Raw genomic sequence first — 115,343 nt, forward strand, 5'->3', positions numbered from 1 at the left:
ATCGGTAGCGATAATGCCGGGCCGGACCTCGTAGACTGAGATGCCATGCTCAGCAAGGCGAACAGCCCACAGATGGCTCGCCATCGCAATGCCGGCCTTCGAGATGCAGTAGTCACCGCGGTTGACGCTGGCAACCTCCGCTGAGACAGAACCCACATGGATGATGGCGCGGTGTCGTCTGCTCACAGCCTGCTGGCGGATCATCCATTGCGCGGCGGATTGCGTAAGAAAGTATGGGCCCTGCAGATTGGTGCGGATCAGCTCCTCAAAGCTTGCCTCATCGGCTTCGAGGATATCGGCACGGCGGCGCGGCGCCATGCCCGCGTTATTCACCAGAACATCCAGACGGCCAAATGCCTCTTGTGTGGCTTGAAGCAGCGCCTCGCGATCATCGCGGGACGAGACATCCGCGCGAAGATAGCGCACGGTTGCACCCCGCTGCTCCAGCGCTGTCAGGAATGAGTCAACCTCTTCCTCACTCCGAAGGCCTGCCAGCATCAGATCAAAGCCATCGATGGCGAGGCGCTCCGCGATGCCTGCGCCGATACCCCGTGTTCCCCCGGTGATGAGTGCAACGTTCCGTGTCGTCATGGTTACTCGAAGAAGGTGTAGTAGCTTCCGTCAGCAATGCGTGTAATCAGAAGGGCCAGCTCCAGCAGGTGATAGTCTCCCCACATACTGGACTCCCCATGCGGAGCCAACCCAGGCACGGGTACATGATCCCAGCCATTGGGCCGGTGATAGATGGTATGCAGCAGTAATCCTTCATGTTCCGCGGCGTTGGAAAGATAGCGCGGCTCAAAAAGCGTCTGAGCAACGGTCAGTCCGGCAGAGGTGTAATGGATTCCTGGATCTCCAAGAAGATGACCAAGGCGCAACAGGCCCTGTGCGGCGATAGCACTCGCCGAGGCATCAACCGGCTCAAACCGGTTTTGCGGCTCGGCGTCGCGGTCCCTCCACTCAAGAAAGGACGCAAGTCCGGGAGCACCGGTGTCCCAATAGCAGATTCCGTTACGCGCCGTAGCACAGCCTATGTAGAAGTCGCAGGTAGCGTGCGCCGCCTTGTAGAGCGCATCGAGCGTTTCCTGATAAGCGCCGTGATTCCTCCGCTGGTCTTCAGGCAACGATTCCAGAAACTCAACCTGCTCCGTAGTCCCAAGCACGGCCCAGGCGAGGCCGCGCGTCCATGTTGTGAACGGAGAATATCCCTGCTGCGTCGAAGGACACCGAAATGCCCCGCTGGCCGGATTGAAGATCGCTTCGTGCACCGTCCGGCCGCGATCTTCGGAAAGGTCATAGGAATCGCGCTGTTCGCCGTAATAGATGTTGTAGCGAGCCGATGTCCGGGCGTGCGTCATCATGCGATCGAGGAGATCGATGCGCCTGTCCTGTTCCCCTGACAGCAAGTGACCGAGCACATGAGAGAGTCCGCAAATGCGCAATGTACGGAACGTATCGACAAAGAGTGAATGACTTCCGTTGAAGGAATAGATGTAGCCGGTATCATTCGAAAGCTGCGTCCAACGGCTCGCCTGCACTGCACCGCTGACCTTCAACGCAATCTCGCAAGCCGCAAGATCACCACCGTCATCGGCAATGCGGCCGGAGCGTATCAGGCGGCGAAGGTTTCCGTAGGTAGAGACGCAGTTGAAACCGTGATCATGCACACCAGTGTGAGTGAGATGAACCGGCATCTCACGCCGGATGTGCTCGCGGGCTAGGTCGACGAGACGCGCGTCTCCACCGATCTCGAAAGCGAGCAATGCATTTCCAAAGAGAAATCCGTGTGTCCAGTTTGTCCAACTGCGCGAGGTGTACTTCCCATTGACGGTAATAACAGGCGCACCATCCTCGCTCTTCCAGCGGCGCAGCAGCGCCTGTGTCTTGTTGGCCGCAAGCTCTGCCGTGGTGAGAGCCTTTGCCTTAAGGTCTGTCGCGCGAATGGATGAGTGGATCTGCATGTTGTGCCTCTACACCAACTCCAGAAATCGCTGTTTTGTCCTTGTCAGAACGGCATCCGGATCTTCATCCCAGATCGCCTGATTGAAGATCTCGACCTCGATCGGTCCGCTGTAGCCAGCGGCTTCAACCGCGGCACGCAGCGTGCGGAGATCAATGATGCCGTCGCCCATCATGCATCGTCCCAGCAGGTTATCCGGTAACGGCACAGGCCAGTCCGAAACGTGAAAACCCATAGTCCTGCGGGAAGCTGCGGCAATCTGCTGCAGTACATTGGGGTGCCACCAGATGTGAAAGACATCGAGCACCACGCCGACACGATCTTCGGCATACGGAGCCGCCAGTTCCAGCGCCTCATCTACGGTGGTCAGTACAGAACGGTCACCCGCAAACATGGGATGCAATGGCTCCAGCCCGAGCTTTACACCCGCCTGCTCCGCATACGGAACAAGCGCGGCGATACCATCTCGAACCATCTCTCTTGCCGCAGCGATACCTACTGGAACTGCACCACCTACAACGAAGACCAGGACATCAGCATTGAGCGCGGCAGCTTCATCAATGGCGCGGAAGTTATCGTCGATCTTTGCGCGGCGCTCGATTGCATCGGGGGCAGGAAACATGCCGCCACGGCAAACACTCGATACATGAAGCCCGGCATCTCGAACGGCCTGCACGCTTTGCTTCAGCCCAAACGCGCTGATCTTATGCCGCCACAGAGAAATGCAGGGAACGCTATGCCGCACGCAGGCCTCCGCCGCTTCACCAACGCTCCACGCGGGAGTCGTGATCTGGTTCAGCGACAATCGCGAGAGCTGTGCCACTAGCACACCGCCTTTACGGGAACGATCGGCGGCACCTGCATCCACCGTCCCTCTTCCCATGACTGTAACGCCAGTTCCGCCAGTTGGACGCCGCGAGCTCCATCCCAGAAATCATGCGGAAAAGGCTTACCTTCGGCAACGGCTTTTAGATAGATCTCCCACTGCACTTTGAAAGCGTTGCCGAACTCCATATTGTCGGGCACGTCCGTCCAACTGTCGCGGAAGGGAATGGGATTGGCGATATCAGGATTCCATACCGGACGCGGCGTATTCACACGATGCTGTACGCGGCATTCGCGCAGACCGGCAATCGCGCTGGCTTCAGTGCCGTCGACCTGCATGGTGAGCAGTTCGTCCCGATAGACGCGGGTTGTCCATGAAGAGTTGAACTGCGCGATGATACCCCCCTTCAAAAGAAAGGTCCCGTAGGCGGCGTCATCCGCAGTGCAACCGTAGGTCTTCCCCGCCTCATCCACACGCGTGGGAATATGTGTTGCGCCTAGGCAGGAGACCGCTTCTACCGGCGCAAAGGTATGGTCCAATACGTATCGCCAGTGCGCAAACATATCGAGGATGATGCCTCCATCCTCTTCCTTGCGGTAGTTCCAGGAAGGCCGCTGTGCCGGAAGCCCCCAATCACCCTCGAAGACCCAATAACCAAACTCTCCTCGGATAGACAGGATGCGGCCGAAATAGCCCGAGTTCACCAGGCGGCGTAGCTTCCGGATGCCGGGAAGGAAGAGCTTATCCTGCACAACGCCATGACGGACACCGGCGGCATCGGCAGCCGCGGCAAGACGTGCGGCGCTGTCAGCGGTCGTCGATAACGGCTTTTCACAGTAGACATGTTTTCCGTGCTCAATGGCGCGCATGACGCTCACCTCGCGCATTCCTGTCAGACCGGAGTCGAAGTAGATCGTGTCCTCCGGATTCGCCAGGCAGGCATCAAGATCCGTGCTCCAGCGGAGACCGCCGTGCTGCCTGCTGATCGCTTCTAGCTTCTGCGGGTTGCGCCCCACGAGAATCGGATCTGGCATAAGCCGTCTGCCGTCAGAGAGCAGAACTCCGCCCTCAGCACGGAGCTGGAGAATCGACCGAACCAGGTGCTGGTTCAACCCCATACGCCCAGTCACACCGTTCATGATGATTCCAATTCGTTCCGCCATCGTCCCCCTCATTGAGTCAGCTAACGCATCCAGGTGTAGACGCACCGCGCGCACAATTCTCCCTTATTGGGAGCGCTAACAATCTAGTTACCGCTTCTCCGGCTTGTCAACGTTGGACTCATAAAAAGATGCCCATCTTCCCCGGTCGGCGGCTATGATGGAGGCTCTGTGTCTGTCTCTCGCCCCATGGGTCGCGTGACCCTCGCCGACGTCGCCAAAGCAGCAGGTGTTGCCACCATGACGGTGTCACGCTATCTGCATGGCAATCCGAATATTTCAGCGGCCACCGCACGTAAGGTGAAGGCTGCGATCGATCGCCTTGGGTATCGGCCGAACTATGCCGCACGCGTGCTGATGGGCCAACCATCCAAGGTGATCGGGCTGATCCTTCCCAACCTTGCCAATCCATTCTTCTCACTGATCGCACATTGCGTGCAACAGGCGGCTCACGCGCGAGGCTATCTTGTGTGGATTGCTGCAACCAACGACGATCCCAGCAGCGACCTGGAACTGATTGAGCGGATGCACGATCATCATGTCGATGGCCTGCTTCTCGCATCCTCGCCAGGCAGCACGATTCCGCTGGAGAAGATGGGAGGGATTCCGACGGTTGCGATCGACCGGCCTTTGCGAGGCGCCGGTGTAGACTTTGTCACCGTCGACGATCGGGCAGCTGCCCGCGAAGCGGTCTCACACCTGCTGCAACATGGGTACAAGCGGATTGCGATCGCCGGAATCGATGCCCGGATCAGACCAATCCAGGAGCGCATCCTCGGTTATCAGGATGCCATGCACGCTGCCGGCCTGCCGGCCCTTCCCTACATTCGCTGCGACGATGCTGCCTCTGCGATACAGATCTGCAAGACGCTGAGAGCCGGTAAGCGCCCTATCGAAGCGCTCTTTCCACTTAACGGAGATAGCTCGGTACTCTTTCTGGAGGCCTTCGAAGAGTTGCGTATCTCCATACCGCGCGACCTGGCATTTTTCTCGTATGGCGATATCCCGCTCTCGCGGGCCATCCGCCCGCGCCTGAGTGCGGTACAACAGCCAATCGAAGCCATGGCCGAGCAGGCGGCTCTCCGGCTGTTGGAGCAGATCGAACAGAAGACAAAGCCATCTCGTGCCCGTATCAAGATCCCGGCCTCGCTTGTCATTCGGGAATCTTGCGGATGCAAACGAAAAGGCGAAATAAAGACGATACCCTCGATGTGAAGGCATCGTCTTTAGAGCATTTTCCTGTTGCTGCGTAGCCCGGAAGGGGAGTGCAGCGGCGTTTTCATTGCGGAAAACGCCCATAGATACGGAATTCCTACTCTACACCCACAGGAAAAACGCTCGAGTGCCTCATCAGAACGTAAGAGCTATCCCTAGATTGAACTGCCGCATTCCCGGAGCCTGCGCATTCGCCAGGCCGAAGGAAGCGTTCTGTGCGAATGTTCCATCGGATCGAATCGTAGAGAACGCTCCGTGGATAGCCGGACTGTTATTCAGAAGGTAGTAGTTGGTGTGATTCATGATGTTGATCACATCTGTCCAGAGCTCAAGCTTCACACGCGATTCAGAGAGGTCGAACCGCTTCCTAAGCGTGGCATTGGAGATAATGCTGCGGGGATTCCGCGCATCTCCCATGGTGCGGGGAATGTTTCCTAGCGCCGGATTATCTAACGATCCCGGCATAGAGAACGCGTTCGGATTCAGGACGCCTCCGCCAATCGTGGTTCCGAGAGGATCCCGTTTCCAATCCGGCTTGATGAGTGGTACCCCAGGAACACGGTTAGGGCGCAGTGAGACATCGGTGAGAGCGTTGCCATAATCGCATGGCGTGGCATTGTTGGAAGCGCCCGGAACAAAAGGCCGAGAGGTGGAGCAGAAAAACCCGGCGCTTCTGCCATTGACGCCGGCAACGATCGACAAAGGGTATCCGGACTGCATCGAAGTGGTGGTTGAGAGATTCCATCCACCAATCGCCGCATCCAGCCAGCGGGAAGAGTTGCTAAAGAATGTCTTCCCTTTCCCGAAAGGGAGATTCCAAACTTCACCGATAGAGAGATGCACCGGCACATCGAAAGCCGAGAGCGAGTAATCTCCCGTGGTGGTGTAGCCCCGCGGATAGAGGTATCCGTAAGCATCAATCTGTGTATCCCCCGGGCCGCCCTGGCCGCTGGAGGCATCGTCCAGTGATTTCGACCAGGAGAAGCTGGCAAAGAGACTGAGACCGAATTTCATCTGCTGGCGACCGGAAAGATAGAGTGCGTTATAGTTCGATCCGGCATTTCGGTCGTATGCCGTGTAAATCGAGTTCTGAAAGAACTGAGGGTAAGGCTTCATTCGTTGTAACGCAGTCGAGGTGTTGCCGTACTGGTCTTTGCCGGCGGTAATGAGATTCGTCCGGCTTTTGATTGCAGCTGTAATTGCGTTAATGCTCGGGACATTCACAGGAACGGGAGTCGAGTAGAGATGCGTCCCCTTTTGCCCGACGTAGTCCGCCTCTACTAGAGTTCCCTTCCCCAGTTGAAACTGCAACGATGCCGACCAGAGCTGTACATAAGGAACGGCACTGGACTGATTCACAGCTGGCAGATAGCTTGTCCCATTCCACGACTCAAGCAACGTATTACTCACGACAGGAGCCGCCGGCGGAGCGCCATTGGCAATGGGATTGGTGATGAGATTGACCCAGCCCGAACCAACACCGCCTACTCCGTTGGTCCCAGTCGTGGCAGCACCGCTCGTGAGGTTAGGAACGATATTGTTGCCAAGTCCTGTAAGCGGCGTATGCATCATGGCATAGGAGGCGCGCATCGTCATAAAGTGCGCCGGTTGATAGGCCAGGCCGAGACGCGGTTCGAAGCCTTTGTAATTGATCGGCCACAGAGTCGTGGGCAAGCCGTTGGTTCCGGAGAAGGCAAAACCGCCCATAGTGGCCACGCCATTCAATGTTCCAGTTCCATTGGAAATAAAACTTCCCTGGTAATTGAACTTCTCCATGCGCGGTGTTTCGAGGTTGTAGCGCAGCCCGACATTGATCGTAAGCCTGGGCAGAATACGCCAGTCATCCTGAACATAAGCAGCGCCATACTTCCAGCGGTAGTAATAGGCATGCGGCGTATTCACCGTAAATGTATTGAAGAGCCCCAGCATGTATCCCGCTACGCAGGACGAACCGGTAAACCCGGCTCCGTTCGTCAGCCCTGTATTGCAGGTAAAGCTGCCACCATAAAGATTGGTTTCGTCGTACCGATTTAGCTGCAGCGCCCGATAGTCCACACCGAACTTGATGGAGTGACGCCCCATCAGCATCGAATAGTCGTCACCGAAGCCATAGGTCTCATTGAGAATCTTTCCGAATCCAACGCTCTGTCCCAGCGTCGTAAGACTATTGCTGAAGATGAAGCCCGCCAGCCCTGCGCCTCTGATGGAAGGCGGTAGTCCAAGCCCCGTGTTGAAATCCTTGGTGAGCGACGCCGGCGCTGGGGTAAGCGAATCGTCGGAGCGCAGATAGGTGGCGCGAAACTCATTCACCATCGTTGGCTTCACGGTACGTACGTAGTTCGCCGAGATATTCCATCCATTCACCGACTCAGAGGGCTGATTGAGGACCGGCGTCGAAGGTCCGTTATAGTCGTAGCGAATGCCCGAGACCGGCACATTGGTATAGCGGACAAAGATGCGGTCTTTCGCTGTGAGGTTCTCATCGATGCGAAGGGAGTAGCGGTCATCATTCGTCGTCACACCGCGCACGCCGTAACCATTCATACCGTCAGGGTCGTAATGCCCGTCCGGATAGAAGAAGCGGGCATATGAGGTCGGTTGATCCGGCGTTGGCTGCGATGCCAGCAAAAACTTCGTAATTGGGTTCGCAGCCGCCTGCTGTGAGATATCGTTATTCGCAGCCCGCTGGTACTGAGCCACAGGAAGACGATTGCCTACAGGAAAGCCCTGCGCGTTCCGTGCAAACTGATAGACCACGGCGCCGGTTCGCGGAGCGTTCACCGCTGCGGCATATCCCTGGTTGCGAAGAACTGTCTGATCGAGCAGATCGAAGCTGTCGTTGAAGCGACCTGCAGTCTCATCCGGCGTCAGGAACCGCTTGCGGGTGTACGTGGCGCTCGTATTCCGTAGCGGCTCGTAGGCAAAGAAGAAGAAGGTTTTGTTCTTGTGGAATGGCAGCGGAACCGGTCCACCGACCGCAACGGTGAACAGATTCAGATGCTCATTCGGAGGCGCTCCGCCGGATCCACGATTCGGGATCATAAAGGCAGGGTCGCGATGACGCCAACGCAACGCGCCATGATACTTCGAGGTACCGGCCCGGGAGCCCTGGTTGATTACGCCTCCACCGGATCGCCCATACTGTGCCGGAAGACCGATGCTTTGCACAGAGACCGACTGGATCGCATCTCCCGAAAACGTCACACCTGTGCGTGGGAAGCCGGCAAGCGTGAGGTCAGAGCCATCGACAAGCTGAGGATTCATCCCCTGGCGGCTACCACCAATAGTGAGACCTGCTCCGGGAGCAATGGGACCGTTATAAGCGTTCGGGAGCTCCGAACCCACTCCGTCATTCGTCTGCGGATCGCCGGTTACGCCAGGAGCAAACAGAACAGCAGCGAGGACATTTCGCTCCGGAAAAGGAAGATCCGTCAGCACCTCTTTCTCGATCGTAGTTTGGAGGGCTGCCGAGGAGGTATTCAGGAGCTCGCCTTCGGCGGTGACGGTGACCACCTCCGTCGTCGTTCCCAGGTCCAGCTTTGCATCGACCTGGGTGATGCCTCCCACGCTCACATTGATCCCTGAGACGTTTTTTGTATTGAAACCCGGCGAGTGAATCTTCAGGAGGTAAGAACCGGGAGGTACAGCGGGCACCTCATACACACCCTCATTGCTGGTTTTCGTCTGGGTGGTGAAGTTGCCGCCTGACGAGGTAACCGTGATCTGAGCGCCCGGGATAACGTCGCCTTTAGGATCCGTGACTAGCCCCGTGATGGTTCCGCTGCTCGCCTGCGCCCAAGCCCATTTTCCTCCGAAGATGGCTACGAGACCCCAAAGAAGCAATAGCGCCGTTCTTACACAAGTCGCCCTTGAAATTCTGCGTGCTGGATCGATTTCCCTCATCTCTGCCCCTCCAAAGATTCGTTCCGTTATCCAGGCGTTCCTTATTTCAGCTCAGCTTTGCGGGACACCTTTAAAGCGACGGCAACAATAGCGAGGGATGTAGAGAGGTGTCCGGGGTAGAAGCTGATACTTTGCCGATGCTCGCCGATGTTTTCCCGATGCCGCATCTAGCCATTTTTCAGCCACTTATAGGAATCTCTAACAGGAAGGTGGAGAGACTAAGGGAGTAGACCCCGATCCATCAGCAGCTTCCTTTCGTCGGCCGAGAGAGTCCCACCAGCAAACTGGGTGAGCAAGAAGAACGGCACCTTCGGACGACCGAGGTCGTACATCAGTCCGAAATGGTTCTCCGGAGGCGCCTTCGCGGGTTCGTCGAGAAGCTCATAGATGTCGAGAGCTTCGATCTTCAGATCCGTCTGCTCCACAAAATACTTCAATGTGGTGTAGAGGCTTTTGAAACCGGTCTCCGTCTTTGGCTTCCCGGCTTCGTTCTCGTAATCGCTGTCGTAGATCTCGGCGCAGTTCAATTCATTCACGACAACGGCCTTCTTATAGGAGGCCAGCTTCTTGAAGAGGTCGAATCCACCCTCGTCCCGATGGCCGAAGAAATGGTGAGGATTAACCCGAAGGTGCGCATAGTAGTGGTATGAGATGATCTCAAACTTCACCCCCCTTGACGCCATGAAGTCCAGAAAGCCGAACATGGTGGATGTCGTATTGAGCGCGCGGCGAAGATGGAGGCCGTATTCGGTATTCACTTTTTCGATGGCATCGGACATACCGCGCAGTACTGCTGCCCAGTCGTTCATGACGGGCGTATCGAACTCGGCAGCCGTCTGCCCCTTGCCGAAGAGGCGTTTCCCGTCAGCATCCTTGATCTGGAGATTGACCTCATTCCCCAGCTCCCAGTCAGGCAGATCGTTTCTGAACTCGGAGACGAACTTGTAGGTCCGGTTATAGGCCGATGTGTAGAGAGCCGCGGCATCCCCTTTCGGATACTTGCCGTGGTCAGTACGATCCCCCTCTTGGAAGGGAGTGAAGAGGATCGGCTTGAGACTGATGTGGTACTCCTTCGCAAGCTGAATCATCTCGCGATAGGTCTGCACCTGGAAGCCATCCGTCCCATCGGCAAGGTAGGCATTGATGCGATATTGGGTGATGCCCCTGGCTTGAAGCAAAGCGAAGATAGGCCTTACATCCGCCTTCCTGGACGTGGGGCCATCGACGCCCCACGCCATGACCTGTGCAACTGCGTTCGTGCCTGGAGCCGATAACAGAGTAAGAAGGAGGGCGAGTCCGGCCGCACGGGTTATTTTCTTCGCTTTCATTCCATACACCGCTCACCCCCTTCAGGATTAGTTGTCAATTCGAGATGAAACCCCGATTGATGAGCTCCTGCCGTTCGGCAGATGTAAGCGTTCCACCCGCGAAGTAGGTGAGGATGTACAACGAAATCTTCGGAGTATTGAGGTCATAGAGCAGGCCGAACCGGTTCTCGGGAGGAGCTTTGGCCGGTTCGTCAAGAAGCTCATAGATGCCGACGCTTTCGATGTTTGCGCTGGTCTGCGTATTCATGTAATTCAGGATGACATCCAGGCTTTTGAAGCAGTTCTCCGTTACCGGCTGCCCCGCCTGGTTTTCAAAGTCAGAATGATAGATTTCGGCGCAATTCACCTCGTTGAAGACCACCGGCCGGTTGTAGGTGGCGAGCTGCTGGAACAGATCGAAGTTCGGCCGCACCCCTCCCCAGTAATTATGAGGATTCGTTCCGTACGTTTCGTAGTAGTGATACGAGATCACATCGAAGGCAACACCCTTCGAGGCCATAAAGTCCAGAAAACCGAACATGGTCGATGTCGTATTCAGGGTTCGCCGAAGGCTCGTACCGTTTTCGAGATTAATCTGGCCGATCGCATCGGAGATGCCTTTCAGAACAGACGCCCATTGATTCATGAGAGGTGTATCGAATTCGGCGGCGGTCCATCCCTTGCCAAACAAACGGTTACCGCTCGAATCCGTAACCTTCAGGTTGATCTCGTTGCCCATCTCCCATTCCTGAATATCGTTCCGGAACTGACTCACAAAGCCGTACGTGCGGTTGTATCCCTGCGCGTAGAGGGCAGCGGCGTCCCCGGCTGGATACTTGCCGGCGTCGGTTGGGTCTCCATATTGAAAGGCAGTGAAAATGATCGGCTTAAGGGTGATGCCGTATTGACTGGCCGCCGTCACCATATCGTGCACCATCGGAGCCAGGGTGGATTCAGTGTCCGTGGTGATATTCACATTAAACCGGTAATCTTTGACCCCTCTCGCCTGCAGGAGTTGGAACACCGTATTGATACTGATGGACCTGCTGTTGGGGCCGTTGACTCCCCACGAAGGAACAGCAGCCATCGCGTGAACAGGCATGGTGATCTCGATCAAGCTGAAGCAGAGAAGTACGGTCATGATGCGTTTGAGGCCTGCCATAGGTACTCCTTTTGAAGGGTTAGCTTGCATTGCCCCTGAGGGGGATGTGAGGCTGAATAAGTTCTGCTATGACGTCGAGGACTGTTCCATCAAGCTCCTCGTAGCAGAAAAAAGCTAGCAATCCATCTCTCACGAACGCGTGACGGAGCGCCGATATTTCTCCGAGGTTTCTCTTCAGCAGGAAAACCTCAGGCAATTGCCGGCTGGCGGCAGAGTTTTGGTACACTTCCGCTGTCTCCGGCCCCAGGCTTCCCCCGTCCTATAACGTTGCCGGTACGGTAGACGCTGAAAACAGGGTCTCAATAGTGGATGGCGATTTCTTCATCAATGACTGGCTTGTCCAGCCGCAGATCAACACCATCGAGAAGGAAGGCCAGAGCTGGCACCTCGAACCTAAGGTGATGCAAGTCCTGGTGTATCTTGCCTTCAATCGCGATAAAGTCTGCTCGAAAGACAAGCTGATTGAAGCCGTCTGGCGCGACACTTTTGTCGGTGATGACGCGCTGATCCGTTGCATCTCCGAGATTCGTTACGTCTTCGGAGACGATGCCCGCTCCCCGCAGATTATCCAGACCATCCCCAAGGCGGGATATCGCCTGATCGCCTCCGTTAATATGGATATGAATCCGGCGCCCCTCATCCCTCCCCATCAGAACGGAGGTCGCTCGCCCCTCGCTGAAGCAGCTCTTCCTTTTCCCAACGGAAAAGGATCGATCGCTGTTCTCGAAGAAGTCTCTGCGCCTCCCTTCCCCGAAGCAGCGGATGAGGAGATGCTCCCTTCCCCCGCCTCCGAACGGGAGGGAAAAAATGCCTCCGTGGCTTCGATTCCGCGGCGTTTCTGGGCTGTTCTTGTAGCGACCATTGTTATGGGATTTGCCATCGGATTTTTCTTATCACGCCCTTTACGGGCATCGGCTGTGCAGCGTTTCTGGAGTTCTGTTCTCAACACGCCGGAGAGCGCCATCCTCTGCGTCGCAGATCAGAACAAATACACCTTTATTACGCTGAGAGATGCTGCTGATCCCAGCCGCCAGGTGGTTCTGAATGACACGCTCTCGACGGTCGTGATCGACGATCTCGATGCGATTGTGCGCGTCGCCTCAGCCGTTCAAGCCCAGGGGAAGAACTACATTCTAAAAGGCCATGAGGCCACAAATCTAAGTGAACTTCGGAGCGGACCGGGAATCTATGTCGGCGCATTCGACAATGCGTGGACACTCCGGCTGACGAAGCCCTTGCGATACCACTTTGCAAACGATGCTCAAATGACGCAGTTCCAGATCGTCGACAGCGCCACCCCATCCGCAAGACCATGGACCATCGATCGCACCCAACAGCTCGAGACGAATAACTACAAAGATTACGCCATCGCCGCGCGGTTCACTGACGGCATGACGGGAAGACCAGCCGTCATTGTCGCCGGAATCGGACGAGGCGGAACCATCGCTGCAGGCGAGTTTCTTACCAAATCAGAACACCTGGCGCCGCTGCTGGATGCGATGCGATCCGCCGGCAACAAGACGAACTTTGAAGTCGTGCTCAGCACCCAGATTATCGACGGTCATCCGGGGACACCGAAGGTCGAAGCCTCCTACTTCTGGTAATCGAGCAACGCCGAATCTCTATTTTCCGCTTCCCTTCACCGGCCAGGTCGTCATACCGCCTTTGCGGTACGCGAGATTGCCGATATGCCCGGCGTTGGCGGCCGCGATACCGGCCTCGACGGGTGCGTTCGGCTCCTGGCGACTCACGATGCAATCGAAGAAGTTACGCATATGCGTGACCGTGCCGTCCACAAAGCTGTCTTCCTTCAGCACGGGATTCTCATTCGACTTCACACTCTCTCGCCACAAGCTCATGCCGGAACGCTTGAGCTTCAGGGTGGCTTCCGTTCCTCGGAACTCGAGCCCGCCGTCATCGATCGACGAGCTCATCATGCCCTCATAGACAACATCGAAGCCGGGATAGCGAAAGGCTGCCTGGATGGTATCGGGGCAGTCCCACTGGGTGAAGACGTGCTTATCGCCAAGCATCGTCGCCATGGATGGCTCATTGGCCTTCATGGCCCAATGGACAACATCAATCCAGTGACTAAAGAGATCGGTCATCGCGCCGCCGCCAAAGTCCCAGAACCAGCGCCAGCGGCTGAACTTCTCCAGGTCAAATGGCTGATCCTTCGCTCCGCCGAGCCATTGTTTCCAATCGAGTTGGGCAATATCGACCGGTTTAGGAACCCAACTTACGTCGTAGTTCTGCCACCAGTAGGTTCGCACCTGAGTGACTCGGCCCAGAGCCCCTCCCTGAATCAGGCTGACGGCGTTGCGGAAATGCGACCAACTCCGCTGCTGGGTACCGCACTGCAAGATCTGCTTGCAGGAGCGAACAGCTTTCACCAGTACAGCGCCTTCTTCCAGCGTGTGTGTCACCGGCTTTTCAAGATACACATCCTTCCCGCCGGCGAGAGCAGCCTCTGCGATACGGACATGCCAGTGGTCAGGAGTCGCAATGATGACGGCGTCGATGGTCTTGTCATCGAGCAGGCTGTGAAAGTCATGATGCACGGTGGCGTCGGCAGCTCTTGACCTCTGCTTTACTTCTTCGCACCGGGGTGCATACACATCACAAACCGCCACTATCTCGAAGGGGACTCCGGTTCTTTCAGCCGCATCGAGCAGGCCGCGCATACGGCCACCGGCTCCAATCACCCCAAGCCGCAATGTTTTGTTCGCTCCCAGAACGCGAGTTGCGCTTAAAGCGGTCATTCCCCCGGCGATAAGAAAATTGCGACGGCTGATTCCAGTCTCCACGGATGCTCCTTTTCTCTTGCGCAACCGTTTTACCATCATCCCGGCGGCAGGGCATCTCCACATGACAAATTCCCCGGAAAGGCGTCCAATAAGACTGGAATAGAAAAATATGCCCATGAACGATTACCGTTTGAGCAATAGCTACCCCACCGTCATCGATGTCCCGCGCGAGAGTGCCTCCGCGCTGCTGGCCAAAGTGCTTGGCATTACAGCGCTTGGCTTCCTGATCACGGCCTTCGGCGTGGCCACGGCTCCGGCCGGCGGAAGCTTTATCGGCTTCATCGCCGTCTTTGGATTGATCTTCGCCATTAACTTTGCTCGCCGCGGGAATCCGGCGCTGGCGCTCGGCCTATTCCTTTGCCTGGCCTACTTTATGGGCTGGGAGATCGGCCCGCTGATCCATCGCTACATCCGCGCTTTCGGCTCGACGATCGTCTTCAATGCCGCCGGCACCACCGGTTGCGGCATGGCGGTGATGGGCTGCGTTGCGTATCTCTTCAATATCAACTATCGCCGCGTCGCCGGCATCGGCCTCGCCGCCCTGCTACTTCTGGTGATCGCCGGCATCGCGAGCATGTTCTTCCACTTCATGACGCCGGATACCTATAGCTGGTTGACCCTCGGTGTCTTCTCACTGCTCACGGTCGCAGACTTTGCACGCATCCGTGCCGGCGGCGACGGAGCTTCCGCGGTCTCACTTGCGCTCTCCATCTACCTCGACGGCATCAACATCTTCATGGCGGTCCTGCAGTTGATGGGCGGCCGCCGCAGCCGTGACTAGAGCATTTTCCCTGTAGGTGAAGGGTAGGGCTTCTGTATCTATGGGGCGTTTTCCGCAATGAAAACGCCTCTGCACACCCCTTCCGAGATACCCAGCAACAGGGAAAATGCTCTAGTATTTGACGTTCAAGCAAACGAGGCCTCTCGCTAAGAGAGGCTTCTCTCTTTAAGGTGAGCATTCAGCTCATGCGCTTTGAGGGCTGGGCCGTAACGTGCTCTGAATACGCCCAGATCGCTCTAGCTGGACATTCAATTCAAAAGACTTATGCGCGTATCGTAAGACTGAACTGTTCTGAACGTTGCCAGGTCAACCTTCTCCGCCTCAGACTTTGCCCGTATGTATTCTCGAGGATGCTTCCAAGCGATCTCAAACGCTGTGCGGGCCAAGAAAACGATGACTGTCATTCAGAACGAAGCTCTTCTCCTTGTCCCTCCAGATAGCAGGTACCAGTATTGACGCGGCGAGAGTTCCACCAAGTCCTGCTCAGCGCAGCGACAACCTTCCTGGGCCCCCGAATCGGCAGCGCAAAGCAACCCGCTTTCAAAACCTTCGTCCATCCTGGAATTCTTCATACGGCCGCGGATTTTGAACGGATGCGGCACGGTGTCGGGAACGCTGTCGAGCCGCTGGTTCAGGGCTTTGAGAAGCTTCGGGAGCATCCGTCCTCCCAAGCCGGCTACAAACCGCATCCTTTTGGCGACGAGATCGGGCGGAATCCATCGGTCAACTTTACCGAGTTCGACTCCGATGCAAACGCCGCCTATCAATGCGCCCTGATGGCCGCGATCACCGGCGAGTCCCCCTACGCGGCATTGGCCGGCGAGATCGTGCGCGGGTGGTCCAATTCGCTGCAACGCGTCTCCGGGGCAGATGCCGTATTAATGGCCAGCCTCGGTCCGTTCAAATTTGTGAATGCCGCTGAGATTCTCCGCTGGCTGGGTGAGTTGGGCCCCTCTGACACGGCAGCGTGTACCGCGATGCTACGGCGAGCCATCGTTCCCGCCATCCTTGATTTTGCTCCGTTCGCGAACGGCAACTGGGATACCGCAGCCGTCAAGACTATGCTGGCGATCGCCGTCTTTTGCGATGATCCGGTCCTGTTTGAGCGAGCAACCTCCTATTACCTTCACGGCGATGGTGACGGCCGGCTCACCCACTATATCTATGAGAATGGCCAGTGCCAGGAGAGCGGTCGCGACCAGCAACACACGCAGCTGGGTTTGGCGCACATGGGCGATGCCTGCCAGATCGCCTGGAACCAGGGATGGGACCTCTATGGGGCGCACGACAACCTGCTCCTGCGAGGCTTCGAGTACACGGCCTCCTACAATCTTGGCGGACAAGTGGATTTTCGGCCTGACCTGGACCGCACCGGCAAATACAGACATAAGGTCATCTCAGAACCCAGTATGCTGCGCCCGATCTACGAACAGATCTTTGCGCACTACCATCTGGTTCGCGGGCTTCCCACACCAAATCTCGCCAAGGCAGTGGAACAGATAAGACCGGAGGGACCAAGCCAGGGAGCGGACCATACGGGGTTTGGCACCCTGCTCTATACGCGCCCCGCACGAGACTCAGATTCACCGCCTCCGGACGTCATTCCAATCTCGCTTCATGCCCAACACACCACTCACGGTATTCAGCTCGACTGGCTCACGCCTCGGACAAAGAGGTCCTTCACTCTCCAACGAGCCGGAATGCGCTGGCCTGTTCCCTCCGGTACAACGCACTACACCGACGCGCACGTCAACGAGGGGCAACTATATACCTACCGCTTCTCCGCGCCCGCGAGTGATTCCTTTTCGCCGCTTCCTGTGACGATCACAGCAGGGCTTCCTCCCGGATGGAGAAACCAGCCTCTTGGCTCCTCATCAGGTACGGCGGATACTCAGTTCGACGGCAAGGTCTTCACCCTGATCACCGCAGGCAAAGGTCTGCTGCAACCCGAAGATGAAGGCCTGTTTGTGGCTGCACCAGCTTCCGCGACGCAGCTCTCGGTCCGTTTCATTCCCCAGGTTGCCTCTCAAGCCGCCGCGGTCGGACTCACTTACCGCACTGGGTTTGAGCAAAACGCACCCTGCGCCGTTTTGCTTCTAGGGCCGACGCAGGGTGATTTGGAAAGGCATGGCTGGGTATTGCGATTCTCCATGCGGGACTTCTCCGGGGAGATCACATCCATCTCGCAGATGGAATTGCCCGCGCCTGTCGTCCAATACGGACGGCTGATGAAACCCGTCTGGCTTCGTATGACGCGTAGAGATTCCTCCGTAATTGCCGCTTATTCGCTCGATGGCCACACATGGGCACAGGCCGGCGAAAGCCGGATGGTGCTTCGCGGCCGGTTGGGATTGATCGGAGCTTCGGGCGTCACCGAAGTCTCCACCGCTCTACGATTTGAACTCGTCGAAGATTCGTCGAACGAATCATTGCAATCTGCTTCCCCTGTAAGGACCACGTGAAGATGCTCATGGAAAAACCAGGAACTCTCGCTCTCATCTTCGTTATCGCGCTATCGAGTCTCGCAGGTCCTTTTGCGAAAGGACAATTGACTGAAAATGAAAAGAAGGCTGTCGTAGGCGACTCTCCGGCCGATCCTGGTCAAGTTGCCTCTGATCTCTCACCTGCCTTGCGGCGTTCGGAGATTCAAAAAGCCATGAGGATGGTCGCGGACTGGCAGAACGCGCGCATCGCTGACTCGCCCAGCCAGGACTGGACCTTCGCCACCTTGTATATGGGGATGCTTGCTGCGTCGAAGACCCTGCATGAACCGCGATATGAGAACACGGTTCTGAAGGTTGCAGAACACTATCAGTGGACTCTCGGACCACGCCAGACTCATGCGGATGATCAGGCAATTGGCCAGGCCTATCTGCAGCTCTATCGAGAGAGGTCTGATCCTGCCCGGATCGCACCGCTGCGCTCTCAGTTCGATCGCATCATGCAGACCCCCGACGATCCGGCCAAGCCCGTCTGGTGGTGGTGCGATGCTTTATTCATGGCCCCGCCGGTCTGGGCGGGCCTTTCCACGACGACTCACGATAGTAAGTACGTCGAGTATATGGACCGCGAGTGGCACGTCACCGCCGATCTGCTGTGGGATCCTCACGAGAAACTCTTCTCCCGCGATGCCAGCTATCTCGCAAAACACGAAGCCAATGGGCGAAAGGTCTTCTGGTCGCGTGGCAACGGATGGGTGATGGGCGGACTGGTTGAAGTACTGCAAGCTCTCCCTGAACGAGATAGCAGGCGTGCGTTCTATATTCAGAAGCTCAAGGAGTGTCAGAAGCAGTCGCTGCCATTCAAGGCGATGATGGGCTATGGCGCGCCGGACTGCTCGATGCCGGCGCCTATCCGCGTCCGGAGATCTCGGGATCCGCATTCTTTGTCTATGCCATGACGTGGGGCGTGAGGAACGGCATTCTCGACCGGAAACGCTATGAACCGGTTATTAGGCGAGCATGGGCAGGCGTCCTTAAACATATCTACGCTGACGGCCGGCTCGGTGATATTCAACCTGTCGGCGAAGCTCCCGGAGCATATGGCCCTGGAGCCAGCTATGTGTTTGGAGTCGGCGCCTTTCTGCTGGCCGGAACGGAACTGGACCACTGGGTCGCTGATCGGGCGCCAAGCAGCAAAGCCAGTGGACGCAGATAAAAGAGACCTCTTATGGAGCCGCCTTAAAGGTAAGGCCGCTGAAATGCCCTTCTGTCCCCGGACCGATCCAAAGAGCGATGCCGCCGGAGGAGTCACCTAACTTGAGATCATTCACAATCAGACAAGGCTGACTTGCGCCGTTCACATAGAGTCGAGCCTTCGTTCCGTCGATCGTGATGCGGTAGTGAATCCATACCCCCGGTTCAATATCCACGTAGCTCTCGTACTTCTCGGGAGCCTGTTTGCGAGATTCCGCAAAACTGAAATCCGGGTATTCGCTGTACTGCGTCGAATGGTTACGACGCACCTGGTCATCCGCACGACCGTTGGTGGGGCGTAGATAGATGTACTCGAATCGATCGTTTTGGAGATGGAACGCGATTCCGATAAAACCGCGCGCGCCCTCGGGAACTCCGGCGGCTGGTGCACCGGCAAGGTCCACCTCGATCGAACCATTGTGCAAGGCGGCGTCTTTTACAACGGCGTACGCCTCACCATTGGCGACCTGGCCGTCCTCTGTGACCTTGATCGCGTGCTTGCCACGATATTCCACGGCCGCCAGTTTCACCCTGTGAGGAACCAACTGACCGATCGCTTGGGAGGATGCAAAGGGTGTGCATGCAAACGGTACGGCGACGGAAGCCCACAAAACAGCTTTAGAGACGGTCATCATCTGTGTTTTTTTCATAGGTCTCCCCCCTCTCTGCCTTTCGACTCTAACTGATCCTTACGAAGGAGCTTCCGGAATTGTTCCACATGAGTACTCCCTCGCTTGGAAGCACGTCCAATACTTCAAAAATCCAGCACGCGGAAATAAAACCAGAGGGACAAGACCACCACGTCTCGATCATTTCGGAACCCAGAAAGGCTCTTCCGACCGAACAAGCTGAATTGGGACCTCAGGCGTAAACGACTTGATCCACTGGGCCATCTCAAGCATTCCCTGTTCTTCTGAGATGTTGTGCCCGAGCATAATCCATCCCTTTGGAATACCCAGAGTGGTCGCGTCAAGCACATATGCCGGGCTGTCCAGAAAGCCATCGCTCTCCTGCTGTTCTCCACTTACAACCACATCCACATCAGCACTGTTGATGGTGGGTGTTGCATAGCCCACACCGAGCTGCACACGGCTCACCTTCGCCTTCGGGTCACCCACGACTCTCAACGCTCGATCCCCGAGCTTCTTTTGAAATCCGGCTGCCAGTTCGCCGAGCGTTGTCTCCGGTAAAGTGAAATGGTGCGATTGAGGCGCCGTTTCATATTTGCTCTCCAGACCGAGAGCACGTGCGGCCCCAACGTAGATAAAGTCAGGCTTCTGCGCATGCATGTGATCGTGCATGCGAAAGACAACGATATCGTGTTCCCGCATAAACTCTGTCTTCAGTTTGTAGGTGGAGTCCCCCTCCACAAGATCAGTCTTATCCGGATCATTCCAATACGTATCTTCGTGCGGGATGATCATGTTGCATCCCTGCTCTGCAGCACGGCGGATCATGTCGTAGGAACAGAACATCGTCGCTGCGATTCCTTTGACGATGGTGTCTGGCCCTCCGAACTTGAAGGTGTCGCGATACGTGGCTGTTCGCCATGGAAAGCCGAGATTGGTCTTGATACGGGCAACGACATCACCCGCGGTCAATGTGCTCATAGCGTCGGTCTCCAGTAGGGATCTCCGGCGGAGATCCATGTTGATGAAATCTCAGGAACAATCGTCTTCAGCCACTGCGCGCAGGACTGCATGCCAGGACCTTCGGAGACGATGCGGCCGACAAGAATCAGCGATTTCTTTCCGCCGAGCGCTACCGCGTCGCGCACATATTCGACGGTTTCCCACTCGCGGACTTCGCCGGCAATGATGGTGTCTACTTCAGGGAGTATCTGGACTGCGGCCTGGAGAGGCGTCGATCCGGAAAGAAAAGCGACCTTTCGAATGCGCAAGCTCTGATTCCCTACAATGCGCATGCCTCCACGAGACTTAAGCGATCTCTTCACGTGGGAGGCGAGGGCATCGAGCGATGTCTCCGGGATGGTCAGATGAGCCGGATCTCCTGCGCCGATGAACTTCGACCATCCAAGCTCACTTGCGAGCCCCTGCGCAAATGGATCGGGTCTGCGTAGACGCCAATGATCGCTAAGTCGCAACACAACCAGATTGTGCTTTTTCGCGAACTCCGCCTTGGCCGTGAACACAGGATCGGCAGGTGGCGGAGCATTGGGGGCCTCGTTCTGAGGTATTCCCGGAATGCGGCGAACCGGAGGAGTCGGAGAATCCGCCTTTGCAAAAAAAGTGGGTTCACAGGTGACGATCATGTTCGCTCCTGCTTTGACTGCGGCGTTGAGCACATTCAACGATGCAAGCGCTGTGGTGGCGATTCCCGTAACGACCGTTGTAGCATCGCCTGTCTTGATGGTGTCGACCGTATCCGGCTTCCATTCGACGCCGACATTCTTCCGTATACGCTCGAAGATTTCCTGCGCAGTGACGCTACCGCTGATCGTACGCGCCACGGATGTCAGCGGTGCAGAAGCAACGCTGCTTGCTGTCAGGGCGACAAACTTTCGTCTTGAAATAAGGTGCATAGAGTTTCGTCTCTTGGTAAAACTCCGATTGTGGCTCTTTGAGAGGCGAACAACATCATAGCCTTACCCATGCCTCAAGCGGCGGACGATCTGCGATAAGGCATATTTGTCACGAAAGCTTTTCTAAATGCTTGCAAGAAGTTCACGGCTCTGGTGTATTTAAGCCAGTTCAAAAACCAGCGTGTCCCCCTTTCGGTCTTCTCCCCCCGACGTTTTAGTTCCACCCGATTGACACGCAAAATCACAACTGAATAGCGAACAAACAATACTTCCAATACCTTCGGAGGCAGTACTGATGAGACCTTCCAAGTTCTGGCTGGTGGTAGTGTACGTATGCTTGCTCTCGACCCGGGCCTGGTCGCAGGGAGCGACAACGCAATTGCGAGGGACGGTACTCGACCCGTCCGGAGCAACCGTGAAAGGTGCGGCCGTGCACCTGGTCAACCAGGCGAACTCACTCGCTTTTGATACGGTGACCAGTGACGCCGGCGAATATACCTTTCTCCAAATTCCGCCAGGGGACTATCAGGTCACGTTCTCGGCTCCAGGCTTTGGCCGGCGAGCTATAACGACGAAGCTCCTGGTAGCTCAACCTGCTACCGTCAATGCGACACTCACCGTCAGCTCGGATTCGGTAACGATTGAAATCGCCAGCAGCAGTCAGGTGATCAATACTATCGATGCAACGATCGGCAACTCGATTGCCGCTGAGACTATCACGGCGCTCCCCAGCGAAGGCCGTCACGTGGAAGCGCTGATGAGCTTGCAGCCGGGAGTGAGCTATATCTCCGACCAGTCGAACTCTACGGAGAGTCGCAATGGCACGGTCTCGGGCGCGCGCTCAGACCAGACGAATCTCACGCTGGACGGTGTCGATAATAACGATCAGATCCTTCCGGCAGCATTCTCCGGGGCTCTACGCACGCCAATCGACTCGGTCGCCGAGTTCCGCGTCGTCACCTCGAACGCAAACGCGGACACTGGCCGCAGCTCTGGCGGACAGGCTAATGTTGTCACCAAGTCCGGCGGTAACTCACTGCACGGCACGTTGTATGAGTACAACCGCAACAGTTTCGGACAGGCCAATGAGTGGCTGGTGAAGCAAGCACAGTTGGGCTCGGGTGAGCCCAACCGGCCAGGCAAGCTGATCCGCAACACCTACGGAGCGTCACTTGGCGGCCCAGTGAAGAAGGACAAGGTCTTCTACTTCGGCAACTACGAGGGGCAGCGCACCAACGAAGGTGTCCCCGTGATACGGACCGTTCCCAGCATGAGCCTACGCGCCGGTCAGTTGAAGTACGAGGATATAAACGGAGGGGTAACGACTCTTTCGGCCAGCCAGATCGCGGGCATGGATAGTTGCACGTCCACCTGCCCCTGGGGAGCAGGCCCAAACCCGAATGTCCTGTCGACCTTCACGCGCTACCCTGCACCCAACTCAAACACATCGAGCGATGCCTACAACCTGGGAACCCTGACGTTCTCTTCCCCGCAGCCTATTATCCTCAACACCTATGTCGCGCGTATCGACTTCAATCTGAACGATCACAATCAGATCTTTGCACGCGGGACCATGATGAATGACCGGAACTCAAGCCTGCAGTACTACCCGGGCAAGCCGGTCGGTAATTCAACCAACAACTCCAAGGGATTGGCGGTTGGCTACACCTGGACGCCGTTACCCTCCGTTGTCAACAACGTTCGCTTTGGTTTTACCCGGCAGAGCTATGCGACCATCGGTATCGGTCAGGGTGCATATGCCTCACTTCGTAATATCGATCTTCCTGAGTCGAACTCCCGCAGCACAAAGACGAACGTGCCGGTCTTCAACGTCATTGATGATTACAGCTATGCGAAGGGCCGCAACACGATTCAGGTTGGAGCAAACTGGCGGCATTTCAACTACAACAATCTGACCGATGCCAACTCGTGGGACGACTCCCTGGCGAATGCATCCTATCTGACGGGCTCCAGCATTTCGAACACCGGCGGCCCGCTCGATCCCGGCGCGTATGGATATTCTCCGGTAAGTGACGATTTCTCCACCAACTACGACTACGCGGCAACGGCGCTGATGGGCCTGATGTCGCAGACCACCAATCGTTATAACTACAAGGTCTCAGCAGATGGAAAGATAGGAACAGCGCTCGGACAGGGCGCCCCGGTAGCACGCGACTACCGCACGAACGAGTTCGAGTGGTACATCCAGGACACGTTCAAGCCCATCCCCAACCTCACCATCACCGCCGGCCTCCGCCACACCATTTTGCAGACTCCCTATGAAGCGAACGGCCAGCAGGTACAACCGACGATCGATTTGCATCAATGGTTCGTCAACCGCGGCACCGGCGCGCTTACAGGCCAGAGCATCCAACCGGACTTCGGCTTTGCTGCATCCGGAAAAGCGCATAACGGCAAGCCCTTCTACCCGATGAGCTGGAAGAACTTCGCTCCCCGCTTCTCACTCTCATACTCGCCTGCGACAGAAGAAGGCACCTGGATCCATAAGCTGCTGGGCGGCGCAGGCAAGAGCGCGATTCGTGCCGGCTTCGGCATGTACTATGACCACTTTGGCCAGGGCATCGTATCGAACTTCAGCCGCTATGGTTCGTTCAGCTTGAGCACGGCGCTCACCAATCCGGCAAGCCAGTTTGGCGTCTCCGACTCTCCGCGTTACACCGGCCTCCACAGCATCCCCGCAGGGGTTAACCCGGTTCCGGCGTCGACCTTCAGCTATCCGCAAGGACTCGCTCCAGGCAGCTTCGCCATCACCTATGGCCTGGACGATCACCTCAAAGCACCCTACTCGGAGGTGGTGGACTTTTCTCTGCAACGTGAATTGAACGGAGGATTCACGGTGGAAGCAGCGTATGTCGGCCGCTTCGGCCGGCACATGCTACAGCAGATGGACCTGGCTCAGCCTCTGAATCTTGTCGATCCCAAGTCGGGCATGGACTATTACACCGCCGCCACGCAGTTGGCGATGTACTCCGACCAGGGACGAGTTTCCGTACCTGCCATCGCCTACTGGGAAAATATGTTTCCGGATGCGAAAGGAGTCGGCACCTATGGCGACGGTGTTCCAGGCGCCAGTGCGACACAGAATATCTACAACGACTTCTTCACGGACGACGGTGGAACCAACAGCGCGTCGAATCTTTATTTCGGTCCGCTGCAGTCCCGGGGCAATGAAACCAACATGCTCTACTTCTTTGACCTGGGCTGCTATCCAGGATGCGGAAATTCGGCTACACCTCGCTTCTGGCCGACTCAGTATTCGTCGCTGTATGCGTGGTCATCGATCGGTTCCGCCTCATACAACGCTGCGCAATTTACGCTGCGCCATCCCATGTCCCATGGTATTGCCGTGGACTTCAGTTACACGATCTCGCGCTCGATTGACATGGGCTCCGACACGGAGAGTAACGCATCTTCGGGTCTGTTCAACTACGGCGTGATCTACGATGCCTTCAATCCAAGCAAGAATCGCTCTGTTGCTGACTTCGATGCAACCCACATCATGAATGCTGACTGGGTGCTCGCGTTGCCCTACGGACGAGGACGCAAATTTGGCAATCAGATCTCCCACCCCCTGGATCTTGCATTCGGCGGATGGCAGCTCACGGGAATCACCCGTTACTCCAGCGGTCTTCCCTTCACCATCTACGATGGCAAGGGTTGGACCACGAACTGGGAGTGGGAGTCGGGGATGGTTCAGACCGGTCCGATCAAGATGCGGAAGCACATCGATAAAAACGGAAACATGCAGGCCTTCGATGACCCGCTAAGCGCTCTCAGCAATATGCGGCTTCCCTATCCGGGCGAGGCCGGCGAGCGAAACAAGTTCCGAGGCGACGGCTTCTGGGGCATGGATGCAGGTCTACACAAGACCTTTTCCATCAAGGAGTCGGCGCGCTTTGAGCTGGCCTGGGAGACTTTCAATGTCACGAATTCGGCCCGCTTTGACCCACACAGCATCTCTACCGAATCGACGGATGGCTCTCAGACAGGAGTCTACGGAGCAACCTATTCAGCGCAGCAGGCACGCCGCATGCAGTTCTCCGGTCGATTCTCCTTCTAGCAACCACCACTACAGGAAAGGCCCGGCTTCTTCGCCGGGCCTTCTTGTTGCGGAACAGATCGAAGTCAGGATCGGATAAAGCGGACCAGTCCTCCCGTTGCAGCGTGCGCGTATCGTTGGAGTGCAGCATTTCCAACTGTATAGAATTCAATCCACCTAAGAGGACGGCATTGAACTTACCGCTCGCAGCCCTCGGCACCTCTGATTCCGCCTTGAACCGCGCGACCTCGCGAACGGTGAAACGGCTGGCGCCCTTCCTCATGCTGATGTATGTTGTGTCATTTCTCGACCGCTCGAATATTGGTTTTGTGAAGCAGGTTCTGGAGAGGTCGGAAGGCATCTCCGAGGGTGTCTATGCTTTGGGCGCAGGTCTGTTTTTTGTCGGCTATTCGTTATGCGGATTTCCCAGCAACCTGATCCTTCACAAGGTAGGCGCGAAAAAATGGCTTGCCATCCTTATGGTGGGTTGGGGAGCCGTATCGATGGCTACCATGTTCGTGACGGGACCCGCATCGTTTTACTTTTTACGGTTCCTGCTGGGCGTGCTAGAGGCAGGTTTCTTCCCAGGCGCGATCCTCTATCTGACCTATTGGTTTCCTAATAGTATTCGTGGCCGGATCCTTGGATTGTTCTACCTGGGTGTTCCACTTGCGCTCATCTTTGGAGGACCGCTCTCGGGTTTGCTGCTTGAGATGCCTCCATTCCTCGGACTTCAAAGCTGGCAGTGGATGTTTCTCGTGGAAGGCTTCATGGCAGTCGTTCTCGGTCTGTTTGCTTTCTGGTATCTGGATGACAGGCCGTCCAATGCCTCCTGGCTGCCGGCCGAAGAAAGGCACGCGTTGGAGAATACGTTGACGCTTGAAGAAGAGGAACGGAGTTCTGCCGGGCCAACGAAGCTCCTGCCCATGTTTCGCGATCTTCGAGTCATGCACTTCCTATTGATCTATGCCCTCATCCAAACCAGTACGTATGGCGCAGTCTTTTATCTCCCAGCCGAAATATCGGCACTTATGCATAGACCCGTGGGGATCGAGGTCGGCCTGGTGTCGGCGATCCCGTGGATCTTCACGCTGGCTGCCGTCTATCTCCTGCCGCACCTCGCCGACAAGTTCCACAGGCATCGGCAACTCGCATCGCTGACCTTACTGATCTCGGGCTGCGCAAGTTTCGCATTTCCTGCCTGCGGGGCGGGCATGGGCCTGGTAATGCTTTCGCTTGCGGTGGGCGGCTTTATTGCCGTACAACCGCTTTTCTGGACGTTTCCAACGGGATACCTGGCTGACCGTGCAGCGGCGGGCGGAATCGCTGTAATAGGAATGGGCAATCTGGGGGGATTCCTTGCACCCAACCTCAAGGTCTGGGCTGATCAACACTTCGGATCGCAACACGCAGGCTTGTACCTTCTGGCAGCGCTTACGGTTCTAAACGCGGGTTTGATTGCCCTTGTAAGAGGTCGTCCTGCCCAAAGCACGACTTGAAACCCCGCTTGATGACAGAATATTTTCGCGGGACGGTGAGGATCTCGAGCCCGCTGCAGGAGCACTGGAATGTTTGAACTCAAAGGACAGACAGCCATCGTCACGGGAGCAGCCACGGGTATTGGCGAAGCCATTGCGACGCGTCTCGGCGCGGCCGGTGCGACCGTAGTCGTTGCGGATCTGAATCTCGAAGGGGCGACGAGCGTTGCCACACGCATCGATAACGGAGCCTTCGCCCTCAAGGTTGACGTCAGCGACAAATCCTCGATTGAGGCATGTGCCGCCGAGGTGCTTAAGCGCACAGGGCAAATCGACATCCTCGTAAATAATGCGGGCATCGCCGGCCCAGCAGGTCCCATCTGGGAACAGACCCCGGAGACCTGGGACAAAGTCGTCGCCGTCAACCTGAGCAGCATCTTCTACTTCTGCCGCGCCGTGTTGCCACATATGCGCGAGCGCAGGTATGGCCGCATTGTGAACATCGCTTCGATCGCCGGCAAGGAAGGCAACCCTGGAATGGTTCCCTACTCGGCGACGAAGGCGGGTGTGATCGGGCTCACGAAGGCCGTTGGCAAAGAGGTAGCAACCGAGGGCATTTGCGTTAATGCCATCAGCCCCGCGGTCGTACGAACGAAGGTTCTGGAGCAGCTCACGCCTCAACAAGTGAGTTATATGACAGATAAGATTCCGATGAAACGTACCGGCACGCCAGAGGAGATTGCTGCCGTGGCACACTTCCTCGCCAGTCCGGATTGTTCTTTCGTGACGGCACAGTGCTACGACGTAAGCGGTGGACGCGCCACCTACTAGGGTGTCATCGACCTGAAAACAGAGAGGCAAAGATATTGAAGCAGGCAGCACACAAGCTTGAGATTTCGACGCGTGGCCAGGGGCTATACGAATTTACGTCAACTATCAACGAATGGGTGGGGCGCCAGAAGATGCAAACCGGCCTTCTAACGGTGTTTTGCCGGCACACGTCAGCTTCGCTTCTGATTCAGGAGAATGCCGATCCAACTGTGCGCCGGGACATCAAAGCCTATTTCGACCGTCTCGCGCCGGAGGATGGACCGTACGATCACAACTACGAAGGGCCCGACGACATGCCCGCTCATCTGAAAACAGCACTTACTCAAGTGCAGCTTTCGATCCCCGTAATGAATGACAGGCTCGTATTAGGCACCTGGCAAGGTATCTACCTTTTCGAACACCGGATACATCCTCACCGACGGGAGATAGTGCTGCACCTGATCGGAGATTAGACGAGAGCATTTCCCTGGGCTTTCAGGCCAAATTCAGTTCTTTCAAGCCTTCACCAACGGCGCGAAGATTTTCTAATTTCATTTCGGAGTATTTGCGTGAAACGATGATGCCATCTGCTCCGCCTCGGAACGCTGCAGTTACAGCACCTTTGGTTCCAGCAGGAGTGCACCTAGCGTGTCCCTTGGCGGTAGGAATGTCCACGTCAATTCCAGGCCAGAGCTTAGTCTGTGTACCGGCGAGCCCTTCGCGCGCCCGCCTGGTTTCACGATAGACATAATCGGAAGAGTAGCCGGCGGCAGGAAGCGTCGTGAGATCTTTCTCGTTACCGTAATCGAGAACACGATAATGGAAGTCGAGCAACTCCTGCTTCGGCACATCGGCAAAGTAGGAGGTTCCCACACTGTCGATGTAATCCACCATGCGCTCTCCTGCACAATTCTGATAGATCACCACTTTGAGGAAGTCTGAGTACGGCGCCATCTCCGCGAGATCCTGCTCCGCGCGGTAGATCGGGTTAAACGAATTGTTATGCCATATATGCCAACCGACCCCGAGCTTCGAGTTTACGGACTTCACCCGATCGTAGATTGCTTTCTGCACCTCGCGGAGGCTCGATGTCCAGAGCGTCTCCCAGGCGAGAAGCTCCGGGTAACGAAGCATCAGGCGCCAGAGCTGAACGTAGTATCCATCCACGGGACGCGTGCCCTTACGCGCAGCAAGAACAAACTTCTCTAACTCAAGAAAACCCTGCTTCGCGCGGTCTGGGTTGATCCCCTGCTTCCGCGCCTTTGCATAGCAGTACTCACAGAAGCATGTCACCATAGATGGGTGCGGATGAGCATGGCTCGCGCCGAGTGCGTTGGAGAATGCACCCTGCCGCTCCGATCCCCACATCAGGCCGTCGATATCATAGGAGCGCGACCAATCTTCCGCTATGTCCGTGAGCCAGTGGTGATACTCAGGGTTATTGAAGCAGAGCGTCGAAGCCTTCTCACCCGAGAGTGTCACTTCCTGCAATCTCTCGATATTGGGAATATCCTTGCGGAAGACATCTTCGTACCAGCAGATCGTCTTCATCCCACGCTTCTTCGCTTCAGGAATCACGTGTTCGAGCACGTCATAATCGCCAAGATCTGGTGCGCGAAAACTCTTAAAGACTGTGTCAGAGTAGTATTTCGGATTGACTTTTGTATAGGAGCCGCCGAAGAAGGTGTCGGTATCGTACTTTTGGCTTCCGTGATCCGGTAGAGGTTGCCCCGGAACCTGGCGTCCGGCGATGCCGCGACCGTAAGTAAAGGTCGCAACGAAGAGCGTATTAATCGCGGCAGCGCGCTCGCATTCATCGAGAACCTTCTCGACCCCCTCGTCCGCAAACGAGACGGCACCAATCTGTATGCCAATCATCTTTGTTGACTCAAGCGGCGCGGCGATGGCATTGCGGGGATGTACCGTCGCGGAGATAGCCGCGCCCGCTGCGCTCTGAAGAAACTGTCTGCGATCCATAGTGGTTTGACCTTCATTCGTGAATGCAGTGCTTCAGTTGATGGTGGGTGCAGAGGATAGACTGCTCCCACCATCTCTTGGTTTATGGCGGCTCTATTCTTCCTCTTCTTCGGCTGGCCGCTTGGCTGTTGCGACGATCTTCTCCGCCACCGGTTGCGGAACGATGTCGTAGTGATCCATCTCCATACGGAAGCTGCCCCGCCCCTGAGTCAGAGAGGTAAGGATAGTGCCGTAGCTTAGCATCTCGGCCATAGGAACCTCGGCTCTGATCAAAGTCTGTTTTCCGTGGCTCTCCATGCCCTGGACGCGTCCTCTGCGTCCATTCAAGTCGCCCATTAACGCTCCGGCAAATTCCTCCGGAGCCTCAATTTCTACGTGCATGATTGGTTCCAATAAAGCAGGCTTAGCTTGTTCCATGCATTTGCGGAAGGCTAGTCGCCCTGCCATCTTGAAGGACATTTCGTTGGAGTCGACATCATGGTAGCTGCCGTCGTACAGAATGACCTTGAAGTCGACAACAGGATAGCCGGCCAGGTAGCCGCGGGCTGCCGATTCCAGAATGCCTTTCTCCACGGCAGGGACAAATTGCCTAGGGATTGAGCCACCAAAGATGTCGTTGACGAATTCGAACCCGGCTCCACGGGTCAGGGGCTCCATCTTGATCTTGCAATCGCCGAACTGTCCGTGCCCGCCAGTCTGCTTTTTGTGGCGCCCCTGAGCATCTGCCCGTCCTCGAATGGTCTCGCGATAGGGGACTTTGGGAGCCTTCAGGGTAACCTCCGTGTGGTAGCGCCGTTTGAGCTTGGAGACGATGGCCTCGATATGCGGCTGCCCGGAGCCGGCCAACAGAAACTCATTGGTCTGTGGGTCACGGAAGAAGCGAATCAGCAGATCTTCTTCCATGAGCTTGTGGATAGCCGGAGCCAGCTTATCTTCGTCGGCACGCGTTTTGGGTTCAATGGCATAGGTCATCGCCGGTTCGGGCATGGCGAGGGATTGGAGGAAGATGTCCTGCCCTTTAGCCCCCAGTGTGTCTCCGGTAAGGGTGACGCGCAGCTTCGCCACCGCGCCAATGTCTCCGGCATGGAGTTCGCTGACCTCGACCGCCTTTCGTCCCTGCATGACACTCAAGTGGGCAAGGCGCTCCTGCTCCTTGCGGGAGTAGTTTTCAACGGTGGCGTCATTTTTGACCATCCCGCTGATCACCTTGAAGAAGGAGATTCTGCCCGAAAAAGGGTCAGTCATGGTCTTGAAGACGTAGAGTGCCAATGGCTGCTGGTCATCGACGTGGCGCATGACCATCTCATCCGTGGCTCCGTCGCCGTTGCCATTGCTGTGTCCGTTGGTGTGAACAGCGACTGCCTGTTTCAGGGCACGGGCTGCGACCGGCTCGCGCTCGATCGGGGCAGGGGCGTAGACCTTCAGGAAGTCGAGCAGGTGGTCTGTGGCGACGTTGCGACCCCCACTGGTGTAGAGCACCGGGAAGATGCGGTCTTCGCGAATAGCTTCATGGAGTGCAGTGATCAGGTGCTGCTCCGGGATGGTGCCTTCGCGGAAGAACTCTTCCATGAGTTCGTCTTTGCCTTCGGCGACCAGCTCGACCAAGGCCTCGTGGGCTGCCTGCGCCCGGGTATGCAAGGGGCCGGGAATCTCGCCGATCTTCCCTCGTCCATCACCATCAGGCGTGTAGTAGAAGGCCTCCATGGTGACCAGATCGACGACGCCATGGAAACCCGATTCATCGACGATGGGAAGTTGGACGGGAACGAGGTGCCGCCCCCAGCGCTCGCGCATGTCTTCCAGCATGGCCTCGCGTCCGCTGTAGCTGTCGGCTTTGGGATGATCGACTTGATTGATAACGACAACCCGGGGAAGATCGAACTCTTCCGCGAACTTCCAAACTCGTTCCGTGACAGTTTCTATGCCATTCGGCGCATTAATCACCACGACGGCTGATTCAACCGACAGCATGGCGGCACGGGCTTCGTGACAGAACATGTGGAAGCCGGGAGTATCGAGAAAATTGATCTTGACGCCCTGCCATTCTGCGAAGGCAACGGCATTTTGCATGGTAGTTCGCTTGGCAACTTCTTCTTCGTCATAGGCTGTAACGGCCGTTCCGTCATCAACTCTTCCGGGCTTATCGGTCATTTTTGCGGCATGCAGCAACGCGGAAATCAAGGTTGTCTTTCCACTGTGCGCATGCCCTACTACAGCTACGTTGCGGATCTCACTTCCCTGGTACGTTTTCATGGATGTTCTCCTTTTGCCGTGGATGGACATCGGGGCCGGGAGAGTATTACGGCAATGTCCCGGCTAACACGAAGAGGATCGTTATCGATCCCGGCAGCGAGCGATTCTTCGCGTCCGGTCTTCGCGTCCCGATCCGAGCCGATCATCCCGGCTTTGTGCCGACCAGCCGCTCTCATGTCTCGGTAGCGGATGGCCTATCGTCATTGGCGATAGAGCATTTTTCCAGTAGGTGTAGTGCAGGGCTTGTGCATCTATGGGCGTTTTCCTCAACGAAAACGCCGCTGCACCCTCCTCCCGGGATACCCAGCAACAGGAAAAATGCTCTAAAACCTTACATCGTTCGCCTCATGGCACAGCCGCCCATCGCGGGCGAACAATGCTTACACAAAAACTGGATGATTGACAGACAAGCTTTCAGATTTGGGGTGCCTTTGCCACGGAGGTTCCCCCGGTCTCTCCGGCGGAGCGAGGATCAGACCTTTCCCAAGCGGCCTACCAGCCTGCTTTCACCAGCGACCCGGTGGCTGTATGGACAGCACCGCAGAATGGCACCGCAATGAAGATTTCGCATGAGGAAGCAAATTCTTGAAGAAAATACCTTGGAATGTCTTCAATGCCGGGCACTGGACTTCATTCGAGCACGCAGGCGATCTTCGGCATCGGCGCTGACATATTTGCAATCAAGACGGATGAAGACCGAGGAATAAGGTACGGTGAGGCGCGTCTTGAGGACGAGAATCTTGAACTCCTTGCCGGCGTTGGAGACCTGCGCGATGAGCTGCTCGTGCAGCGCGTCCTGGACGGTGTAGTCGTGGAGTGCTGCGGATATCTGCTGACGGTAGGCGTTCGCTCCGCGTGAGTCTTCTTCGGTGAGAAAGGGCAGCTCCGCGTCCATGAAGATGACTGGACGGACGTGGATGGAGTCTTTGATCTGAGCGAGGACTGCTCTTGTGACCTCGATCTGGCCAGCGTTGGTCTCGATCACTTCAAGGCCGGGTGAGGTCTGCAGTGGGTAGGCAGAGTCGACGACGAGGATCCAGTTGCGGTGGCCGAGCAGGGGTAGGCGTTTGGTGAGTGCCTGCTTCCAGGCGTTTGCCTCGCGGGGCTGCTGTGCGAGTAGGCTGGGTGCGAGGAATCCAGGGAATAGCAGGCTGAGGAATAGAACGGATCTGATCACGAATCATCTCCTTAGAAGATGCCTCTTTCTTGACGCGATTAGTCTAGTACCCGCTTGGGCTGTGAGCTTTATTTCGCCGCGCTGTGTTGTCAGTTTTTTTGGCAGGGTGGCCGCTCGGAAGGCCTATTCTGGTTCCGAGAAGACAAGCCGGTTCCGTCCAGCCTCTTTTGCTCGATAGAGCGCCTTGTCGGCGGCATCGACAAGGCGCAGGAACGCTTCCCCTTCCTGCGGTATCGTCGAGGCTCCACCGAGACTAACGGTGACGAATGGGCTTGTTTCCGATCCTCCGTGAGGAATCTGGAGGGCTTCAACATTGCGGCGCAGTTGTTCTCCTACCCGCTCGCTTCCACTCATATCCGTCGCCGTCAAGACCAGGGCAAACTCCTCGCCGCCGAAACGTGCCGCGGTCCCCGAAGAACGCAGGCAGGTCTGTTGGATCGTGGTCGCGATTGTCTTCAGCACCTCATCGCCCGCCAGATGCCCATTGGTGTCGTTATAGCTCTTGAAGTGGTCGACATCGAGCATCAGGATCGAGATGGAGGTTTGTGACCGTATCGCACGTTTCCACTCCGCCTCCATGTGTTGATCGAAGTGTCTGCGATTGCTCAGGCCAGTCAGGCCATCGAGGTTCGTTAGCCGCTGCAGTTGGAAGTTCATCTCCAGCAACTGACGCTGGCTTTCGCGCAGGGCACGGTATGCATCGTCACGCTGAAGCTGGTTTAAGTACGATTTCGAGTGATAGTTGATGCGGGCGATCAGTTCTACCTCGTGCGGCAACTTGACCAGGTAATCGTTTGCCCCTGCCTTAAACGCCTCATTCTTAACCGAGGCTTCTTCCTTGCTGGAAAGCACGATGATCGGGATGCTGCTTGTAGCCGGATCCGCACGATACTGACGAACCAGATCCAATCCATTCACACCCGGCATGACGAGGTCCTGCAAGATGACGGTAGGTCTTACTTCCTTGGCTGTCCTCAGCGCATCGACAGCATCGGGGCAGTAATGGAATTCCATATGAGGCTGACTGCCCAACATGATTCTTACTGACTCGCCGACCAGAAGCTGATCATCCACCAACAGAACCATGGCGAGGTAATCATCGGGTGGGTCACCATGAGCAAACGGATGTATGTTGGAGGCATCGAAACTCAAAATCGCACCTCTTTCTGTTCGGCAAAGATATTGATCAGCCGATGGGAGATCTTGTCGAGAGGCAGAATGTCGACTGCGGCGCCTAGAGAGGCCGCCGCCTTCGGCATGCCATACACTGCACTGCTCTTCTGATCCTGCGTTATGGTGTAATGCCCTTTTTGCCGCATTGCCTGCAGACCGAGGGCTCCGTCACGCCCCATGCCGGTTAGTAGAATACCGATGGCCTTTCCTGCCCATAGACTGCAGATACTTTTGAAGAAAACATCGACCGAAGGCCGATAGACATAATCGCTCGGTTGGTGACTATATCCCATCGAGTTTGTTGTTTTGAAAGTGAGATGATCGCTGCGGCCCGCGATAAGGACAACGCCGGCTTTTGGAGGATCGCCCTCCGCTGCAAGGCGTACGGGAAGCTCCGACTGCTGCCCAAGCCACTTTGCCATCTGGGGAATGAACTTCTCGTCAATATGTTGAATGATGACGATGGCTCCGGGAAAATCCTTCGGCAGCTGGCCCAGGATCGACGCCAATGCCGCCGGACCGCCCGCCGAGGAGCCAATAGCAACCAGGCTCGGCTGCCGTGCAGGCAACACGCTGTGGACAGAAACGGCCTTGTCCGCCCTATGGCGCTTATCGAGCAGCCCTTCCATGCTTTCAAGCTTTGTCAGCAGTGCCGTCGTTCCGATATCGGAGGCGTCGGCAAACAGGGCAGGCATATCCAGAGCATCCAAAGCGCCATGCCCCAGAGCTTCAAACACCATGCTGCTGTTTTCCTGCACGCTGGCGGTGACCAGCAGAATCATGCAGGGTGTCGACGCCATGATGCGGCGCGTGGCCTCTACCCCGTTCATGACCGGCATCAGCAGATCCATCAGGATCAGGTCGGGCGTCTCCTGGGCGCAGAGAGCTACGGCGTCGGCTCCGTTCTCCGCGATCCAGATCACGCTATGCTCCGGAGAATTCAACAACGTCCGCCGCAGCGCTTCCACGGCGATTGGCATATCGTTCACGATGCCTATCCTCATGCACCCGCCTCGCCGATCAGATCGATAACAGCCTGCAACATCGTCTCGTCGTGGAAACTCCCCTTCGTCAGATAGTAGTCCGCACCGGCTTCCAGACCACGCTGACGGTCTTCTTCGCGATCCTTATACGAGACGATCATGACCGGCCGCGATTTCAGGTTCGGGTTCTGCCGGATAAGCTTGATCAGCTCAACACCGTCCAGCCGCGGCATATCGATGTCCGTAATGATCAGGTCGAAATGGGCCGCGCGGACGGCGTTCCAGCCATCCATACCGTCTACCGCTACCTCCACCTCATAACCGTACTGCGTTAGAAGCTTTCGCTCCAGCTCTCGCACTGTGAGCGAATCATCAACAATCAACACGCGCTTGCTCTGCTTCCGGGCTTCATGCGCGCCTGCCCGCACGTTGCTCAGGCGTCCCGTTGCGGTAATTTTTTCAAGCGAGCGCAACATGTCATCGACATCCAGAATCAATACCGGCGCCCCATCATCCATCAGAGCAGCGGCGCTGATGTTCCTGATCTTGCCCAGCCGGGCATCGAGCGCCTGAATGACCAGCTCCCGCTGACCGACGAAACGATCTACGACCAGGCCATAGGTGCTCTCCTGATCGCCGGCAACAATGACGGATAGATCTTCGGCATCGATCTCAGCGTCCTTACCCTCAAGGATCTGGTGCGCCGTCGCCAGGCCAATCTGCCTGCCTTTGAAATGGAAGTGCTGACGCCCTTCGATCGAAGCGACCTCTTCTTTTTTCACCTTCACCGTGGCAAGAATGTGCGCGAGCGGAAAAGCATATAGCTCGTTGTCGATGGTCACGACAAGCGTGTGAATCACCGAGAGGGTGAGTGGCAACTGAAGCTGGAACTGCATGCCCTTACCGGGCTGCGATGACGCGGTGATGACGCCGCGCACCTGCTTGATCATGGTTTGCACGACATCAAGCCCCACGCCTCGCCCTGAGAGCTCCGTGACCGCCTCTTTCATGGTGAAGCCAGGCAGAAAGAGGAACTCCAGCAGCTCGCTTTCGCTCATCTTGCCGGCGGTGCCCTCTGTGCTCAACTGGCGCTTTACGATCGTAGAACGAAGATTCTCAAGATCAATACCGCGGCCATCGTCCGATACCGTGAGCTGCAGCGTTCCTGCCCTGTGATGCGCCGCGAGTGTAATAACAGCCTCAGGCGGCTTACCCAAAGCGGCACGTTCTTCCAGTGGTTCAATGCCATGGTCAGCGGCATTGTTCAGGAGGTGATTCAGCGGGCCGTCCAGTTTCTCCAGAATCTCGCGATCTACCTGCGTGGACGCGCCAATAATCTCCAGCCTGATTCGCTTACCGAGGGAATGCCCGAGATCGCGCACAAGACGAGGGAAACGATGGACGCCATCCATGAAGGGGCGCATGCGACAGGCCAGCGCCTGGTCGTAGAGCCGATGCGTCAATCCCGTGGAGCGGCGGTCAAGCATCTCCAGCTCCGCCAACCGCTGCGACAGCATCTGCTGACTCTCCAGCATGAGTCGTCGAAGCTCCGCAGTGTCGGTATCGACCCACGCGTATCTCTCATCGTTGACATGCTGCGCCAGAGATTCGCGCAGGTTGTCCATGGTCCGGAGCGAAGCATCCTGCAGACGCTTGATCTTCAGAAGCGATTCCACAAACGGCTTAAGCTGACGCGAAGCCACAAGCGATTCACTGGCCAGGCCGAGCAACCGGTTTAAGTTGCCGGCGGTAATGCGAAGTACGCCACTCGTCGAATCGAAGTCGGCGGCAGGACGGATATTTCCATTCGAGGACACAAGGCCGTTCGCAGCCGTCTGCATCTCCGGAGAGAAGCCGGCCTGCATGTCTTCCGTGGCCGGTGGAAGATCTTCTGCGGTTGCATGCCCATCAGGGTTTTCAAGGGCTTCCCTTAGTCTCATCAAAAAAGATGAGACCTCGGGATTCTTCTCTTCGGGCGGCCTGCTGCGCTCCCCTTCCAGGTTCTTTGCGATCGACAGCATCAAATCCGCGCCTTTAAGCAGCAGATCAATCTGCGCATGGTGAAGCGACAGCCTTCCCTCCTGTGCGGCGACAAAGAGATCTTCCATCGCATGAGCCAGTTCGACGCCCGCGGGAAGATTGACGATGCGGGCTGCCCCTTTTATGGAGTGTGCGGCTCGCATGCAAGCCTCAAGTGGTTCCGGAGCAGCGGTATTGCTTTCAAGCGCAAGCAGGCCCTGGACCAGCACCTTGGCCTGGTTCTCTGTTTCGATGCGAAACAGGTCGGAGATGGAAAGCGGGCTGCGGTCTTTGCTCACGACAAGCTCCGGTTTAGCGCGTGGAACAGCAGGCCAGCATCAAGAAGAGCGACGCTCTTGTCCCGCCAGGGCAGGACGGACTTCGTATAAGTCCCTGCGGAATGTGCGACTGTCGCCGGAACCGGTTGCTGCTGATGAACCGTATAACGCTGCACGCCGTGGACTTCGTCTACTGGAAAGGTCACACGCCAACCTTCCTTTTCAGCAATCAGAAAACGTTGGCTGATGAGCTTCTCTTTCTTTTGCGCCAACGCATGACTCTCCTCCAGGCCGAGAACCCGGGCCAGCGAAACACAAACAATCAACTCGCCATTAATGGGTGTAAGGCCCAGCAGCGTATTGCTGCGAAACCCAGGGAGCGTGTGGATTGCTTTTGTCCCGGCAACCTCCTGAATGATCGATGTGGGCAGCGCCAGCCACTCCACGCCGATGCGGAAGATGACAGCCGATTCAGTCTCCGACTCCTCGTCCTGTTTTTTTTGCGCGTAGTGAAGGCTCCACTCCGCCAGATATCCGGAAGGAAGATCTCGATCCAGCAGGACGATCGCGGCTGCGGCATACGTCGGACAGTTACGGCAATGGACATGCTGCCGCAACTCCGGGCAGCTGGCGTCTCCGGCAACTCCTATCTTGTTCCAGCAGTCGTTGAGGGCCGGGAGCGCGGCGTCGAGAGTTGTTGGCTGATGGTTCATTGCGCCGTCCTTTGTAACAGGCGCCGGGCACGCGCGTTCAAGGCTTGAGCGCCTGATACATCTTTCTGGCTCTCAAGCAGCAGAGCCAGGTGAACTAGAGCTTCGTAGTGATTCGGGTTGAGGTAGAGCGCTTTGCGGTATGCATCCGTCGCCTCGGAGCGCTTTCCGGTTGCATCCTGGATCAGCCCCAACAGGTAATATGCCTGGTCTGAAGGCCCCTCGCGGCGCAAATGATCTTCGCAATGCTTGATGGCGTCACGAAGCAGACCTCTGTCCGCCAGCCGCTGTGCTTCTTCCAGAGACGAAGGCTGTGGAGCGGGCCGCGGTTTGGCTGCAGCGACGAGTGGGCGAGAAGTGCTGAACTCAGGCGGCCTGGTGGCAACTGCGACCCTCCGACCGCCGCTGTAAGCGGGCTTTTTCGGCGGAGAAATGTGCTTGCTTTTTTGCGGCTGCGGCAGATCAACCACCCTGCGAAAACCAAAGGCCATCGGGATCCGCAACGAAACGAAGTCATCCGGCGGAGCCAGAGAAGTTTCCGAAGGACCCAGGAACAGAACACCTTTGGTTGTAAGAAGGCGGGTCAATATCTGGATGGCGCGCTTCTGTGTGGGGCTGTCGAAATAGATAAGGAGATTGCGGCAGTAGATGATGTCGTAGATTGCGGAACCGGGCAGAAAGTCAGCATGAAAGAGATTGCCGTGCTGGAAACGGACCTGCTGCCGAACTACCTTCGAAAGCCGGTATTCATTTGCCTGTGCCTCGAAGTGGCGGTCGCGAAAATGGAGATCCTTTCCGCGGAAAGAATTCCTGCCATAGAGGGCACGTTGCGCGAGCTGCAGGACACGTTCGCTGATGTCGACCGCATCGACCAGAAAGCGCTTCGCTGGAACTCCGGCATCCAGAAGCTCCATCGCGATGGAATAAGGCTCTTCTCCTGTGGAGCACGGAAGACTCAGCACACGGAGCACCCCCTCTGGATGCGAAGGCGCCCATTCCTCCCGCACCAGGCGGATCATCGCGGCAAAGGCCTCTCGATCGCGGAAGAACCAGGTCTCCGGCACGACCACGGCCTCAATCAACTCCTGCAGCTCACTGTCCCGTACAAACAGAAGTTCGACGTACTCCTGCTCATGCTGCAACTTACAGGCAGACATTCGTACCTGCAGCGCCCTCTCAATCGCAGCAGGGCCGATCGAGGAGCTATCGAGGCCTATCTTCTGTTTCAGCAGCTCTATGAGCTCGATGCTTGCCATTGCGCCTCTGCGGACTGCTTGAAGATCTCGTCATATAACGGCGCCGGTAACAGGGCAGCCGGTTTCACCCACTGAATCATGCCACGCTTATCGATGACGACAGGGCCAAGGTACGGTGTCCTGCTGCTCTCAATTCCGGAAAAGACAAAGTCCCCGGGATCTCGTCGCAAGGTCTCCGTCACGTTTTCAGCAATCAGCCCCACCAGCCGCGCTTCATCCTGACCGTCTGCAAGATTCACCACGATGATGCGCGTGCTGAGTTTGGGGTATGACGGACGCTGTGTAGCCAACTCGCTCAGGTCCAGGACCGGAACTGGCGAGTTCCGATAGTCCATCACCCCGGCAACTCCCGTAGGCGATTGAGGGAGCTTCTTAAGCTGCAACAGAGGCAGCACTTCAACGATCTGGCTCGCCTTCAATGCATATCTGTCATCGCCAAGTTGAAGAAGAAGAAACAGCATGCACACAGCCCCTAAACTCTGCTTACAACACGGACCTGGAATCTCTGACTATTCCTGCAACCTGAACCGGGAGACACTGCTTCGCAACGTACTGGACGCGATGTTCAGCTCATCGATGGTCAGGCTGGACTGCCGCAGCGACTCAACCGTCTGCTGGGCCGCCTCTCCCAACTGTCCTAGAGCTTCGCTGATCTGTCCTGCGCCAATTGCCTGCGCCTGCATTCCATCATTCACGGTCTCGAAACGCGGAACAAGAGTCTGCACGTCTTTAATGATCTGGGACAGCTGGTTACCGACCTGATGCATCTCCTGCATGCCGCGGCGGACCTCTTCCGAAAACTTGTCCATGCCCATAACGCCGGCAGAGACCGCCGACTGGATCTCTTTGACCATCAACTCAATGTCGTATGTCGCGACCGCTGTCTGGTCGGCGAGCCGCCGGATCTCGCTTGCCACCACGGCAAAGCCGCGGCCGTACTCTCCGGCCTTCTCCGCTTCAATAGCAGCATTAAGCGAGAGCAGATTGGTCTGGTCTGCCACCTTCGTGATGGTGATAACTACCTGGTTAATGTTGCCTGCCTTTACATTCAGCACCGCGAGCTTAGAGTTGATCGAGGTGGCAGCCTCCACAACATGGTTCATGGTTTCTTCCATGCGTGAGAGGCCGACCTGGCCGCTTCCGGCCAGGACCGCAGTCTGCTCGGCAACGGCTGAGACCTCCGCCATGGTCTTGCCAAGTTCGCGGGAGGTGGCCGAAATCTCTTTCGAGGTTGCGGAGATCTCCGTTGTCGTAGCGGCGATCTCATTCGCAGTCGCCTGCTGTTGCTTGGACGTCGCGGCAATCTCTGTAATGGACGTGCTGACTTGAAGACCTGATTTCTGCACCTGGCTGATAAGCAACTTCAGGTCGTCGATCATATTGTCGAAGCCCGCTCCCAGCAGCCCGAACTCGTCCTGCCGCTGCAGATTGATCTTTCGGCTGAAATCGCCCTTACGGATGACGTCCATGCCGACGACGAGAGTGCTGAGCGGCCGCGTGATGATCTGCCACAATAAGTAGCCGACGAACGCGGAGACCAGGACTGCAGCCAGGAAGCCGCTCAGAATTCCTGCCCGCGCGGCCCCAATAGCCTTCAAAATGCTTTGCGTCGCCTGATCGACATCGGTCCGGTTGAAGTCGATCAGCGTCTGAATTGCGGACACAACATTACTATTTGCCGCAATGATCGCATGGTTGCTTAAGGACTGATTTCCCGCGCCTGCCTTCAGGTATTGCTGTTGCGCATTCAGATAGGCTGGAATCTGGGACTTGAAATGGGCGAAGTTCTCACGATCCTTTTGCTGATGAATGGCGCCTTCGTAATTCTTTATCGAGGTATTCAGATTCGCCCAGTTGGTGGCAATCTGCAGATCAAGATTACGGATGGTCCCAGGGTCTGTCTCAATAGCGCGAGCTTGAATGAGCGAGTAGTTTGTCAGCCACTCATTCATAATGTCACCGCCAAAATACACACCGGGCAAGGTATCGGTCTGCATCTTGAACGTTTCCTGCTCAATGTGGCTTAGCTTGAGATAGGCGACACTACCCATCGCAACGATGATGGCCAGTACGACGGTAAAGCTCACAAGGATCCACTGGCGGATACTCAAATTTTTCATCGAGACAGTTCCTTCGTCGATCAACAAGTCCGTGCTGCGAAGAATAGGATGATTGGCCACACAACCTTAGCACAACTACTGATGACACATACATATAGGCGCGGTTTCGAAACGAATGTCTTATGCCCCCTGCGCTTAACGCTTCGTAGGTCTCGCATGTGGCGTATCCACATATTCCCGCCGGCAGCGGAAACGGGTTGAACAAGGTTTAGGATTCTGGCAGCAACAACATCAACTGAGTCGCTATGCGGGTCGCCCCAGGCGCCATTGCGCGGGCCAAGTTCATCATTATTTTCAACAACTTATGCAGCATGCCGTCTACCACGGCAAAGAAGTTAATATTCCTTTTGCAATTGTTGCAAGGCGGGCGTATATTTCCACGCCGGGTGACGGCTTTCTTCGTTTGGCAGTATGAGCGTAGCCGTAAGGTTTGTCTTTCTTGCAGCGATCGCCGCGTTCCAGCTCCCGACACGCAGCTACTGGGGTTCGGCGGTCTAGCTTGTCTCTCCTTTTTGAAGCGCCACTTCGAGTCTTGAATTGCGTGTAAGGAGCTAGCTATGAGAGTGCTTGACCCCGTTTTGTTCATTCTTCGCAAGAAGGGTTCTGACATATGTTCTCTCCCCCCCGACGCGACCGTTTATTCCGCCATGCAGATGATGGCCGATAAGGATATAGGCGCGCTGTTGGTGATCGATCATGACCAACTCGTGGGCCTCGTTTCGGAGAGAGACTACGCGCGAAAGGTCATCCTTCTGGGACGAGGTTCGAAGGAAACGCTGGTGAGCGAGATCATGGTTTCAGCGCCGCCGACCATTGGCCCAGACAGTTCCGTTGACGAAGCCATGCGGCTGATGACAACCAACCGAATCCGTCATCTTCCTGTGGTTTGCGACGGAAAGATTCTTGGAATCGTCTCCATCGGAGATCTCGTGAACTGGATCGCTTTCGCGCAGGATCAAACGATCGAACAACTCGAGCACTACATCGAAGGCAAATACCCTTGCTAGGGTGGCTTATAGGTCATCCTAGATCGCGAGTGACGGCTGTGATGACATTCCAGAGCGGCGTGGGATAGACGCCCAGTAGAAAGATGAGGCCGGTAAGAGCTGTGAGCGCCAGGATAGCCGGGAGGGACAGTGGCTGTGTGGATGACTCTCCATCATGGCCAGGCTCCCTTGGTTGAGAGTACATGGCGACGATGATGCGCAAATAATAGAACAAACCGATGGTGCTGCTGGCGACGAGGGTAAAGAGAAGTATCCATCGGGATTGTGAAGCGCCGGCCGTAATGACGTAGAACTTACCGAGAAACCCTGCTGTAAGCGGAATCCCGGCAAGTGAAAGAAGTGCTGTAGCGAATGCACCTGCGACGAGGGGTCTCTTCCACAAGAGCCCGCGGTAGTCGTCGATTGAGGCAGCTTCGTATCGCGAGCTGGACAGCGCGCTCATAAGGCCAAAGGCTCCGAGGATTGTCGCGGCGTAAGCGATGAGGTAGTAGGTGGCTGCAGGCGCGCCGAGTGGTCCTCCAGCTAGCAATGCGACCAGCAGATACCCCATATGAGCAATGGATGAGAATGCAAGAACCCTCTTGACGTTGTTCTGCAAGAGCGCCAGAAGATTTCCCATCAGCATGGAAGCGATTGCAATGATCGTGAGTACAAGTCCAGGCGCTCCCGCCACCCCGCCATCATGAACGTGGAACCAGCGCAATAGAAATGCAAACATTCCGGCCTTGGATACGGTGGCGATGAATGCCGTTACCGGCAGGGGTGCGCCCTCGTAGACATCCGGCGTCCAGAGTTGAAATGGAACGACTGCCAGCTTGAAACCCACGCCTGTTAGAACGAGCATCAGGCCAGTCAGAAGAGAAACGGCGTTCGTAGATCCAGCTGGGCGGACCATCACTGCAGCGAACTGGGAGAGATCCATCGATCCCGAATCCGCATAAATCAGCGCGAGACCAAACAGAAGAATGGATGATGATGACGCGGCAAGAACCAGGTACTTGATCCCTGCCTCGATAGAGATGCTCTCTGTTCGTACGTATGCGATCAGGCTGTAAAGCGCTATGCTCAGCAGCTCCAATCCGAGGAAGAACGATACAAACGTGAGGCTGACCACGAGCGTCATCGCGCCTGTTGTTGCCAGCAGTACAAGGAGATAGAACTCTTCCGGACGTTCCTGGCGGCGCTTCAGGTAGTCATAGCCGAACAGGAAAACAAAGGCCGTGGCGCCAAGGAGAATCGCCATATAGAGACGCGAATAGGAGTCGAGAACTAAAAGGCTGGTGATCTGCCGCGGTTTTTCTGACGCGGCAAGTAAAAGGCTCGCCGCGGCCACGGCCACGCCGATCAGCGAAATCATGAGGGCAACTTTGTGATTGCGCCGGATTGCGATCACAATCATCAAGACGACTGCGGTCGCCGAAATCGTAATCAGGGGCAGCAACGCAACAAAATCAGCGGCATTCATCTCTTCATCTCCTGACGATCTCTTGTGGGAATGCACTTTGCTGCATGGCAGCCAGGCTTGGACGTAATGTGTTCAAGACTGATTGTGGATAGAGGCCGATCCAAAGAAGACAAAGGATCATCGAACCCAGGATCGTCCATTCGCGAAGACGCATGTCCGGCAGACTCCAATGATGCACGTTCGGACCATGGAATGCTCCCTGAGCGAACCTCAAACCATAGAGAGTGGCCGCGAGAAGACCCAGGGTCGCCACGGCGGTGAGACCGATGCTAGCTCGATACGTCCCAAGCAGGACGAGAAATTCACCCACGAAATCGCCGAGTCCTGGAAGTCCGAGCGAGGCCATGGCAAACAGAAGCCCCGCCCCGCTGAGCGTAGGCATGGTCTCCCAAAGACCACCCATCTGTGATATCTCGCGGGTGTGCATCCTCTCCTGAAGCAGGCCGGCAAGAACGAACAATGCGCCCGTACTAATTCCATGGCTGATCATCTGGATCACAGCCCCTTCGAGCGCAATCTCATTTCCCGCGAAGACTCCGAGCAGCACGAATCCCATGTGGCTGACGCTGGTGTAGGCTACGAGACGTTTGATATCGGTTTGAGCGACCGCAAGTACTGCTCCGTACAGAATTCCGATTACGCCGATCGTCATCATGAGAGGAGCCAATTCGCGCGACGGTCCCGGAAAGAGAGGCAGCACGAAACGGATCAGCCCATACGCGCCTGTCTTCAGCAGAAGCCCAGCCAGAATGACGCTGCCGGCGGTGGGAGCTTCGGTATGTGCATCCGGGAGCCAGGTGTGGAATGGGAACGCGGGCAGCTTCACCGCAAACCCAACGAAGAATCCAAGCATCAGTAGACGTGCTGAACGGGGCGACAACGGTGTGTTGAGCAGATGTTCGTAATCGAAGGTGAAAACGCCAGTCGCGTGCTGGTGGAGAACCGCCAGCGAAATAATCGCTATCAGCATCAGCAGACCGCTAAGCTGCGTGAAAAGAAAGAACTTCGTTGCAGCATATATCCGCCGTTCGTGACCCCATATGGCGATCAGCAGGTACATTGGCACCAGCATCAGCTCCCAGAACAGGTAGAAGACGAACAGGTCCGCAGCCAGGAACACACCGGTTATGCCTGCCAGCACCCAAAGCAGATTGAAATGGAAGAAACCAACTCGCTGCCGGATCTCCGTCCAGGACGAAAGAATGGCCATGATGCCTAGAAAGTAGGTCAGGACCAACAACGCCAGGCTAAGACCATCAAGGGCCAGATGGAAACGGATACCAAACTGCGAAATCCAATTTAAATTGCATTCTTCCAACCAGCGGCGCGTCGCCGGCTGCGACTGCCCAGTGCGGGTAATCCACAAACCGATGGTGACCGCCAGATTTGCTCCCACGCTTGCCACGGCGACCCAACGCGCTGCTGTTATATGTCGACGGGCGACGATCCCCGATGAGATACCGCCGACGAGAAGAATCAAAATCAGGCTGAGCAGGATCATCACGACACCTCATCGAGCAAAGAATGCGATCGCAAGGATCGCGGCAGTTCCCATAGCAAGTCCCATTGCATACCGGCGCACACGCCCAGTCTGCATCTGCCGCGAAGCACGATAGCCAAGTACGGCAATCTGCCCCAAGCCACGGACCGGCACATCCACAATGTCGCTCTTGTTCTTCCGAATCAGCCATTGGAGCGGGCGGACGAACAGCCGGTCATACACTTGGTCGAAGCCAAACCCTGCGAGGCAGAGCTTCGGCAGGAAACCCTGAGCGGGCACACGCGAACGCTGTGGTCCATAGAGAAGGTACGCCAGCGCAAGGCCGAGTCCGAACGACAAACTGGCGCAGAGCGCCGTAATGCTCTCGGTGATCGGCCCTATATGAACTTCCTCGAGCGGAGGCAATGCGCTGCTTAGAAAATTCGAGAGTGCCGGTGCGCCGCCAAAGTGTGGAGGAGTATCCACATATCCACCCATGAGCGATAAAACACAAAGTGCGACCAGGACGATGCGAACCAGGAGGCCGCTTTCCGCTTTGACGTGTGACTGCTGCGGGCCATAGAACGCCAGCGAAATCAGTCTGAACGTGTAAAGCGAGGTAAGCATAGCTCCCGTCATGCCTGCGATCCAGAACAACACATTTCCATTTGGACCCGCCCAGGACTGCCACAAGATGAGGTCCTTACTGAAAAAGCCAGCGGTGATCAGCGGCAGGCCTGCCAGCGCCGATCCGCCAATCACGAACGACCAGAATGCGAGTCGCAGCTCGAAGCGGAGCCCGCCCATGCGGTAGAGGTCCTGCTCGTGTACCGCATGAATGACGACTCCGGCAGCCAGAAAGAGGAGTGCCTTAAAGAACGCGTGCGTCATAAGGTGGAACATGGCCGCCGACCAGGCGCCCAGTCCAAGCGCGAGGAACATGTAACCGATCTGACTGATGGTGGAGTACGCAAGCACGCGTTTCATATCCCGTTGGGCAAGTGCGCTGAAAGCCGCCAGAAGCATCGTGGCGGTTCCAATGATCGCCACAGCAAGCTGGACAGGAGGAGCCAGCGTAAAGAGCACATGCGTACGTGCAATCAGATACACTCCCGCGGTCACCATCGTCGCGGCATGAATGAGTGCACTCGTCGGCGTGGGGCCGGCCATCGCGTCCGGCAACCAGGTTTGAAGCGGTAGCTGCGCGGATTTACCGACGGCTCCTCCCAGCAGCAGCGCTGCCGCCGCCACCGCGATGCCACTGCCCGAGCTCCACTGTACTAAGGCACGATGCATCAACTCCTGAATGTCCAGCGTTCCCAATCGGGTAAACAAGAGGAACAGCCCCACCGCGAAGGCGGTATCTCCAACCCGAGTCACGATAAAGGCTTTACTCGCGGCGCGAACGTTCACTGGATCCCGATACCAGAAACCGATCAGCAGAAAGCTGCAGAGTCCGACACCTTCCCATCCCAAGTACAGCAGAAGCAGATTATTCGCTAACACAAGTGTGATCATCGACGCCGCGAAGAGGTTCATGTAGGCGAAGAATCGCGCGTACCCTTCCTCCTCACGCATGTACTCAACGGAATAAAGATGAATCAGGAAGCCGACAAACGTAACAACCAGAAGCATAAGAAGCGCAACAGAGTCGAGATAGAGCGCGATTTCGGATTGGAATCCACCGCTACTCATCCACGTCCACAAGTGCTGGACATAAGCGTTGCCAGCAGGTGGCGACGTAATGAACTCTGCGCCGATCAACAAAGTAAGGGCTGCGGAAAATCCAATCGAACCTGCCCCGGAGATTGCGATGATTCTCCGGGACAACCGGGAACCGAACAGCGCGAGCAAGCCAGCGCTTGCAAACGGAACGGCGGCAACAAGCCACAGCAGTCGAAACATATCAGCCTCTCAACTCACTGGCCGCGTCCGCATCCAATGCGGCGTGCCGCTTGTGATACAAGAGTACGAAGCCGAGCCCGACTGAGACTTCGGCTGCCGCCATTGCGAGAATGAACAGAAACATTACCTGACCGTCCGGTTGCCCCCAGCGGGAGCCGGCCGCGACAAAGGCGAGGCCGCTCGCATTGAGCATGATCTCAATGCACATGAGCGTGAAGATCAGGTTGCGTCTCGTCAGAAGTCCGGCCAGACCCAGCGCGAACAAAATCGCTGCCAGAATCAGCGCGTGCTGCATCGGTACCTGTGGCATGTCGCTCCTCCTCCCTCGTAATTTCACGGTGTCCCAGATGACATGCGCCAACTAACCCCGCCATCAACAACAGGGACACGAGTTCGACCCCGATCCAATAAGTCCTGAATAGCGCCACGCCGACCTGCTTTGGACTCACTGCGTTCGTCAGCGAAGGCGTACTGCCGGATGTCACGGCGCAGTAAACCAGCTCTGCCAACAAGATCACGGCGAGAGTGGAAGGCCCATACCAGTTTCGAGGTCTCAGCCACCCGCGTTCCACTTCCATAGCGTGCTCAGCGACGTTGAGCATCATTACGACGAAAACAAAGAGCACCATGATGGCGCCCGCATAAATCATGACTTCAAGCGCTGCTACAAAAGCCGCTCCCAGAACATAGAAATCCACGGCGATGGCAAGCAGTGACACAACCAGGTAGAGCAGTGCGTGGACCACGTGACGCCGCGAGATGGCAAGCAGTGTAGCGATGACGGCAATAGTACCCGCGAGATAGAAAAGTGTGATCATGGCTCATCTTCAAGGCATCAGGCTGTGAGAGTCGACGGGGGCAGTTTCGTTCTCAGCTTCTCCCTTGTCCTTTCCTCCAATCGCGACTCCAGCTACGCGCCAGAAGTTGTAATCGGGATACTTTCCCGGACCTTCAATCTGAAGATCAGCTTTTTCGTATACGAGATTTTTCCGTTTGTACTCACCCATCTCGAAATCGGGCGTCAGTTGAATCGCATACGTGGGACACGCTTCTTCGCAATAGCCGCAGAAGATGCAGCGGGAAAAATTGATCCGGAAGAACTCCGGGGTTCTCCGCCCATGCTCGTCCTCAGTTGCCTGCAGGGAGATGCAATCCACTGGACAGGCCACGGCGCAGAGATTGCACGCGACGCAGCGTTCTCCTCCGTCAGGATCCTTCGTAAGGACAATACGACCTCGATACCGGGGCGCGAGATAGGGCTTTTCCTCTGGATACTGAACGGTCACACGTCGTGCAAAAGTGTGCAGCAAAACCATCCACAAAGAACGCACGAGACTAAGCACGGGGGACCTCCTTTATGCCCGGGCAAGCACAACAGCCCCGGTTACCAACAGATTCAACAATGCCAGGGGTAACATCACCTTCCAGCCCCAGGACATCAACTGATCAAATCGCGGCCTGGGAAGCGCCGCACGAAACAAGATGAATAGACAGATGAAAAACATCGTCTTTGCAGCAAACCAGAGCGGCCCGGGCAACACAGGCCCTAACCAGCCTCCGAAGAAAAACAACGCAATGCTCGCCGAGATCAGAATCACACCGATGTATTCCCCGACGAAGAACATGCCGAACTTCATACCGGAGTACTCTGAGTGAAAGCCGGCAATCAATTCGCTCTCCGCTTCCGCAAGATCGAATGGCAGCCGACGCGTCTCCGCCACGCCAGCGATCAGGAACAGAACGAAGCCGAGGAATTGAGGCACAATGAACCACATCCCGCGCTGCGCTTCGACGATATGCGAGATTCGGAACGAACCGGCCAGGATCACCACGCCTAACAGGGATAAACCCATGAAGACCTCGTAACTCAACATCTGCGCGGCAGCGCGGATGCCACCAAGCAGCGAGTACTTGTTGTTCGACGCCCAGCCCGCCAGAACAATGCTGTAAACGCCCAAGGAGGACATCGCCAGGAGAAACAGGACTCCAACGTCGAGGTCGGCAATGACAAATCCAGAAGCAAAAGGCACAACCGCGAACGAGATCAGTGCGGTAGCAACGATGATGGCGGGCGCGATAACAAAGACGGGCTTGTCCGCAAAGGGTGGAATCCAGTCTTCTTTGGTGAACATCTTTACCGAGTCGGCTACCACCTGTCCTAACCCAAATGGGCCGACACGATTGGGGCCATATCGGTCTTGCCACAAGGCAAGCAGACGGCGCTCCACCCAGATCAATCCAGCTGATAGATTGAGCACCACAAACAGAACCACCGCAATGATGACAAAGGGAAAGAGATTCCGCATCATGGAGCACCTCTGGATGGTTCAGCCGGGATCGGTGCAAGCCTGCAAAAAGCCGGCAGAACGATACCCTTGGCTGGCGACAGTCCAGCGGGCAAGCCGGCGACACCGCGAGGCAGGTCGGCTCGCAACATGACCTCTAGTTCGAAGAGCGACCCTTCAATGGATACTTTGATCCGCTCGCCCGCGCTCACCCCACTCTGCGAAGCCTCTACTGGATTCAACGCCACATAGGGGTGCGGGGACAGTTGAGCGATGCCCTGTGCGCGGAGGCTCAATTCCTCTGAACCGAAGATGTGAAAAATCGGGACCAGCATCCACAGGTCCGGCTGCCGCTGAAATGCCGCGGGAATCATAGAGCAATACTTCCAGCTCCGTTCAAGAGATGGCTCAATCAGACGGATCCCGGGATCACCGCCGCGTAATGGACCGCCTACCTCGGTTTGAAATTTATTGACCGATTGAATGGAGTTCCAACCGGGCGCCCAGAAAAAAGGAATCAACGAAGGCGGAGCCAATTCAGGCCCGGACTCCATCGAGAACGCCAGGGCAGAATCAGGATCGTCAGGCGGTTTTGGCTCATGCACGCTGATATTGGCTAGCATCGCAGTGCGACCGCTGTACCGGTTCGGCTCGCGTGCGATCTTGCCGCCGGCTTTCCGGGATGGAGCAACTCGTGGAATCGATGCAAATACGGGCATTTCTGAGGCCATAGCCGCAGTGAGACCGTCGAGGTTCTGCCACTGTGCCCCGTTCTCAGGGTCCGCTGCAATCGCTCCTTCGCGTAACCATCGCCAGCTTTCCTGCACGTCGGTGCTGGGATCGAACACCTGGAAGTGCCGCTGGGCGCGCCCTTCGTTATTCACGATCGTTCCATCAGATTCAGCATAGGTACCTACGGGCAATACAAGTTCGGCTGCCTCTGTAGTGGCGTTATCCAGATGATCGAGCACGACAAGGTGGCGGGCACCTTTCAGCAGGGATGACACCACGTCTGCTGGGCCACGGCGAAACAGATCATTCTCCAGGACGACCAGCGTGTTTGTCGGTTCGCTTTTGATCGCGGAGACAGCTTCTGAGAGTGGACGGGGCGCCATCAACGCGAGACCAAGACTGTTACACTCCGGCGCCGTGAAGCTGAGAGCCGCGTGGCGCCCCACCTTGCACAGCGCCCATGCAACCTGCGCTGCCGCTTCTATGACACTTTGACTGCCGCAGCTTGTACCGGAAACAACCAACGGGTGCTGCCCGCCAAGCAGCGCTGAAGCTATATCCGACGCCATTTTCTCCAAATCCGGTAGTAGCCCCGTCACGACGGGAGCATCGGGGTCGATCGCGTGGGCGACAGCGAAACCCAGGCGAGCCAGATCATCTGGCGCGGCACAATATGTCGCCGTCGCGATGTCGTCCAGCTTCGTCGCGTAAGAAGAAGCAATGTAGAGCGGCCCCTTCTCATCCTGCACAGCCTCGCGCACCGAATGGTCGAGCCACTCAGGAATGTGCAGTTTCTCCGCGATCTGCATGGGGGCCTGACGCACAGCCTGACGTAGCCGCAAAGCCATAATCGGCGCGACGTTTGTGACATCCTCGCCGAGCACGAACACAACATCCGAGTGCTCCACCTCATTAAGGGACGGTGATCGCGCCGGCCCCTCGCGCAGAATGCGGAGCATGGTCGAAAGAAGCTGCAACTCATGATCGGAAGTTCCAGCGAAGAACTGATCGGGGCCAACCAGTGTGCGCAGTGCGAAGTTGCCCTCGAGGGAAGCCCGTGGTGATCCGATACCGAACACTTTGCCCTCGCGCAGTATGGCGGCGAATCGTTCCAATGCCTCACTTTTCGTTGCTGCTTTACCGTTTAGCAGTGGATGGCGAATTCTCTGATTGCTCTCCACAAACTCATAGCCAAACCGTCCACGATCGCAAAGAAAGTACCCATTCACCTCGTGGTTATAACGATTCACGATGCGGCGCAGCGTGCCATATCGCTCGCCGGCAGTAGTATTGCAACCAAGCCCGCAGTGAACACAGATCGACGGCGCCATCTGCAGGTCCCACTTGCGTGTGTAGTGGCGCTTGAGTGTTGCGTCGGTAAATACACCCGTCGGGCAGATCTCAACCAGGTTCCCGCTGAACTCGTTTTCAAGAACGCCGTCTTCGTGGCGTCCAAAGTAGACCGTGTCGCGCAGATGAAACGCGTTCAGGTCGTCACCACCCGCGTATTCGCGATAAAAGCGCACACATCTCTGGCATTGGATGCAGCGGTTCATCTCATGATTCACCAGCGGACCGAGATACTGATTGCGAAACGTTCTCTTGCCAAAGCTATAAACGCGTGACCGGTGTCCGGTCATGACCGTCATGTCCTGCAGGTGACACTCCCCGCCTTCGTCGCAGACAGGACAGTCGTGCGGATGGTTCTGCATCAAACCCTGAATAACACCGGCGCGAAAGGCCGCGGCTTCAGGATCGATGATGGAGATGCGTGTGCCCTCGGCAGCGGGCGTCATGCAAGCCATGACGAGCTTGCCGGCGGTGTCTTGCTCGTTGCGGAATTGCTTAACAGCGCACTGGCGACACGCACCCACCGAACCCAATGCTGGATGCCAGCAGAAATACGGAAGGTCATACCCCAGCGAAAGACAGGCGTGCAGTAGATTCTGTTTCGGATTCACCCGTCTAAGCTTGCCGTCAATATAAATAGTCGCCATAGTCATCTCCAGGGACACCGATGTTCGTCGATGTGCCGGCGAAAATCTTCAGCGAAGTATTTGAGCGCGCTCTGCAGGGGCTCGACTGCTCCCGGTGCAAGAGCGCAGAAAGTATTGCCTGGAGCAAGAAATTTCGTCTGAAACATCAGCGTCTCCAGATCACGAGCGCTCCCGCGGCCTTGCTCCATTGCGAGCAGAAGCTTCTCCGTCCATGCCAGCCCGCTCCAACACGGGGTGCACCAGCCACACGATTCCTGCGCAAAGAAGTGTTCGAGATTCCAGACCATGCCGACGGGACACGTCTGGTCGTCCAGCACGACCATAGTTCCCGTGCCCAGTCGGCTTCCAACCTTCTGCACATTCCCGTAGTCCATCGGAGTGTCCAAATGCTCCTCTACAAGAAAGTCCGTCGACGCTCCGCCCGGAAGCAGTCCGCGAAAACGCAAGCCGTCGCGCATTCCTCCCGCATGGTTTTCGAGAATCTCACGCAGTGGCGTGCCCATGGGAAGTTCCCACAGTCCCGGGCGTTTGACTTTACCGCTGACACCAAACAGCTTTGTGCCTCCATCTTCGGTAAGGCTCAGATGTCGGAACCAATCAGGGCCTTTGTTCACGATGTGGTGAACATTGCAAAGCGTTTCCACATTCTGGACGATCGTTGGTTTTCCCCAAAGCCCGCAGACCTGAGGAAAGGGAGGCTTCGTTCGCGGATGCGCTCGCTTCCCTTCGAGTGCATTCAGCAGAGCAGTCTCTTCGCCGCAGATGTAACGGCCGGCGCTGGCATGAAGGTGGATTTCAAGACTGTAACCCGATCCGAGAATATTGCGGCCGAGATAGCCGCTTGCTTTTGCTTCGGCGATCGCTTTGGAAAGGCACTGGTTCGGGTACTCGTACTCACCGCGCAAAAATATATAGCCGATATCAGCCTCTATCGCGTATGCGGAGACGATCATGCCCTCGATCAACTGGTGTGGGTCCCTCTCCATCAACGCGCGATCCTTGAATGTCCCGGGCTCCATCTCATCGGCGTTCGCAACAAGGTATTTCGGATGCGGCGCATCTTTTCCCATAGGCACGAAGCTCCACTTCGTGCCGGTCGGAAAACCCGCCCCTCCCCGTCCGCGAAGATTCGATCTCTTTACCACTTCCGTGACTTCAGCCGGCTGCATAGTGAGTGCCTTGCGAAGCCCCTGATATCCACCGGCACGCTCGTACTCCGGAAGGCTCACCGCAGTTTTGTCAGGTCGAAAATTGCCTGTAAGAGGTTTCTCCATAGAGATGCCTATGTGTACTGCGTCAATATCTCTTCGATCTTCTGTTCGGTCAGATCTTCATGTAACGTTCCGTCGATCATCATGGCTGGCGCGTGATCACACGCTCCCAGGCAAACGATCGGCAACAAAGTAAATTGCCCGTCTGAAGTTGTGCCGCCAACCGGTGTTCCCAGCCTGCTGCAGAGGTGATCCCGCATTCTGTCAGAGCCCATGATCCAGCACGAGACGCTATCGCAAATAAGTGCGACGTGCCGTCCCACCGGCCTCCGGCGAATCAGGTTGTAAAACGTTGCTACACCGTCCAGGTTGGCGACGGAAAGCCGCAGGACTTCCGAGAGATCGCGCAGTTTTTCATCCGATACCCATCCCTGGCGCCGTTGAATGATCAGCATCGCTTCGATAGCAACGGCCTGGGTGTTTGGATAGTCGGCAAGTTTCGCGTCGATCTCCTCTCGTTCCTCAACAGTCAGCATCGTGTCACTCTTCCCTTTCTTTGTTCACCGGTCGATGTCCGCAAGCACGTAGTCAAGACTTCCCAGAATCGCCAGGAGGTCTGGGATCATCCATCCCCGGCATAGTTGCGGCAGCATCTGCATATGTGCAAACGATGGCGTGCGAATACGAGTCCGGTAGGAACCAGTACCTCCATCGCTTATCAGGTAGTAGCCGTTATTGCCTTTGGTTCCTTCGATCGCGGCCATGGCTTCGCCGGCCGGAATTACAGGACCCCAGCTCACGCCAAGGAAGTGATGGATGAGGGTTTCAATGTCATGCATGGTGCGAGCTTTTGGCGGCGGTGTGGCCAGCGGATGGTCTGCGTTGCATGGGCCACCCGGCATATTGTCGACGCATTGCTGGATAATCCTGAGGCTTTGGCGCATCTCCTCGACGTGCACGATCGCTCGGTCGTAACAGTCTCCTGTGCGCCCGACAGGGATATCGAATTCGAGCTGGCCGTAGCAGGCATAGGGTTGCTTCTTGCGAAAATCCCAATCGAGACCGCACGCGCGCAGGTTTGGGCCTGTCATGCCCCACTCAATTGCTTCCTCGATCGTGCAACTTCCAATGCCTTTCGTGCGCGCCTTGAACAGACGATTGCGCATGACAGTGCGGTCATACTCGTCGAGCTTGGCCGGCAGGTAATCCAAGAAGTCTCGGAAGAGGCGGTCCCATCCGTTTGGCAGGTCCTGGGCTACACCACCAATGCGGAACCAGTTGGGGTGCATGCGAGCACCGCAGATCGCTTCAACAATGCCAAGCGCTCGCTCGCGGTCGTTGAACATATAAAACACAGGCGACATCTGACCAAGATCCTGTGCGAACGTGCCGTACCAGACCAGATGGCTGATGATGCGAAACAGCTCCGCCATCATGACCCGGATCATCTGTCCACGCGGAGGCACGGTGATACCCGCCAATTTTTCGACCGCCATCAGGTAGACAAAGTTGTTCATCACGCCACCCAGATAATCCACGCGGTCTGTGTATGGAATATAGGTATGCCATGTCTGGCGCTCGCCCATCTTCTCGGCGCCGCGGTGATGAAAACCTATGTCGGGGATAGCATCGACAATTTCCTCGCCATCTAACTGCAGGATGATGCGCAGAACGCCGTGCGTGCCGGGATGCTGCGGACCAATATTCAGAAAAATGAAATCGGTATCCTCGTGTTGTCGCGACATACCCCATTCTTCCGGGCGGAACTGCAACGCGTCCTGCTCGGCGTCTTGCTTTTCGTCCGGCAGAGTAAAGGGGCCCATCTCCGTGGCGCGTGCCGGATGGTCCTTGCGCAACGGATGCCCCAGCCACGTCCTCGGCATGAGAATGCGCGTTAAATGCGGATGCTGGTTGAAGACGATCCCAAACATATCCCACACCTCCCGCTCATACCAGTTGGCCGCGGGACAGATGTCAGTGATCGTGGGGAGTGAGAGTTGATCCTGGTCGAGCGCTACCTTCAACCGGACATACTCGTTCCGTTCAAGCGAGTAGAGGTGGTAAACAACGGTGAAGTCACTCGGCGGCTGGCCGTCACGGTGTGTGCGGCCGCGTTCGTCAATTGCCGTAATGTCAAAAAACATTCTGTATGGTTTTGGAATATCGCAATGGAGCAAGCGCATGGCTTCATGGATGTCGATCTTCGAAACCCAGAACGTCGGAATTCCGTCGCAGGCAGGTTCGGGCGCAGCCGTAGGGCCAAGTTCATTCTGTAATCCCTCATCGACAACAAGGCTGCGCATCATACATACCGCCGTTACTGCTGCTAAACACTATCGGGAGTCCGGAGCACAGTAAGTAATTGGCGCTGTGCCTGTTTGGAGTCACGCATCGAAGGCATATCAGGCCGCTCCACTCCTTGCGGCCCGATGACCCAACTTAGAGGACGCTTTTCCTTTCCTATCGCGTCGCGTAATAGCAGAATGCCTTCCAGAAACGCGTCTGGCCGAGGTGGACATCCGGGGACATAGACGTCGACCGGGAGAATCTTATCGACGCCCTGCACCACGCTGTAGATGTCATACATGCCGCCCGAATTCGCGCAGGACCCCATGGAAATGACCCACCGCGGCTCCATCATCTGTTCATAGAGGCGCTTGATCACCGGCGCCATCTTGATAAAGGGCGTGCCCGCGATGACCATAAGATCCGCCTCTCGTGGCGTGCCGCGGATCACTTCAGCGCCAAATCGGGAGATGTCGTATTTGCTTGTAATGCTTGTGGCCATCTCCACGAAGCAGCAGGAGAGTCCAAAGTTGAACGGCCAGACAGAATTCTTTCGGCTCCACGCTACAAGATCATCCAGACGGGACAGAACAAGGGTTCGGCGGATAGCCTCATCAAGATTTCCATCGGCCTTCTCCGCCTGCAGAGAATCGGCAGGCCTGCTGATCGACCAGCGCATGGTACACCACCGTAACTAACTCACCATCCGTCTGCTTCCTTGTTTCCAATCAAGAGCGCCGACGCGCCACAAATAAGCGAGCGTCGCAAGCAGTACCGTGATGAATAGCAGTACCTCGGCGTAACCAGACCATCCGGTTTCTCGGACAGCGCCCGCCCAGGCAAATAAAAACACCGCTTCGAGATCGAAAATAACGAAGAACATCGCGATCAGATAAAACTTTGCGGAGAACCGCACTCGCGCAGAACCTTCTGAGAGGATGCCAGACTCGTATGGGGAACCGGTAGCTCGATCATGGTGCCGTTGACCCAGAACATAGGACAGGCCCAACATGACCATCACAAGCATGCCGACGAGTACAACATAGACTGCTAGCGGCCAAAAGTGCATGGTCCCCGCCCCGGTGCAACCCGCTTGCGCTGCACTGACGCGCGATTCTATACGAAACAGGTAAATAAGGCAACATACAACATAGCAAAACCGAATTGACCACCCTGGAACGCGAAAGCATTTTCCTGGGGGTGTAGAGTAGGGTTTCCGCATCTATGGGCGTTTTCCGCAATGAAAACGCCGCTGCGCGCTCCTTCCGGGATACCCAGCAACAGGAAAAATGCTTTAAAAATTCCGGTTTGCAAGGGTACATTTTGGACTACTCTGTTACCCGACGTGAAGGGCGCCCAACGATGGGATCTTCTGCGGATCGTCGGGTCATCGGTTTCGGCACTACGTTGCGGCGGGACGCATGGTGGGTGGAACTATTGCCCGTCATCGCCGTTCTGAGCGCGTTCGGAATCTATGCCACCTTCCGGGCCTTCGAAGGAAAGTTCTATGCCTGGGGACCTTACCTCTCGCCGTTTTACTCTCCGCTGATCGACCCGCAACATCACTGGTGGCGATTTTCTCCGGCTCTTTTGATTCTGGCCGGCCCGCTCGGATTCCGTGCAACCTGCTACTACTATCGAAAGGCCTACTATCGAGCATTCTTCCTGCATCCCCCCGCTTGCGCGGTAAGCGAAGGAGGCAGAGGAGCGTACGGCGGCGAGACTCGTTTTCCGTTCATTCTGCAAAACCTCCATCGCTGGTTCCTTTACCTTGCGTTGGTATTTCTCGCCGTCCTTTGGTGGGACGCAATTCGCGCATTCTTTTTCCAGGATGGCTTTGGAATCGGCGTGGGTTCACTCGTCCTGCTAACAAACATAATTCTGCTCACTCTTTACACCTTCTCTTGCCACTCCCTGCGTCACCTGGCAGGGGGAAAGCTTGATTGCTTCTCTTGCACGAAGTTTGGCCCTCCGCGTCACACGGCCTGGAGTTGGCTCAGTCGCTTGAATGAGCGCCACATGCTCTTTGCATGGGTGAGCCTCTTTTCAGTGGGCCTGGCCGATCTCTACGTGCGCATGGTCTCTGCGGGGCTGCTCAAGGATATTCGGCTGCTGTGACCTCAAGATACGAAGTTCACGAACACGACGTGCTCATCATCGGCGCGGGCGGCGCTGGTCTTCGCGCTGCAATTGAAGCCCTGGCCCAGGGCGTCCGCGTCGGTATTGTGTGCAAGTCCCTGCTCGGCAAAGCACACACAGTAATGGCCGAAGGCGGTATTGCCGCAGCGATGGCCAACGTGGATACATCCGACGACTGGCGTGCGCACTTTCGCGATACAATGCGCGGCGGCAAATTCCTGAACAACTGGCGCATGGCGCAGCTCCACGCTCAGGAAGCTCCTGAGCGCGTGCGCGAACTGGAACAATGGGGAGCTCTGTTTGATCGCACCGAGAACGGCGACATCCTGCAACGGGCCTTCGGCGGCCATACGTTTAAACGGCTGTGCCACGTCGGCGACCGCACCGGGCTGGAGATGATTCGCACCTTGCAGGACCGCGGTGTGCACCTGGGTATCGACGTATATATGGAGTGCACGATCACACGGCTGCTCAAAGACGGCAACCGCATCGTGGGCGCTTTTGGCTATTGGCGTGAACAGGGCCGCTTCGTCGTGTTCAGGGCGAAGTCTGTTGTGATTTGTACGGGGGGCATCGGCAAGGCCTGGAAGATCACCTCAAACTCCTGGGAATACACCGGTGACGGTATGGCGCTCGCCTATGAAGCCGGCGCCGATCTGATGGACATGGAGTTCGTTCAGTTCCATCCGACTGGCATGGTCTGGCCGCCGGGAGTTCAAGGCATCCTGGTGACTGAAGCCGTGCGCGGAGAGGGTGGCATCCTCCGTAACAAGAACGGCGAGCGTTTCATGGAACGCTACGATCCCAAAAAACTTGAACTTTCTACCCGCGACGTGGTGGCACGCTCGATCTATACCGAAGTGCGCGAGAATCGCGGCACCGAGCACGGAGGCGCCTTTCTCGACATCTCTCACAAGCCTGCCGACTATGTAAAGCGAAAGCTGCCCAGCATGTATCACCAGTTCCTGGAACTGGCAGATGTGGATATCACCAGGGAGCCGATGGAAGTGGGACCGACCTGTCACTACATGATGGGGGGCATCCGCGTGGACGCAGAGACGGCGCAGACATCCATCCCGGGGTTGTTCGCAGCAGGAGAGGCCGCTGCGGGCCTGCACGGAGCAAACCGGCTGGGCGGCAATTCACTTTCCGATCTACTGGTGTTTGGTCGACGAGCGGGACTGGCGGCCGCGGAACACGCCAGGCGAAGCGAGACGCTAACGATCGATTCCTCCCATATCGAAGAATCCGTCCAGCAAATGCTCGCACCGTTTGAACGGCTGGATGGCGAGAGCCCCTACGCCATTCACAGCGATTTGCAGGCCACTATGCAAAGCCTTGTTGGCATCTTTCGTTGTGAGGAAGACCTTCGCCGAGCTTTGTCGGAGATTGAGACACTGAAAGAGCGTACGGCACGCGTGCGTGTTGAAGGCTCACGGCTCTTCAACCCAGGCTGGCACCTGGTGTGGGACCTGCACAGCATGTTGACCATAGCTGAAGGCGTGACCCGCAGCGCGCTTGCACGCCGCGAGAGCCGCGGCGCGCATAGTCGCATTGACTACCCAGCCCTGGACGATACGTGGGGAAAGAAGCATAATGTCGTGGTCAAGAATGCCGGCACGATGACGCTCGTCGATGCCCCCGTTCTTGAGATGCCAGATGATCTGAAGCAATTGCTGGCAGAAGATAGCGGAGCGAAATAGCGGAGGCTGGCCATGGCGGAGGTCCCGTTCGCAGAGGCAACGTTGCAAATCTTCCGGGGTGACCGCGAAGACGGCAAGACCGTTGACTATCGAGTGCCGCTCGTTCCCGGGATGGTAGTGCTCGACGCGCTTCACTGGGTTCAGTCGCATCAGGCGCCCGATCTGGCCATCCGCTGGAATTGCAAGGCGGGAAAATGCGGCTCATGCTCGGCCGAGGTCAATGGCCGGCCGCGGCTCGCCTGCAAAACACGCATGGACTCTCTTCCACTCGATCAGCCCATCACCATCTTTCCGATGAAGGCTTTCCCCGTGATCAAGGATCTGGTGACTGACGTTTCCTGGAACTTCAGCGTCAATCGGAAGATCCCTCCTTTCCAGCCACGGGCCGGTGTCGTGTGGAAGATGGATCAACGGGACGTCGATCGCGTACAGGAGTTTCGCAAGTGCATTGAGTGCTTTCTTTGCCAGAATGTCTGCCACGTCCTGCGCGACCACGACAAGCAGGAACAATTTGGCGGGCCGCGCTTCTTCGTGCGAACTGCTTCCCTTGAGATGCATCCGCTCGACGGCGTCTCCCGGGCACACGTGTTAAAGGAGGAGCTTGGCATCGGCCTCTGCAACATCACGAAGTGCTGCACCGAGGTCTGCCCCGAAGACATCCATATCACCGACAATGCCATCATTCCGCTCAAGGAGCGAGTGGTGGACGAGTTCTATGACCCGCTGCTCATGCTCGTCCGCAAAATCCGCAGCGCAAAAAAAGTCTAGGCGTGGAGGAAGCGCCATGGAATACAAACTCAAACGCATTTCAACAGCGGGGATCGCCGAGGCTATCGCGAAGGCGGAACTTTACCGCTCGCTTAACGAACCAGAAGAAGCAGAGTCGATCTGTCGCGATATCCTGACCATCGAACCTCAGCACCAACGCGCATTGCGTTTACTCGGGCTCACTCTTACGGATCAGTTCACCGGGGGCTCGTCCGATCGTTACCGCGAAACGGAACTGACCTTCCAGCAGCTCAACGACCCCTACGAGCGACTCTACTACTCTGGGATTCTGTCCGAACGGCGCGCAAAAGCACAGCTCAGCGCAGGACAACCACCGGAGATGCTGCTGGTGCTTTTTGAAGAAGCGCTGCACTTTTTCGCAGAAGCTGAAAAGGTCCGTCCGGCTGGAAACGACGATGCTATCCTTCGCTGGAATCGTTGCGTACGCCTGCTCCAGAACCCAACGTATGTGTGGGATATATGGAAACAGGAACGTGCCCCGTTCGATGCCCAGGACGCACCACCAACCTAGGGTGTGTCGTCAAACTCGTGCCGTCAGCGCCGGGAGCAGATTTTTACGAGATCGAGGAGTGAGGAGAGAACTGTAGCCGGCCTACTGGAACGACGAGTGACGAAGAGATCGGGAATCGGGGTCCCCAGTCAGCTTTGCTGGCTGGGGTGAAGAAAATCTGCCCCGGCCCTTCGGGTTGCGACGCAACGCTGGCGACAGGAGTTTGACGACACACCCTAGGGCAACGTTGAATTCACTTCCGTTCTGGAGAGGTTTGCAACTCAGTCGATGCGCAGCAGAAGCTTGTTCATGACCGTGCCCGATGCGTGTCTAGGGCAGAGATGTAGGCTCTGTCTCACACTGAACTGGCCGAGGTAATTCAAACGCACGTTGGCCGAGGCCTATCACCTAAAAGTGACGGATGAAGTTGCGCAGCCGGAATCGAAGCCTTAGCCCAACTTCTTTTGAGAGTTCCATCACGCCGTAGTGTCAGGGGTGGAGTTAGAACACCAAAAGACAAAAGTTTCGATGGCTTTGCTACGCCCGAATCTGGTTATGCCAACGGATCGTTCGTGCTAGCGCATCGTCCAGGCCGAACCGAAGTTCGAGACCAAATTCCCTCTCCACATCGTCAACGTTCGGCACGAAATACGATTTCCTAGCGTTGAGCATGGGCTTGCCCTTGTTGATAGCCACGTCACTTGCTGCCAGAGTCCGGATTTTCTCAGCGAGATTTAGAAGAGAGATACCCTCCGGACTTCCCAGGTTGTAACTCGCTCCCGGCTCACCGGATATGAGGAGATTGAGCAGCCACCAAGCCATATCGGCGCCATACATGTAGCTACGGACTGCAGTGCCGTCTCCTTGAATCCGGATCGGCTGCTTGGCTGTGACATTCCCGATGAAGTTGTTGACCGCCCATGGTGCATCGATTGGTTGATACGGACCTACAAATGAGAAAGGGCGCACATTCAGAATAGGCATCCGATACTGATTGCGATAGATGGCGCACAAAGATTCCGCGTAACGCTTTGCTTCAACGTATGCGGTTGAAAAGCTGTTCGGGTCGAAGCCTTCAAAGCGGCGTCCTGTTACAGCCTCATCCTCAGAGTGATAGCCGTATACATACCCCGAGCTCACGTTTAGAAGGCCTTGCAAGGCAGGTAGACGTGACGCGCACTCCAGTATCGTCTGCGTTCCTTGCGTAATCGTCCGCGACGCATGAATCGGCTGTGAGTTATGTACTCGTAAATCGGGCGAAGCAGCTGCGTGGATGATCCAGTTCACATTCGCAGGCAGCTCGTGCACCGACCGAATGTCATCCTGAATAATGGTGTTCTGTTCGCTCTCATAAAGATGTGGAGCGGACTTTCGCGCATAGCCGAAATCTGTCGCCAGCAAAAGCAGCTTGACGTTCAACTTCCGTTCACGCCTGAGGTAAGTGAACACCTCCGTCATCCAGATCCCCATGAATCCCGATGCGCCGGTAATCAACACACAGCTGTTCTCAAGCTTTGAGAGATCAATCGGCGTTACGACCCGCTTCAGATCGTCCTGCAGAAATTGCTGTCGCATCTGCAACTCTTCACTCATCTCAGCCTCTTCCACTCAATTCATTCGCGACTTCAATAATCATGTCTTCTTGCCCAGCCACAACCTTTCGGCGGCCGAGCTCAAAAAAAATATCTCTTGGGTCGAGACCRTATTCCGCGGCAATGCGGTTGACTGGTTTCACATAGCCGGAAAATACACCGGCCAATCCACTGACGATACTCACAGAAGAAATTGTCGGCAGGGATTCGACCAAGCGCTTTTCAGAGAGGTCGCCGGCATCAAGAATCTTGTACAGATCAATGCCGGTATGTATGCCCAGCTTCTCGAGAACGGCAATCAGTGTCTCCAATTGTGTATTGCCCGCCCCAGCGCCAAATCCTCTAGCTGTCGCGTCCAGAATGGACGCTCCTGCATCGATGGCAGCAAGTGAATTTGCAACCGCCATTCCAAGATTGTTATGTCCATGAAATCCGACCGGAATGCCAAGCGCATCCACAAGTGCTTGAATGCGCGCTGTCACTTCAGCAGGCAAATAGGCACCTGCAGAATCCATAATGATCAGCGCTTCGGCTCCATATGCTTCCATCTTTAGAGCTTCTTCCACTAAAACTTCCACCGAAGCCATGTGCGTCATCATCAACACACCAAACACTTCGCGGCCGTTTTCCTTGATGAAGGAGATGTGACGTTCTGTGATATCAGCCTCGGTGCAATGTGAGGCGATACGAAATACATCTACGCCGACATCTATCGCCAGCCGCAGATCCCGATGAATTGTGGCAAATCCTGGAATGACGTGGACGCCAAGCTTTGAATTGGTCAACGCCTTGCGAGCGGCTTCTAAAGCGCTTTTGTCATCCGCCTTTGCCAGGCCAACCTGCAAAGAGGAAGCGCCAAGGCCATTGCCATGGCCAACCTCAACAATAGGCACTCCGGCAGCATCGGCGGCGGCAGCATATGCCGCGATTTGTTCCACGCTGAGCTGGTGCCGGATCGCGTGGTTGCCATCGCGGAGAGTCGGATCGCAGATAAGGATGCTACGTTCTTGCTTTGGCATAATGCTCCGCCGTGGCGATTGCCGCGCAGTTGATGATATCCAGATTTCCTGCATAGGCCGGCAGATAATCTCCCAGGCCATTCACCTTCACGGTAACAACGACTCGGCCGTCTTCGATCAGTGGTCCCACCAGCAGACGGTAGCCAGGTACATATTCCTGTACTTTCGTTACCATGGCTGCAATGCTCTGAGAAATGATCTCCAGATTTGGGGATGCTACCTGCACGAGAATGCTGGTCTGCATGTCGACACACGGCACTGCTGGGTTCAACGTTAGAATTGCCTTCGCAGCCTTGACGCCGGAAAAACTCTTGATCGCCGCTTCCGTCGTGTCGATGTATTCATCCAGGTTGATCCGAGTGGCAGGTCCTGCGCTCCGCGAAGCAATGTGCGAAACCACTTCGACATACGCAATCTCTTTCTGGACCTGAGAGATCGCATACACAATCGGAATGGAAGCCTGTCCGCCGCAGGTGATCATATTGAAATTCGGTGTCGCCGATATGCTGTCAAGATTGATCGACGGTATGCACATCTCGCCGATCTTCGATGGCGTCATGTCGATAACAAACTTACCCAGCGACTTCAGGATTGGCCAATGCTGCAGATGTGCCAACGCCGATGTGGCATCCACCACGATGTCGCAGCAGTCAGGATCATCTTCAATTGCCTTGATGCCCTGATCCGAAATCTTCACACCAAGTTCATTCGCTTTCCGCATGCCCGCCGAGCCTATATTGCGGCCGATGAAAAGCGAACAGGTGAGGTTTGGCGAACGAAGAATTTTAATCAAAAGATCGGTTCCAATGTTGCCACTGCCCAGGATTGCGACTCGAACCTTTTCGCGGGAACTCATAGTTGCACCCTCAGATTGCGAGAACTATTGTTTGCCTCGTTGGTTGGTGGCCCGCAAGATATCGAAATCAAGCGACCTCAATCTGCTTTGATTTGTCGTGAACGCCCGCGATCATGTTCTTCTCAAGTTCGTCACGGGGAATAAATGGTGAGAGGTCTTCCAGCGGAGGCGAAATCAGCGTACCGTTGCCAAGATTCGCCAGGGAGAGCTTAGGCAGGAAGGGCTGCTGGGGGTCCATAAATACTTCGCAGATGACGGGTCCATCATGCGCCTGCACCTGCGGGAGTACGGTCGCAACATCATCCCATGTCCTGATCTGATAGGCCGGGAAGCCGAATGCACAAGCCAGCTTACTGAAGTCCGGACAGGACACGCCGCTTGCTTTATCCGTGCCCACACGCGCGTGGCCATAGAAAGCTTTCTGGGTGTGCTTGATCATGAGATAACCGTCATTGTTGAAGATGAACAGCTTAATCGGCAGATTGTGGTGAGCCATTGTCTGCAACTCTTGCAGATTCATCATCATGCCGCCGTCGCAATTCAGGCACATCACCTCACCCCGGTCGGTCGCGAAGGATGCACCCAGTGCGGCAGGCAAACCGTACCCCATCTCCCCCAAACCGGTGGATGTCACCAGGCGTTGCCCCGGTTTGAACTTCAAAACCTGGTGTCCGCTCAAAAGAGCGGTTCCCATGTCGGTCGCAACAATCTGATCCGCCTTGAAGTATCGGTTTAATTCTTCCATAAAGGAGTAGGAGTTGATGTAACCCTCCGCGTCCTTGTGTTCGCGTTTGCGATCCACCCATGGATATTGCTGGCGATACGAGTTGCACGTTGCAACCCAATCGCTATAGTCCGGTAATCTGCCAGCCTCTGGATGGGCCAAAACACCCGCAATAAACTCCCGTGCATCTGCGCAAATCGGGAGGTCTACGCGACCTTCCAGCTTGGCCAATTCCGTCGGATCGATATCCACGTGAACCAGCTTGCCTGCGCGAACGAATTCCGTAAGGTCGTACCCCACCTGAGGCACTGCCAGACGTGTGCCAATCGCTACAACCAGATCCGCATTCTGCAACACAAAGTTTGCACAGCGCTGCCCGTACACGCCCGCCCGCCCATACACCAGAGGGTGGTCGGAGTCGACCATGTCGATTCCCGCCCATGAAACAAGCGAAGGCACATTCAATTTTTCAATCAGGGGCTGAATGAGACTTTCGCCCCCCGCCAGGCGAATTCCGTGTCCAAGCCACAGAAGGGGACGCTTCGCATGGTTTAACATGTCCAGCGTCGCTGCCACCGACTTCTGAAGAGGATCTGGCTTGCTGGTATAACCCGGCACAAACGTCCGTGCAGGTAATAATTCCGGATCGACCAACTTGTCCTGTAGATCCATCGGGATATCGAGCCAGCAAGGACCGGGACGGCCGGAACCCGCCACCTCAAACGCAGAGGAGAGTTCTTCACCAATATCCATCGGATGCTGCAGCCGCGAAACCCGCTTACAAACGCTCCGCACCAGACCGCTGCTGTCATACCCTTGCACGCCCCACATGCGCAGCGGATTGTCCACGTGCGTGTGCTTCGACGCCTCGTTGCCAGAGATTACGATTCCAGGAATCGAATCCGCCCAGGCACTCACCACGCCTGTAAGCCCGTTCGTCGAGCCTGCGCCCGTCGTCAGGAGGCTGGCCGTGATCTTTCCCGAGATACGGTAGTAAGTTTGCATCGCCATACAGGCAGCCTGCTCATGATGAACACAAACGATTTCAGTGAAACCGCGCGCCGCGATTGCTTCGAACAATCGTACATTTCCGGCACCGATGATGCCGAAGACATGACGAATCTCGCGGTCGGCCAGAAAGTCGGCCAGATATTCACTAACTTTTTTTTTCATTTAGCGGTACCTTGCAGAAGTGGAATTCGCAGCTGGCTCACTCCTTAAACCTAGCATGAGATGAACTACGGCCCGGACAGCAGATGGGCGGTGGCGACGAAGGGTGCAGACCAACGGATACCATTGCATCTGTAGCTCTCAACAGAAAGTGGGCGTGACTTGCTGGAAAAACCGATACAAGCTCCTGCAAAGCCTTTACCGGCTCGAGACCTTGAGCTAATCCTGAAAGCAGTGGGGTCAGACTGGGAGCAGCTCCGTAACCAGAAGATCTTCATCACTGGAGGAACAGGTTTTTTCGGCTGTTGGCTTCTTGAGAGCTTCATAACGGCTAACCGCGCCTTGAACCTGAATGCAGAGGCAGCAGTTCTCACACGCGATCCCGTCGCATTCGCCGGTAAGGCTCCGCACATTGCATCGGACTCCTCCATTCAACTCATTGCTGGCGATGTGCGCACCTTTAATTTCCCGACAGGTGACTTCCCATTCATCCTTCACGCGGCAACCGAGGCAAGCGCCAGCCTTGCAAAAGAGCGCCCTTTAGAAATGCTGACTACCATTGTCGATGGCACTCGCCGTGTCCTGGAATTTGCTGAGGCAAGCAAGGCTCGCAAGTTCCTGCTCACCAGTTCCGGTGCTGTTTATGGCGTGCAGCCTTCCGAAATAACCCATGTGCCGGAAAGCTACTTGGGCGGTCCCAATCCGGTCGACCCAGCATCGGTCTACGGCGAAGGGAAGCGTATTTCTGAACAGATGTGCGTCCTTCATGCTGCCCACAGCAACTTCGAATGCAAAATTGCGCGCTGCTTTGCTTTTGTAGGCCCGCACCTTCCGCTGGATGCGCATTTTGCCATTGGAAATTTTCTAGGCGACATTATGCAGGGCAAAAAGATCCACATTGGTGGAGATGGTACGCCGATGAGGTCATATCTCTACGCCGCCGACCTTGCTATATGGCTTTGGAAGATGTTGTTTGTTGCCCCCGCCGGTCAAGCCTACAACGTAGGTTCTGACGAAGATTTATCTATCCTGGATCTGGCTCAAACCATGGTTGCTACTCTAGGGCAAACCACCGCGATCGATGTCGCTAAGGTGCCCGTCCCCGGCGCACCCATCCTTCGCTATGTCCCTGCAATCACAAAGGCACAAAGAGAACTGGGTTTACACCCGTCTGTGGGTCTCAGAGAGGCTATCCGCCGTACAGCTGAATGGCATGGCTTCCCGGTCACAAAGTAAAAAACCCACATTTCGTGGGCTAGAGCATTTTTCCTGTAGGTGTAGTGCAGGGCTCATGCATCTATGGGCGTTTTCCGCAATGAAAACGCCGCTGCACACTTCCTCCGGATACCCAGCAACAGGAGAAATGCTCTAAATAGTACCGATGATTCCTATTGGTTGCGGGGGTAGGATAAGCCCAATGACTCGCATTGTCCTGGTCAACCACGATAAAGGTTGGTGCGGGCGGAGGGGAAATGCTGGGACGGACGGAACGTTTCCAAAGAAATTCATTGGTGCCCGGAGGGGGACTTGAACCCCCACGTCGCTTTCGCAACTGCGGATTTTAAGTCCGCTGTGTCTGCCGATTCCACCATCCGGGCACGCCTCTTAGATGCTATCGCAACTAGAGTATTTCCCTGCGGGTGTGATGTAGGGCTTCCGCATCTATGGGCGTTTTCCGCAATGAAAATGCCGCTGCACACTACCCAGCAACAGGGAATGCTCTAAGCGATCCAATCCGGATGGTTGTAGACCATATGAGCCACCATCTCGCCGAACAAGGTATTGGCCCAGGCAAACCAGGAGCGGGTGAACTTCGCAGGATCGCTCTTGAGGTAGCTCTCGTGGATGAATCCAGTCGCGCGGGCGGCCGTCTTCAACATCGTCAGCGCAGGTCCGGCCTCCTCCTTCTTTGTACTGGTCAGTGCATAGATGGTTTGCGACATCGGCCAGATCATGTCGTCGCCGATATGCGGCCCGCCGATTCCCTCACCCGCCGATCCGCGAAAGAACCAGGGATTGCGCTCGCTCCACACAAAAGCGCGCGTGCGCGCGTACATCGCTGCATCCGGCGATGCGTTGAGATACGGCAGCGCCAGCAGGCTGGGCACGTTGGCATCATCCATCAGCAACTGGCCGCCGAATCCATCCACCTCAAAAGCCCAAATGGTGCCGGTGTCGAGCTTCGCTACCGCGTATTGACGCAGAGCAACTTCGACCTCGGTGGCGAGGCTCTGTGCCTCCTGCGCTGTTGCGCTGTCATGCACGACCGTGTTCATCATCTCGGCGAGTTGACGCAGCGAGGTCACAGCAAAGAGATTCGATGGAACCAGGAACGGGAAGACGCACGCATCATCGCTCGGGCGGAAGCCGGAAAAAATGAGTCCCACTGGCTTGATCGGGTTGCCCTTGCCGGCTCTGGGCAATGTCTCGGTCGAGCGATCTGATTTTCGCAGGAACGTATATGGCCCATCGCCATTCTTGCGCTGCTGCACCCGCATCGTGCTGACAACGGTGCGCATGGCTTCAGTCCACGCGCTATCGAATGGCTTCGTATCTCCCGTCGCCTTCCAGTAGCCATAGCTGAGGCGGATGGGATAGCACAACGAGTCGAGCTCATACTTGCGCTCCCCCACGCCGCGTTTCATCTCAGTCTGATCGGAACGGCCCCACTCCAGCGGCGGGTCGTCAAGGTTCGCCATAAAGGCATTGGCGTAGGGATCGATCAGAAGGCAGCGAGCCTGGCGGCGGATGACACCTTCGAGCAGCGCACGCAGCTTCTCATCCTGTTTTGCCAGTGGAACATACGGCCAGACCTGAGCGGAGGAGTCCCGCAGCCACATCGCGGGAATATCCCCGGTCAGCACTACCGTATCGGGCTTACCGTCCGCGGTTCCCGGCTGGACGGTCGTGTCCAGCGTGTTGGGAAAGCAGTTGATGAAGAGCTGCCGTAGCTCCGGATCGGCGATCCGCTTCGCGGTCTCGGCGATATAGCGCTCTACGCCCTCCGAGGTAAACTTCCGGTCTGCCGGCTTCGGCCTGCAATCCAGTACCTCTGCCTGCAGTCCAACACTCTTCCCGGCAAGGGCCAACGTGCCCAGCTTCATCACTTCCCTGCGTGTCCAATGCATATTTCTGATTCTGCTCCAGATGGAACTTTCCAGCCATGGATATCGTACCTATCTGACATGCCGCTTCGCGAGATCTTCCTGCAAACGCTCGCCGCGCTGTGGGCTACCAAGCTTCGCAGCTTTCTCACCATGTTCGGGATCGTGTGGGGCATCACCTCAGTCATTCTGCTGGTTGGGTTAGGCATCGGCTTCAGCAAAGACCAGCATGAGCGCATGAAGGGCTTGGGGACAGACATCGCCATCATCTGGGGCGGCAAGACCGGAGCCCAGGCCGGTGGTTACGTTGCCGGACGAGATATCCGGCTGGAGTATGGTGACGCGCTCGCCATCCGGGACCAGGCAGCGCTGGTGCAGCATATCTCTCCAGAGATCAACCGGACCGTCAACGAGGTCTCGCAATACAACGCCGCCAACCGTGCCGTTCGCGGTGTATGGCCGGAGTATCAGGCCTTCCGCTCCATCAAGGTCTCAGAGGGCCGCCTGATGACCGAACGCGACGAGGCCGACGGTGCGCGTGTGGTCCTTCTTGGCGATGACACCAAGCAGCAGCTCTTTCGCTCCAACCAGGCTGTCGGACAGATTATCTCCATCGCGGGCTATCCCTACGTGGTGATCGGCATCCTGCAAAAAAAGAAGCAAAACGGCTCGTATGGCTCCGGCCGTGACGGCACCCAGCTTTTTGTCCCCTACTCGTCGATGGAGCGCGATTTCCCGCCGGCGCGCAAGGGAGTCTTTCCGGGCTGGCTGAACGATATCGTCGTCCAACCGGTCTCTCCCGAGAAGCATGAGGCTGCGGTTAAAGAGGTCTATCGCATCCTGGGGGAGCGCCACCATTTCAATCCGGACGACAAGGAGGCTCTCTGGGTGTGGGACACCCTGGAGGGCGCGAAGTTCGTGGACCGGATCTTCGGCGTCATGACCATCTTTCTGGGAGCCGTCGCCCTGCTGACCCTTGCGCTGGGCGGCATCGGGGTGATGAACATCATGCTGGTGGCCGTAACGGAACGGACCCGGGAGATCGGTGTGCGCAAGGCTCTAGGTGCCCGCGCCGTCGATATCCATAGGCAGTTTCTGGCCGAATCGGCCATTATTACCATGGTCTCCGGCACCATCGGTTTCTTTCTCGGAGCCGGTGTCTGTGTGGTTATGCGCTATATCCCGATGCCGGATTTCGTGCCACATCCGGTCATTTCGCCGATCGCGGTCGTGCTTTCTCTACTGACACTTACCGGGATAACCTTGTTCGCCGGCACCTACCCGGCCCGGCGGGCCGCGATGTTGAGCCCGATGGAATGCCTCCGAACCGACTAGAGCATTTTTCCTGTTACTGGTATCCCGGGAGGAGTGTGCAGCGGCGTTTTCATTGAGGAAAACGCCCACAGATGCATAAGCCCTCCACTACACCTACAGGAAAATGCTCTAACGGCGTTTACACTAGAAGGATGGAGAGTACCCGGAAGGTCGACCTGGTTGGTGTTGGCCTGAATGCTACTGACACCGTCCTAACCCTTCCTACCTTCCCTGTATTTGGCTCCAAGGTGGAATATCACGACTCCGTCGTTCTTCCCGGCGGTCAGGTCGCCAGCACTGTAGTTGCATGCCAGAACTGGGGACTCAGTACCCGCTATGTCGGCAAGCTGGGCGATGACCAGGCAGCCGATCTGCACCATCGTGCTTTTGCCGATGCCGGCGTCGAGACCAGAATCGTCACCGTACCTGACGCCCACTCACCGCAATCGCTCATCCTGGTCGATCCCAGTGGTGAACGCACGGTGCTCGTACGTCGCGATGATCGTCTGACACTGAAGCCCGAGGAGCTCCTCCGCGAGTGGATCACCGATGCCCGCGCCCTCCATGTCGATGGGCAGGACACAGCCGCTGCCACACAGGCAGCACAGTGGGCTCGCGAGGCCAACATTCCTGTCATTGCCGATCTCGATCTTCAGTTCCCGGGCATTGACGATCTGCTGATCAACATCGACTACCTGATCGTCAGCCGCGACTTCCCCTCCCGCCTGATGAACGAGCCTGACCTCGAGACCGCACTCCAGAAGATGCAGCGCCGCTATGGAAACACGCTGGCCGCCGCGACCCTAGGGCCAGATGGCGTGCTGGCCTTCGATGGAAAGAGTTTCTGCTACCGACCTGCCTATCGGGTCCATGCTGTCGACACAACCGGCGCCGGCGACATCTTCCATGCAGGCTTTATCTACGGCATGCTGCAGGGCTGGGCTCTGACCCGGCAGCTCGATTTTGCCTGCGCCGCCGCGGCTCGGAACTGCACCGCGGTAGGCGCGCGCGGAGCCATCGACTCGCGAGATGCGATTGAATCGCTAATCACCGCGGACGAGCGGTACCCATCGCTGTCGTTTGATTCCGTAACTGCCTGATCTGATTCCGTACGCAGATTCGCGGAACTCCTCTCCCCCGATCTGCGTATCTCCCTGCATCCAGAGCTTGCCGCTATGATGCAGATCAAGGAAACCGTTCAGCAGTCCATTCAGTCGCTCCTGCGCAACCGCCTGCGTTCGGGCCTGACCATGCTGGGAATTGCCTGGGGCCTGGTGACCGTTGTGCTGCTGATCAGCTACGGAGCAGCTCTCGGACAGACCGTGCTGATGGGCTTCCTCGGCATCGGCAACAACGTCATCATGGGTTGGGGTGGCCAAACCTCCATGCAGGCCGGCGGGGAACGGTCCGGCAAGCGGATTCACCTCACCGCAGAAGACGCCGATGCGGTTCGTGAGCAGATGCCGTTGATCCGCGCCTTTTCTGTCGAGAACGATACCTCATACAGCTTCAAGTGGAACGCGAAGGCGGTCAACATCCAGGTCAAAGCCGTCGAGCTTCCATATGACGGCATGCGGAGGTTGGTGGTGGAGGAGGGCCGGTACTTCACCCCAGACGATTTCACGGAGCACCGCAAGGTCGCGATCTTCGGCCCACATGCCGCACAAAAGCTCTTCAACGGATACCCGCCAGTTGGACAGACGGTCCAGGTGAACGGACAGACCTTTACCGTAATTGGCGTACTACGGAACAAGATTCAGGACTCCTCCAACAACGGTCCCGACAACGAGAACGTCTTCCTCCCTTTCTTTAGTCTGCGCGATCTGGAGAACGTACGCGATCCTTCGTCGCTGGTCTACCAGCCGCTCTCACCAGAGCTGCACAAGAAGGCGACCAGTGCTGTTCGTGCCATTCTTGCCTCGCGTCACCACTTCAATCCGGCCGACGATAAGGCATTCTCCACTTGGGACACGATCGAAGACTCGGGAGAGATTATGCAGTTCTCCACCGCGCTTGAAGTGCTGCTGGGCATCATTGGAGCGATGACACTCGGCGTTGGCGGCGTCGGCGTGATGAACATCATGCTGGTCTCTGTAACCGAGCGGACGCGGGAGATCGGGCTGCAGAAAGCGCTCGGCGCCAGACGGCGCGATATCCTCGCGCAGTTTCTACTCGAAAGCCTGACGCTGACCTTCCTTGCAGGCGTCCTCGGGATGCTCGCCGCGATCGCTATCGCCCACATCATCCCGCCCATGCCGCTTTATTCCGATATGTACAAGACGGCCAACAGTGAAGGCGACATCATTCTGCGGCCTAACCTGATGATCGCGCTGATCTCCTTCGGCATTCTGGCGATTGTAGGTCTGGTCTCGGGCCTTCTGCCCGCCTGGCGCGCCAGCCGCTTGGACCCTGTTGCGGCACTGCGGTATGAGTAACGGCTGGATGACGGACCACACCTGCTGCTAACGTGGCTCATGCGCCTCACGCTCGCTCTCGCGCTTTTTACAGCCACGGCCTCGGCCCAGTTCACACTGCAGCAATCCAACTCCACCGCCAGCTTCCGTGGCATTCACGCTGTGAGCGACATGGTTGCATGGGCCTCCGGCACGAATGGCACGGTACTGCGCACCGTTGATGGCGGTGAACACTGGCTGGCATGCGCTGTTCCTCTGGACGCGGAGAAGCTGGATTTCCGTGGAATTCAGGCATTCGATGACAAGACTGCCATCGTGATGTCCAGCGGTAAGGGAGACGCATCGCGGATCTATAAAACCAGCGATGGATGCAAACACTGGAAACTGGCAATGACGAACACGGAACCCGAAGGGTTTTGGGATGCACTTTACAGTGATTCCAGCGATCACGCCTGGGTGATGGGAGATTCCATTGACGGTAAGAGCGTCATGCTGGAAGTTCGTGCACTCGACGATGCCGAGCCGGAGCTTGAAATGTCTCTTTCGAATCGTGAAGTGGATCGAGGAACCTCCAGCTTCGCCGCCAGCAACTCAACCCTCTTGGTTCTGAACAAAGCTGTACAAGAATCCGTTTGGAAGTACTCGCGCTGGTGGGCCGGCGACGTTCCCGAACATGCCTATGTCTATCGACTTCGCGAGGAGAACAATGCCACGTGCAGACCATGTCGAGAGTTCACTGACAAGATCGAAGTTCCGATGGCTCAGGGAGTCTCCACGGCGGGTATCTTTTCCCTGGCCTTCCATCCGGCCGAAACGCTCGTAGCGGTTGGCGGCGACTATAAAACGCCCGAATCGCCGATAAAGACCGCCGCCTGGTCCGCGGACTACGGCAAAACGTGGACCCTATCGGCAAAGCCACCGCATGGCTATCGCAGTTCGGTCGCATGGTCGAATCACCTGCAAGCCTTTCTCGCAGTCGGGCCGAACGGCACGGACATCTCGCATGACGACGGAAAGACCTGGCAGCCGGTGAGCACCAAGACCAAGAGGAGTAACGACTGGAACGCGCTCTCGCTGCCTTTCGTTGTGGGGCCAGGAGGCCGCATCGGGAGACTCAACCCCGCCGACTTTCCGAAGAAGCCGATACTCTCGAAACACTAACGTCACACGGTTTCGTCGCGCAACATTTCACTCCCGTTACACCGTGTCACCTGCTACCGTGGGTGCATGCGTTCCCGCGCATCCCTGGCTATCTTTCTTCTGTTGCCCTTTTCTACGGCGCATGCGCAGGCCCTTGCCGCGAAGTCGCCCCTGGTGCAGTTTTCCGACGATCTTGAGGCACTTTCCTCGCGGGTCATGCCGACTGTCGTGCGCATTACAGCGCAGGTCTACGTCGGCGATCACGAGGACAGCACACCGATCAACCCAACGGCAAATAACAGCAACAGCAGCTTGCCCGATACAGGTCTGGTCACAGCCGGCACCGCTCAGGGATCCGGCGTACTGGTCTCCGACGATGGCTACATTCTCACCAATGCTCACGTCATCGCCGGAAGCGCCAACCTGCGTGCTGAGGTTCGCATGGTCTCAGGCAAACTCCGAGTTCTGCCCGCGACCCGTGTCGGCCTGGATGAAGATACCGATCTGGCGGTCCTGAAGATTAATGTTCCGGAGGGTGAAGAGCTTGCCTTCCTGGATATCACCCATCTCCCCCCGGCACACCAGGGCCAGGTTGCGATTGCCTTCGGAAGCCCCTTCGGGTTTGAACGCTCGGTCACCATGGGTATTGTCTCCGCGGTACGCCGGCAGTCCTCACCGGACGATCCCAGGCTATGGATTCAGACGGATGCGGCAGTAAACCCCGGTAACTCCGGCGGTCCTCTGGTGGATGTCCGAGGCCGTCTTCTCGGTATCAATACCCTGATCTATTCGGAAAGCGGCGGCAATGAGGGCATTGCCCTGGCTATTCCCGCCGATACAGCCCGCACCGTGTTCAACGCCATCCGGAAAAATGGCCACGTCACCCGATCCACGCTCTCGATTACGACACATACGCTGTCACGGGACCTGACGCGCGGATTGGGGCTGACCGGGACGCAGGGCGTTCTGGTGGAAGATGTGTGGCCAGCGGGCAGCGGGGAACGTGCCGGCATTCTTCCGGGCGATATTGTGCAGGAAGTGAACGGCAAGAAGGTCACCTCGATCGTCAACTACACGCAGGTGATCTCCGCACTGGAGCCGAAGAAGCAGGTTCCCATTACAATCGCGCGTGGCGACAAGACCCTAAATCTTACGGTCGAGCCAGACCGTGCTGGCTCCCGCGCCCGCTCCCTGACCTCCGACATCAGTTTTGGACGCAACCTGATTCCCCGCCTGGAGATCTTTGGCGTGACTGTTGACCCCGATACGCCGAATGAGTGGAATCCGATCCGCAGTCCTCAAGGGGTAATGGTTGTTGCGCGATCGAGCGCTCTGCGTGTTGCCGAGAGCAACCTGCGCCCGCATGACGTGATTCATGCGGTCAACGGAAAGCCTGTCACTTCGGTTGAGACACTACGCCGGGAGCTGGCTCAGATCCCAAATCGCGAGTCCCTGGTGCTGCAGATTGAGCGCGATGGAAACCTGTCGTATGTCGTCGTGCCTCCGGGCTAGACCATTTTCCCTGCGGGTGTGATACAGGGCTTCTGCATCTATGGGCGTTTTCCGCAAAGGAAACGCCGCTGCTCGCTCCTTCTGGGATACCCAGCAACCGCGAAAACGCTCTAGCCGAAGAAATGAGAGTTGGAATTAAGAGGCGTTATTGTGATCGCCTGAAAGCAATGTGGTTGTCTTCGTCCACGAAATACTCGGCCGAGCAGCTATCTCCACCGCAGATCATCGGCTCCAGGCCAAAATACTGGCTCCGCTTGATCAGGCCCATGCAACCACAGCGGGGGCAGGCCAGAACGGCAAAATAAGGGTTTTCCTCTGAACCGAAGCGCCCTTCTCCGTCCAAGACAAAGACGGTTCCGGGGGCCATCTGCTCGGGGATCCATGCTTCCAGGAATTCCAACTCCGTCACGACCATTGCCTGCCTCTTTCCGTTATTGCAACGTATCTTTGGCTAGCCTCGCCTGCTGCTGCGGGGAAGTGCGGCGGGTGCAGCCGGCAAGTCCCGGCTGCACCTTGTTTGGTGCAAGGATACAGGCACATCACTACCTGTCAAATGAAAGTTGGCTCCTTTTGGGGAACCGGAACGGGTTCCCGTTCTATTCCAGGAAATCTGCTTCGCGCTTCCTCGCCCAGATAACAAAGGCGATGGATATACCGGTATAAATAACCAGCCAAAGCAGGGTTCGAAGGCTGGCATTCACGATCAGGCCCCACCGCGTCCATGTGTGAACGGACATATCAATGGTAGCCACCCAGCGCTGATAGGCGGATCCGACTCCGTCAACCGCCACTCCTACAAGCCCGGCGTAAAAAAATCCCTTCTGCATCTCGTCCGAACGCCGGAGGTTCTGCCAGGTGAGGGGGCTGGTAAGAAAAGTTGTGACCAGGGCGATCAGCGCCCAGATGCCGGCGGCAACGACAAAGTGCTCATTAATGTAGTCCCATTTCGTCGCGAAGCGGGAGCAAACCGGTCCTAAAGGATTGAGAACATAGAAGATATCCGATGCCAGGAACTCGGATACGACCAGGATGATGGAGAGCGCCAATCGAAAATTCAACTTACTTACCTTCCGAAGTGGGGGGGGAGGAGAGCCCGCCTCAATTTCTATTTTCCGTTCGCCGGCAACTTTTCTTTTAGTGTAGACGCAACTTCAATATTAAATTTGCGTCCTAGCTAATGTAACGCCCACGATGTGCTATTCTCGTGGAGTAAAGGATTCATCCGAACCATAGTTCGGAAACAAGTTGCGTCACTGGCCTCCCGGCACGAGCAGCAATGTTCGTGCCGTCTTTTTTCTTTGCCTGCCGTCTAACCCCTCAGAGATCGACCTTTCCTATGAAGAAGCGCGTTCTGACCGTAATCGGTATCGCCGTTTTCACCCTGGCCGCCTACGCCCAATGGTCTAACCCTGCCAATGACATTCCCGCATACAACGCGGCGCCGCCCAAGGGAGCACTGCCGCCGATCATGGCCGGCCAGCAGCTCTCCGGCGAGTACTTCTCGCATCCCTATCAGGTGAAGACGTATCAGATGGCCGCGAAGGTCTCGCCAGTACTGCACCAGCTTCCCTGCTACTGCCATTGCGACCGTTCCATGGGGCACAACAGCCTGCACAGCTGTTTTGAAGGGACCCACGGAGCCGCCTGCTCCACCTGCATGAAGGAAGCCGCCTTTGCCTATCAGCAGACCAGGCTTGGCAAAACACCGGCGCAGATTCGGGCTGCGATTGAACGGGGCGAGTGGATGAACGTCGACTTGGAGAAGGCCAGCCTCTAGAGCATTTTCCCTGCTACCGGGTTTCCAAAAGGGGCGTGTAGCGGCGTTTCATTGCGGCCCCCACAGATGCGGAAACCCTACATCACACGTACAGGGAAAGCCTCTAAGGTGAAGAAAGTGGTAAAATCAGTAATCGAGGAGTGATGAGCCAGCCCCCTGAACCCTCGGGGCTGGCTTTCGCGTCTCAGGGTAGCTCCCCAGGGAGTGGCCATATGGGTCTTTCACAAGATGGGGGCGTCACGGTTTCGACGGGATTGCGTGCGGCTGAGAGGCATGCCGGGGTGTGAACACCCGTAATCGATCACAAAACTATAAGTGCCAACAACAACCTGGCTCTTGCTGCTTAATTAACTAAGTAGCCGACCGCTTGGGCTTCGCCTATGGGCCCATACCGGTCGTCGCACAGTAGGCTGGCCCAAAGTGTTCCGCCTGGACGCAGAGGGTAAGATCGATCAGGCTGGTTTCGAGCGTATCTTTGTCCGTTCTTAGCGCTCGTTACGAGATTTAGAACTAGGAAAAAGCATGAAAGCTCTTCGTCGACAGTAGTTTCGGACGCGGGTTCGACTCCCGCCGCCTCCACCAATTCGCTTATCGTTTGCAATCAACAACTTAGACGAAAGTATGACCTCATTTTGCCAACCCTGTGGCAAATTTGTACCACCTGCCGCCACGCTCTAGACTGTTCGCACCATGCTCTCCGTCTACGTCCGCCACCGCTCCCCTTGCAAATACCAGGACGATCCCACCGCCAAACGCTGCCCCTGCATCAAGTGGCTGGTCGGCACCCTGCCCGGACGCAAGGGACGATTCCGCACCTGGCATCTCATGCGCTGATCCAGGCTGCGGGCGGGGAACTTTCCGCGGAGCGTTGTTCCGCGCAAGCAAGCATGCGGATCGAATCATTCACTGTTAGAGAAAGCGAGCTACTCAAGAGAGCGATGAACTTTCTTCATCTGCAACCTAATGAACTTAGCCGTCACTTTAGAATCGTGGTCACCCTCTTGCCCCCGTGGTCACACGACGAAGAGTTCGCCGCGCTTGTCGCTTTGCTTTCACTTTTGTAGGACGCTATACAGAGTCGCTATGGCGCTGTGCGCTTCGACTCTGGGCATCGTACCGCCGGATGCAAGCGGCACGAGCGACAGTGCTTCTGAAGGCCGGTGAGGATTCACTGCCCGGGCCAGAGATGGTTGCGGGCATTAAGGTAGCACCATTCCCAGTATCGCTGCACTTACCGTACATCCGTTGCAACCCCGCGGTTCCTGATCCTTAACGCGCGCAAGCTCTTCCTGGACTCTCTTCCTTTCTTGTTTACGGTGGGCGAACCTGAGCGCCTGGGAGTAGGACTCCAGGATGCGCAGTCGTATCTCCGTTCGAACCGAGGGTGACAGATCTGTCCGACTGTCTACCAGCCGCATAGCCTGCCGAAACGCCTCGCCGCCCTGCTCCACAGATCCTGCACGGATTTGCTCAAATCCGCGAACTGCAGCAATCGAAATCATTCCAAGAGAGTTAACCGCGAACCTGCCATTGGCGAGGGCCAGTGCCCGCTCTAAGTCCCGCAGTCCTTCCTCGCAATGCTTCATATCACAGAGAGCGCGGCTGCGTGCAACGTAGACGGTGATCAATGTATCCACGTCAGAGTCAGCCGGCGTATCCAAATAAAGCAATGCAGCGGATAGCTCTTTCACAGCCTCTTCGTATCGATGTTTGAGGAGAAGCACAGTCGCCAGATTCACCTGTGTCCCCGCCTCAGCCGCTGAACCCCGCTTGGTATCCTCCAGTTTAAGTGCCTGACGCAAGCACTTCTCGGCGATGTCCAACCGCCCGGTTGCAGCATAAACAGTTGCGATCCCATCGAGCGCATTCGCATACAGCTCCGCTTCTGTCGTTGTGTGCAACACACCCAATGCATGGACGAACGCATCCTCCGCAGATTGCTGGTCAAGCTCATCCTGATATGCGTCAGCCAGATGGAGCCACAATGTTCCGAGCTGTTCCGCATTAGTGTGGGCGTTCTTAGCAGTTCTAATCTGCTTCTGCAAGTCTGAAATCCGCGCGCTCCGCTCTTCTGTGGTTTGCAATCGGACCTGTCCTTCAACTGCCGGCAGACTAATGAATGATGAAACTGTCATTAGGAGAATGGTAAGAAATCCAAGCAGCGCATGTGATCGATCCATGGAGACCTCCTGGGACTCGTTCGAGTCCCGGGTTTGGGCACAACCTTATGCCAAGTGCCGGCTTTCCTGTACTGCTGGTACATTTTGATGTTGCAGAAGAATCCGGAAAGCGAGTCCGTGTGTGATCAGCAGCAAGGGCACGACGAAAGTCGGAATGAAGTAGGTGGCTCCCAACTACCCCGAGGCGAGGCCCGCGTGATTGGCCTGATAGAAAGCATTGAAGAGATCGGCTGAACCCCAGAGGCCGAAGAAAGAGAAGTCATAAAGTTCATTGGGTTGTCCTTTCGATTCTGGTTTGCTTGCTGGCGGCGTCTCGCTCGCCTGTCTGATATTTGCCCGCAGCACCCGGCGTGTGACACGATTACGGCTGATCGTTTTTTGACCGAACCCGGTCACAAACGCGCCTCGCGCGGCAAAGAGCTTAATAATGAGCGATGGAGATCAGGAACTTCGCGCCCTGATGATCCGTTATCAGGGCGGATCGCCGGAAGCATTTCAGGAGATCTACGGCCAGCTCGCAGCGGGAGTGCGCCGCTATCTGTTGCATTTGGCAGCCGGCTCGGAAATCGCCGATGATCTGCTTCAGGAAACCTTTCTTCAAATGCACCGGTCGAGAGCCGCTTACAACCCGAAATATGCGGTTAGACCTTGGGTGTTCGGTTTGGCGCGAAACGTTTATCTGATGAATCGGCGTGCAGCCCGGCAATGGGCAAAGGTTCATGAGTCGCGCGAGGACTTGCCTGAATTGCCGGTGCTTCCGGAAGCGGACAGGCTCGGCTCTCAGGATGAGATTCGCCGAGGTCTAACGCATTTATCCCCGGATCAGGTCGAAGCGCTGCTGCTGCACCATGAGTGGGGGTTCAGTTTCGAGGAGATCGCCGGGATGCTAGGCATTACAAGCGCGGCGGCTCGCGCGCGTGCCAGCCGGGGAATGGCAGAGCTGCGCGTTGCGCTAAATACTCTCCAAAGGACTCGTGCATGATGGATCGTTCACCGAAGCCACCGGAAGCACTGATGCGGGCGATCGCCCAGGATCTCAGACCGGTCAAACCATCGCCACAACCGCTCCAACTGGCATTGCGAATGGTCCCCCTCGCTCTCCTGGTTTCATCGCTGGTTCTGCTGGCTATCGGACCCCGTTACGACTCAAGAATCTTAGGCCCGCTGTTGACGTGGGGGGCCTCCGCCGCGCAGTTCGTATTGGCGATCGTGCTCGTCTGGATCGCCGCGCATGAAAGCACCCCCGCCGGCAGGCTGCCGAGGCAGATGGTTTACCTCGCGGCTGCCGCGGGCTTTCTGCTTGTTATATTTGTCACCCTACTCACCTTCTCGAGAAATCCTGCGACCGAACCTCTCCTGCGTATCCCGCCACGGGCCAACGAAATGCTGCGTGACTTGCCATGGATCATGAGCTTCGCCTGCGGGATCGGCAGCACGCTAGCCGGCGGAATTCTGGTCCTGTTCTTCAGCTGGGTGTTTCGAAACTCGCTCGCGATCCGCCCAGCTGTGGCGGGCGCCCTGTATGGGGCAGGCGCGGGTCTTGCGATCAATGCCGGTTGGCGGATTGCGTGCCCGTTTTCCACCCCGTGGCATGCGCTTGGAGAGCACGGAGCAGCAATCATCTCCACAGTGATCTTAGGAGCGCTTATCGGGCACTATTTAGGAAATCGTCGATTCCCAATCGGCAGCGGACGTTCCTGAGCCCCAGTGTGTCGCTCAACGTCAGTCCTGAAACACTCGTCGCGCTGAAAAATTTGAACACTACGCGGTTGCGCAATCTCAGAAGATTTGCTTTGCGAATCGAACTGCATGCGAATTGAACCGCAAGTCCGATGGAAAGGCTCACGACCGCGTCTGTGCGCGCCGGAATTGACCGGCAGCAGTAGAATCCGCAAGTTGGTACCAAATCTCGAATGCGCTCGCCGGAAATCGCCAGCTCAGTTCGCATCATTCGGGAACCTTCGCTGACAAGCCCATCTCCGCCGATAAGGTCTACACCACGGCCAAGGACTACGCCCTTCTGCTCGAAGCCGTACTCGAGATCAAAGGCATTACTCCGAAGATTGCCGCAGAACGCGACCATATTCAAGTTAGCCAGAAGCAGCAAGCCTGCTCTCGGTTGCCACAACCGCTCTGCCCCGACGATCTGGGCCGCGGATTGTCCTGGTCGGTCATCAAAGCCCACAATACCGTGATCCTTATGCACACCGGCCACGATCCCGGCGTGTACACCTTCGCCTATGTCTCACCCACCACGAAGTCCGGCGCTGTCATTCTGACCAACGGCGAAGACGGAAAAAAGCTTGTGTCCGGTATTCTGCACGACCTAGATGCGCCCCAGTGGTTCGTCGACATTCTCGCCGTCATGCTGCACTAAGAAAGAATTCTTATGCAAGCAATCTTTGCAGGTGTTCAAAAGCGTCGGCCCATGCATGCGGCCTAACGCGCTAGACTTCTATCGGAAGTTTCGTCGATCAACTCGCAGCGATGGGTGGTGCTCGTTGAAAGGTCCCTCTCTTACATGGGTGTTTCTGCCGGTCGCTTTGTTGCCCGCAACGACATTTGGACACTCCTCGGTGACGAGTCTGCAAACGAAAGACGCGTCGCAAACGGCTCAGATTACGAAGTTTTTCATCGCACAACCGGCAGCCGGTTCTGGATACGAGACCGGCCCTTTGCACATCATCTACAGTAACGGAACGGAATCTGTGCAAACCCTTCCACCATTGAAGGCCAGCACCGATAAGGAAATGGTCTTCAACGCGGTCGGGTTCTCTGGAGTTGAGTTAGCGCAAGATCGCCAAACGCTCGGTTGGACGATTAATGTCGAGAACTGTTGTACATCCTATTCGATCCCCTTGAGTGTTGTCGTCTTTCAGCACAAGCAGGTGCTCCATACCTTCCGTCAGGGCGAGATGGTGTGGGGTTGGATGTTTCTCGAAGGTGGCAAGCAGGTGGCGGTCGTCTACGGACCGACGCACGGTCCCGAGGTTGGAGACTACCGCCTTTATGATGTGAAAACTGGCAAGCTTTTGTCAGAAGTCTCGGGCGATGCGGATACCCAGTCCCTGAAAAGTGATGCGCCGGAATGGGCGAAGCTATTACAGGCTCGCATCGCTCATTGACGGGCTTCTGGGCGTATCGCCGGCAATACGGAGGTAATCCCAAACTTCCGTATTGCCGACAATCCGGCCAATAGCGTCAATCGTGTATTTGGCCGCTGCGAGCGATGACTCTTACCGAGAGAACAGGGCTATTATCATTGCCCGAAATCAGGGTTCCTGTCGAAAACAACGCGCCGCACACCCGCCGCATGCTGTGTGGTTTTTTCGAGTAAATAATTGAGACCAGTTAGGTAGTACGTAACTCCGGCCCAGCCGTCGCCGAGGATGGTCAGATGAGCAGTGCCTTGTGCGTTGCGGTAGTTGATGACATGCCACGACCCCTGACCTGGATAGGCGCGAGCCATAGCTTCGGCCGCCGCACCCCAAGCATGGCCGGTCGCACATATAGCAGCGTAGCCGTGCGCCAAGCCAGTTGGGCTCTCATCGGAATGGGATGTGCCGAGTCTGATTCCACACTGGCAATGACGGCGTCTGAAAACTCTTGCCCGGCAGGTACTGCGTAGGTGACGTCACTGGTTCTGAGATCGAGGCGTACCGGAATTGAGAGTTCTGGCAGCGGGTAATTCTCACCGCCTACTATGGAGTAGGTCGTCGCATGGAGAACCAGGTTTCCGTGGCTTGTTTTCGCCGGTGCGAGCGCAAAGTCACGTACCGCGAGTGTTCTTTCCGATACAGACGCCTTGTTGACTAGGAAGGCGAGCCTGCCGTCTGGGTCCTGATCTAACACCTTGCCCGAATCGTCCCTCAGCTCCCATCCCAACGTGATCTGCTTCGAGCACCTCACACGAACCTCAAAATAGAGCGGATTCACGACTACGGACTGCTCCACGTCAGCCTTCACGCAAAGGGTGCCGTCTTGGTTGCAGGTGGTTTTGGGTTTTGGCCCGCTGTGAATCTTTCCGCTGTGCCTTCCCGGCTGTAGAGGACAGGACTCAGTTGTACGGCGGCGGCTTTGATAACAGTCATTTTGAATCTCCTTGTGTGTCGATTTGTTGAATCTCATTGGGTTGCCAAACTGTACTGCAGTAGGAATAAGCAATCACGAGACGAGCCTGAGGCCGATGACGCCTGTCAGAATAAGAGCGATACAGAGGATTCTCATCGGCGACGCGGACTCGCCCAGCAACGCTATTCCGATAATGGCCGTGCCCGCAGCGCCGATGCCCGTCCAGACCGCATAGGCTGTTCCGACCGGCAGTGTACGGAGCGAGACAGAAAGAAGGATGACACTCGACAAGCCGGTAGCGACCGTAAACAACGCCGGCTTCAATCGGGTAAAACCTTCAGACTGCTTCATCCCGAAGGCGAAGGCGATCTCGACGATGCCGGCGATACAAAGTAGTGTCCATGCCATGTGGTAGTTCCGTTCTCTAAGCTGCCGGGCGTTATTGCCGGGTGGGGTTTTAGTGAGCGATTGTCAATTGATGGAAACGTGGCGGCTTCATCTCACTCGCTTAGCCACTCTCGCCTCCGCGGAACGAAGTGAGGCTCTCGCTTGGCCTTCGCATTCGAAGCGCCACATAATCTCGTCTGGTAGTACACCGCGTCCTCACCCGCAGTCTGTAGTGCCTCATTCTCAGTAATGACCAGCGGAGGGGGAGCGCCCACAAAGCTTGCGAATTTTGGTAGCCAGACGCTCACGGGAGACGTGTCATCGTCCACGACAACATACTTGCCCGGGTCGCGGTCAGGGCGGCGACCGTCGCCTGCGCCGCGTCCTCAATGTGGACAAACGACCATTTCGCAGCCCCCCCCACTCCTCGCTGGTCTAGGTCGTGCGAGCTTTGGCCGTCTCCGGGATGGCCGGAGCATCGATACCGTCCTCCTCTAAACGCGCTCGACGGGACAGCAGCTTGTCCACGCTGAACGGGAAGAACTCGCAACTTGCGAGGAGGAAAGCCCCTCCTATCCCGGTGAGAACGGCGTAATTCAGAACCGACTTGACCCCTAATGCGATCGTCATGGAAGTCGCAAAGACGATGAGGAGAAGTCCGCTCAGCCGCGCGGCGACGCGTGTATGCCAGCCGATGAGGACGAGAAAGCCGAAGAGGATTTCAGCGCTGGTGGCCACCGTTCCCAGCGTTGGAATCATTGCGGCCGGCCAATATCCGTTGACCATGTGCGTGTAATCCAAGAACCGCGAGTAATTTCCCCATTCCACATTCGGTTGCCCAAAAGGCCCCAGAAGCCGAGCCTGTCTGCCACGGCTGAAAGAAAACCTAGTCCGAGCCCGAGTCGCAAAACCACCGAACTCACGCCGCCATTTTTATTAGACATTTGGTACTCCCATCTGTTTTGAATGTGAACGTACGTACAAAGGCGGTCGGCGCGGGCTGGAGAATGAAGCCGCCGAGCCCAGGCGTCGGCAAGCGAGGGACGTGTAACTGCAAACCGCGAATCTCATTCTGTGGTTTTGGTTACTTGACCGGGATCACGAGCGGGGCGTCTTTTTTATGGATCAGGAAGACCAAGAACTTTGCTGGCTTTGAATTACTCGCGTTCCGGCTGATGACGTGAATGTCGCTCGGGTCTTCATAAAAACTCTGACCGGGGCCTAGCGTGAGTTCTTTTCCGCCCTTGACCTGCATGACGACGGTGCCCTCTAGCACATAAACGGAGACCTGCGCATTGTGGCGATGGATGGGACTCGAAAAGCCCGCCGGAAAATCTACCGTGTACATCAGAATTTCCTTGCTGGGATCGGCAGCCAGAGCATGCGTCGTGATGGGCGTTATGGTTTCCTGCGCGCTCAAAGGGTTAGTCATCGCCAGCGTGCCGGTGATGAGAAGGGAAAGTACGAATACTCGTTTCAAATTCGCAATAGTTGTTTGCATCGGTGTGTATCTCCTCGACCCTCACATTAGGCTCCCTGTGGATTAGAGAAAAGGTCCATAATCGGCACATGGAGTGGACCACTTCGTTATTTTCTGAAAGGTGTCCGTGAACATGGCTAAGGAAGAAACATTTCAGGATCTTTCCCTCAACTTGCCCTCTGGCAAGCAGGAACTCTGGCGCTGGCTATACACCGAGCTGCGCGGCGCCATTCTGGATGGACGGCTGAAACCCGGCGCCCGCATGCCTTCCACACGCAGCCTCGGGTTGCAGTATTCGCTCTCGCGCGGAACCGTGGTCGTCGCCTTCGACCAGCTACAGGCCGAGGGATACACCCGTACTGAACCGGGATCGGGAACCTATGTCGCCTCGGGCGTTCCGGACGAATTCATGTCTGCAACGCCCAAACCCGCGGCTCTCCCTCGCCCAACTTCGAAGGCCGCATTCCCAAAACGTGCACAAGATTTTCTACAGAATGTGGAGGTGCTGCCCGCGTCTCACACCTTAGGCAAGTCTTTCCGCGCTCATGAACCGGCCATCGACCTCTTCCCCGTAGATCTTTGGGCCCGTGTCGCTTCGAGCGTCTTGCGCCGAGCTCCGCGTTCGCTCTATGGTCACGGCAACGCTGCGGGCCATCTCCCTCTCCGTCGCGCCATCGCAGAATACGTTGGGGCGTCACGCGGAGTGCACTGTTCAGCCGAGCAGATCATCATCACCTCCGGCACACAGCAAGCGCTTGACCTCATCGGACGGTTCCTTTTAGCTCCCGGCGATCAGGCCTGGATCGAAGATCCTGGTTACTCGGGTGCGCTTCACATACTGCGCACTACGGATGCGCGCATTGTTCCAGTACCTGTAGATGGAGATGGCGTGATCGTGAAGGCAGGGCGCAAGCTTGCACCCAAAGCGAAGCTCGCATATGTCACGCCCGCGAATCAATTTCCGATGGGCGTCACAATGTCCGCGGACCGCCGAATGGAACTCCTTCGCTGGGCTGCTAGCGCGAACGCCTGGATCGTCGAAGACGACTACGACGCAGAGTATCGCTACTCCGGCCGCCCCGTCGCTGCTCTGCAAGCTCTGGACAACTACGGCTGCGTTATCTACGTTGGCACGTTCACGAAGATGCTCTTCAATGCACTACGCCTAGGGTTCATGGTCTTGCCGGTGAGGCTGGTAGAGCCGTTCGTATCGGCACGCAGCTTCGTCGACCGCCATCCACCGACGCTCGATCAAGCCATCCTTGCGGAGTTCATCACCGAAGGCCACTTTGGCCATCACATCCGCCGCATGCGCCAGGCCTATGCGGAGCGTATAGACGTCCTCAAGGCCGCTGCGGATAAACACCTCGACGGAGTGCTCGATGTCATCCATGCCGAAGCGGGGATACGCACGCTCGGCTGGCTCAAAACATGGAAGTCCGATCACGACGCGGCACAGCAGGCGCGAAAACACGGCCTCGAAGTAGAACCACTGTCGGTGTTCACGACAAAATATGAACAACCCCCCGCGCTCATGCTCGGTTTTGCCAGCTGCACTCCGGCAGAGCTGCGGCGCGGCGTATCGATCCTCGCAACCGCTTTACGTTCAAGTTAGGCGGTTGAGTCCACTCGCAGCGTACTAGCGATTTGAAAAAGTGGCGGCGAAGTAAAGTGGATCATTCAGATCTGCGCCTGGCATTCCGCATAAACGATGCACTTGACTGCGTTGAACTAATGCTTGTGACTGATCGCCTACGCACGCATCGGCCCGGCCCGTGATTCAAGGAAGTTCCTTTAGCTTGTGCATGTCAGCGGCAGAGGAGGCCGCATCGATGCGCAAGAAGAGCAGAAGACCCATATGTCGCAAGATCATTCTTCGGCTTCCGGACCTAGATCACACGAAGACCGCGGTCCTGAACAGCCTCAGCTCCCCGCACTCGAAGCGCAACTACAAGTTCGCTATGGAGCAGTTCATCACATGTAGACAGATCTCCCCATCCGCTCTAGGTCCTTTTTACTGCATCACAGAGGGTGGTTTTGCCGGAACCACTTAACCCCGTAAACCAGACAACCTGGCTACTGAGCAACTCTCTTTCCATCATTACCAAACCGAATCAAGGATGCTGTTGTACTCGCCATGCATCTGGACTCTGTACCCTTTCTGGAATAGGAACTTGGAATAGTTCCTCTGAAAGCGTCTGATTAGCATAGAACTCGACTTCATAGCTAATGCCACGGGTCGTAACTTCACGGGGCTGCAGGATGCCATTTTTCCCGACGAAACCATTGAATGCCCCCGAAATCCGAATGGGGCCGTTCTCTGCATTCGAGCGGCGGAATCGAGAGGGGGGACGAGGAAGGTCCAACTCGTACGCCGTCGGTAACCATGTTTTTGGATCAAGCCGATACGTAAGTGCCCGATCTTCCCAAGAGAGGGTAAGCTCACATTCCTTATCATTCAGACATGTATATTTTGTGGGTACGAAGTGAAAGAGGGACGAGCTGGGGTTAGCAATCGCAAGCACCTCGGCGCGAAAATCTTCGCTTCGGCTCATCGGCGCCGGACGTGATATCCGGGGCGCATTCTTGCCGAGAAGCACGGTTGCGGCATTCGCACTTTGAAGGTCGATGACCTCCAAAGACGACGTAAGTTCCCCACCTCCATGCGCGCGATAGATCCACCATCCCTTCGTATCGTCTTCCGCAAAAGTGACGTTCGTTTTTCCTTTCTTATACCGTTGCAAGAGGACAAAGGAGCGTATCGGTTGTTTCGAGAACCCTCGGGCCTCCAGCATTTTGGACCAGGCTTCGCGAGCCGAGAGGGGGCTTTGTGCACTAACGTTCGCCTGGGCCGCAAGAAACTGGGCCAGCATTCCAAGCGGCAAAAGGACTGCGGTGATCAATGTCTTCCTCAAACTATTCTCACTTGAATCTGAAGAGATGAGGTAGAACCTCAATGAACGCGTGCCCAAGGAAGTTCACCACGTCTTGATAAGGATTAAACCTGTCGACATCGACGTGAACCTCTCCGGTTGCGGTGCTTCCTACGATTTGCATAGAACCGTAACCATAGGTCCCAGTGATGGAACGACAATCAAACATCCCTCCTTGACCATCCGCCAATGTAGTGTGGAATCCATAAAGGGCTCCGCACTTGAAATTCGAATCGGACTGAAGATCTGAGAACAATTGGCTTGCATCCGAGGAGCTCAGATAGAAATGATACCCGCTGTTCTCGGAGCTTTCCCATTCCGGACCGTTATACGATTGAAGAAGGTCCGCATAGTTGCTCTGGTTGAGTTCGTTTGTCACGATTTCCTGGAACGATCCCGCCGCGATACCATTTCCGCTAGCGGTTGTCGTTTGGTCTGTTTCATCAGACCACTCTGTCTGCATCGCACCCTCGTCGAACGTCCCCTCGCCATCGTTCTCGTATTCGTCCGCAATTGAAGTCCAGGCGGCATAATCAGACGGGCTGTCATCGATGCCGGAATCCGTAGAATCGAAGTAGCTGTCATCGTCGATCCGGTATTCCTCTCCCTGATCCACCACATAAGTGCTGTCATAGCAGGTTGCTTGAGCGAACACTTCCATCGCCGGGGATGTTGGAAGAAGACTCCACACCGGCGACAGCGAGGATTGGGTTGAAGGCGAGGCCGTCTCTTGATGAGTATTACGGCGATTTGTTTCCAGTCTGTAGGTTGGCCGAGTCGTATGCCAAGTTGCATCGACGTAGGCAGCGGACATACGGCGGCTCCGGTGCCCAAATTTGTTATAGGTAAAGAACGCCGCGCGAAACTCATTTGAACCCGGGGACACCTGTGATGCAACCGCTGCCAGACGCCCTGCACCATCTCGAATGATCGCGTGACTAGTTGTACCCTTTGCATTTTTAGACGTAACGAGCACAGATCTACCGTCCGCTCCATAGGTCCGCGTTGTCGTTATACCTTTCGAGAGGTTGGCCTGTGCGGACACTCGACCGACAGAATCGTACTGATACCGGACCTTTTCTCCATTCGCCTTGTCGATCGTTCGGATGCGCCCGTTCTGCAAAGAGTACGATTGGCGTTGCGTCTTACCGTCGATCGTGACCGACGTTGCGTAAGCCTGCGTGTGGAGATTCAACGCCTCAGCAAAACTATCACTGAAGTCCCACGATACGGCGTGCCCGCCGGTTGATTGGAAGCTGGCCCGTGTCCCCGTACTGTTGTATGTAATGGATGCGATACTGTGAGTGGGCAGAGTTGACTTGCAACCGGCACATTCGTGCGTGATATGGGTTGGCTTCGCGAGAAGTCCGTATGGGTTATACGGTGAGCGATCGAGATGATGCAGCACCCCACTCTGCTGTACCGGCTGTTCCTCATCATAAGAAAACGTCGTCGAACGAACTGAGTGGTCGGGCTGCGAGGTGCGGACTTCCCTGACAGCCGTCAAGATGTTCAACTCTTTGAACTGTGCGCGATCATCATATACGGTTCGTGATGTGGTGACCTGTCCTCCATCTGCATTGTCCATTGTCAATTCTGTCTGCCGGCCAAACGAATCGAAGTGGACGAGGACATGGAGCATACGCTCTCCATTTGCCATGCCATTACTTTCCAGAGAGGAGCGCAAAATTTGCGATACGCCGGCCACTACTACTTTTTGCCAAGTTGTCTTCTCCGTGGTCACGGAACTGCGCCTGTAAGCCTTCGGAGAGCGGTCCGTCTGTGAGAGAACTTTGCCTTCGTAGTCTCCGGTCAGCGCAAAGCGGGCAAACGTGCTCCGACCGTCCTGCCAGACAATGGAAGCCATTCCGTCGCTCGATGGAGGTGAAATGGTTGCAGAGTTAGTGATCGTTCCCGCGGGATTTACGGAACCGCTTTCGAGCCGAGAGGTCCGGGGGACCGCCCCATAGTTTCCCGTATTCCAGGATGCATAGCTGTACGCCGTGTAGCGGAGCAAGGAGCCGTCGGGAGCGAGACGTGAGATCTTGCTGATCAAACCGGAGTCGTCATAGTCGAACTTGAAGCTGCCACCGTCCTGAAGCGAGATGCTGGATAATGCGTCGAAAGTGACCGGGGCCAGCGCTCCTTGAGACGTCCCGTCGGTGCTTACCGGAAGGCTGTGTTCCTTTTGGTAAGTCAATGTGGCAACCGGAGAGGACGCTCCGGCGATGATCCGATCCACTTCGATGAGATGTTGCGAATGATCGTAGCGGAACCGAATGATGCGGCCCAACGTATCCTCGATGGATGTGAGCCTCCCATCGGAAGCATACTGCGCAGTGACAACGTTTCCTGATAAATCGACTACTCGCGTGCAGACATAACGATAGCCATAGCGGGAGAATTCCAGGACGGTTCCGGTGCGATCCCGCATCACGGCCTTGTTTCCCGTCAAATGAAGTTTGCGACCGGATGAGTCGACGGCCAGATATTCCGTTGGATCTTCACTGCTTCGCAACTCAGTCGCGCGGCCCTCGGAATCGACAAATACGAGCGACGAGCCTCCTTCAACAACAGCGAGCTGCGGTAGCCCCAAGCTGAAACCAGGAGCAGGGCCGCTCCCAAGCGGGTCGAATCGCAACTTGCCGCCATCGTTCAGGTACACGAGGCTGTTATAGGCGAGCTTCAGATTGACATTAAGCCCGCGTCCTGGAAGCGACACAATCGACTGCTGCCAGGCTGCATTTCCTGAAAAAAGATCAACGCCGCTTGCAGTAGCAGCCATTCTCGCCTGCGGCAACATCGCGGCTCGCGGTAAGCTTTCGGGAGTACGCCGACCGGTACATCCAGAACAGGATATTCCCTGGGTTGGACCGGCTGTCACCTTCAACGAATTGTCGCTAAGGCTTCCCAGATGAGGAAGACCGTCCTGAATGGCGGTACCAATTGGCACCGTGGCGATCGACGTCTCGCGAGAGACCGGTTGACCATGCCTGCTCGAGCCTCGGACATTCTGTCCAGTCGGAGAGAAGATCATAAGGGCTAGTAGCAGAAGAACAGAAACTAAGCAGAGAATGAAAAACCGCGAAGCTCGCTTGAACATACGATTCCCTCAGCCAACGAAGTCTCAAAGCATTTCGGTGCGATACGTTGCTACTCGCCTGGGCAGGCGCAACTGTTGCAGCTTGAGCAACTCGAGCAGCTCGACCAGGAGGTGCAACTGGCACAACTGCCGCAGCTACTGCAGCTACTGCAACTACTGCAACTGCCGCAACTGCCGCAACTGCCACATCCCCCGCAACTCGAACAGCTCTCGCAGCTACAGCAACCAACCAGTTCGCATTCGGGACCGATCTGGGCGTGGACCTGTCGCATCGGTTGCATAGGGTCAACCACACGTGTCCACAGCATTGCTGCACTGCGTTTCGGTGTCTTCCCACGCGACCCTTGGTGAATCTGACTGGACGCACCAGGAGTCACATTGAAGGGTGTGTCACCCGCGGCGGTTCGAATCAATGTCAGAAGGAATAGGAAGCCGCTCAGGATCGATCGCGGCACTTTGATGAACGCTCTCATTTGGACACTCTCCTGTACGAACACGGGAACGCCCAGACTGAGGGAGGAGTTTTTTTGCCAGAAAGTGAGAACCCTCTTTGGGGATCTCTATCAACAACTCAGTAAATTGTTAATACACTCACCGCTGCCGTTCGTCTACTAGAATTCCCAAACAAGGGGAAAGTGATTTGGATTTTCCGATGTCTGGACTCGTAAGCGCGTACGGTGGAGTGATACAGGCGGTCCACACAATTCCATCCGACAGTGGGATAAACCCGGTAGTAACCGCGTTTTCCCAGAACGGCAACATGCGACTCCTGTCCATCCAGGAGCAGCCCGGCCTTCGGTTTGCCTCTGTCTCTCCTGGTATCGGTTCGGGGATTGATCGAACTTCGGCAACCGTGCCCGCCCTTGGGGAGGCACTCGAACGCCTATGTTTGTCGGTGTTTCACGAAGATCAGTTCGTCCTCGGATCTGCGAACGATCTCGGGGAAGAAGAAGTCTTCGCGTATCGAGATCTTCCGGCTTGCAGCCAGGAAGAATATGCGGATCCCAGTTCTCCCGTGCGTCCGTTCGACCCCGACGCTCAGATGCGATGGGTGAAGGGATTAGATCTCCATACAGGCCGCAGCGTTTTGATTCCAGCGATTATGGTTTACCTGCATGCCGGCTTTTCCTTTCCCGGGGAACGCTTCTGGCTTCCGAATACCTCTGGTGCGGCCGCTCACCTCAACTTCGAACAGGCCATCTGGGCAGCCATTTGTGAGCTCATCGAACGAGATATCTTAAGCCTGACTTGGCTGCTGCAGATCCCATTGCGCCAGATAAGAGATGATTCCCTGCTCTCCGAAACCTCCCGAAGAATCCTGGGTTCTACTCGGTTGGACGGCAGTGATCGGGAGACATTTTTGTTTGACGCGACCTCAGACATTGGAGTTCCCTGCATCTTTGGGCTTCAGATCGCGCCCCATAGCCAGATGGCGCATATGATCGTGTCGTGCAGCTGCAATCCCTTGCTTACACGAGCCATCGAAAAAGTTCTTTTTGACCTTAATACCTTCCGGCAAGCATTCAAAAATCCACGCAAGATTCCTCGTGACATAAGAGAGTTCGCGCACGTAATGGACGGTGCAACGTACATGGCAAGGAAAGAGAATGGCGGTGGGTTTTCCTTTCTGTTCAACAATACGGATGAAAACCCATTTCAGTCAGCGTCCCACGGTGAACAAAATTGCGATTCCTTATCGAACTTGCTTCAGCGATTGAAAACGCTCGGGATGAATGTTTATGCGGTGGATATCAGCACAGATGAAGCGTTTACAGGGGGAGTTCGCGTGGTGAGGGTCATTATTCCCCAATTGCAGCCGATTTCATTCCACTACCGTGCCCGTTTTCTGGCTCATACCCGATTGACGTCGCTGCACCAAAAGTTGAGACCGAACTTACCCATCACGATTAACCCAGCTCCATCTCCTTTTGCCTGAGCGGTGCCTACATCATGCGAAATATCCAAGTCATTGTCAGCGGTGGTTTCTCCGACCTCGTCGTAACAGAACTCATCAGGCTTTCCTGCTTGCTTGGTGACGTAGTGTTCCAGCCCATATCCTTGCCGACGAATGACAGGGCTGCTTCTATCGAGCGCAGCGGTGCTGACGTGCTAATGCTTATGTCGGATGGGAATCAAGACGAATTGGCATCGGAGTTAAACCGCATATGCTTTGCCGCTGGGTTGCCCTTCCTGCCGGTGCAGCGAGACCTGCTCAAACTTCACGTCGGCCCATTCATTCGACCGGGGAAGAGTGGCTGCTGGCAGTGTTGGCTACGCCGCGTCGAGCAGCACAGTAGCGACCCCATCGCGCTTCGGGAGCTGCGAAAGTATCAAACACTAGTGGGTACGTCACGGAGCGCCCCTTTTTTACCCGCACACGTGGGCTTAGCCGGGGCGCTTCTTCTTTCTTGGATTCGTAAGACCCAAGACACTTCCGTCGGCAGGTACATTGAGTTTGATCTGGAATCTGGGGAACAGCATGAAGGGCACTTGGTAGGAATCCATCGATGTGCAATATGTGGGGACAAGGGGGATCCGCTCCAGCGTACCGTGAAGAACTTGTACGAGGAGCTACAGCAGAGCGGGGCCATCTTAGAGAGCCCCCTTGAAAGGAATACATGAGTGTTTCAACTGTTCGTTACAGACGAATTGCTTGTGTTGGCAGCTTCAGGGCAGGCGACAGGCTCTTTTTCGACACTGGGATCCGCCGCCACGAGATGAATGGCCCGCTTGCGGAGACGTTACTAGAGCCAGCCTGGGAACACCTGACACAAGCGCACTCGGTCGAAGAGCTCCAACAGCACTTTCCCGGCGTAGGAGCAGAGCACATCGAGACAGTCCTCGAAACCTTGGTGACTTTAGGCCTTGTCGAGGACAGTACAACCGCTTTTCCCGCTTCCACCGACCCAGCCGCCAGCTACTTTCAACTCATGCTGACTGATCGAAAGGGAGAGCTGCGGGAAGACAGAATCAAAAGAGTAAGACATGCTCGAATTCACATCCTGCATCAGAACCTGGAAGCTGAGGCGACGACATTGCAGACGATGCTGTCTGACAGTCAGATTGGCGAGAAGATTACCGTCGCCGATTGGGGCACCGTTACGCCCGAGCATCCAGCCTTTACCCAGGATCTGAAAATCTGTCTGCTGCGGGAAGCGCCGGTTCGCCTGACTGAGGCTTCTATCAATCTTCTGCAGCGTTTGACAGGAACTTACCTCTTGGCGAGCCGCTGCTTCCTGCGAAATGAAGCCTATATCGGCCCTAGGGCATATACACCGCTCGGAGAAAAACTTGCTGCGATTGCGCCTTGGCCTGAGTCTATGGACAAAGGAGACCAGACACACATCGTCCTTTCCGAACGCCTTTGGCTCTCCCGCCTATCGTTGGAAGTTTTCTATGCATTGACAGAGAGTCCAAAAGCCCTGCCGCCCTCGGCGGTCAAGAGATTTAGCTTGGCGACCGGAGACGTGGAAGAGCGGCTTCTCATACGCGAGTCCAAGCTCAAGGCGGCATGCGGGCTTTTGGAGAACTGCGGTGAGGATGAACGGAATGCATTCCTCACTCTTGAAGAGCACATTGTCGCTCAAGCGGATGGAGGGACTCTCCCAAGATCTTCTGCTTTGAGCTCCCATTTTCCGGAACCACAAGATCCAACTTCAATGTACGAGTACGTCCAACTTCCAGAAGAAACGGATTTCGACACAAGAGCTTCGGAACTCACGCTTGGAACGTTGGCATCGCTGCTCCAGCTAACGGCTGGGGTTCGCTCGATAGAAGATGAAGAGCGAATCAAGCGATGGTGCCCCTCTGCCGGAAATCTCGGATCAGTTGATATCAACATCCTTATCTCGGGAGTTGAAGGAGTTGCCCCAGGAGCTTATCGATATGCGTCAGAGCGGCACGCACTGCAGCGCATCGCATATTGGAACGAAGTTGCTGAGCCGTTCCCCGAAGCGGGACACGAGCCATATTGCTACGTCCTCGTCACCGGAGTTCCCGCACGATTGGTTTCGAAGTATGCTGAATTTAGTTACCGGCTGCTCTTCTTCGATGCAGGAGCCGCGTTTGCACAGCTATTCGAATCAATCCAAAGAACAGCTATTCCCTATTCTTCCCCTGATAGGATTGCTCTCTCGGAGATTCGCTCCACATTTGCGTTGCATCCCCTTGTCGCCATCCCTCTCTACGGGATCGAACTTGGCGCCCCGCCCGACAAGCTTTTGTTCAAAAGTGCAAGGGCTTCGGAATTGAGCATCCTGCTCGGCGATGTCCGCCAGAGCACGCGATATCCTGAGGGCCCTCTGGGACCGCTTCTAACTTCGCTAATCTGGACCCCAAGCGCTTCCCCTCGCCCTGCAGGGGGAGTGCGACGCAAAACAGAACAATGGCTTAAAACAGCCTTCCGTTTTCGGGCCCAACGGGCGATCAAGTCAATCGCGGCACAGAGGTCCGCCTGCACCGTGTTTGCTCCTGTCGCGGTTCGGCTCGCCGTGCTTCTTGAAATAGTTGCGTACGCCTTTGATCAACTCGAGAGTATCCCTGGGCGGATAAGTAATGCCGATGACGATATCGCAGTACGTGTCATGGCTAATCGCGTCGACGGGTTGGGCAAAGGTGTCTATGCTTACCGGAAGCAAGGTACTCCCGGTCTCAAGCAAATCCGATTGCTCACGGATACTTTCTGGAAGAACGACCTCTTCATTGGAGAGGTGCATGAGCCAGCCGCGATCATCTGGATTCATCGGAAAGATACGGGTACCCCCCTTAACCATAGAAACCTGTTCCTAAAAGCGGGCGCCGTGGCAAACTTTCTGTGGCTAAAGGCGCTTGAATACGGTTTGGACGGCTGCATCATCGCCGGCATTAAAAGGGATATTTCGTCTCGTATTTTGGACTTGTCTCCGTATGCTGAACTTAGCTGTCTAGCTTTCGTTCTTGGAACCCGCGCTGAGGAAGAGTGATCAGAGGAATATGTACACTATTTTTTCTCTCCCCCGAACAGGCAGCACGACGTTAGCGAGCATCCTTTCACTCCATCCAGAGGGCACCTGCATTGTTGAGCCCTTTCACCCCATGCGATATCGGGGCAGGTACCATCATCTGGTAAAAGATGGGCCGTCACTCGATAAGACGCTGGCGCTCCTCACACTACGCTGGCCAGGAATCAAGCACGTCTGTGATCCATCCGGATTTCCCTTCGGTTCCACTGAACTGAATTTTCACCTCTTAGGAACGCAGGATCGGAAGATCATTTTTCTAACAAGGGCGAATTCTCTCCGACGAGCCGTATCTCACTGGCTCTCTCTCAATACGCACTTCTGGATTGGCCCCAAGGCGAACTTCGAGCGTACGATTGCGCAAACCCGCTTGCCATCGATCGAAGAGGGCGAGATTCGCAAAATGATTGAGAAAGATCTCCAGTTTGCCATTCAGTGTCGCCAAGAACTTTCCGATAGAAAACCGGCAAGCGAAGTGTTGGAACTAACATACGAGGATCTGTTCGCCAGCACAGGAGGAATCACCGATGCGCTTCGAGAAGTATTCAAGTTTCTGAACCTTACTCCCCCTAAAGAGACGAGCTTCTGGGAACAAGTATCGAAGCTCGTTGACCCCGAAGAGAACCAATTCGCTTCCCATGAGCTCTATCGGAGCATTCCCGGCGCAGAAGCCTTGAGCGAGAAGATGAGTCAATGCGGCTTCGGTTCCTTGTTCACGGAGTAACGCATGTTTATGCCAGACAGACCACAGTCAAAGCCGCGAGTCTATATCCGTAACGGGCTAGCCTTATTTTGCTTAGCAATGTTGGCGCGGCAAACCCAGGCCCAGACAGCCAACATTCCCGCAGAGATCACTCCAACCGGGCTCATGTACGTGACCTGCAAGATCAACGGTGGGGGCCCGTTCTCTGCCCTGATTGACACCGGCTCCTCCATGACTGGGGTCTCACCCTCTGTTGCCAAACAGCTACACCTCAAAGAGATTAACCCCAATGACGAGCCACCCGGGAGTCCGCTTGCTCATCAAGTCAATGGATTGCGGATTTCATTGGGGGATATCGAATATTCACCGAAACGGGGCGGGGTTGTCGAATTGTCAGGAATAGAGCAGTGGTCGCAACACGCAACCGACATCGTGATTGGGACTGATCTGCTTGAGCTTTTTCGTGTCACGTTAGATCCAGAACACCGACGACTCAGCCTAACCACTTCGCACGATGACCTAGCTAGCGATGCAACGGAGCTGGCCTTAGGAGTCGTAGATGAACTTCCACTGGCAATGTTGGCGATCTCTCCGGCCAAAGGTAACGCCTCCGAGCGATCCAAACTAGCAATCGCTCCCTTTGTGCTCGATAGCGGGGCGGATAGCACGATCGAACTGGCCAAGCAGTTCCTCGAGAGCAATCCACAGATCGTGGAGAGCGAATCTTCTCCGAGGCAAGGCGTTCGCATTCTGCAGCTGGCGCAGCTCAACTTGAGTCCGCGATTGGCGTTACGCAATGTCCCGGCCACTTCACCGATCCAACCCGCCGGAATGCTCGCCACGAAACGATTGGGCGGTATTCTTGGCGCACGCATCTTAAGTCGGTTCACCGTAACCTTGGACTTCAGCGAACATAAGATGTGGATTCGCAGGGAATCCACCGGATCAATTAAATGAAGTTCATATCGCATTGATTCGATGCGATGGTATGTGATTTTGGCGGATCAAGTTTCGCCATTCCCGTGCGCTTTGGTGAGTCACGTTGAAGCCCTGAGACGTGTAACCAGACGCGCTCCCGAGACTCTTCCTCTTGATCTGCAAAGAGAACGAGGGGGCCAGATTCGCTGCCCTCCCGGTTACGCCGCTTTGCAGCTTTTGAGCTGACCTTTGAATCTTTCTTTGTTTTTTACCTTAGCCGCGAATTGAGACTTCGCGGAACGTAACGACTCAGATCCTTTGGTGAGTCAGCATCCTGCGGCATGATATGGCCGCCCCGCACCAGCGGGACCGGACCGCGCAGCAAGGGATCGTTCGTCTCTTTCATCCAGTGATCGAGCCTGCCCCGTAGATCCTGCAATGCGGCATGCGCCCGCTGCTCGCGACTGGTCGCGAGATTGTTGTGTTCATTTGGATCGAAGGTCAGATCGTACAGCTCCTCATGAGCAACACTGGGGAGCGTCTTCCATCCGTTGTTCATCCAGAAGGTCTTGCTGTAGCCGTCATCGCAGTTCGGCAAGACCACATTCGTCCGCTTGTCGAAGTGACGGATGTACTTCCACTGCGCGGTACGCACAGCCCGCTTGGGTTCATATGCAGCGTGATATGTCACTTCGGCAAAGACGGCCTCATTCACGCCTTTGCTTGTTCCCTGCACTACCGGAAGGAACGACTTACCCGTCACCCATGCCGGATGCGGGATACCGAGATAATCACAAAGCGTCGGAAAGACATCGATGTTCGACAGCAGGGCATCGGTCACTTGCGTCTTTGAGAAGACGCCCGGGCCACGCATGATGAGCGAGACTCCGGTGCCCGTGTCACGCAGGCTGCACTTCATGTTCGGGAAGGCGATTCCGTGATCTGTCGTGCTGATGACCAGCGTATTCTCCGCCAGCCCTGCGCTTTCGAGCGCGTCCAGCACCTCGCCTACGCCTTTGTCCATAATGCGTGCGCTCGCATGAAAACCTGCCATATCGCGGCGGGTTTCCGGGACATCGGGTAACGGCGCCGGCGGCTGAATATAGTCGGGGTTATCGATGGGCTCAGGAAACTCGCGATGCGTTTCGAAGAAGCCAACATCGAGGAAGAACGGCTTATCCGGCTTGCTGCGAATGAACTTTGCTGCGACAGGGGCCACATCCTTCGCGCTGGTTGTGGCGTGCGGCAGGATCTGATCGTAACCAATCACCGACGGATCGGCAGCGATATGCTGAACGCCTGCCAACGCTGAGATGTAGCCGTGTTCCCGCAGCGTATACAAGATGTGCTGTTTGTAGTCGTTCAGGCTCCATCCGAGATGTGCCAAACCCAACATGCCCGAGGCGTGCGATGGCTGCCCGGTCAGCAGCGCCGCCCTGCTTGGTGAACATGTCGGTGCGGCGGCATGCATATTGCGGAAGAGCACGCCCTGCTTCGCCAAGCGCTGCAGGTTGGGGGTGGGCACGTCATAGCCATATGGCCGGAGATATCTGCCGGAGTCATGCGAGTGCAGATAGACGATGTTGTACTTGCCTTCCGGCGAAGGCACAGCAGCGGCGCTCTGACGCGGAAATACATTTGCCGCAAGAGCCGCCACCGCTCCTGTTTGCAGAAAGCGGCGGCGGCTAGGCTGTTGATCGACCGTCATTGCGGGCTCTCCTTAGAAGCTGATTTTCAGCGCCACCTGCATTACACGGGGCGACTGCGTTCCGCTGATCACGCCGGCAGTGGCAGTGCCGATGGTCGCATTCGGATTGTTGAAGTTCGCGCGATTGAAGGTATTGAAGGTCTCTCCACGAAGGTCGGCGCTGACGCGCTCGGTAATCGCGAAGCGCCGCTCCAAGGTAAGGTCGACGTTGAAGTAACCCGGTCCTGTCAGGATGCCCGTACCCGAGTTGCCAAAGGTGTAGAGCGCCGGAGCCACAAAGGCTGATGTATCGAAGTACTTCGCCGCCGTACGTCCACTGCTCAGACGTCCAGAGCCAATACGGTTCGGGCGCTGGGTTCCACCGCCCGATGAGTTCGCAACATTAGTGCCATAGAAGACCGTGAACGGCGAGCCTGAGTGCAGCGACCATACACCGCTGAAATTCCACGGACCAACGATATAGGAGACCGGCCCATGCGAGAGGAACTGACGGCCGCGACCGAAGGGAAGCTCATAAACATGGTTGAAGACGAAGGTATGGCGGAAGTCGTCCGGCGTCGATCCCCAGTTGCAGCGGATGCACTGGTGATCCTGAATATCCCCATTTCCGCCTCCGTTTGGATTCCCCGCGTCCGACAGATACTTCGCATAGGTGTACGACGCCCCGAAGTTCAGTCCCTTCGTCGTCCGTTTCTCCACGTGGACCTGAAGACTGTTGTAGGAAGCATCGCCTGCACCGGTGCGATAAGCCACATTCACCAGGTTGGGATTAATGGTGTAGTACGGCCGCCGTATATTCTGTGCACCCGCTCCCGGGCGCGACTGGTTCAGGTTGAGGCTGTTGATGAGCAGATGCTGCGAGCGCGTGCCCACATAGCTCACCTCCGCAATCAGATCCTGACGAATCTGACGCTGCAGGCCAAGGCTGTATTGGTAGACGCCGGTCTGCCGCGTATTTACATCCCAAGCGGTCGGACTGCCGGTTGAGATAGCCGCTGTGTTATTCGGATCAGGCTGCACAGGCGTGGAGAAGCCGTCGCTCAGCCTCGCAGATGGAGCAGCCGCGCTGTCGGTTGTGATGGTTTGCGCAAAATAGTAAGGCAGATTCTTATAGAGCTGCGCGCCACCGGCCAGCGTATCGACAAATGAAATACCGAAGCCGGCACGAAGGACCGTATTCTTCTGGCTGTCGAGGCTGTATGCCAGACCGGCGCGTGGCGCGAAGGTCTTCCAGTCGAAGTTCCGCAGACGCCGGCCATTTCCGTTCAGGCCTGCGACGCGCAATGTTCCCGTCGGCACATCGAAGTTTGCCCAGTGATTATGTACTTCATACGGCGGAGCACTGATCTCGTAACGCGCACCGTATTCCAGCGTCAACCGGTCCGTAGCGCGCCACGTGTCCTGGATATAGGGAGCAAGCTGGAAGGTTCGCATACCGAACTCACCGGTCAGGATATTGCGGTTGGCTGCGTCCGTGGCGCCTAGCGCAAAGTCTGCCAGCGAAGAGGCGGCGCTGGTTGACCCGGTCTGACGGGTGAACTGTCCGTTGAAGTCGTACGTGCCACGTACCGGAAAGGCCGAGAAACCATTGAAGCGGTGCCGCAGAAAGAGCACACCCGCCTTGAAGGTATGCTTGCCCGCTGTATGGATCGCATCGCCGTCATACTGGAAGGTGGTGACGTAGCTGTTCTCCGGATAGGACGAGGTATCTCCAAGCGCGGAGAAGTTCGAGATCGTGATTCCCGGCAAACCGCCTGCGAGTGCGTTGTAGTTGATGCCTGGAATGCCCAGCGCCGTCGCCGCGGCAAAGCCCTGGCCCAGCGGAGTGACTTCAGCACGCCAGCGCACGAGGGCGGCATGTGCTTCCAGCAACGTCGCCGGAGAAAGCACATGCGAGTATCCCAATGTTCCCGACTGAGTACGCACCGGAGTCCGCGTTCCATTGCCGCCGGTTCCGATATACGGCCCTACCGTGGAAACACCAGAGCTTGCGGTCGCCACCGTTCCCGGTGAGACCTGCTCCGTCTGATCGAAGGAGTACTTGAAGAAGAGCCTGTTCCCTGCTCCAAGGTTCTGATCGATACGCGCATCGAACTGGTTCGTATTCTGGGTCAGTGCCGGAGTGATGGTGTAGTTGTTGGTCGCGTTTCCATTCGTCGGTGTTGGCAGAAGATCAACAAACTTCACCGCAGCCGGATCAAGAAGCGACGTGGGAACCTGGTTTCCGGCGAATGCCGCGCGCGTGGTTGCTCCGCCCACGGTCGTGGTGGAGTATGGATTGTAAAGCTGCGTGCCGAAACCGGCGAAGTTACCCGTCCGCACCATCGCCCGCTGCGCCAACGTGGGAAGCGTTGTTGTGTACGTCTGAGGTACAGATTGGCGAATCCCCTGGTAATCCGCGAAGAAGAACGTACGTTCGCGCACAATCGGCCCGCCGAGTGTCGCGCCAAAGGTATTGCGGCGATACGGCGCGCGCCGGATATTGTTCTGCTTCGCGAAGTAACTGTTCGCGTTCATGATGTCGTTGCGCAGAAACTCCCACACACTGCCGTGGAAGCGGTTGCTTCCCGATTTCGTGGAGACGGTCGTAATCGCACCCGCTGCTTCACCAAATTCAGCGTTGAAGTTGCTGGTCATTACGCGATACTCCTGAATGGAGTCAACGATCGGCACCAGCACAAGCGTATTGAGCCACTGATTACGGTCGTAAATCCCATCGATTAGATAGGAGTTCGCGGCGGCGATGGAACCGTTGACGCTGAAATTGGAGCCTCCGCGAATGGCATAGGCGCTGCCGCCTTCGGCCAGGTTTGAAGCCGAGCCAGTATGTGCACCGGGAGTCAGGAGCACGAGGTCAGTAAAGTTTCGCGTGGCCAGCGGAAGCGCGACAACCTGTTTGCTATCCACGAGAGATGAAACCACACCGCTCTGCGACTGCAACAGCGACGCCGACTCTGATACGGTCACCGTCTCAGAGTTGCTGCCCACACTCAACGCCAGATCCACGTCGGCGGTAGCGGCAGCCGCCAGCGTGATGTTGCTACGCTCCAGCCGCTGGAAACCCGGCTTCTCCACCGAGATGCGATAGCTTCCCGCAGGGATAGAGGCCGCCGTGTACTGCCCTTCGGCATTGGACGTGACCGTCCGCTGAAAACCGGTCGCAGTGTCGACGAGAGAGACGACGGCATCCGGAATCGCCGCGCCGGAGGAGTCCGAAACGGTACCCACAATGGTTGAGGTCTGCTGCGCCAGAGCAAGATATGGCAGCAGCAGAAAGACGAGGGAAAGGCGAAACAGACGAGAGAGCAAGGGAACCTCCAAAGCGGTGGTCATACACATCCACGTGCGTCATGACGTTGAAGGAATTTGCTATGCGTCTACCGGACGATGCCAGGCAAACAGCGTAGCCTTCAGGCGCTCGACCTCTTTGCGACATCGGGGGTCCGCCGCTACATTGCGAAGCTCGGCGGGATCAGACTTCAGGTTGTAAAGCTCTTCGCGATCGTGCTGCCAGAAGGTGTACTTCCAGTCGCCATCGCGCACCATGTACTTTGCGCGCAGGGTACCTAAGGCGTACTCGGCGAACACGGGCCCCTGGGAGACGGGTTTGCCAGGATTTCTTACCAGTCCGGCAAAGCTTCTGCCGTCGTTTGGCTGCAACTGATGCACGCCGCATAACTCTGCCAGCGTTGCACTGATCGAAACCTGGCTGAGCGGCGTCGCAACGACACCGGGAACACCGTCAGGAACGTGAATCAACAGCGGCACGCCGCACGATCCCTCATAGAACTCGAACTTCTGCCACAGTCCCAGATCTCCCAGCATCTCGCCGTGGTCAGAGGTATAGACGATGATGGTATCGCGGTCGTGGCCGGTCTGCTGCAAGGCTTGCAGCACCTGTCCGACACAGTCGTCCATCTGTGCAAGGTTGGCATAGTAATAGGCCATATGCTGTTTGGCCTTCGCCTCATCGCGAACCTCGGGTGTCGGACCGTTATATTGAATTGACTTCACGACCTCCTCGGGAAGCGAAGCAAGATCGGCCTTCCTCCAGCTTGATGGCAGCTTCATGTCTTCCGGCTTGTACATCTCCGCAAAGCGCTCTGACGGCATAAAAGGATCGTGCGGTTTGAGAAATGAACTCACCAGAAAGAATGGGCCATCTTCGGGACGATGCCGGCGGAGAAAGCGAATCGACTCGCGCGCCACAAATGAATCGAAGTGATCTTTTTCTTCCAACAGAGAGATGCGGCCTATGTGAACCGAGCCTTCCCGCTCGTCCTTATGGCGTACATCTTTCCACGGATCTCCGAAATCGCGCCACAGATCATCGATCTCAGGCTGACCCGATCCTGAGTTGGGGCGGCCAAGCTCATCCGCATAGATAGCAGTCTTCGGGCCGAGGTACTGGAACCACTCGTTGAATTCAATGCGGTAGTCAAAGCCATGCGTCTGCGCATCGACCCAGTGCATCTTTCCGATAAGAGCCGTACTGTAGCCTGCCGCGCCGAAGTGATGCGCCATAGTTTTGTGCTTTGGGGCATAAGAGCGGGTATTGTCCTGCGCCTCATGATTATGGCTGTATAACCCGGTCATCAGAGACGCACGTGAAGGTGTGCACACCGGATTGGCGCAGTAGGCATCCGTAAATCGCACGCTCTTTCGGGCAAGTGCATCGAGATTTGGCGTATGTGCGACGGGATTGCCATAGGCTCCCATGCAACTGCGCTTGTGCTGGTCTGACATGAGGAGCAGCACATTCGGACGAACCGGACGACTCTGCGCAAGCAGCGACTTCTTCACAGCCGATGATGCCGCAAGCAGCAGGCTGTTCTGTAGAAGTGTGCGCCGATCCATCATGTCTCCCATGGAAAGCTGTACCGCAGCATCATGAAACGTCTCACGCAAACAACGGATCCACGCCGGTCATATGCGAAGAAAACTATGGATTATGGAGAGGAATTCGCCGCTATAAGACCGGCATAAAGCCGAGCGGACGCAACGTCACAAGCAGGACGAAGGACAACAACAGCGACAGGCTTGGATAACCAGAGTCACAGGTGAAGTCTAACATATCAAAGACAGATCGCTCTGACGCCTCCTAATCCCACTTCGGTCTGCGCCAGAAAGAGCGATGCCGTTTCTGAACGGCGCCGCAGTCATTTCTGGATATGAGCAGGTCCTCCTTCGCCGGGAAACACGACCTCGTCGACCGATGTTGTTGTCGTTCCGAATTTTGGATTCAGATAGTGTTCAAAGAAAGCAAGTTGCTTTCGCCATGCATCCAGGCGATGAGCCGGCTGGGAAAAGCCGTGCAGTTCGTTTGGGTAGGTGAAGTAAAAGTAGGTCTTGTGGTGCTCACGCAAAGCCTTGGCGAAGACTGCGGATTCCGATGGAGGCACCTGCGGATCGTTTTCTCCATGCATGACGAGCAATGGTGTTCGCACCTTCTCGACGGATAGAAGCACGTTGGCTTTGCGATAGACCTCAGGCTTCTCAGTAGGCGAACCGCCCATCTTCATCATCCAGCGGATTGCCGAGGGTGGGTTGGTCCGATACACGAACAATTCGCGATCCACGACTCCGTAGAGTTCTGCTGCAGCAGCAAATAGCTCCGGGTAACGGGTCACCGCATACGCGACCATGGTTCCGCCATGGCTTCCTCCGCCAATACCGATACCGGTTGGGTCTGCCAGCCCGCGTGAAATCAGATATTGCGCGCCAGTGGCAACATCGTCCACTTCCCCGCCGTTCGAATCTTCTACATTGAGATTGCGGAACGCCTCACCGTATCCGCTGCTGCCGCGGTAGTTCGGTTCAAGGACAACATATCCGGCATCCGCTAGATACTGAGCCCAAACATCCGCACGGTATCCATCCTGCCCCTCTGGTCCTCCATGGATCCAGAGGATGGCCGATTTGTTGGCCCGCTCTTTGTCCTTTGGCTGATACAGCAAGCCGGCTATCTCCCGGCCATCTTGGCTCTTCCATGTGACGCGTTCCGGTATCTGTGCGGTAGCGGCGTAGTTGACCGGAGTTGTGCGTGTCAGATGGACAGGCTTTCCAGCGGTTCTAAGATCCCGCACCAGAAGATCGGTAGTCTCCAACGGCGACTGGTGTTTGAAGAAGAGACGCTTACTATCCGGTGACCATTGCAGCCCTGCGGCGATGCCGGGAGTCTCGAACGAAACGGCTTTCTTCGCCTGTCCTCCATTCGCAGGAATCAGCCAGATGTCATTTGCCTCTGGCACTTCTCTGTTTGAAAGAAATGCGATCTCCTTCCCATCCGGAGAGAACACCGGATTCTCATCCTCGAAGTTTCCATCAGTGATCTGTTTTGGAGTTCCACCCGTTGCAGCCAGCAGGTAGACGTGGCTCCAACCAGAGTTTTGGAGGGCCGTTACCAGAGTCTTCCCATCCGGGGACCACTCTGCGCCTCCGATCGACCAGCCACCACCGCGATCAACTGGAGCGGTAAAGAGCGTTACGGGTTCTCCCGTAGCTTGCCCTGAATGTTGCTCGAAATGCAGCACCTCAAGCCTTCCACTGAAGAATGTTTTCGCCCGTGCTACATAGACAATCCTCTCTCCATCAGGGGACCATCGTCCCTCAGATGTCTCTTCTTTTGATGGAGTGACGGCAACGGTGACAGTACCGTCTTCACTCACCACGTAAAGACCGTTCGTTCCTCGCCTCCCACTCTGGAAAAGAACCCAGCGTCCTTTCGGGTTCCATCGTGGGGCACGGTCCGCAGCTTGGCGTGGATCGCCTCCCCCGGCCGGTGCGTTCGTCAGTCTCCTCGGGGCACCACCTGTAACAGGCACTGCCCAGATACTTCCCTGACTTGCATATGCGATCTGCTTGCCATCTGGCGACCACGACAGGCCCGATTTACTTCCTTGCGTGCTTGTGAGTAACACCGGCCAACCGCCGGCTGCGGGAAGGAGCGTGATCTGTTCGGAGCGCACAAGTGCAACTGTCTGGCCATCCGGAGACAACGCTGTCTCACCGATTGGCTCGGCAGCCAGCAGATCCTGAAGCGTAAGGTGATTTTCTGCACCGGCTTGAAGGCACGTTCCAATAGAGAAGCTAAGAACAAGTACCTGCAGACTGGATATGGGATGAAACTTGCGGATCATCTGAAATTGCATCATCTCTGTCAGCACCTAAAAGTGATAGCGAAGCGTGAACTGTGCGGAGCGGGGTGTCTGGATATTCTGCAGCGAACCAAAGGTGCTGGAGCTTGCATTCGTTCCATTGACGAACTGCTGCCCGGCTCCCCGATTCGTGACGTTATAGATATTGGCGGCGATTTCAAACCCTTGGCGGTCAGTGATTGGGAACTCACGCCCGATCAGCGTGTTCCACTGGACTAGCCACGGGGTAAAGATCTGTCCGATGCCCCGATCTCCGTACTTGAAGCGATATGCCACCGCGAGGGGATTCGATACGGTCCTGCCGTTGATTGTGCGGGTCGCAGGACCATACTGTCCGTTGTAAGCCTGGGTGACAACCACAGGGCCACCAGCCGTGCCGGATTGCGCAGTCACGGTGTTTGAGAAACGGATCTTCCATGGAGCCCTCCATGTCACGCCAGTTCTCCACTGCTGGCGTTGCCACATCCGGTTCCTGGTATCGCCGGTATAGTCGTTGGTGACATTTCCGCGCACGGAACCGAGCCCGGCATTATTTGCAAACTTGGTCGGCTCCAGGATCGCCGCCGGATCGTTCGGCTGGAAAGCGCCGGCAAGATGATCCGGTGAATAGCTATAGGTACTGAAGAGCTGCACGGCCTTCGTTTGTTTCGTCACCGTTACTTCATATCCCTGATAAACGAACCAATTCCATTTGTTGTTCGTTACTAAATAGAAGTTGTTGAACGCCGGATTATTCAGGCCGCTCCAAGTGACGCCCGTGGTGGTCGACGAATAGATCTGATTGTTGTCTACGAGCGCAGGCCGGTCACGATATTCGCGGTCGATATAGCTTGCATCGACAACGATGGCTCCGGGCAACTGCGTCCTGTAGCCGACCAGCCACTCGCGAACGAACCCCTGATGACGATCGGAATCGAAGACCCTGTCGGCACTCAACGCCGTACTGCCCGGTGTCACGAAGGTCGCCGGACCGCTTGGAAGATAGTAGGTGTCCGTTGTTGTAACCGTACTCGAGCCGGCTGCGCCGAGATAGCTGGCATTTGTGATATCCGTGATCTTGCTCCAGCTCGCCCGGATGACATTTCTCTGGTTCTTCGTGAGCACAAAGGCACCGCCGACGCGTGGGGCTACATTCCAGGAGTTTTGGGTTGTTACCTTGAAGAGCGCATCTCTTCCCGAGATCCAGTCAGGACGGACGCCAACGGTGATTGAAAGTCTGCTGAACGGACGCCAGCGGTCTTGAAGATAGAAGGCATAATCATTTGCAGTAATGTAACGGCTTACAAGGCTCCCCCGATCGACCGATTGCGTATGGAAGATCGTGTATCCCTTGGACGGGTCGTTCGGATTATTCAGAACAGCGTCCTGCTGAATATTGGTACCCGCGTTTGCGTAGAGGGTTGTCGTCTTGCTCCGCTCTGTAGGCTCAAGGTAAAAACCAGCCTGGATTTCGTGCGACCCGAACCCCTTGCCGATGTAGTAGTTCACATCGCCGGTAATCGTAGTCTTGTTTGCCGGATTGAGCGTGATCGATGACAGGTTGTTCAGTGTGGCCACCGAAGAGCCTTGCCCGACAAGCCGGCCCGAGGAGAGAGTATTGCTTGCATACAGATCGATTTCTGGTTTCGAACCGACACCACCGATGGCGTCAGCGCTCGAGTTGCTCCCTTTGTTGTTGAAAGAGATCAGAAAACGTGTCGTAAGGTTTTGGCTCCACTGTGAGATGAGACGAAGCCCGTAGGCCCCGCCACCGTATTGATTGTGCGCGATGTTTGCGGCATACCATTGGTAGTTCGCATCCTGCTTGCGGCTGTCATACTGAATCAACGCCATTAGCCTGTGACGGTCGTTCAGTTGGACCGAGGCATTTCCAAGAAAGATAAAACCGCTTGAGTGATTTGCGAAGGCATTGAAACCCGGCTGAATCCCGTTCAGGTACCCAAGCTGGGTTGCTGTTTGGCTGATGCCGTCGTCACGATTGATATATCGGCCAGATGCGAAGAACCACGCGCGCTGCCTCTTGATCGGCCCGCCCAACGAGAAGTCCGGTTGCTGCGTAGAGGTCACGGCGCTGGTCCCTCCATTCGCATTGTTTGCATTCAGAGCTTCCGGGCCTAGAAGCCAAAGGAAGCTGCCATGGTAGCGATCACTTCCCGTGGGGCTCGACATATTGATAACCATGCCCATTGCCGCGGGAGAAGAAGCATCGTTCGCGCCGGTCTTGATCTGGATGTCACCCAACGATTCGTTGCTGATACTGATCCCATTGGACGGCCAGTTCTGCTGGAAGCTCCCGACGTCCATGCCATCAACCAGAGTGGCGTGGTTCTCATTCTCCGAGCCGCGCAGGAAGTAGGTCTGCCCCCCTTGGGCATCCGCCGATGCGCTGACAATCCCTGGAGTAAGCTGCAAAGAATCGGACCAGTCATGACGCCCGGTGATGGGGACATTGCGAAGAAGTTCTCCGCTCAGGTTGACGGCCTGTTCCGCGTTCTGGGTATCGATCAGAGGAGCTTCACCCGACACTTCCACCGATTGCGACTGGGAACCAATATTCAGAGTTATATCGACGGTCACATTGAGGCCCGCACGAATGATGAGTCCCGAACGGACAAACTTTTCAAAGCCCGAACTCTCGGCTTCTACGACGTAGTCATCAGCCGTTGGGAGTTGCGTGAGCCTGTAATTCCCTTCTGCATCGGTCACAGCTCGAAAGGAACCGCCAACGCTCGGACTGTGAGCGAGTAGAGACACACCAACAATAGCCGCCCCGGAACCATCAACAACCCGCCCGTGGACGCTTCCATTGGCCGAGGTCTGAGAGATGAGTGGCACATTGAGTGCGAAAAGAACAATGAGTCCTGCGAGCAGAGAAGCCTTAGCGCGTTTCTGGAAACGCATAGATACCTCCAAACAACGAATTTGAACGCAGCTCTCCACACGTAGCCGCGCACATTCACGGCGCCGGCGAGGGCGCTCTTCAATCGAGATCAAGGGAGATGGGATGGGATGGAACTAGATCAGCGACAACAATAGCAAGGTGTAAAAACGGTCAGAACGCTCATTGGTTTCCACCTTTCTCGTCCTTCGACGGCGACGTCGCTGCGTAGAGCAGAGCATTGAAGAAAAGCTTGTAGGTCACCTCAGATTGGGCGCGATACTGAGGGCGGAAGCCAAAGAGGATGATCCTGCCCTTCCCCAACGGCTCTTCCGCAAGCGCCGAGTTCCCGACGAGATATTTTCCGCCTAGAATCCACCCGCTCAGCAGTGGGTTATCACTGGTGTAGTTCGCGATGGACCGCGCATTGCCATGAACGTCAAATGCGGGGCTCTGTTCAAAGAAGATCGGAACAGCGGAAGGTGAACCAAAGCCAAGAGGATGTGAAGTATCCACTTTGACTTCGAGAATGGATCCAGGAATGTAGAAGTCACGATTGGTCACACCGTCCAGAACATTCTTGACCTCTGGAGCATCTTTGGTTGCGTAGACATTCGACGCCCGATTCAGGGTGACGATTGTTCCACCGGTATTGGCAAACTCGCGCAGAGCGGCCAATCCATTCTCACCGAGCCCGTTCTTGAACTCGGGAGGGACTTCCGGCCCTCCTTCATTTCCCTCGCCTCCGCGGCCCGCGCTTCCCTTCGTAATTGCATTGGCCGAGTTATCCGGAAGGATGATGACGTCAAACTGCTTTGCGAGATCGCCTTTGCGAATATCGTCGTCGACGAGTCTTTTGTATGGAATCTGGTTCTGATCGAAGATCCAGCGAGTCCACCCTTCGTCCATCGACGCAACCCAGCTCTGATAAAGCCCGACCCTGGGAAGCCTGACCTCTAGCCGGGATCCGGCAACAGGATCATTTGCTGCCCGAAAATGAACCGGCCACTGCGCTGCAGCGCGATCGATCTCTTCTCGCAGATGCGGTTGTGATGGAAGATAGATTGTGCCGGCGGCATAGGCGCTGCCCGTCAACCGGTAGGCATGAAGATTATTCTTCAGCAGCGCAAAGAGCGCATACAGCGAGCTGTTGGATGTGTCCCCCAGTATGTATCCGAACTTTGCCTTCCCCTGATCGACGCTGCCCGTCGGCTTGCTGATAGTGTCGACAGGTTCGCAGGCAAAATCGAACTTCTTCTTCACTTCAATTGCCTTGACACCTAGAAGCAGCGGAAGCGTCTGAGCAGTGACATCGTACGGGCGCTGCAGCGGACCTCCTGGATATTCCCGGATCGCAGGGTACTGTTGGGTCTCCAGAAGCGTCTTCGCGAAGGCACCATATGGCTGCCCGAGCGCAATAACGTAACTCCCTTTGCTGAAGTGCTTCCCATCAGCATCGAAATCCGATAAGGCCTTCTTGATTCCCACCTCGCCGCGGCGAAGGATGCTTAGCAAACGTGCCGTAGAAGCCGCATCAACCTGTTCCACCGGTATCACGTATGCGTACGGACCACCGTATTTCTGATCGGTGGAATGTTTGAGAATCTGGTAGTAGTTGGCCAGATAGCGTTGACGATTCGCTGCGACATTGTGCGCGATCGAGAAGAACGCATCGATCTGATACGCGACGATGTCTCCCAGATGCCACGTACCTCCCTTCCATGGGTCAGGAAAGTTCCAAGCCTGCACCTTGGCGTCATAGCCGATTCCTTTGTCCAGCTTCTCAAAGGGCATTTCGATCGGCGAGGCAATGTTGGCGCTAGCCGACTCCGTCAGTACACGCGCCGTACCGTGATACGCCATGTAGTGCCTTGCCGGCGACCATAGATCGTAGACCCCATGCACGAGCACACCCGGTTTGCCAGTCTCGGCAATCTCAAGTGCGGTCTGAGTACCAAGCGCATTCATGGTGCTAACCAGCAGCGGATCGATGTTTGGGTCGATCGGGTCCACCCAGGGCGGGAGATAAATACGCGGTCCTCGCGATCCCATTTGGTGGAGGTCATACAAAACCTGGGGATGCCAGGGATTGATCACTTTGTCTACGGTGAGCTGTGTCTCGACCTGCGTGAAGCCGTACCAGTCGCGATTGTCATCGTGTCCCACGTAGTGGTGGTACACCACCACTGGCGAGCTACCTTCATACGGCGTGCCGAGATATTTCTTGTACCAATCAACCACCAGTTGCTGTCCATCTGGATTCAAGGACGGGACAAGAACGATGATAGTGTTGTTGAGAATCTCCTCCACGGTTTGCGTATTTTGAGTGGCGAGTCGATAGACGAATTCGGCAGCGCTCTGAGAACTGGCAATCTCGGTGGAGTGGATGTTGCAAGTAACGACGAGGACAGCCTTTCCTCTTTTCGTCAGTTCTGCCGCCTGCTCTGGGGTTGTGACACGTGAGTCTGCGAGACGACGCAGAATATCCTTGTACTCCTCGGCGTGTTTAAGATTCTCCGGAGATGAGATGGTCAACGCAACAAATGGCCGGCCTTCCGTAGTCTTGCCAAGGTCCTGATATTGGACACGGTCAGACTCGTGGGCAACCTTGTCGAAATAGGCCGTCAATTGGGTCCAATCGGCAAGTTTACGATCGGTTCCAGGCTTGAAGCCAAAGGCTTCCTCTGGAGATGTGACATGCTGCGCTGCCGCTGCGACAGTGAAAAGCGCAAGCAAACCGGATACAACGATACGTCTACGGCGCATTCGTGAATCTCCGCACTGCTCTTTTGGTTCGGAAAACGTGGGCAAGATGCGCCTGCCGACACATCACCGTGTATTTATGGAGCTGAAGCTAGGAAGGGGATGCTCGCCTAGAGACATCGACAAACATGAAGGGATGCGCTCGCGAAGAGACAGCGACATTCAGATTCGCAACAGAGGCAGCGCATGAAACAGAGATATATCAGATACCAAACGAAGTCAACCCAGCACAGACAAACATTTACCTTGCCATGTGATTCTTATCGGTGAGGCGGCAGTTCTCGTAAGCTGATTTATTGAAGCCGCAGCTTGCCCTCAATAACAGTTACGCCACGACCTGCCAGTTTCACCGAGCTGTCGTGAACTTCAAGGCGCAACACGCTGGGACGCTTCATCTCATAACCTTGTTCGATCACCACGGTTGCACCATTCTTCACAACGCCATGCCTCACTAGGAAAGCCGCAAGTGGGCCTGCAGCTGTGCCAGTCGCCGCATCCTCCACGATTCCCACGGTCGGATTGAAAAATCTCGCGTGCGCGGTTGAGGTCGGCGAGACCGGCTCCAGGCAGTACAAATAGCAGCCTTCGCCGCCGACAGCCTTAAGAACCTTTGCCAGCTTTTGGCGATCCGGATGCGCTTGCGTAACAGACGACCGGTCGCGCACTGGCACCAACAGATGTCCGGCTCCAGTGGCAACCACCTGCGCCGGTAACGAATGGGAGAGGGCATCCGGTGTCAGGCCCAGAGCATCGGCCAGTGCGCCGATGTCCTTGCAGATATTTCCAAATTCTGGTGGCGACTGGGTCAGTACTACTGACTCGAGACGCGTCCCTTCTCGCCGGACTTCAACCGGAAGCAGATGTCCCCCGATCTCCTGGACGAAATGATTCTTGCCCTCCTTCAACGAAAGAACCCCGGTCTCCGCGAGCCACCACCACGCGCCCAAAGAATTATGACCGGCTCCGAAGACCTCATGTCCCACAGCCGTAAAGGACCGCAACCGCCAATCGGCAGACTTGTTCTGTGAGGGCATGATGAATGTCGTCTCCGCCTGATTCAGTTCACCGGCGATTCGCCTCATGGAAGCTTCATCAAGGGCGCCAGCATTCGGGATGATGGCTAACGGATTGCCGGTCAAGGGCTGTTCGGCAAAGACATCGACAAAAGCAAAAGGAGTATACATAATTTCCTCTCTGGCGGACTCGGAGTGCGAGATCGATATCCGATCCGAGGTTAAACCGCGGATTGCAATGGTGGTCAACGGCGACACGCCAGACGCGGCAAGACCGCAGAGTCGAAGGGAAAATTGCCGGCGGTTCATTTTGGTTCTCTCGCCTACCTTTCATGCATCCATATAAAAATGCGGCTCCAGATCTATCTTTACATTAAGATACTTCACATCGAGTTATTTTCCCGGAAAATATTGATAGTACTGACGAGGCGTATACCATGAAAGGGCCATGCACATAACGCGAAATTCGGGCAAGGACCATGTCGACACGATCCTTCAGCAATGGAAGCGCGAGCGCCCTGATCTGGATACCACGCCAATGGGAATCATCGGCCGTATCTCGCGCGCCGAGCGGCTCATTGATGAACAGATGAAAGCGGCCTGTGCGCAGTTTGATCTGGAGCGCTGGGGGTTCGATGTTCTGGCCACCCTCCGCCGATCGGGAAAGCCTTATCGGCTTACGCCTACGCAGCTCTATAGCTCCCTGATGCTGACATCAGGCGCAATGACCAACCGAATCGACCGCCTTGAAACAGCAGGCCTGGTGAAAAGGTCCCCAGACCCCGGCGACCGACGTGGAGTATTCGTGTGTCTCACGGAAGATGGGCGCAAACTGATAGACAAAGCCATTGCCCATCACATGGAAGTAGAGCAGACGATGCTGCGCTCCTTGTCTTCCAGCGATCGCACAAAGCTGGCAGGCCTGCTGCGTGCCGTTCTGCGAAATTTCGAGGGAACTACAGAACAGGAACCTTGATCCAACGCTTTACAACTTCACTTGGTTATTGCCTTCGCGTCGCTCCATGAGAGCTTTCTCGCTTGACTTGCATCTGGACCCCGATCATAATCTCATCCAATGCAACCCATACAGCAGTCCGAATGCATGATGCCTTCGCTATTGAAGCGCCTCGGGGCTGCGCACTTCTGGACTGCTGCCTGTTGCGGCTGATCTCTCTCCTCTTCCTATTCGTTTCACGCCGCTCTATTTGACCGCATCTGTTGATGCCCGTTCATACCTCGCCGCGTGAAGAGAGGTACCGGCTATAGGGCGACGCAACTCCCGATCCGGA

At 56.2% G+C, this 115,343-nt stretch carries 89 protein-coding genes, 1 tRNA gene, 1 other RNA gene and 1 pseudogene (1 of these 92 cut by a window edge); 34 read left to right on the plus strand and 58 right to left on the minus strand.

Annotated features, from left to right (window positions below; genetic code table 11):
- The 4 genes in view from AB4Y89_RS15000 to AB4Y89_RS15015 are tightly spaced (at most 9 nt apart) and all read right to left on the minus strand, a layout consistent with a single transcriptional unit that may run on beyond the window.
- Positions 1 to 591: the 5' portion of a 3-ketoacyl-ACP reductase gene (locus AB4Y89_RS15000; RefSeq protein ID WP_442301744.1), read on the minus strand. The gene continues 183 nt to the left of window position 1, outside the view; 591 of the gene's 774 nt are visible here — the first part of the coding sequence; its start codon is at positions 589 to 591; its stop codon lies off the left edge, out of view.
- Positions 592 to 593: 2 nt separating this feature from the next.
- Positions 594 to 1,961 carry a hypothetical protein gene (locus AB4Y89_RS15005; protein ID WP_442301745.1) on the minus strand — a complete coding sequence of 456 codons (1,368 nt, stop codon included), beginning with the start codon at positions 1,959 to 1,961 and terminating at the stop codon, positions 594 to 596.
- Positions 1,962 to 1,970: 9 nt separating this feature from the next.
- The gene (locus AB4Y89_RS15010; protein ID WP_442301746.1) at positions 1,971 to 2,828 is read right to left on the minus strand and encodes a sugar phosphate isomerase/epimerase family protein; all 858 of its coding nucleotides are present in this window, start codon (positions 2,826 to 2,828) and stop codon (positions 1,971 to 1,973) included.
- Positions 2,783 to 3,949, minus strand: a complete 1,167-nt coding sequence (locus AB4Y89_RS15015; RefSeq protein WP_442301747.1) for a Gfo/Idh/MocA family protein — start codon at positions 3,947 to 3,949, stop codon at positions 2,783 to 2,785. Before AB4Y89_RS15015 ends, AB4Y89_RS15010 begins: the two co-directional genes overlap by 46 nt.
- 168 nt (positions 3,950 to 4,117) lie before the next feature.
- On the opposite strand from AB4Y89_RS15015, the gene AB4Y89_RS15020 reads away from it, so the two are divergent.
- On the plus strand, positions 4,118 to 5,161 hold the full coding sequence (locus tag AB4Y89_RS15020; RefSeq protein ID WP_442301748.1) for a LacI family DNA-binding transcriptional regulator: 1,044 nt from the start codon (positions 4,118 to 4,120) through the stop codon (positions 5,159 to 5,161).
- A gap of 135 nt (positions 5,162 to 5,296) precedes the next feature.
- Here the strand turns inward: AB4Y89_RS15020 and AB4Y89_RS15025 are convergent, their stop codons facing one another.
- From AB4Y89_RS15025 to AB4Y89_RS15035, 3 genes are all read right to left on the minus strand, one after another.
- Positions 5,297 to 9,004, minus strand: coding sequence for a carboxypeptidase regulatory-like domain-containing protein (locus tag AB4Y89_RS15025; RefSeq protein ID WP_442301749.1), 3,708 nt, complete (start codon positions 9,002 to 9,004; stop codon positions 5,297 to 5,299).
- 278 nt (positions 9,005 to 9,282) lie between these two features.
- The gene (locus tag AB4Y89_RS15030; RefSeq protein WP_442301750.1) at positions 9,283 to 10,392 is read right to left on the minus strand and encodes a glycosyl hydrolase 53 family protein; all 1,110 of its coding nucleotides are present in this window, start codon (positions 10,390 to 10,392) and stop codon (positions 9,283 to 9,285) included.
- A gap of 34 nt (positions 10,393 to 10,426) precedes the next feature.
- Positions 10,427 to 11,533, minus strand: coding sequence for a hypothetical protein (locus AB4Y89_RS15035; protein ID WP_442301751.1), 1,107 nt, complete (start codon positions 11,531 to 11,533; stop codon positions 10,427 to 10,429).
- A 305-nt stretch (positions 11,534 to 11,838) separates the two neighbouring features.
- Here AB4Y89_RS15035 and AB4Y89_RS15040 point away from each other — a divergent pair, with 305 nt between their 5' ends.
- On the plus strand, positions 11,839 to 13,137 hold the full coding sequence (locus AB4Y89_RS15040; RefSeq protein WP_442301752.1) for a winged helix-turn-helix domain-containing protein: 1,299 nt from the start codon (positions 11,839 to 11,841) through the stop codon (positions 13,135 to 13,137).
- An 18-nt stretch (positions 13,138 to 13,155) separates the two neighbouring features.
- Here the strand turns inward: AB4Y89_RS15040 and AB4Y89_RS15045 are convergent, their stop codons facing one another.
- Positions 13,156 to 14,340, minus strand: coding sequence for a Gfo/Idh/MocA family protein (locus tag AB4Y89_RS15045; RefSeq protein ID WP_442301753.1), 1,185 nt, complete (start codon positions 14,338 to 14,340; stop codon positions 13,156 to 13,158).
- Between the two features lie 115 nt (positions 14,341 to 14,455).
- Here AB4Y89_RS15045 and AB4Y89_RS15050 point away from each other — a divergent pair, with 115 nt between their 5' ends.
- From AB4Y89_RS15050 to AB4Y89_RS15060, 3 genes and pseudogenes are all read left to right on the plus strand, one after another.
- Entirely contained in the window at positions 14,456 to 15,121 is a 666-nt protein-coding gene (locus AB4Y89_RS15050; protein WP_442301754.1) for a Bax inhibitor-1/YccA family protein, read from the plus strand.
- 593 nt (positions 15,122 to 15,714) lie between these two features.
- The gene (locus tag AB4Y89_RS15055) at positions 15,715 to 17,583 is read left to right on the plus strand and encodes an alginate lyase family protein (RefSeq protein WP_442301755.1); all 1,869 of its coding nucleotides are present in this window, start codon (positions 15,715 to 15,717) and stop codon (positions 17,581 to 17,583) included.
- A 200-nt stretch (positions 17,584 to 17,783) separates the two neighbouring features.
- Positions 17,784 to 18,778: pseudogene (locus AB4Y89_RS15060) on the plus strand (glycoside hydrolase family 88/105 protein).
- Positions 18,779 to 18,788: 10 nt separating this feature from the next.
- On the opposite strand, the gene AB4Y89_RS15065 reads toward AB4Y89_RS15060, so the two are convergent.
- The 3 genes from AB4Y89_RS15065 to AB4Y89_RS15075 form a co-directional block, all read right to left on the minus strand.
- Positions 18,789 to 19,466 carry a hypothetical protein gene (locus AB4Y89_RS15065; protein ID WP_442301756.1) on the minus strand — a complete coding sequence of 226 codons (678 nt, stop codon included), beginning with the start codon at positions 19,464 to 19,466 and terminating at the stop codon, positions 18,789 to 18,791.
- A 159-nt stretch (positions 19,467 to 19,625) separates the two neighbouring features.
- Positions 19,626 to 20,426 carry a Nif3-like dinuclear metal center hexameric protein gene (locus AB4Y89_RS15070; protein ID WP_442301757.1) on the minus strand — a complete coding sequence of 267 codons (801 nt, stop codon included), beginning with the start codon at positions 20,424 to 20,426 and terminating at the stop codon, positions 19,626 to 19,628.
- Positions 20,423 to 21,358 (minus strand): Nif3-like dinuclear metal center hexameric protein, encoded by a 936-nt coding sequence (locus tag AB4Y89_RS15075; RefSeq protein ID WP_442301758.1) that lies wholly within the window; start codon positions 21,356 to 21,358, stop codon positions 20,423 to 20,425. Before AB4Y89_RS15075 ends, AB4Y89_RS15070 begins: the two co-directional genes overlap by 4 nt.
- Before the next feature lie 295 nt (positions 21,359 to 21,653).
- Between AB4Y89_RS15075 and AB4Y89_RS15080 the strand changes: the two genes are divergently transcribed.
- The 4 genes from AB4Y89_RS15080 (at position 21,654) to AB4Y89_RS15095 (ending at position 28,179) form a co-directional block, all read left to right on the plus strand.
- Positions 21,654 to 25,439, plus strand: a complete 3,786-nt coding sequence (locus AB4Y89_RS15080; protein WP_442301759.1) for a carboxypeptidase regulatory-like domain-containing protein — start codon at positions 21,654 to 21,656, stop codon at positions 25,437 to 25,439.
- Positions 25,440 to 25,609: 170 nt separating this feature from the next.
- Positions 25,610 to 26,917 (plus strand): MFS transporter, encoded by a 1,308-nt coding sequence (locus AB4Y89_RS15085; RefSeq protein ID WP_442301760.1) that lies wholly within the window; start codon positions 25,610 to 25,612, stop codon positions 26,915 to 26,917.
- Positions 26,918 to 26,986: 69 nt separating this feature from the next.
- Entirely contained in the window at positions 26,987 to 27,727 is a 741-nt protein-coding gene (locus tag AB4Y89_RS15090) for an SDR family NAD(P)-dependent oxidoreductase (protein ID WP_442301761.1), read from the plus strand.
- A 35-nt stretch (positions 27,728 to 27,762) separates the two neighbouring features.
- Positions 27,763 to 28,179: a secondary thiamine-phosphate synthase enzyme YjbQ gene (locus AB4Y89_RS15095; RefSeq protein ID WP_442301762.1), complete on the plus strand. Its 417-nt coding sequence runs from the start codon at positions 27,763 to 27,765 to the stop codon at positions 28,177 to 28,179.
- Positions 28,180 to 28,201: 22 nt separating this feature from the next.
- Here the strand turns inward: AB4Y89_RS15095 and AB4Y89_RS15100 are convergent, their stop codons facing one another.
- The 10 genes from AB4Y89_RS15100 to AB4Y89_RS15145 form a co-directional block, all read right to left on the minus strand.
- Positions 28,202 to 29,683, minus strand: a complete 1,482-nt coding sequence (locus AB4Y89_RS15100) for a hypothetical protein (RefSeq protein ID WP_442301763.1) — start codon at positions 29,681 to 29,683, stop codon at positions 28,202 to 28,204.
- A gap of 93 nt (positions 29,684 to 29,776) precedes the next feature.
- On the minus strand, positions 29,777 to 31,936 hold the full coding sequence (gene fusA, locus AB4Y89_RS15105; RefSeq protein WP_442301764.1) for an elongation factor G: 2,160 nt from the start codon (positions 31,934 to 31,936) through the stop codon (positions 29,777 to 29,779).
- Between the two features lie 610 nt (positions 31,937 to 32,546).
- Entirely contained in the window at positions 32,547 to 33,113 is a 567-nt protein-coding gene (locus AB4Y89_RS15110) for a hypothetical protein (protein ID WP_442301765.1), read from the minus strand.
- A gap of 123 nt (positions 33,114 to 33,236) precedes the next feature.
- A complete protein-coding gene (locus AB4Y89_RS15115; protein ID WP_442301766.1) occupies positions 33,237 to 34,265 on the minus strand; it encodes a diguanylate cyclase domain-containing protein in 1,029 nt (342 codons plus the stop codon).
- On the minus strand, positions 34,262 to 35,275 hold the full coding sequence (locus AB4Y89_RS15120) for a chemotaxis response regulator protein-glutamate methylesterase (protein WP_442301767.1): 1,014 nt from the start codon (positions 35,273 to 35,275) through the stop codon (positions 34,262 to 34,264). The genes AB4Y89_RS15115 and AB4Y89_RS15120 overlap by 4 nt, the downstream gene beginning before the upstream one ends.
- An 11-nt stretch (positions 35,276 to 35,286) precedes the next feature.
- The gene (locus AB4Y89_RS15125) at positions 35,287 to 37,587 is read right to left on the minus strand and encodes a hybrid sensor histidine kinase/response regulator (protein ID WP_442301768.1); all 2,301 of its coding nucleotides are present in this window, start codon (positions 37,585 to 37,587) and stop codon (positions 35,287 to 35,289) included.
- Positions 37,584 to 38,279: a chemotaxis protein CheW gene (locus AB4Y89_RS15130; protein ID WP_442301769.1), complete on the minus strand. Its 696-nt coding sequence runs from the start codon at positions 38,277 to 38,279 to the stop codon at positions 37,584 to 37,586. The genes AB4Y89_RS15125 and AB4Y89_RS15130 overlap by 4 nt, the downstream gene beginning before the upstream one ends.
- Positions 38,276 to 39,532, minus strand: a complete 1,257-nt coding sequence (locus AB4Y89_RS15135) for a CheR family methyltransferase (RefSeq protein ID WP_442301770.1) — start codon at positions 39,530 to 39,532, stop codon at positions 38,276 to 38,278. The genes AB4Y89_RS15130 and AB4Y89_RS15135 overlap by 4 nt, the downstream gene beginning before the upstream one ends.
- The gene (locus tag AB4Y89_RS15140; RefSeq protein WP_442301771.1) at positions 39,511 to 39,993 is read right to left on the minus strand and encodes a chemotaxis protein CheW; all 483 of its coding nucleotides are present in this window, start codon (positions 39,991 to 39,993) and stop codon (positions 39,511 to 39,513) included. Before AB4Y89_RS15140 ends, AB4Y89_RS15135 begins: the two co-directional genes overlap by 22 nt.
- Positions 39,994 to 40,041: 48 nt before the next feature.
- Positions 40,042 to 41,652 carry a methyl-accepting chemotaxis protein gene (locus AB4Y89_RS15145; RefSeq protein ID WP_442301772.1) on the minus strand — a complete coding sequence of 537 codons (1,611 nt, stop codon included), beginning with the start codon at positions 41,650 to 41,652 and terminating at the stop codon, positions 40,042 to 40,044.
- A 557-nt stretch (positions 41,653 to 42,209) separates the two neighbouring features.
- Here AB4Y89_RS15145 and AB4Y89_RS15150 point away from each other — a divergent pair.
- Positions 42,210 to 42,659 (plus strand): CBS domain-containing protein, encoded by a 450-nt coding sequence (locus AB4Y89_RS15150; RefSeq protein WP_442301773.1) that lies wholly within the window; start codon positions 42,210 to 42,212, stop codon positions 42,657 to 42,659.
- A gap of 13 nt (positions 42,660 to 42,672) precedes the next feature.
- On the opposite strand, the gene AB4Y89_RS15155 is transcribed toward AB4Y89_RS15150, so the two are convergent.
- From AB4Y89_RS15155 to ndhC, 13 genes are read right to left on the minus strand one after another with little or no spacing between them, the layout of a single operon-like run.
- Positions 42,673 to 44,124, minus strand: coding sequence for an NADH-quinone oxidoreductase subunit N (locus tag AB4Y89_RS15155; RefSeq protein WP_442301774.1), 1,452 nt, complete (start codon positions 44,122 to 44,124; stop codon positions 42,673 to 42,675).
- 4 nt (positions 44,125 to 44,128) lie between these two features.
- A complete protein-coding gene (nuoM, locus tag AB4Y89_RS15160) occupies positions 44,129 to 45,625 on the minus strand; it encodes an NADH-quinone oxidoreductase subunit M (protein WP_442301840.1) in 1,497 nt (498 codons plus the stop codon).
- A gap of 9 nt (positions 45,626 to 45,634) precedes the next feature.
- The gene (gene nuoL / locus AB4Y89_RS15165) at positions 45,635 to 47,509 is read right to left on the minus strand and encodes an NADH-quinone oxidoreductase subunit L (protein ID WP_442301775.1); all 1,875 of its coding nucleotides are present in this window, start codon (positions 47,507 to 47,509) and stop codon (positions 45,635 to 45,637) included.
- A gap of 1 nt (position 47,510) precedes the next feature.
- Complete coding sequence (gene nuoK, locus AB4Y89_RS15170) at positions 47,511 to 47,819, minus strand: NADH-quinone oxidoreductase subunit NuoK (protein ID WP_442301776.1); 309 nt, start codon at positions 47,817 to 47,819, stop codon at positions 47,511 to 47,513.
- On the minus strand, positions 47,707 to 48,327 hold the full coding sequence (gene nuoJ, locus AB4Y89_RS15175) for an NADH-quinone oxidoreductase subunit J (protein ID WP_442301777.1): 621 nt from the start codon (positions 48,325 to 48,327) through the stop codon (positions 47,707 to 47,709). Before nuoJ ends, nuoK begins: the two co-directional genes overlap by 113 nt.
- A 9-nt stretch (positions 48,328 to 48,336) precedes the next feature.
- The gene (gene nuoI, locus AB4Y89_RS15180) at positions 48,337 to 48,852 is read right to left on the minus strand and encodes an NADH-quinone oxidoreductase subunit NuoI (RefSeq protein ID WP_442301778.1); all 516 of its coding nucleotides are present in this window, start codon (positions 48,850 to 48,852) and stop codon (positions 48,337 to 48,339) included.
- Positions 48,853 to 48,864: 12 nt separating this feature from the next.
- Positions 48,865 to 49,818, minus strand: coding sequence for an NADH-quinone oxidoreductase subunit NuoH (nuoH, locus tag AB4Y89_RS15185; RefSeq protein ID WP_442301779.1), 954 nt, complete (start codon positions 49,816 to 49,818; stop codon positions 48,865 to 48,867).
- Entirely contained in the window at positions 49,815 to 52,523 is a 2,709-nt protein-coding gene (nuoG, locus tag AB4Y89_RS15190; protein ID WP_442301780.1) for an NADH-quinone oxidoreductase subunit NuoG, read from the minus strand. Before nuoG ends, nuoH begins: the two co-directional genes overlap by 4 nt.
- Positions 52,524 to 52,525: 2 nt before the next feature.
- Positions 52,526 to 53,797 carry an NADH-quinone oxidoreductase subunit NuoF gene (nuoF, locus tag AB4Y89_RS15195; RefSeq protein WP_442301781.1) on the minus strand — a complete coding sequence of 424 codons (1,272 nt, stop codon included), beginning with the start codon at positions 53,795 to 53,797 and terminating at the stop codon, positions 52,526 to 52,528.
- Positions 53,798 to 53,805: 8 nt separating this feature from the next.
- A complete protein-coding gene (nuoE, locus tag AB4Y89_RS15200) occupies positions 53,806 to 54,270 on the minus strand; it encodes an NADH-quinone oxidoreductase subunit NuoE (protein WP_442301782.1) in 465 nt (154 codons plus the stop codon).
- 24 nt (positions 54,271 to 54,294) lie between these two features.
- On the minus strand, positions 54,295 to 56,040 hold the full coding sequence (gene nuoC / locus AB4Y89_RS15205) for an NADH-quinone oxidoreductase subunit C/D (protein ID WP_442301783.1): 1,746 nt from the start codon (positions 56,038 to 56,040) through the stop codon (positions 54,295 to 54,297).
- A gap of 20 nt (positions 56,041 to 56,060) precedes the next feature.
- Positions 56,061 to 56,699, minus strand: a complete 639-nt coding sequence (locus AB4Y89_RS15210; RefSeq protein WP_442301784.1) for a NuoB/complex I 20 kDa subunit family protein — start codon at positions 56,697 to 56,699, stop codon at positions 56,061 to 56,063.
- Positions 56,700 to 56,714: 15 nt separating this feature from the next.
- Entirely contained in the window at positions 56,715 to 57,242 is a 528-nt protein-coding gene (gene ndhC, locus AB4Y89_RS15215; RefSeq protein ID WP_442301785.1) for an NADH-quinone oxidoreductase subunit A, read from the minus strand.
- A 2-nt stretch (positions 57,243 to 57,244) separates the two neighbouring features.
- On the opposite strand from ndhC, the gene AB4Y89_RS15220 reads away from it, so the two are divergent.
- Genes AB4Y89_RS15220 through AB4Y89_RS15235 form a run of 4 tightly spaced genes read left to right on the plus strand, consistent with a single transcriptional unit; the run spans position 57,245 to position 61,162 of the window.
- The gene (locus AB4Y89_RS15220) at positions 57,245 to 58,138 is read left to right on the plus strand and encodes a succinate dehydrogenase (RefSeq protein ID WP_442301786.1); all 894 of its coding nucleotides are present in this window, start codon (positions 57,245 to 57,247) and stop codon (positions 58,136 to 58,138) included.
- Positions 58,135 to 59,862 (plus strand): FAD-binding protein, encoded by a 1,728-nt coding sequence (locus AB4Y89_RS15225; RefSeq protein WP_442301787.1) that lies wholly within the window; start codon positions 58,135 to 58,137, stop codon positions 59,860 to 59,862. Before AB4Y89_RS15220 ends, AB4Y89_RS15225 begins: the two co-directional genes overlap by 4 nt.
- Positions 59,863 to 59,874: 12 nt before the next feature.
- A complete protein-coding gene (locus tag AB4Y89_RS15230; protein WP_442301788.1) occupies positions 59,875 to 60,630 on the plus strand; it encodes a succinate dehydrogenase/fumarate reductase iron-sulfur subunit in 756 nt (251 codons plus the stop codon).
- A 16-nt stretch (positions 60,631 to 60,646) separates the two neighbouring features.
- Complete coding sequence (locus tag AB4Y89_RS15235) at positions 60,647 to 61,162, plus strand: hypothetical protein (protein WP_442301789.1); 516 nt, start codon at positions 60,647 to 60,649, stop codon at positions 61,160 to 61,162.
- Between the two features lie 516 nt (positions 61,163 to 61,678).
- Here AB4Y89_RS15235 and AB4Y89_RS15240 read toward each other — a convergent pair.
- From AB4Y89_RS15240 to AB4Y89_RS15255, 4 genes are all read right to left on the minus strand, one after another.
- Entirely contained in the window at positions 61,679 to 62,734 is a 1,056-nt protein-coding gene (locus AB4Y89_RS15240) for an NAD-dependent epimerase/dehydratase family protein (RefSeq protein WP_442301790.1), read from the minus strand.
- A 1-nt stretch (position 62,735) separates the two neighbouring features.
- On the minus strand, positions 62,736 to 63,752 hold the full coding sequence (gene dmpG / locus AB4Y89_RS15245; RefSeq protein ID WP_442301791.1) for a 4-hydroxy-2-oxovalerate aldolase: 1,017 nt from the start codon (positions 63,750 to 63,752) through the stop codon (positions 62,736 to 62,738).
- Positions 63,733 to 64,608 (minus strand): acetaldehyde dehydrogenase (acetylating), encoded by an 876-nt coding sequence (locus tag AB4Y89_RS15250; protein ID WP_442301792.1) that lies wholly within the window; start codon positions 64,606 to 64,608, stop codon positions 63,733 to 63,735. The genes dmpG and AB4Y89_RS15250 overlap by 20 nt, the downstream gene beginning before the upstream one ends.
- 67 nt (positions 64,609 to 64,675) lie before the next feature.
- Positions 64,676 to 66,505: a thiamine pyrophosphate-binding protein gene (locus AB4Y89_RS15255; RefSeq protein ID WP_442301793.1), complete on the minus strand. Its 1,830-nt coding sequence runs from the start codon at positions 66,503 to 66,505 to the stop codon at positions 64,676 to 64,678.
- A gap of 159 nt (positions 66,506 to 66,664) precedes the next feature.
- Here AB4Y89_RS15255 and AB4Y89_RS15260 point away from each other — a divergent pair, with 159 nt between their 5' ends.
- Positions 66,665 to 67,738 carry an NAD-dependent epimerase/dehydratase family protein gene (locus AB4Y89_RS15260; protein WP_442301794.1) on the plus strand — a complete coding sequence of 358 codons (1,074 nt, stop codon included), beginning with the start codon at positions 66,665 to 66,667 and terminating at the stop codon, positions 67,736 to 67,738.
- 273 nt (positions 67,739 to 68,011) lie between these two features.
- On the opposite strand, the gene AB4Y89_RS15265 is transcribed toward AB4Y89_RS15260, so the two are convergent.
- Positions 68,012 to 68,100 (minus strand) — tRNA-Leu (locus AB4Y89_RS15265).
- Between the two features lie 123 nt (positions 68,101 to 68,223).
- Positions 68,224 to 69,630, minus strand: a complete 1,407-nt coding sequence (locus AB4Y89_RS15270; RefSeq protein WP_442301795.1) for a glycoside hydrolase family 125 protein — start codon at positions 69,628 to 69,630, stop codon at positions 68,224 to 68,226.
- Positions 69,631 to 69,687: 57 nt separating this feature from the next.
- Here AB4Y89_RS15270 and AB4Y89_RS15275 point away from each other — a divergent pair, with 57 nt between their 5' ends.
- From AB4Y89_RS15275 to AB4Y89_RS15295, 5 genes are all read left to right on the plus strand, one after another.
- Entirely contained in the window at positions 69,688 to 70,941 is a 1,254-nt protein-coding gene (locus AB4Y89_RS15275) for an ABC transporter permease (protein ID WP_442301796.1), read from the plus strand.
- Between the two features lie 131 nt (positions 70,942 to 71,072).
- On the plus strand, positions 71,073 to 72,020 hold the full coding sequence (locus AB4Y89_RS15280; RefSeq protein WP_442301797.1) for a carbohydrate kinase family protein: 948 nt from the start codon (positions 71,073 to 71,075) through the stop codon (positions 72,018 to 72,020).
- Positions 72,021 to 72,095: 75 nt separating this feature from the next.
- Entirely contained in the window at positions 72,096 to 73,355 is a 1,260-nt protein-coding gene (locus AB4Y89_RS15285; RefSeq protein ID WP_442301798.1) for an ABC transporter permease, read from the plus strand.
- Positions 73,356 to 73,394: 39 nt separating this feature from the next.
- Positions 73,395 to 74,495 carry a glycosyl hydrolase gene (locus tag AB4Y89_RS15290; protein ID WP_442301799.1) on the plus strand — a complete coding sequence of 367 codons (1,101 nt, stop codon included), beginning with the start codon at positions 73,395 to 73,397 and terminating at the stop codon, positions 74,493 to 74,495.
- A 66-nt stretch (positions 74,496 to 74,561) separates the two neighbouring features.
- A complete protein-coding gene (locus tag AB4Y89_RS15295) occupies positions 74,562 to 75,986 on the plus strand; it encodes a trypsin-like peptidase domain-containing protein (protein WP_442301800.1) in 1,425 nt (474 codons plus the stop codon).
- Positions 75,987 to 76,131: 145 nt separating this feature from the next.
- Here AB4Y89_RS15295 and AB4Y89_RS15300 read toward each other — a convergent pair whose 3' ends face one another.
- Together AB4Y89_RS15300 and AB4Y89_RS15305 are read right to left on the minus strand one after the other, a co-directional pair.
- The gene (locus AB4Y89_RS15300) at positions 76,132 to 76,401 is read right to left on the minus strand and encodes a hypothetical protein (RefSeq protein WP_147647584.1); all 270 of its coding nucleotides are present in this window, start codon (positions 76,399 to 76,401) and stop codon (positions 76,132 to 76,134) included.
- 181 nt (positions 76,402 to 76,582) lie between these two features.
- On the minus strand, positions 76,583 to 77,044 hold the full coding sequence (locus tag AB4Y89_RS15305; protein WP_442301801.1) for a hypothetical protein: 462 nt from the start codon (positions 77,042 to 77,044) through the stop codon (positions 76,583 to 76,585).
- A 278-nt stretch (positions 77,045 to 77,322) separates the two neighbouring features.
- On the opposite strand from AB4Y89_RS15305, the gene AB4Y89_RS15310 reads away from it, so the two are divergent.
- Together AB4Y89_RS15310 and ssrA are read left to right on the plus strand one after the other, a co-directional pair.
- On the plus strand, positions 77,323 to 77,763 hold the full coding sequence (locus AB4Y89_RS15310; protein WP_442301802.1) for a CYCXC family (seleno)protein: 441 nt from the start codon (positions 77,323 to 77,325) through the stop codon (positions 77,761 to 77,763).
- A 230-nt stretch (positions 77,764 to 77,993) separates the two neighbouring features.
- Positions 77,994 to 78,345: a transfer-messenger RNA gene (gene ssrA, locus AB4Y89_RS15315) on the plus strand.
- Between the two features lie 617 nt (positions 78,346 to 78,962).
- Here the strand turns inward: ssrA and AB4Y89_RS15320 are convergent.
- Positions 78,963 to 79,943 carry a hypothetical protein gene (locus AB4Y89_RS15320; RefSeq protein WP_442301803.1) on the minus strand — a complete coding sequence of 327 codons (981 nt, stop codon included), beginning with the start codon at positions 79,941 to 79,943 and terminating at the stop codon, positions 78,963 to 78,965.
- Between the two features lie 174 nt (positions 79,944 to 80,117).
- Positions 80,118 to 80,339, minus strand: coding sequence for a hypothetical protein (locus tag AB4Y89_RS15325; protein WP_442301804.1), 222 nt, complete (start codon positions 80,337 to 80,339; stop codon positions 80,118 to 80,120).
- 31 nt (positions 80,340 to 80,370) lie between these two features.
- Here AB4Y89_RS15325 and AB4Y89_RS15330 point away from each other — a divergent pair, with 31 nt between their 5' ends.
- The 4 genes from AB4Y89_RS15330 to AB4Y89_RS15345 all read left to right on the plus strand — a co-directional run bounded on the left by AB4Y89_RS15330 (position 80,371) and on the right by AB4Y89_RS15345 (position 83,068).
- The gene (locus AB4Y89_RS15330; protein ID WP_442301805.1) at positions 80,371 to 80,925 is read left to right on the plus strand and encodes an RNA polymerase sigma factor; all 555 of its coding nucleotides are present in this window, start codon (positions 80,371 to 80,373) and stop codon (positions 80,923 to 80,925) included.
- Entirely contained in the window at positions 80,922 to 81,644 is a 723-nt protein-coding gene (locus AB4Y89_RS15335) for an NrsF family protein (protein ID WP_442301806.1), read from the plus strand. Before AB4Y89_RS15330 ends, AB4Y89_RS15335 begins: the two co-directional genes overlap by 4 nt.
- Positions 81,645 to 82,062: 418 nt before the next feature.
- Positions 82,063 to 82,320, plus strand: a complete 258-nt coding sequence (locus AB4Y89_RS15340; protein WP_442301807.1) for a hypothetical protein — start codon at positions 82,063 to 82,065, stop codon at positions 82,318 to 82,320.
- Between the two features lie 199 nt (positions 82,321 to 82,519).
- Entirely contained in the window at positions 82,520 to 83,068 is a 549-nt protein-coding gene (locus tag AB4Y89_RS15345; protein ID WP_442301808.1) for a hypothetical protein, read from the plus strand.
- 268 nt (positions 83,069 to 83,336) lie between these two features.
- Here the strand turns inward: AB4Y89_RS15345 and AB4Y89_RS15350 are convergent, their stop codons facing one another.
- From AB4Y89_RS15350 to AB4Y89_RS15365, 4 genes are all read right to left on the minus strand, one after another.
- Positions 83,337 to 83,897: a hypothetical protein gene (locus tag AB4Y89_RS15350; RefSeq protein WP_442301809.1), complete on the minus strand. Its 561-nt coding sequence runs from the start codon at positions 83,895 to 83,897 to the stop codon at positions 83,337 to 83,339.
- Between the two features lie 210 nt (positions 83,898 to 84,107).
- Positions 84,108 to 84,422, minus strand: coding sequence for a DMT family transporter (locus AB4Y89_RS15355; protein ID WP_442301810.1), 315 nt, complete (start codon positions 84,420 to 84,422; stop codon positions 84,108 to 84,110).
- A 414-nt stretch (positions 84,423 to 84,836) separates the two neighbouring features.
- Positions 84,837 to 85,187 carry a hypothetical protein gene (locus AB4Y89_RS15360; RefSeq protein ID WP_442301811.1) on the minus strand — a complete coding sequence of 117 codons (351 nt, stop codon included), beginning with the start codon at positions 85,185 to 85,187 and terminating at the stop codon, positions 84,837 to 84,839.
- 298 nt (positions 85,188 to 85,485) lie between these two features.
- A complete protein-coding gene (locus tag AB4Y89_RS15365) occupies positions 85,486 to 85,902 on the minus strand; it encodes a cupin domain-containing protein (protein WP_442301812.1) in 417 nt (138 codons plus the stop codon).
- Between the two features lie 112 nt (positions 85,903 to 86,014).
- Between AB4Y89_RS15365 and pdxR the strand changes: the two genes are divergently transcribed.
- Positions 86,015 to 87,496, plus strand: a complete 1,482-nt coding sequence (pdxR, locus tag AB4Y89_RS15370; RefSeq protein WP_442301813.1) for a MocR-like pyridoxine biosynthesis transcription factor PdxR — start codon at positions 86,015 to 86,017, stop codon at positions 87,494 to 87,496.
- A 388-nt stretch (positions 87,497 to 87,884) separates the two neighbouring features.
- Here pdxR and AB4Y89_RS15375 read toward each other — a convergent pair whose 3' ends face one another.
- From AB4Y89_RS15375 to AB4Y89_RS15385, 3 genes are read right to left on the minus strand one after another with little or no spacing between them, the layout of a single operon-like run.
- A complete protein-coding gene (locus tag AB4Y89_RS15375; protein ID WP_442301814.1) occupies positions 87,885 to 87,983 on the minus strand; it encodes an adenylyl-sulfate kinase in 99 nt (32 codons plus the stop codon).
- 12 nt (positions 87,984 to 87,995) lie between these two features.
- Entirely contained in the window at positions 87,996 to 88,784 is a 789-nt protein-coding gene (locus AB4Y89_RS15380) for a hypothetical protein (RefSeq protein ID WP_442301815.1), read from the minus strand.
- Between the two features lie 19 nt (positions 88,785 to 88,803).
- Positions 88,804 to 91,599: a hypothetical protein gene (locus AB4Y89_RS15385; protein ID WP_442301816.1), complete on the minus strand. Its 2,796-nt coding sequence runs from the start codon at positions 91,597 to 91,599 to the stop codon at positions 88,804 to 88,806.
- A 393-nt stretch (positions 91,600 to 91,992) separates the two neighbouring features.
- Here AB4Y89_RS15385 and AB4Y89_RS15390 point away from each other — a divergent pair, with 393 nt between their 5' ends.
- The 6 genes from AB4Y89_RS15390 (at position 91,993) to AB4Y89_RS15415 (ending at position 98,574) form a co-directional block, all read left to right on the plus strand.
- Complete coding sequence (locus AB4Y89_RS15390) at positions 91,993 to 92,268, plus strand: hypothetical protein (RefSeq protein ID WP_442301817.1); 276 nt, start codon at positions 91,993 to 91,995, stop codon at positions 92,266 to 92,268.
- 409 nt (positions 92,269 to 92,677) lie between these two features.
- Entirely contained in the window at positions 92,678 to 93,853 is a 1,176-nt protein-coding gene (locus AB4Y89_RS15395; protein WP_442301818.1) for a YcaO-like family protein, read from the plus strand.
- A gap of 182 nt (positions 93,854 to 94,035) precedes the next feature.
- On the plus strand, positions 94,036 to 94,539 hold the full coding sequence (locus AB4Y89_RS15400; protein WP_442301841.1) for a TOMM precursor leader peptide-binding protein: 504 nt from the start codon (positions 94,036 to 94,038) through the stop codon (positions 94,537 to 94,539).
- A complete protein-coding gene (locus AB4Y89_RS15405) occupies positions 94,536 to 96,878 on the plus strand; it encodes a hypothetical protein (RefSeq protein WP_442301819.1) in 2,343 nt (780 codons plus the stop codon). The genes AB4Y89_RS15400 and AB4Y89_RS15405 overlap by 4 nt, the downstream gene beginning before the upstream one ends.
- Positions 96,879 to 96,888: 10 nt before the next feature.
- Positions 96,889 to 97,638, plus strand: a complete 750-nt coding sequence (locus tag AB4Y89_RS15410) for a hypothetical protein (protein ID WP_442301820.1) — start codon at positions 96,889 to 96,891, stop codon at positions 97,636 to 97,638.
- A 3-nt stretch (positions 97,639 to 97,641) separates the two neighbouring features.
- Positions 97,642 to 98,574, plus strand: a complete 933-nt coding sequence (locus tag AB4Y89_RS15415; RefSeq protein ID WP_442301821.1) for an aspartyl protease family protein — start codon at positions 97,642 to 97,644, stop codon at positions 98,572 to 98,574.
- Between the two features lie 229 nt (positions 98,575 to 98,803).
- Here AB4Y89_RS15415 and AB4Y89_RS15420 read toward each other — a convergent pair whose 3' ends face one another.
- The 7 genes from AB4Y89_RS15420 to AB4Y89_RS15450 all read right to left on the minus strand — a co-directional run bounded on the left by AB4Y89_RS15420 (position 98,804) and on the right by AB4Y89_RS15450 (position 114,225).
- Positions 98,804 to 100,243, minus strand: a complete 1,440-nt coding sequence (locus tag AB4Y89_RS15420) for a sulfatase family protein (RefSeq protein ID WP_442301822.1) — start codon at positions 100,241 to 100,243, stop codon at positions 98,804 to 98,806.
- 12 nt (positions 100,244 to 100,255) lie between these two features.
- A complete protein-coding gene (locus AB4Y89_RS15425; protein WP_442301823.1) occupies positions 100,256 to 103,576 on the minus strand; it encodes a carboxypeptidase regulatory-like domain-containing protein in 3,321 nt (1,106 codons plus the stop codon).
- Positions 103,577 to 103,612: 36 nt separating this feature from the next.
- Positions 103,613 to 105,151, minus strand: coding sequence for a sulfatase family protein (locus AB4Y89_RS15430; RefSeq protein ID WP_442301824.1), 1,539 nt, complete (start codon positions 105,149 to 105,151; stop codon positions 103,613 to 103,615).
- Between the two features lie 251 nt (positions 105,152 to 105,402).
- Positions 105,403 to 107,397 (minus strand): prolyl oligopeptidase family serine peptidase, encoded by a 1,995-nt coding sequence (locus AB4Y89_RS15435; protein WP_442301825.1) that lies wholly within the window; start codon positions 107,395 to 107,397, stop codon positions 105,403 to 105,405.
- A gap of 12 nt (positions 107,398 to 107,409) precedes the next feature.
- Positions 107,410 to 110,301 carry a TonB-dependent receptor domain-containing protein gene (locus AB4Y89_RS15440; protein ID WP_442301826.1) on the minus strand — a complete coding sequence of 964 codons (2,892 nt, stop codon included), beginning with the start codon at positions 110,299 to 110,301 and terminating at the stop codon, positions 107,410 to 107,412.
- 160 nt (positions 110,302 to 110,461) lie between these two features.
- On the minus strand, positions 110,462 to 113,044 hold the full coding sequence (locus AB4Y89_RS15445) for a M14 family metallopeptidase (protein WP_442301827.1): 2,583 nt from the start codon (positions 113,042 to 113,044) through the stop codon (positions 110,462 to 110,464).
- A 290-nt stretch (positions 113,045 to 113,334) separates the two neighbouring features.
- The gene (locus tag AB4Y89_RS15450) at positions 113,335 to 114,225 is read right to left on the minus strand and encodes a PhzF family phenazine biosynthesis protein (protein WP_442301828.1); all 891 of its coding nucleotides are present in this window, start codon (positions 114,223 to 114,225) and stop codon (positions 113,335 to 113,337) included.
- A 277-nt stretch (positions 114,226 to 114,502) separates the two neighbouring features.
- Between AB4Y89_RS15450 and AB4Y89_RS15455 the strand changes: the two genes are divergently transcribed.
- The gene (locus AB4Y89_RS15455) at positions 114,503 to 115,030 is read left to right on the plus strand and encodes a MarR family winged helix-turn-helix transcriptional regulator (protein WP_442301829.1); all 528 of its coding nucleotides are present in this window, start codon (positions 114,503 to 114,505) and stop codon (positions 115,028 to 115,030) included.
- Positions 115,031 to 115,343 lie beyond the last annotated feature (313 nt).

The sequence above is a fragment of the Terriglobus sp. 2YAB30_2 genome (genome assembly GCF_052114765.1).
GTDB lineage: Bacteria > Acidobacteriota > Terriglobia > Terriglobales > Acidobacteriaceae > Terriglobus.

Bases quoted from the DNA above. Each gene is read 5' to 3' on its own strand.
- AB4Y89_RS15005 (WP_442301745.1), bottom strand. From the start codon at position 1,961: ATGCAGATCCACTCATCCATTCGCGCGACAGACCTTAAGGCAAAGGCT.
- AB4Y89_RS15015 (WP_442301747.1), bottom strand. From the start codon at position 3,949: ATGGCGGAACGAATTGGAATCATCATGAACGGTGTGACTGGGCGTATG.
- AB4Y89_RS15030 (WP_442301750.1), bottom strand. From the start codon at position 10,392: ATGAAAGCGAAGAAAATAACCCGTGCGGCCGGACTCGCCCTCCTTCTT.
- AB4Y89_RS15035 (WP_442301751.1), bottom strand. From the start codon at position 11,533: ATGGCAGGCCTCAAACGCATCATGACCGTACTTCTCTGCTTCAGCTTG.
- AB4Y89_RS15050 (WP_442301754.1), top strand. From the start codon at position 14,456: ATGAACGATTACCGTTTGAGCAATAGCTACCCCACCGTCATCGATGTC.
- AB4Y89_RS15055 (WP_442301755.1), top strand. From the start codon at position 15,715: ATGCGGCACGGTGTCGGGAACGCTGTCGAGCCGCTGGTTCAGGGCTTT.
- AB4Y89_RS15065 (WP_442301756.1), bottom strand. From the start codon at position 19,466: ATGAAAAAAACACAGATGATGACCGTCTCTAAAGCTGTTTTGTGGGCT.
- AB4Y89_RS15070 (WP_442301757.1), bottom strand. From the start codon at position 20,426: ATGAGCACATTGACCGCGGGTGATGTCGTTGCCCGTATCAAGACCAAT.
- AB4Y89_RS15075 (WP_442301758.1), bottom strand. From the start codon at position 21,358: ATGCACCTTATTTCAAGACGAAAGTTTGTCGCCCTGACAGCAAGCAGC.
- AB4Y89_RS15080 (WP_442301759.1), top strand. From the start codon at position 21,654: ATGAGACCTTCCAAGTTCTGGCTGGTGGTAGTGTACGTATGCTTGCTC.
- AB4Y89_RS15090 (WP_442301761.1), top strand. From the start codon at position 26,987: ATGTTTGAACTCAAAGGACAGACAGCCATCGTCACGGGAGCAGCCACG.
- AB4Y89_RS15100 (WP_442301763.1), bottom strand. From the start codon at position 29,683: ATGGATCGCAGACAGTTTCTTCAGAGCGCAGCGGGCGCGGCTATCTCC.
- fusA (WP_442301764.1), bottom strand. From the start codon at position 31,936: ATGAAAACGTACCAGGGAAGTGAGATCCGCAACGTAGCTGTAGTAGGG.
- AB4Y89_RS15130 (WP_442301769.1), bottom strand. From the start codon at position 38,279: ATGAACCATCAGCCAACAACTCTCGACGCCGCGCTCCCGGCCCTCAAC.
- AB4Y89_RS15135 (WP_442301770.1), bottom strand. From the start codon at position 39,532: ATGGCAAGCATCGAGCTCATAGAGCTGCTGAAACAGAAGATAGGCCTC.
- AB4Y89_RS15140 (WP_442301771.1), bottom strand. From the start codon at position 39,993: ATGCTGTTTCTTCTTCTTCAACTTGGCGATGACAGATATGCATTGAAG.
- AB4Y89_RS15145 (WP_442301772.1), bottom strand. From the start codon at position 41,652: ATGAAAAATTTGAGTATCCGCCAGTGGATCCTTGTGAGCTTTACCGTC.
- AB4Y89_RS15150 (WP_442301773.1), top strand. From the start codon at position 42,210: ATGAGAGTGCTTGACCCCGTTTTGTTCATTCTTCGCAAGAAGGGTTCT.
- AB4Y89_RS15155 (WP_442301774.1), bottom strand. From the start codon at position 44,124: ATGAATGCCGCTGATTTTGTTGCGTTGCTGCCCCTGATTACGATTTCG.
- nuoM (WP_442301840.1), bottom strand. From the start codon at position 45,625: ATGATCCTGCTCAGCCTGATTTTGATTCTTCTCGTCGGCGGTATCTCA.
- nuoL (WP_442301775.1), bottom strand. From the start codon at position 47,509: ATGTTTCGACTGCTGTGGCTTGTTGCCGCCGTTCCGTTTGCAAGCGCT.
- nuoK (WP_442301776.1), bottom strand. From the start codon at position 47,819: ATGCCACAGGTACCGATGCAGCACGCGCTGATTCTGGCAGCGATTTTG.
- nuoJ (WP_442301777.1), bottom strand. From the start codon at position 48,327: ATGATCACACTTTTCTATCTCGCGGGTACTATTGCCGTCATCGCTACA.
- nuoH (WP_442301779.1), bottom strand. From the start codon at position 49,818: ATGATGCGGAATCTCTTTCCCTTTGTCATCATTGCGGTGGTTCTGTTT.
- nuoG (WP_442301780.1), bottom strand. From the start codon at position 52,523: ATGGCGACTATTTATATTGACGGCAAGCTTAGACGGGTGAATCCGAAA.
- nuoF (WP_442301781.1), bottom strand. From the start codon at position 53,797: ATGGAGAAACCTCTTACAGGCAATTTTCGACCTGACAAAACTGCGGTG.
- nuoE (WP_442301782.1), bottom strand. From the start codon at position 54,270: ATGCTGACTGTTGAGGAACGAGAGGAGATCGACGCGAAACTTGCCGAC.
- nuoC (WP_442301783.1), bottom strand. From the start codon at position 56,040: ATGATGCGCAGCCTTGTTGTCGATGAGGGATTACAGAATGAACTTGGC.
- AB4Y89_RS15210 (WP_442301784.1), bottom strand. From the start codon at position 56,699: ATGCGCTGGTCGATCAGCAGGCCTGCCGATTCTCTGCAGGCGGAGAAG.
- ndhC (WP_442301785.1), bottom strand. From the start codon at position 57,242: ATGCGGAAACCCTACTCTACACCCCCAGGAAAATGCTTTCGCGTTCCA.
- AB4Y89_RS15220 (WP_442301786.1), top strand. From the start codon at position 57,245: ATGGGCGTTTTCCGCAATGAAAACGCCGCTGCGCGCTCCTTCCGGGAT.
- AB4Y89_RS15230 (WP_442301788.1), top strand. From the start codon at position 59,875: ATGGCGGAGGTCCCGTTCGCAGAGGCAACGTTGCAAATCTTCCGGGGT.
- AB4Y89_RS15235 (WP_442301789.1), top strand. From the start codon at position 60,647: ATGGAATACAAACTCAAACGCATTTCAACAGCGGGGATCGCCGAGGCT.
- AB4Y89_RS15240 (WP_442301790.1), bottom strand. From the start codon at position 62,734: ATGAGTGAAGAGTTGCAGATGCGACAGCAATTTCTGCAGGACGATCTG.
- AB4Y89_RS15250 (WP_442301792.1), bottom strand. From the start codon at position 64,608: ATGAGTTCCCGCGAAAAGGTTCGAGTCGCAATCCTGGGCAGTGGCAAC.
- AB4Y89_RS15255 (WP_442301793.1), bottom strand. From the start codon at position 66,505: ATGAAAAAAAAAGTTAGTGAATATCTGGCCGACTTTCTGGCCGACCGC.
- AB4Y89_RS15270 (WP_442301795.1), bottom strand. From the start codon at position 69,630: ATGCATTGGACACGCAGGGAAGTGATGAAGCTGGGCACGTTGGCCCTT.
- AB4Y89_RS15275 (WP_442301796.1), top strand. From the start codon at position 69,688: ATGCCGCTTCGCGAGATCTTCCTGCAAACGCTCGCCGCGCTGTGGGCT.
- AB4Y89_RS15280 (WP_442301797.1), top strand. From the start codon at position 71,073: ATGGAGAGTACCCGGAAGGTCGACCTGGTTGGTGTTGGCCTGAATGCT.
- AB4Y89_RS15285 (WP_442301798.1), top strand. From the start codon at position 72,096: ATGATGCAGATCAAGGAAACCGTTCAGCAGTCCATTCAGTCGCTCCTG.
- AB4Y89_RS15290 (WP_442301799.1), top strand. From the start codon at position 73,395: ATGCGCCTCACGCTCGCTCTCGCGCTTTTTACAGCCACGGCCTCGGCC.
- AB4Y89_RS15295 (WP_442301800.1), top strand. From the start codon at position 74,562: ATGCGTTCCCGCGCATCCCTGGCTATCTTTCTTCTGTTGCCCTTTTCT.
- AB4Y89_RS15300 (WP_147647584.1), bottom strand. From the start codon at position 76,401: ATGGTCGTGACGGAGTTGGAATTCCTGGAAGCATGGATCCCCGAGCAG.
- AB4Y89_RS15310 (WP_442301802.1), top strand. From the start codon at position 77,323: ATGAAGAAGCGCGTTCTGACCGTAATCGGTATCGCCGTTTTCACCCTG.
- AB4Y89_RS15320 (WP_442301803.1), bottom strand. From the start codon at position 79,943: ATGGATCGATCACATGCGCTGCTTGGATTTCTTACCATTCTCCTAATG.
- AB4Y89_RS15330 (WP_442301805.1), top strand. From the start codon at position 80,371: ATGAGCGATGGAGATCAGGAACTTCGCGCCCTGATGATCCGTTATCAG.
- AB4Y89_RS15335 (WP_442301806.1), top strand. From the start codon at position 80,922: ATGATGGATCGTTCACCGAAGCCACCGGAAGCACTGATGCGGGCGATC.
- AB4Y89_RS15355 (WP_442301810.1), bottom strand. From the start codon at position 84,422: ATGGCATGGACACTACTTTGTATCGCCGGCATCGTCGAGATCGCCTTC.
- AB4Y89_RS15360 (WP_442301811.1), bottom strand. From the start codon at position 85,187: ATGGTCAACGGATATTGGCCGGCCGCAATGATTCCAACGCTGGGAACG.
- AB4Y89_RS15365 (WP_442301812.1), bottom strand. From the start codon at position 85,902: ATGCAAACAACTATTGCGAATTTGAAACGAGTATTCGTACTTTCCCTT.
- pdxR (WP_442301813.1), top strand. From the start codon at position 86,015: ATGGCTAAGGAAGAAACATTTCAGGATCTTTCCCTCAACTTGCCCTCT.
- AB4Y89_RS15375 (WP_442301814.1), bottom strand. From the start codon at position 87,983: ATGATGGAAAGAGAGTTGCTCAGTAGCCAGGTTGTCTGGTTTACGGGG.
- AB4Y89_RS15385 (WP_442301816.1), bottom strand. From the start codon at position 91,599: ATGGCTGCTACTGCAAGCGGCGTTGATCTTTTTTCAGGAAATGCAGCC.
- AB4Y89_RS15395 (WP_442301818.1), top strand. From the start codon at position 92,678: ATGCGACTCCTGTCCATCCAGGAGCAGCCCGGCCTTCGGTTTGCCTCT.
- AB4Y89_RS15400 (WP_442301841.1), top strand. From the start codon at position 94,036: ATGTCGGATGGGAATCAAGACGAATTGGCATCGGAGTTAAACCGCATA.
- AB4Y89_RS15405 (WP_442301819.1), top strand. From the start codon at position 94,536: ATGAGTGTTTCAACTGTTCGTTACAGACGAATTGCTTGTGTTGGCAGC.
- AB4Y89_RS15410 (WP_442301820.1), top strand. From the start codon at position 96,889: ATGTACACTATTTTTTCTCTCCCCCGAACAGGCAGCACGACGTTAGCG.
- AB4Y89_RS15415 (WP_442301821.1), top strand. From the start codon at position 97,642: ATGTTTATGCCAGACAGACCACAGTCAAAGCCGCGAGTCTATATCCGT.
- AB4Y89_RS15420 (WP_442301822.1), bottom strand. From the start codon at position 100,243: ATGACGGTCGATCAACAGCCTAGCCGCCGCCGCTTTCTGCAAACAGGA.
- AB4Y89_RS15425 (WP_442301823.1), bottom strand. From the start codon at position 103,576: ATGACCACCGCTTTGGAGGTTCCCTTGCTCTCTCGTCTGTTTCGCCTT.
- AB4Y89_RS15435 (WP_442301825.1), bottom strand. From the start codon at position 107,397: ATGATGCAATTTCAGATGATCCGCAAGTTTCATCCCATATCCAGTCTG.
- AB4Y89_RS15440 (WP_442301826.1), bottom strand. From the start codon at position 110,301: ATGCGTTTCCAGAAACGCGCTAAGGCTTCTCTGCTCGCAGGACTCATT.
- AB4Y89_RS15445 (WP_442301827.1), bottom strand. From the start codon at position 113,044: ATGCGCCGTAGACGTATCGTTGTATCCGGTTTGCTTGCGCTTTTCACT.
- AB4Y89_RS15450 (WP_442301828.1), bottom strand. From the start codon at position 114,225: ATGTATACTCCTTTTGCTTTTGTCGATGTCTTTGCCGAACAGCCCTTG.
- AB4Y89_RS15455 (WP_442301829.1), top strand. From the start codon at position 114,503: ATGCACATAACGCGAAATTCGGGCAAGGACCATGTCGACACGATCCTT.